Origin of the sequence: Peptococcus niger (genome assembly GCF_900101835.1) — a bacterium.
GTDB classification, from domain to species: Bacteria; Bacillota; Peptococcia; order Peptococcales; family Peptococcaceae; genus Peptococcus; species Peptococcus niger.
In genome coordinates, this window is record NZ_FNAF01000005.1 from 1 (window position 1) to 115343 (window position 115343).

Here is a 115343-nt window from a genome sequence, read left to right on the forward strand (position 1 = left end):
ATAAAATATCAAGGAGGTATCCATATGGATAAGAGAAGCTTAGCACATACAAGTTGGAATTGTAAGTATCATATCGTGTTTGCGCCAAAATATAAGCGACAGGTTATCTATGGGAGATTGAAAAAAGCATAGGAAAAGCGTTAAGAGACCTATGCAAGAGAAGCAGGTCAAATAAAGTATGAAAATAGGCGCTTTAGCGCCAACTGGGGGATTTGTTGCAAGAGAAAGAAATTCAGAGCACGTGAGTGCTGCCAGTAACAGCCCCTTATAGGGGCATAACAAACCACCGGCTAAGCCGGTGGTTCTGATTCAATTTAAGCAAGTGTTCCAATGAACACCCAGAGCCATTTTATTATTTTATACAATCTATTTTTCCCTGTCGTGAAACCATCTCATTTTTGTGGCCCTTGTGGCTGTTGACTATTATGTTTTTAGATAGTTCAGAATGAATATTTCTTAATAAAATCTTTGTATTTTTATTTGTCTGTGATATATATATATATATATATATATATATATATAGTTGGTTATTGCGGTGGAAAAAAGGAGAGAAATTATGAAAAGAAAGCGTTGGTTGCAAAAAATGTTGGGGGTTGGTTTGGCGATTGCCTTGGTAGCGGGTTCAACACCGGCTTTTGCTGATCCAACATATACAGAGTATGGCATTTACGTACAGAAGCCTGCGTCTGTAGCTGGGGATCGTTTTTATCATGGTGCCAAGTTTGAGCCCAAAACAGGCTCTTATTTGGGTATATTTGCACAAGGTGACAATACCTTAAATAATGATAACGCTTCAGCTGAATCCGGTGAATGGTTTTTGCATACGACAGAAAGGGTGCTTGGTAGAGATCACGCCACCTACCTCTTGTATATTAATTATGACCAAGGTGAGTCCTTGGACCATTATGCTTCCTATATGAAAGAAGCGAAACGTATTGGCGCTAAAGGCATTCAACTGGGCTTAGAAGTTGCCAATGCAAATGCTATCCAAAATGATGACAATTTACGTCGTCAAGCCAAAGCTTTACAGTCTTATGGCATTCCTATTTTCTTGCGTTTTAACAGTGAATTCAATTTGACGGATGGCTCCAATGGCTGGCAAAGCTGGGGACCGGAACTTTACAAAGAGAAATTCCGCATTATTGCTGATGTGATGCATCAAGAAGCGCCTAACGTGGTTATGTGCTGGTGTCCGAATGACTGGCCTATTGGAAGCGAAGTGGCTTGGTATCCGGGAGACCAGTATGTTGATTGGGTTGGTGTATCCAGCTATCCGGTATTCAATGCTAATGGCACACCGCAACAAGGCAATACTTGGATGGATCGTTTCCGCGAGATTTATGATCGTTATGGCGCAAAAAAACCCATTTTTATTACAGAGGGCGCAGCGATGCCGAATATTGAAGGAACAACGGATTTATCGCTTAAAAATGTTGCTGCTTATGAAATTCAACGTTTTTACGCAGGCGCTGCCCGTCGGTATCCGAATTTAAAAATGGTTGTTTACTGGAATCATAATGAACCTGGTGCACGTATGGTTCATGGTGTTGTCACTGATGTTCCGGAACTCTTACAGGCCTACAAGACCGCTGTCAGCGATCCGTATTACTTGAGCAATGTTGGTGCGGGAAGTAGCTACTATTATGAAAAGGTTGAGAAAACAACCCTATCCGGAAAAGAAAAAATTTCCAGCTACGTGAATGATGTCAATCATCGGATTGACCATGTGGATTATTATGTGAATGGACAGTATGCTGCACAAGCAAAATTCCCAAGTTATGAAGCAACCGTTGATTTTACGCCTTGGCAAGGGAAACCCATTCAACTGAAAGCAGATTATTGGTCTGAACAGGGAACGCTTGTTACATCAAAAACTGTCAATGTAGGTGGAGGCAATGCCGGCAGTTCGGCTTCAAGTCAGACGTCTTCTAAGCAAGAAATTCCCGTATATTACAATGGGAAACGCATACAATTAGCTTATCAGCCGATTATCTGGAACAATTACACATATCTTCCGGTGCGTTTTGTAGGAGAAGCGGTTCATGCAAATGTTGATTGGGATAACGCAACGAGAACAGTTATTGCAAAACGTGGTAACAATACCTTGAAATTTCATCCTGATGCGGTTGAATTTGAAAAGAATGGCATGAAACAGGTTGCCAATACGCCTGTAATCATTCGTGAAAATCGTGCTTTTGTTCCTTTGCGGTCTTTGGCAGAAGGGCTTGATCTTTCTATTCAGTGGAACAATGGTGAACGTGCGGTATATATTTCTGAAAAGTAAAGAATGTTATAATGAACATTTCTTGATTTTGCTTGAATGATAGAAATAGTCATTTGTAAAAGCGCCGTCTCCGGTTATTAAACGTTAACGTTTAGTGACTGGAGGACGGCGCTTTTATAATTTTTTACTTTGAAAAAACGGGTATTTGTGCAGATTCTGAGCTAAAAGACGTCATTTTATATACAAAATAAATATCAATAAGCTCTAAAGTCTTGCAAAGGAATTATTTGAATAGCCAAACGGGGCTTTAACTTTTGAATGACAGGGAGAGTAACCGTTTCACAAAAGAATGCGATAAGAAACTTCAAATTACTAAAAGATAGCTCTTTGATAAACTTGACAAGGACAGGTAAAGGTGTTAAATTTAATACATGGTTAGCACTCGAAAGGGTTGAGTGCTAACAAGGCTAATCGACAAGGAGGTGGGTCGTGGGCATTACGGAACGACAAGAACGCATACTGGAGCATTTGATCTGTGATTATGTGGACAGCGCGGAACCGGTTGGCTCACGAACCCTGTCCAAGAAAAAAGACCTGGGGGTCAGCGCGGCCACCGTCCGCAATGACTTATCCGACTTGGAAGAGGCGGGGCTGGTCATGGCACCGCATACCTCTGCAGGGCGGATCCCAACAGATGAAGGCTTGACCTATTACATAACGCACTTATTGCCGGTGCGGTTGGCTGAGCAACACGGGACAGACCCCTTCGGTATCGGTCAATGGCTGACCGCCGGGAAGCTCAATGATGACAACATGCGCCTGGCTTTGGTGGACTGGCTTGCAAAAACGGCCGGCCTTCCGGCCATGCTCTACTTGCCGGCCTTGGCGCCGGAAGAACAAGCGGTTCTGGCTCGGTTGAACCTGATCTTTCTGGCGCCGGGACGGGCGCTTTTGGTGATGGTCACCGATGATGAACAGGTGAACAGCGAACTGGTGGATATGCCGCTGAGCATTGGCGAAAAAGAGATGTTGATTATTGAGGGCTTGCTCAACCATTATTTGCGTGGCTTGCCACTGCACTATTGGCGGGCGCCGCTGGCGGAATTTTTACAGCAGCAGGAAGGCGATTTGGCCTGCTTTGCGCGCCATGTGATTGACCGCCTGGGCGAAGCCATCTCTCATGACGGTCGACGGGTGGTTTATGTAAGCGGTACGCTGAAACTTTTGGATCAGCCGGAGTTCCGCAATCCGGACAGTTTGCGCCGGGTGCTCAATGCCTTAGAACAGGAAGAAACAGTACCAAATCTCTTGGCCAGTATTTCCGGTAGCGCTCCGGTTATCCGCTTAGGCGTAGAATTGCCGGATGATGCCCTGGACGATTGTGCCATGGTTTGTACGGCTTATCATATCGGTCGCCAACGCGGCCACCTGGGCCTTTTGGGCCCAAAACGAATGAATTATCTCATAAGCGCTCGCCTTTTACAGACGACGGTTCAAGTCTTGGAAGAGGCATTCAGGGACAAAGCGATGCTGGTTCCGGAACATCAAAATGATCTGGCTCCCCTTTTGCATTCCTTTGCCTGGCAATTGCGCGATATTCGATCATAGAAAAGGAGTGAAGCGCATTGCGCGATGAAGCTGTTGACAAAGAAACACTGACCGCCGATGCCCAGGCTGCTGCGGATCCGGCGGACCATCAAGACCCTGAAGAAAGGGTTGATGCTCAAACCAACACGGAGGCAGAGGCTTCAGATCAGGCAGAAGCTTCAGATCAGGCTGAAACGCCTGAAGCCGAACCAGACAAGGCGTCCGATACCCGTTATTTGCGTCTGCTGGCAGATTTTGACAACTATAAAAGACGGACCCAGCGGGAAAAGGCCGAGATTTACCAATACGCCAACGAAAGTTTGATTAAAGACCTCTTGCCGGTTTTAGACGCCTTTGATATGGCCCTGCAAACCGCACCGGCGGAAGATGACGAGACCCATAAAAGCGTCATGACCGGCCTGGAGCAGATCCAGCGGCAGCTTTTATCGGTCCTGGAAGGCGCCGGCTTGTCTCGAATCGCCGGAGCAGGTGAACCCTATGACCCGGTTTATCACGAGGCCATTATGGTGGTTGACGATGCAGAAGCACCGGCAAATACCATTATTGATGAGTTGCGCGCCGGCTATCAATTTAAAGATAAGGTGCTGCGCCCCACCGTTTGTCGGGTAAGCGGGAACAGCTGATTTCTAATAAATCCAGTTACAGGAAAAACAGTTTTTTGGGAGGAATTAAATATGGGAAAAGTTATCGGTATTGACTTAGGAACAACCAACTCTTGCGTTGCCGTTATGGAAGGCGGGGAAGCCGTCGTCATTCCAAATACGGAGGGCAACCGGACAACGCCTTCAGTGGTCGGGTTAAACAACAGTGGTGAACGCTTGGTCGGTCAGGTGGCCAAACGCCAGGCCATCACCAACCCGCACAATACGGTCGCTTCTGTTAAGCGCCACATGGGGACGGATTATAAGGCCCATATGGGGGACAAGGAATACACACCCCAGGAAATTTCTGCGATGATTTTGCAAAAATTAAAAAGCGATGCAGAAGCCTATCTGGGCGAAACGGTGACCCAGGCGGTGATTACCGTCCCGGCTTATTTTTCCGACAGCCAACGTCAAGCCACCAAGGACGCCGGTAAAATTGCCGGTCTGGATGTCTTGCGCATTATCAACGAGCCGACAGCTGCCGCCTTGGCCTATGGCGTTGATAAAGAATCGGAAGATCAAAAAATCCTGGTCTTTGACTTGGGTGGCGGGACCTTTGACGTGTCCCTGATGGAAATTGGTGACGGGATTTTTGAAGTTTTGGCCACCAGCGGGAACAACCGTTTAGGCGGGGATGACTTTGACAAGAAGGTCATTGACTGGGCAGTTGATAACTTCAAAAAAGACACCGGCATTGACCTTTCTGCTGATAAAACAGCCATGCAGCGCTTAAAAGAAGCCGCTGAAAAAGCCAAGATGGAACTGTCCACGGTGACCACCTCCAACTTGAACTTGCCCTTTATTTCCATGGACGCCAACGGTCAACCGCAACACATGGACTTGACCCTGACGCGGGCCAAATTTGACGAACTGACCGCCGATTTGGTTGAAAAAACCATGAGCCCCTCTCGCCAAGCCATGAGCGATGCAGGCATTTCGGCCGGCGATATTGACAAGGTCATCCTGGTTGGTGGGTCCACCCGGATGCCCTCCATTCAGGAAGCCATCAAGAAACTGACCAATAAAGAACCCTACAAGGGCATCAACCCGGATGAAAGTGTGGCCATCGGTGCCGCCATCCAAGGCGGGGTCCTGGTCGGCGAAGTAAAAGATGTGGTGCTTTTGGACGTGACGCCCTTGTCCCTGGGGATTGAAACCTTGGGTGGCGTAATGACCAAGATTGTCGAACGCAACACCACCATCCCCGTATCCCGCAGCCAGGTCTTTACCACCGCTGCCGACAACCAAACCTCTACGGACATTCATGTCCTCCAGGGGGAACGGGAAATGGCTGCCAACAACAAGACCTTGGGCCGGTTCAGCTTAATGGATATTCCGCCGGCTCCGCGCGGCATTCCGCAAATTGAAGTGACCTTTGACATTGACGCCAACGGCATTGTGAACGTTTCCGCAAAAGACAAGGGGACCGGTAAGAGCCAGCGGATCACCATTCAATCCAATAGCGGCCTGTCCGATGAAGACATCGACCGGATGGTCAAGGATGCTGAAGAAAACGCTGAAGCGGATAAGAAGATGAAGGAAGCTGTTGATACCCGCAACAATGCGGACAGCCTGCTCTTCCAGACCGATAAGGCCTTGAAAGATGCCGGCGAAACGGTAGAGGCTGCGGATAAAGAAGCCATTGAAAATGCGCAAAAAGACTTGCGCACGGCCTTAGAAGGCGACGATACCGAGGACATTAAGGCAAAAACAGAAGCCTTGACCCAGGCCCTCTATAAAATGACCGAAAAAATGTACGCCGCTGCCCAGGCCCAGGCCAACGCTCAGGCCGAAGCACAAGGCGAAAACGGTGGCGCCACCGGTGAAGACGGCACCTTTGACGCCGACTACACCGAAGTGAATGAAGACGATAAATAATGGCCGATCAGCGCGATTACTATGAGGTGCTCGGGGTCGATAAAGACGCCAGCGAACAGGATATTAAAAAAGCCTTTCGCAAAAAAGCGCGTAAATATCACCCCGATGTCAACCCCGACGATAAAGAGGCGGAAAAGCGCTTTAAGGAAGTCAACGACGCCTATGAAACCCTCTCTGATCCCCAGAAGCGGCAACAGTACGACCAGTTTGGGCCGGACGGCCCGCAATTCGGCGGCTTCGGCGGACAGGGACCGGGCGGCGCCGGCTTTGGCGGCGACTTCGGGGATATCGGCGATATTTTCAACATGTTCTTCGGCGGCGGAGCCGGCGGCTATGGCCAACGGCAAAACGGTCCGCGACGGGGCAATGACTTGCGTGCAGACCTGCTGATTGATTTTGAAACGGCCGTTTTTGGTGGGAAAGAAACCATCACCGTGGCCCGGCATAAGGTCTGTGACACCTGTCACGGCAGTGGGGCCAAGCCCGGCACCAGCCCCCATACCTGTTCCCGCTGCGGTGGCACGGGCCGGGTGATCAGCGCGCAACAGACGCCCTTCGGGCGGATCCAGACCCAGAGCACCTGCCCGGAATGTGGTGGCAGCGGTGAAATCATTGATGAACCTTGCCCATCTTGTAGCGGCCAGGGCATGCGGCGGGAAACGGTTACCCTGGATGTTACCATTCCTGCCGGCGTGGACAACGGCAACCGCCTGCGGATGCAAGGCGAAGGTGAGGCCGGCGAGCACGGCGGCCCGGCCGGTGACCTCTTCATCTATATTCGGGTTAAACCGCACCCGGTTTTTGAACGTGTTGACAACGATATTCATATGGAGCAGCCTATCAATGTGGCCCAAGCTGCTTTAGGGGATGAGATTGAAGTGCCGACCCTGGAAGGACGGCTGAAATTTAAAATCCCCGCCGGCGTGCAGAGCGGCACCCGGTTCCGGCTCAAAGGGAAGGGCATTAAAGGCATGCGCAGCTTCGGCCGCGGTGACCAATACGTGACCGTTGTTGTTGAGACGCCGAAGGGCTTGACCGATGAGCAGAAAGAGCTCTTTACCAAGCTTTCTGAAAGTCTAGACCGCAAAGAACTCTACACAGACCAGAAAAATCGGTCGTCCGCTAAAACGACCGGCGATAAGGACGACGGCAAAAGCTGGTTTGGTAAATTTAAAGATACGGTCAACGATATTTTTCAAGACGATGAGGACGAAGCAGGTCCTCAGGACAAGCAATAATAAAAACCACATTGACGCCCGGCGTCAATGTGGTTTTTTCTTTGCCGTGATTTTTAGAGAAAGCAGCCGTAAGGGGCGCTAAAATGGTATAATAACCCTATGAATGCGCGGCTGTATAAAGGAGGGCCTATGTCATATATTATTGCTTTAGACCAGGGGACAACCAGTTCCCGTGCCATTATATTTGATCACCAGCAGACCATTGTGGATGTGCGCCAAAATGAAACGCGCCAATATTTTCCGCATCCGGGCTGGGTGGAACAGGACCCGCAGGATATCTGGGCAACGACCTTCGGCGTTTTACAAGAAACTCTGGCGGCGACAGGCATTGACCCAAAGGCCATTGATGCCCTGGCCATCACCAACCAGCGGGAAACCACCATCGTTTGGGATAAAAAAACAGGTAAGCCGGTTTACAACGCCATCGTCTGGCAGTGCCGGCGTACGGCCGACCGGTGTGCAGAATTGGTGCAAAAAGGCTATAAAGCTTTATTTGCCGAAAAAACCGGTCTGGTCATTGATGCGTATTTTTCCGCTACCAAATTGGCCTGGATTTTAGATGAAGTAGACCCGGATCGGAAGCGGGCAAAGGCCGGTGACCTCCTCTTCGGCACGGTAGACACCTGGCTTTTATGGAAGCTTACAGAAGGTCGCGTCCACGCCACAGACTACACCAACGCAAGCCGCACCATGCTCTTTAATATTCATGACTTGTGTTGGGATGAGGAAATTTTATCTATTTTAAACATTCCCAAGGCCATGCTGCCGGAGGTTCATCCGTCATCCTATGCCTTTGGGGAAGCCCATTTGGGGCGGAACGTCATGGTGCCGGTGGCCGGTATGGCCGGTGACCAACAGGCGGCGCTTTTCGGGCAAACCTGTTGGTCGCCCGGTGAGGCCAAGAATACCTATGGGACCGGTTGCTTTTTGTTAATGAACATCGGCCAGCAGCCAATTATTAGCCAAAAAGGCCTGGTCACCACCATTGCCGCCGGTGTAGATGAAAGGCCCACCTATGCCCTGGAAGGGTCCATCTTTGTTGGAGGAGCGGTCATTCAATGGCTGCGAGACACCCTGCACATTTTAGATGAGGCGGCAGACAGCGACTTTTTTGCCACCAAATTGGACAACAATGAAGGCGTCTATTTGGTGCCGGCCTTTGTCGGCTTGGGGGCTCCCTACTGGGATATGTATGCACGCGGTACCATGTTCGGCCTAACCCGGGGGACCGGCAGGGCCCATATGATTCGCGCCGCCTTGGAAGCCATTGCCTACCAGACCCATGATGTGCTGGAGGCCATGTCCGCTGAAAGCCCTGTTGATATTAAGACCTTACAAGTGGATGGCGGCGCTGCGGGCAATGACTTTCTCATGCAATTTCAGGCAGATGTTTTAAATGTACCGGTGATTCGACCGGATGTGCTGGAAACCACCGCCTTAGGCGCCGCTATGTTGGCCGGCTTGCAGGTGGGCCTTTGGAAAGACCTGGCAGATTTGGCCGGCCATCGGCGGATCAATCGCCGCTTTACACCGACCATGTCTTCGGAAGACCGCAATAAAAATATTACCGGTTGGAAAGAAGCCGTGCGGCGCACGCTCAGCGATATTGATTAAAGGATTAAAGCAAAGAAGAGGGTTGCGTTCAGATTGAACGCAACCCTCTTCTTTTAAAGCATTCCCCACTTGCGGGTGTACTCCGCCTGGAGGAGGTAGTCGTCTTCAGTGAAGCCCTTGGCGGCAAGGGCCGCAATGGCTTCTTTAAAATCCAAGGTGACCGTTTCCATTTTGACGTAATCAGCATGGGCGGTAATGGCCCAGTCATCGTGCAGGGCCAGGAGGACCTCCATCATCTGCGCCACCCGCTCCATGCGGTCGGCGGTGTAGGCCTTTAATGCACGCACATCTTCCGGGCTTGCCTTATCCAGCCGGGTAAAGGCCTTGGCCGGACTGATGGCCTTGCGGCGCCATTCGCCTGCCTCTTTAAAGGTCAAAAAGAACTGTGCATTTTGCACACAGGTTTCGTTTTGAGAACGATCCCGTTTAACCCGTCGTCCAAAAAACATGATTCCTCCAAAGTGATCTTACATTAACCGGCAAACACTTGAGTGATGTTTGTCCAATAGTGGCCTAAAATCAACACACTGAAGAGGAAGCCTAAAAGAACATTGACCAGCACCCCAATGGAGAAGGCGCCGACCGGTTTCATCCCGACGGAAGCCAGTTCCTTGAACCGTGTCGTCAACCCGATGCACAGGAAGCAGAAGACAAAGGACCAGGTCCGTAAGCTCTTGATTGGCCCAATGATGGCGGCATTGATGGCATCGTTCACTTCCGGCGTAATGCCGACCGTCACAGCGGTCATGATGAAGGAAGCAATGAAGAACCCTAAAACAAATTTTGGGAACCGTTCCCAAATGACACCGGCGCCAGGTTTAACGCCGCCCTCGTGGGCTTCCCACTTGGTAACGGAAACGATGGCCAAAATGAAGGCCCAGATTCCGACAAACATATCACGACCGACAACCTTCATTAAGGTGAAGGATGTAATCCCTGCATCGCCAAACTGTGCAGCGGCAGCGATACCGGCCGCATCGGCAAATTCAGACGTCCCAATCCAGGCACCGGCTTCACCGGGGGTTAAGCCCAAGAGGTGGGACATAATCGGCAGGAAGAAGACCATGATGGTCGCCCAGACCACAACCATGGAAATGGAGATGGAGACGTGGTTCTTCTCAGCGTTGACAGAGCTACCAATGGCGATGGAGGCAGATACCCCGCAGATGGAGCCGCCGGCGCCCAGGGTTGCAGCAAAGCGTTTGTCCAGGCCGAAAATACGCGTACCGACAAAGTAAATGGTGAGGAAGGTGGTCACAGCGATAAAGGTTGCCTGTAAGAAGGCCACCGGGCCGCTGGACAAAATAAGGGTAAAGGGTAAGGTTGCCCCCATTAACACAATCCCGATTTTAACGTAAAATTCCGTGCGCAAGGCAGCATCAAACCAGGCCGGAATTTTAACAAAGTTCCCGATGATCATCCCGATGATCAAGGCCAAAACCGGTGCTTCCAAGTTTAAAGCCTTGGCCGGATTCCAAGAACCGAGAATCTGCACGATAATCGCCATAACATACAAGAGCGTAAAGCCTTTTAAAAACTGAGGGATAGAATGCCCCATGATCTTAATGGCAACGGCAAAAATAATTGCCAAGACCACATATAATAGAATCAAATGCGGAATAAGACCTGCTAATTGACCAGGAACCACAGAAAAATTATCAAATGCTTCAAAACCAACGCCCAGTGGTCCAATACTCCCACCGAGTTTATAAATGAGTAATGCAATCAAAATGGTGCCTAAGCCGATCCAAACGGCCCAGTAGTCTTCTTTTAACCAGAGGTTGGAAAAACGACTGGTTTTACGTGTTTCTTGACTCATGTGTTTACCTCCTTTTTAATCTTAATGGCAATAGTGAACAAAAAAATATAAGGTGTTCTTCCTGAAAGGCATTCCCCCTTAATACAGTTTCAAAAAAAGCAGAGAATTCATAGGCTCTTTTGCACAAAAAATCAAAAGAACCATATGAATTGTTTATAGTATGCACCAAATCCTTTAAAATCGCAAGAAAAAATCTATCCTATCAAAGTTGACAATAGATCTTTTAAAGCTTCATTAGGTGGGTGCGACAGTGTCTTTTCTTAGGGGCCCTTTGATAAAAAAATACTTTTAAAAGCGGTTGTTGGATAAAATAGAAAGAAATAAAAAACGGTGATAAACTCTAAGATGAATTTTGGTAATCAGTGAAAATTTTAGCATAGTTTATATTTACAGGCTATTTGCCGGCTTACTTTTAGTCGTTGGGCTAATTTTAGGACAACATAATAAGATGCAGCAAAATGTAAATTACTCTCAGCCTTCTTGACAACCCCCTCTTTGATCTTGTATAATAAATCTGTTGCGAAAGCAGAAACTTTGTTTCTCACCTGCCGCCTAGGGGTGTCCGGTTGCATCATCTATCAGAGCGCCTGGGGTGCTGTGTATCAATGATGTAATATTGGCGGGTGAATCCCGTCTTTTTTTATAGGCAAAACTTTTCAATATTCGGAGGTGTAGATCATAAGTAAAGAACTTCGTGTAAATGAGGGTGTCCGCTGTCGCGAGGTCCGCCTGATCGGCGATCAGGGCGAACAGCTGGGGGTTATGCATCCCCGCGATGCCATGAAAGTCGCCGGGGAGCGCGGATTGGATTTGGTGGAAGTGGCACCGGGCGCGAAGCCGCCTGTTTGCCGCATTATGGATTACGGCAAGTACAAATACGAACAACGTAAAAAAGAACGCGAAGCTAAAAAAAATCAGAAAACCATTGACGTCAAGGAAGTTAAACTGCGTCCGGGGATTGAAGATCACGACTTCAATACCAAGGTGCGCAATGCCGCCCGTTTTCTCGGTGACGGCAATAAAGTTAAAATTACCATTATGTTCCGTGGCCGCGAAATTACGCATCCGGAGATTGGCCGTGAGCTTTGCGAGCGGGTCGCTCAAGATGTTAGTGAAATCGCTAAAGTGGAAAAGGCAGCTAAAGTTGAAGGCCGAAATATGACCATGATGCTGGTGCCTCAGGAACATAACACCGACAAAAAGAACAAGTAAGAGGGGGAATTTTCATGCCTAAGATGAAAACACACCGCGGTGCTGCCAAACGTTTTTCCCGCACCGGAACCGGTAAAATTAAAAGAAACCATGCTTACACCAGCCATATTCTGGAGAAAAAATCTCCGAAACGTAAGCGTAATTTGCGCAAAAGCGCCATCATGTTTAAGGGTGACGCCAAACGCATCGATCAACTGATCTAAGTTTAGGAGGTCCAAATGGCTAGAATTAAACGTGGCGTCAACGCCCGCAAAAAACATAGAAAAATTTTAAAACAGGCAAAAGGTTATTACGGCAGTCGGTCTCGGGTTTTCCGGGTAGCCAACCAGGCGGTTATGAAAAGCGGCCAATACGCTTACGAACACCGTCGTTTGCGCAAACGTGATTTCCGCAGACTGTGGATTTCCCGGATCAATGCGGCAGCTCGCTTGAACGATATGAGCTACAGCACCCTGATTCACGGCTTAAAAGAAGCCGGTATTGATATCAACCGTAAAATGCTTGCCGATTTGGCGGTAAATGATGAAAAAGCATTTGCCGATCTTTGCGGTATGGCAAAAGAAAGCTTATAAGAAACTGAGGCCTTCGTTAATGAAGGCCTTTTTTGCATGATGCCCGTTTTGGAACCGATGGGTCATCTACTGGTAAAGGGGGGTCAAGATGCAAAAAGAATTGCTCGGTGTCTTTATTGAACACCCGACCACGTGGCTTTCCGGCGCAGACCTGGCTGCGGCGCTCGGGGTTTCGCGGTCAGCTGTTTGGAAGCAGATTGAAGGCCTTCGGGCCCAGGGGGTTGCCATTGAAGCGGCGCCGCGTAAAGGCTATCGGCTCAGTGCCGAGGCCAACCTCCTGACGGCCGAAAGCCTGGCCCAGGCCCTACCGGCGGGAACCAAGATAGCCATAGAAGGCCATGGGCTCATTGATTCCACCAATAAGCGGGCGGTGGCCCTGGCCGGAGAAGGCGCGCCGGCCTGGCAAGTGGTGCTGGCAGATGCTCAATCCGCCGGCAGCGGCCGGCGGGGACGTGATTTTTATTCGCCGGCAGGGGTGGGCATTTATATGAGTGTTATCCTGCGACCAAAGCTTCCGGCGCAGGAGGCCACCCTCCTCACCATGGCCGCAGCAGTGGCTGTGGCGGAAGCCGCGGAAGCTTTTAGTGGTGAACCGCTAGGAATCAAATGGGTGAACGATGTTTACCGTGGCCAGCGTAAAATTGCCGGCATTCTAACGGAAGCGGCCCTTTCTTTAGAAGAAAAAAGCCTGCGCTGGGCGGTGGTCGGGATGGGGTTAAACGTATTTCCCCAGCCGACGGTTGGGGAATCGGTTTACGGCAGCCTCTTTGATGACCGCCCTGCGGACCCCTTGCTGCGGGCGCGGCTGGCAGCGGATATTTTAAACCGTTTGCAGAAATACCTTGCAGCCTTGGCCGACCGCCCCTATTTAGAGGGCTACCGGCGGCGGCTTTTCTTTTTAGGAAAACCGGCAGACCTGGTCGAACCGCAGGGCCGGCGAACGGTCCTGCCGGTGGACATTGATGACATGGGTCATTTGATTGTGGAAAATTCGGATGGACAGCATGAGGTGGTCGCGACCGGAGAAATCAGTTTGCGTCCACATGAATTGGGAGGTTGAGCATGATGACCGGATTTGAACGCGCAAAAAATTATTTGGACGAGCAAGGCTATGGTGACCGGGTAGCGGTGTTTACGGAAAGTACCGCCACCGTTGCCTTGGCAGCCGAGCAGGTGGGCTGCCAAGAGGCGCATATTGCCAAAAGCCTGAGCTTTTACGATGAGGGGGACCGGGCGGTCATCATTGTTACCGCCGGCGATGGCAAAATTGACAACCGTCGCTTTAAGGACCAATTCGGTTTTAAGGCCAAGATGCTCCGCGGGGAAGATGTTCAGCGCTTGACCGGATATGAACCGGGTGGTGTTTGCCCCTTTGACCTGCCGGACGGGGCCCGGGTATTTTTGGATGCATCCTTAGACCGGTTTGAGACGGTCTACCCGGCTTGTGGTGATGCGGCCAGTGCGGTGCGGTTGACCATCCCGGAACTGGCCGCTCTGAGCAAGGCCCAGGGGACCATAGATGTTTGTAAGGCATGGCGGGAAGAGGCTGACCAATGAGCGGCAAACGCATAAAAAAAACCAATGCCATGCGCCTCTTGACCCAGGCAAAAATTGATTACGAGGTCTTCACCTACCGCTGGAAAGAGGATGATTTGGATGCGCGCCACGTTGGCGCAGAAATCAACCGACCGGATGACGTGATCTACAAAACCCTGCTGGCCCAGGGCGACAAGACCGGCCCCCTGGTGGCAATCATCCCCTCTCACTTGAGCATTGACCTGAAAAAATTGGCCCATGCCAGCGGCAATAAAAAAGTAGACATGCTGCCCTTGAAAGATTTGGAAAAGACCACCGGCTATATTCGCGGCGGCTGTTCGCCCATCGGCATGAAGCACCAATTGCCCTCCTACATTGATCAGCGGGTCAATGAACTGGACCAAGTGATCGTTTCAGCAGGGCAACGGGGGTTGCAAGTGGGCCTAGTACCGCAAGACTTGATTGACTTTATCCATGCGGATGTGGCAGACATCACCATGGCCCACCTTTAAGGACGAGTTTACAATTATTTTACATTTTGGCTGTAAGTCGGACATATCTACCCTGTATGATGTACTTAACGCCAAAGGGCGTGATAATTCTTGTTAAATTTTAAGGAGGCCTTTTTAAACATGAAAAAATTAATGGCTGCTATGATGTGCATGGCTCTTGGTATGGCTGTTCTCGCAGGCTGCGGCGGTGGCGCTGACACCAGCTCCGCTACTTCCGAACCGGCTGCTACCAGCTCTGAAGCTGCTACCACTACCACCACGACCACCACTGAAAAAGATGGCAGCGAAGCTGCTACCACCACCACAACCACCACTGATGAAGACACCAGCGCTGCTGAATAATCTTTATATGCAAAGCACCACTGTGAGCATGACTCACGGTGGTGCTTTTTTGTTGTCCAATATTACCTTTGTCATATGGTATACTGAAGGCGAGGGGGGGTAAGATGTTTACAATAATTCTTCTTTTCGGCTTCCTGGGCCTTTTGTTGCAGCGGGTGTCCGGCACCGGCTTTGCCCTGGTCATGGTACCGGTCTATACCTTATTTCTCGGACCGGTCCAGGGGGTTATGGTTAGCAATATTCTGAACGGACTGGGCTGCCTGCTGTTAATGTTGGCCGTGTGGAAAGACCTCCAGTGGCGGCGAATTTTGCTGATTTCCGGCTTTGCGGTCATCGGGATGGCCCCGGGCATTTTTATCATCAAACTTTTGTCGCCCGGTTTTTTGCAGCTGTCTATAGGCCTCCTTATGCTTTTTGCTCTGGCGGTATCCTTGCGCTTTAATGTGGATCAACCGGGGAGAGAAGGACTTTTGCCAATCGCTCTATGCGGTTTGGGCGGCGGTTTCTTGGTGACCACCGCAGGGATTCCTGCACCGGCAATGGTGATTTATGCCCGCTATATCAACTGGCCCTTCCGTCAATTCAATGCAGCCATGCAAGGTGTATTTTTTATCATCTGCCTCCTAACCACTTTTTTAAAACTAAACAGTGGTGTACCGCTTCCAGGGGAAATTTTTACTCTGCCCCATAATGTTTGGCTCTTCCTGGCCGCCTTGGTCGGCATGGCCGTAGGTGGTTATTTGAGCAAAATTATTCCGGTCAAGTATGCCAGCGCCTCGGCCTTTATCGTCTCCGTCTTAGGCGCTGCCATTGCAACCGGACGAGGGGCCTGGATGCTTTTCGCCGGTTAAGGCCGTCGGTGCAGGTCGTATTGTTCAAAAATGAACTTAATAGACTTAGAAAATATAAATTTAGGGCAAAAAATACCACAAGTCTTAGAGTGAAAAGTTAAAATTCTGTTAAAAGAAAAAGAAAATTTCAACATGATATAAGATTTATCAATAAGTTCGAAAAATGAATTTGATTTTAATGTATTGTAAGTTATTTTATTCATTGACAACGTTTGTGAATAAGGGTATCATTAACATCAGAAAGAGGATTTTGTTTTTAGAGATTTCTCTGAAAATAAAAGGGGATAACCGATAATCATGGTCGTATGAATCGGCGTTTTGTGCGTTGAAAACTCAAAAAATAAAAATAATTACTTGCAATCGACACAAAAACGGTTCCCAAAGGGTATGGTTAATCGGCTATGTCGGATGAGGAGATGAAACCATGTCAAACTTCACTTACAACAAAGTAACGCCTGAATTGGTTGAACAATTCGAGGCCATCGCACCAGGTAAAGTAATTACGGGCGATTCCATCAATCCGGACTATGCAAAAGATGAAATGCCTATTTACGGCACCGGAGCACCTGAAGTACTGATTGAAGCAACATCTACAGAAGCAGTTTCATCCATTGTTAAGTTATGCTACGAACATAGCATTCCGGTTGTACCACGTGGTGCAGGAACCGGTTTGACGGGGGCCGGGGTGGCACACCAGGGCGGGGTCATGATTGACATGACCAAGATGAACCGTATCTTAGAATACGATATGGAAAATTTTGTCGTCCGTGTGCAGCCGGGTGTTCTTTTGAACGATCTTGCAGAAGATGCGCAAAAGCGCGGTTTGCTCTACGCACCGGACCCGGGCGAAAAATTTGCCACCTTGGGCGGCAATGTGGCCACCAATGCAGGTGGTATGCGGGCCGTTAAATATGGTGCAACGCGTGATTATGTACGCGCCATGACCGTGGTCTTGCCGACCGGTGAAGTGGTGAAGTTGGGGGCAACTGTTTCCAAGACCAGCACCGGTTACAGCCTGATCAATATGCTGATCGGTTCAGAAGGGACCCTGGGGATTATTACCGAATTAACCTTGAAACTCCTGGCCAAGCCTGCAGCAGACATCTCTCTCATTATTCCGTATGAAAATTTGGAAGAGTGCATTGCGACGGTTCCACTTTTCTTCCTGAACCATCTTCAACCGCAGGCTCTGGAATTCATGGAACGTGAGATTGTTTTATCATCCGAACGCTACCTCGGCCGTAGTATTTTCCCGCAGGAGCACGACGGCGTTGAAATAGGGGCCTACTTACTGGTGACCTTTGACGGCGACTCGGCTGAAGCGCTGGAAAGTGTTGTTGAAAAAGCGGCAGAAGTGGTTCTTGAAGCCGGCGCCATTGACGTATTAATCGCCGATACACCGGCCAAGAAAAAAGATGCTTGGGCAGCGCGCAGCTCCTTCCTGGAAGCCATTGAAGCGGAAACCAAGCTTTTGGATGAATGCGATGTTGTCGTTCCGGTCAACCAGATCGCCAAATACTTGACCTATGTCAATGGAGTTGGTGAAAAATACGACTTTGCCGTTAAATCATTTGGCCATGCCGGTGATGGGAACCTGCACATTTACACCTGCAGCAACGATATGGAAGAAGATGAATTCAAACGCCAAGTGGACGAATTCATGTGGGATATCTACCGCAAAGCACAAGAAGTGGGTGGCCTTTTGAGCGGTGAACACGGCATCGGTTACGGCAAAATGACCTACCTGTCAGAACTGTCCGGTCCGGTGAGCATGCGTTTGATGGAAGGCATCAAAGAAGTCTTTGACCCGAAGATGATCATGAATCCGGGGAAAGTATGCTATCCGCTTGAAGCAAAATAAAAAGGCAAGGCAAAATCCTTATCAGCTGGTATAGTCCGGCAGCATGTTTCCAGCCGAAAATTGTTATTCAAAATTAGGAGGAATACATTATGGCTTATTTAATTTCTGAAGAAGCACAAGACTTATTGAAAGACGTCAAACGGTTCTGCGAAAACGAAGTTGTTGAACAATGCAAGGAATACGACCGCAGCGGTGAATGGCCGAAAGAAATTTATGACAAAGCCATCGAACAAGGCTACCATGCCCTGGAAGTGCCTGAAGAATACGGTGGCCCGGGCTTATCCCGCGTTGATGTTGCTGCTTTAATTGAAGAAATGGCCATTGCTGATGCCGGTTTTGCTACCACCATTTCCGCCAGCGGTCTGGGGACCAAACCGGTCTTGATTGCCGGCTCTGAAGAACAGAAAAAACGCGTTTGCGATATTATTTTAGAAGGCGGCTTCGGCGCATTCTGCTTAACTGAACCGGGCGCAGGCTCTGATGCCAGCGCAGGGAAAACCACCGCTGTCTTAGATGGCGATGAATATGTCCTGAACGGCCGTAAATGCTTCATCACCAACGGCGGCGTTGCATCATTCTATTGTGTCACCGCCATGACCGACAAGAGCCAGGGTACCCGTGGGATTTCCATGTTCTTGGTAGAAAAAGGCACCCCGGGACTCAGCACCGGTCATGAAGAGGATAAGATGGGGATTCGTACCTCTAACACCTGCGACGTGGTCTTTGAAGACTGCCGCATCCCGAAAGAAAACCTCTTAGGTGAAGAAGGTAAGGGCTTTAAGATTGCCATGCAGACCCTTGACCAGGCACGTACCTGGATGGGTTGCGTCTCTGCCGGGATTGCTCAACGCGGCATCAACGAAGCCATTGCTTATGGTAAAGAACGCGTTCAGTTCGGTCGCCCGATCTTGAAATTCCAAGCCTTACAATTTAAGATTGCCGACATGGCTATGAAAGCTGAAGTGGCCCGTCAAATGGTTGCGCACTCCCTGACCTTGATGGACATGGGTCTGCCCCACTCCAAAGAAAGCGCCATTGCTAAATGCTACGCTTCCGATATCGCTATGGAAGTTGCTTCTGAAGCCATTCAAATGTTTGGCGGTTACGGCTACAGCCGCGAATATCCGGTTGAAAAATTACTGCGTGATGCGAAGATCTTCCAAATCTTTGAAGGATCCAACGAAATTCAACGCATCGTTATCGCCAACAATACAATCGGCAGAATCTAATTCTATTCCCAAACGACTAGCTAAGGAGTATCTAAACGATGGATATTTTAGTTTGTATCAAACAGGTGGCAGATGATTCCATTGATATCTCGTTTGACGCTTCCAAAGACGCCATTGATTTCAATGGAGCGGAACAAGTGGTCAACGCATTTGACACCTATGCCCTGGAAATGGCAGCCCGCTTAAAAGAAGCTGATGAAGGAGAAATCACCGTCCTCTCTGTCGGCCCGGACAGCGCCAAGAACTCTTTGAAAAACTGCCTGGCAGTTGGTGCTGAAAAAGCCGCTTTGATCACCTGTGATGATTACCAAGAAAAAGATCCCAAACAAATTGCCCAATTATTGGCCAAAGGGATTAAGGACCTGGAAGCAGAACGCGGCGGCGCATTTGATTTGATTTTCTGCGGTAAAGAAAGTACCGACCAAGCTTCCGGTCAAGTCGGTCTTATGCTGGCCAATGAGCTCGGCTACGGTGTCATGACCAACGTTATTGACATTGAAAAAGCCGGCGACGTCATGAAAGCAAAACATCAAACAGATGTCGGCTACGATTTAATTGAAGCCGGTATGCCGGTTGTGCTCACGGTGGAAAAACCGAAATATGAACCGAGATATCCGACCGTTAAGAGCAAAATGGCAGCTCGTAAAAAACCGATTGAAGAATTAAGCCCTGCTGATGCCTCCGCTCATGGCTATGAAGTCGTTAAAGTATACGGCCCGCCGAAACGTGAAGCCGGGGTCAAAATTGTGGCTGAGTCCGCTGAAGACGCCGTGGCACAAGCCATGGAACACGTTCTTGCGGCCAAAGTACTTTAGGAGAGGTGACTTATGAGCTTAGGAGATGGAAAAAACGTCTTAGTATTTGTTGAAGTGGTCGATGGGGCCCCGGTCAACAATGCTATGGAAGCCCTGGGTCTCGGTCGTGAACTGGCCCAGGCCAAAGGCGAAGAAGTTTGTGCTGTTGTCATTGGTTCGGATATTGATGCAGCTGCAGAAGCTTGCGCAAAAGGTGGCGCTGATAAGGTCTTCACCGTTGCTCAAGACGCATGGCAGCTTGAAGCCTATGCATCTATCCTAGGGCAGTTAATCGAAAAATATGCGCCGGCCTTGGTCTTAGCAGCCGCCAACCAAAACGGCAAAGACCTTGAAGCCCTCTTGGCTGATCGCTTCAATACCGTTGCTGTCAGTGATCTGGTTGGTGCCCGCATTGAAGATGGCGCCCTCATCATGACCACCCCCTTATACGGCGGCGGCGTTTGGAACGACGTTAAAGTTGAAGGCCACCCGAAATTTGCCACCGTTCGCTCCGGTACCGGTAAAAAAGTACCGGCAGAAGAAGCCACCAGTGGTGAAATCGTTAAGGAAGACGTCAGCCCTGAAGCAGACCTTCTGCGGACGAAAATTGCAGATACCGTTAAAGAAGTGGCTGAAACCGTTAACCTGGAAGAAGCTGAAATCGTCGTTGTCGGCGGTCGCGGTATGGGCAGCAAAGAAAACTTCAAACTGGTCCATGACCTTGCCGATGTACTCGGCGGTGTTGTCGGTGGGACCCGCCCCGTTGTTGAAGATGAATGGGTACCGCATCCGCAGCAAGTCGGTCAATCCGGTAAAATCGTTTCCCCGAAATTCTACGTCGGTTGTGGCGTTTCCGGTGCAACCCAGCATTTGACCGGTATTTTAGGCTCCGACTTTATTTTAGCAATCAATAAAGATGAAGAAGCCCCGATCTTTGACGTAGCAGACTGTGGGATTGTCGGTGACGTTAACGTCATCATCCCCCTGTTAATGGATGAATTTAAAAAAGCGAAACAAGCTTAGTAAGGTCTGATTTCCCTTACTGATGCATGCAAGATGAAACCCGGATTCGGAGGTGATGGGCCGAATCCGGGTTTTTTGTTGATTTTTAAAAAGCGAGGGCTTTAACAGAAAGCCTATCGTTTAAGAAGCTTAAGCAGGAGAGGAAGCGATATGGATGAGGCCGACAGAACTCAGCTTTGAAATTATGCTTCGACCGGAATGGTTGAACGGCAGCCAGACCTATCATGGCGGCGAAATGTTAAAACTCATGGATGAACTGTGCGGCAGCTTGGCGACAGTTTACGATCCGCGCACCTATGTGACGGGATTTATCCACGGGGTGAGCCTGTCCGGCTCGCCGACGGTGCGCAATATCATTCGTGGGCATGCGACCATTTGCTATACAACGGCGCGTACAGTGGCCATGGAGGTGACCCTCTACTACCGTAAACGGTCAGAGCTGCAAGCGGAAGAAAAAATCTGCGCTCACGGTTACTACGTTTTCGTCGCCACAGACGGCACAGGGCCGATACAGCCCTATACTCAGGCCGATGGAGACAAGGCCGACCGGCTGAAAAAAGACATCGCCGCTTATTTACAGGCCGCTCCGACCGATTAGTCGGCTAAAATGGAAGGGTCCCTCTGCACGTTCTCAGCGTTGATGGGAGCCGTCCTCGAGCAAGCGGGAAGAACCTTAGCACAAGATCTAGCATAAGAATAAATAATGTGATGGATAACATCGCCTATTCCGGCGTGGACATTTTAGGCTCAGGTTATTCTTGAAGTATCCGCCTAAAGTGTTATAATAAAAACCGTTGAACAATTGCATACAGGCCCTTGGGCCATTAGCGCATCAGATGAAAGCTGCAGGAAAAAGATAACTTGCCGAAGGATTTACGATCTCAGGCGTCCGCAAGGACAGGACTGCAGCCGGATGATGGTCTGGAGAACTCATTCATTTGGGTACCGAAGGTGAAAATGCTTCTAGATGTAGATGATAGAAGTGTGAATCTCTCAGGTAAAAGGACAGACAGGAGCAAGGTAGGGGTGATTTTCCCCCGGCCACTGCCGCATGCGGCTTGCTTCTGCTTATCCAAAAGTATCTAAAAGAGTGAAAGAGAACCCATCTTTCACTCTTTTTTTATGAATGAAGGAGCCGTATGTAGCCGGTAATATTGTCCATAGCGTTTGTAGAAAGAAGGAGAGATTTGTGGCGTTTTTGGATTCATGGGTGCAGAGCATCAGTGGTGTTTTATGGGATAGTTTATTAATTTATTTATTGGTTGGCACCGGCATTTACTTTACCATCCGGTTGAGATTTGTGCAGGTTCGTCATTTCCGTTTGGGGCTTAAGAAATTATTCAGTAATTTTTCATTACACGGCGGCAAGCAGGAAGGCGGCCTGACCTCCTTTCAGGCCTTGGCAACAGCCATTGCCGCCCAGGTCGGCACCGGTAACATCGCCGGGGCGGCGACAGCCATTGCATCCGGTGGCCCCGGGGCCATTTTTTGGATGTGGATTTCCGCATTTTTTGGGATGTCAACCATCTATGCAGAAGCCGTTATTGCCCAGAAAACCCGTACGGTTGTCAACGGAAAAGTAGTTGGCGGCCCGGCCTACTATATTCAAACAGCCTTTAAAGGGGCTTTTGGTAAGTTTTTAGCCGGATTTTTCTCGATTGCCATTATTTTGGCCCTTGGCTTTACAGGCAACATGGTTCAGGCCAACTCCATTGGCGATGCCTTTCATTCTGCTTTTGGCGTGAATCCTATTTTAGTCGGCCTGGCCTGCGCAATCATTGCCGGATTTATTTTTATCGGCGGCATCCACCGGATTGCCAGCGTAACAGAAAAGGTCGTTCCCCTGATGGCCCTGTTTTACGTCATTGGCTGCCTGGCCATCTTGGTCATGTGTGGCGGCGGCGCTGTTATTGAAGCCTTTCGCGAAATCTTTGTATCCGCCTTTGCGCCCCAGTCGGCTGCCGGCGGTGCCCTTGGCGTTACCGTCCAACAAGCCATCCACTACGGTGTGGCACGCGGACTCTTCTCCAACGAAGCCGGTATGGGGTCAACGCCTCATGCACATGCCACCGCTAAAGTCAAACATCCGGCAGATCAAGGCATCATTGCTATGATTGGCGTCTTTATCGACACCTTTATCATCTTGACCATGACCGCCCTGGTCATCGTCGCCACCGGAGCCTATAAGTCAGACCTGACCGGGTCCGCTCTCAGCCAAGCAGCCTTCAACTCCCAGTTTGGCGACCTGGGCATGATCTTTATCGCCATCTGCATGCTGTTTTTCGCCTTTACGACCATTATTGGCTGGTACTACTTCGGCGAAACCAATGTCCGCCGCCTGTTTGGTGAAAAAGCCATCAAATTTTACGCCGTCCTAGTCGTCGGCTTTGTCCTCCTCGGCTCTGGCTTAAAAGTCGACTTCGTGTGGCACCTGTCCGATATGCTCAATGGCTTAATGGTCCTGCCCAACTTAATTGGCCTCCTGGCCTCATCAGCCATCATCATTAAGCTTTCCCGCGAATTTGACCAAAACCGCAAATCATCTCGCGGTGAATAAAAATCGCTTGCACGACAAGTCTATACAGCAAAGGCCCCGTCTTGTTTTTTAAGACGGGGCCTTTGCTGTTTACTAGAGCTGCGGAGAGTAACTTTCTGTGGCCTAATAAATTATAGGATATTATTTGCAAATAACTGTTTAAATAGATGACCTATATTTATCGAAAGTGTTGACAAATATATATATATATATATAATTTAAATTATAAGAAAAGGAGGAGTATATATGGTCGATTTTATCGGACGGAACAGAATAATCAGATGTTTGATCGTAACCCTAGTTCTGCTCACTGCTTTCGCCCGGCCGGGGTTGGCTGCAGATTACAATGTGAGCGATGAAGCGGGGCTGCGACAGGCGGTGGCCAATGCCACTAGTGGCGATATTATTACCATTACTGGAGACTTGACCTTGACCAAGCCCTTGGTCATCGACAAGAAGACATTGACGTTAAAGGGAATGGGTATTCTGTCCGCGAACGTCGGACTCAAGGATTCCAATGAGAGCGTGAGCAATACCCTTTTAATTGTTAAAGGCGGAGAAGTGGTCGTTGACGGTTTGACCTTAGATGGTAAGGATGTCAACCGGGCCATTCATGCCACGGATGCCAAGTTGACCTTAAAGGGAGCGACCATTACGAAGGGCTGCCCGGGCGGGGATGCTTCCGAGAACCCCGGCGGCGGTGTGCTGCTTCGCGGCGGTTCGTTAACGGCAACCGATAGCCATTTTTCTAACAACAGACCAGGCACAAACGCAACGCTAAGTAAACCGGAAAATGCCGTTAGCGGTGCTGCTATTTACACCACCGATGCGGAAACAACCATTGCCATTCACGGAGGCTCCTTTACTGACAATACCGTGCCCGCCTACGGTCACGGCGCGGCCATCTACCAGGCCAAAGGCAGTCTGAATATTATGGGCACCGCATTTTCCGGAAACAGTGGATATTTGGCCAGTGACGATCAAGGCACCCAGGGTGCCTGTGTTCATATTCGCCAAGATGTCACCGCTACCATTAAAAATGTAGATGTGAAAGTGGCGAAAGGTTTTAATACCGGCGGCTTTTTGCGGTCTTACGCCGGAACGGTAGATATTTCGGGTTCAAAGTTCACCATTGACAGCTTGGGGGATTCCTACGCTATTAGCGGCGGCGCCCTCTGCTTTGAAGGAGGCACAAGCAAGGTAACGAATTGTGAATTTACAACAACAGGTTCTAAGTCAAAAGTTGCCTACGCCGGCGGCTTTATCGACATCGTCGGCACAGGAACACATACCATCGAAAGCAATAAAATGACTGGTTACGGCATAGGCAATGGCAAAGAGATTGCCTCTTTCGGCGGTGCCATTAGCCTTGAAGAAAAAAGTGGCACCGGCACCGACAAACCGAATCTGACTATCAAAAATAATAAAATTGACGGCATTTCCGTATCAGATAACGGCGGCGCCATTGCCATAGGTACCCATCGCGGAAAAATCATTCCCGCCGACGTTACCCTGTCTGGCAATAAAATTACAAACGTTGGCACTTTGTACTGGGGCAATCGGGCTGGCGGCGGAATCTTTGTCGGCCCTGAGGCAAAAGTCACCATGTCCGGTGATACATTGACCGCTAGCCGCTCCGTCCTCGGCGGCGGCATTTATAATGAAGGTGACTTAATCATCTCCGGCGGTGCTACCTTAACCGGCGGCATGGCTGCCGCACTGGGCGGCGAAATTTATAACGACGGCCTCCTTACTGTGGACGATGCTACGGTAACGGGAGACTTTGTCGGCGGCGCCTCTTGGAATATGAGTCCACATCCGAACAAACCTAACGAATACGGGGGTGTGAACATTTATGCGGCTAGGAATGTTACCATTACGCCGAAAGCGACTCTTACCGCGGGCAAAGACCTGCGGGTCTTGGACGGCCAATCGATGATTCTCTTGACCGGTCCGTTGACTAAGGAAATCGATGTGTCCATTAGCGAGGCATCCACGAAAGAAGGAGATAGTTATCCGGAAAACATCTCTCGAAAAGTGGGCTATGTCATCGCTGAAGGGAAAAATTATACACCTGCGAAAGGCGATGCCCATTTTCTGCATTACATCGGTAAGGCTAAGGCAGACGAGCCGTCCCATTACACCAATCAAGTACGGGCAGGCTTTAGCGATGACACGTCCATTGGTGAATGGGATTTTGTCCTGTCACCGCAAAATAAAGTGGTTCTCGGCCAACGGGCGGAACTGATTTTTGACGGCAACGGCGGCACCTTTGACGGGCAAGCAACCGATACAAAGGATTACACTTTCTATTCCTCCGAAGATCCTTTTGCGGACAAGACGAATATGAAGGCAGAAAAGACGCCGACGAAGGAAGGCTACCAATTCGTCGGTTGGGCGGCAGACCAGAAAGCTGCCTTTGAAAGCGCCGATGCCTATTTAGGCGCAAATGTTAATAAATTTGACGATAGCAAGTCCTACATGAGCCTGCAGGCAAAACAAACGGGACCTATAACTGACATTCTGAATCCCTATACGACAACCGTATACGCCCTATGGGTAAAACAAATCGACATTCCCGTAAACAAAGTGTGGGGCGAAGGAACGAAAGACGAACAAAAGCAGGAGGTTAAGCTGACGCTTACCGGCGGGAAGGCTCCGGTGTCGCTGACTTTAAATGAAGCGAACGGATGGAGCGGTAAATTTGAAAAGGTCGACACCATCGCCGTCAACGGCGGAACCGATGGTAAAGACGCGAAGATTACAAATTACAGCGTTTCAGAAGCATCTATTAACGGCTTTACCTCGAAAACCATGGGTAATGCGACGGAGGGCTTTACAGTAACTAACACGCAGATAAAAGAAACCGTGGATATATCCGTGACGAAGGTATGGAAAGATGAAAGCGGAAAAGACACGACGCCGACCGGCGTAACGGCCACGATTAAGCTCTTGGCCGACGGCGCGGATGCGAAGAAAACCCTAACCTTTACGGGAAACGAAACACAAAAGTTCGAAAAGCTTCCCAAGAAAAATGAACAAGGTGCGGTTATCACCTACACGATTTCGGAAGAGCCGGTATCAGGTTATGAAACTCCGGTAACTAGTGGCGATGCGACAAATGGCTTTACGGTAACCAATAAAAAAACACCGGAAACCGTGGATATTTCCGTTAATAAAAAATGGGTTGATGCGGAAGAGAGTGACAAAGTCGATGTGACTGTAAACTTACTGGCAAATGGACAAGCAACAGAAAAAGCTGTCACCTTAAATGCCAATAACCAATGGGCCGGGACCTTTGAAGACTTGGCCAAAAATGATGAAAATGGCGACGCCATCACCTATACCGTGACAGAAAATGCCGTGGAAGGATTTAGGTCAAAAGTCACCGGTGATGTGGCCAATGGCTTCACGGTGACCAATACAAAAATCAACCCGATACCGGAAGACAAAGTTAACGTTCAAGTGACAAAAGTTTGGTCCGGTGCGGAAGAGAGCGACAAAGTGCCTGTTACCATCACCTTAAAAACAAACGGTGAGGCAACAGATAAAACCGTCATCTTAAATGCCAACAACCAATGGACTGGTACCTTTGAAGGTTTGCCCAAAAATGATGAAAACGGTAACGCCATCACCTACACCGTGAGCGAAAATGCCGTGAAAGGCTTTACGTCAAAAGTCACCGGTAATGTGACTGATGGTTTCACCATCACCAACACAAAAAACAAGCCCAATCCGCCGACGGAAAAAGTCATTACAAAATACGTGGATGAACAGGGCAATGATTTAATTAAACCAAAGGATGGAGAGAATCCTAAGGAAAACATTTCCGGTTATAAATATGTTAAGACAGAAAAAACGACAGAAGGTAAAGAGACGACCATTCGTCACATTTACAAAAAAGTCGAGAGACGGTCTCATGGTGGTGGGGGTTCCGCTTTTTGGAATACCAAACCGGTGCCTGATGACGGTCTGCTAAATAAGGAAGACCACAAGGCCTATATGTTTGGCTATCCTGACAGCACTTTCCTTCCCAATCGCAACATGACCCGGGAAGAGGTTACGGCTATGTTTGCTCGGCTCTTGAAAGATTATCCGAAGGAACGCAGAAGCTACGTCATTCCGTATAATGACGTGACCGCAAGCGATTGGTCTTATGAGGCCATCGGCTTTATGACGGAAAAGGGCATCGTCAAGGGCTACGAAGATGGCAGCTTTAAGCCCACGGAGGCCATTAGCCGGGCGGAATTTGCCGCCATGGCCGCCCGCTTTGATAAGCTCGTTGACGGCAGGGGCAATCCCTTCTTTGACGTGCCCGACAGCCACTGGGCCCTATCTTCCATTAATTCGGCAGCGGCCAAGGGCTGGGTATCCGGTTACCCCGACGGCAGCTTTAAGCCGGAGCGCAAGATCACCCGTTCGGAAGTGGTGTCCATCAGCAACATTATGCTGGACCGGTTTGCCGACAAGGATTTCGTCCGCAACCACCTTGGTGAGATGATTGAATTTACCGACCTGACAGAAGTCAACTGGGCCTACTTCCCCATTATGGAAGCCACCAACGGCCACGACTACACGAGAAAGGCTGCAGAAAAAGAAGAAGACTGGAGCCGCCTCAACGGGGAAGAATTCCGCTTTCCCCTTTTGTACAGAAAATAAAAAAGAGGACCTAGGCCGGGGTTTCCCCGGCCCGGGACCCGATGAAGAAAGGAAGAGAACATGAAAAGATTACTAAGCATCTTTTTGGCCGCAGCATTGCTGCTAAGCGTGGTGCCCTCGCAGGCATTTGCAGAGGGTACAGAGGGTGAACAGAATGTCAGCTATCCTCTTACAATAAAGGTTTATAATCTCGCAGATAAAAAACTTGAAGATAAGACTTTTAATTCTCCAGATGATAAGTTAGGCCAATGGTATAAAAATGCTGGGAGGAGCGATTGGTCCTATAGGACTTTTAGAAAAATATTTTTAGGTTGGTCAACTGATAAAAAGTTTTTACAAGCTGACTCTACTCATAACATGGATCCAAATGAAGTAATTTATCGCGATATAGAATCAATCTCAGCAATTGAGGGACTAAACAAGGATACAGAGCTATATCCGGTTATTATGCCTGTTACGGATTTAATGGCTTTTGCTAAAATGCTTGAAACCGGCGGAGGAACTTTATACATCAACGGCGAAAAAACAGTGAAAGATGTCGAGGACGAAGCCACAGAAAAAGATAACTTTATAAAACGGACTGAGGGTTTTGAGGATATAGATGCAGAGAAAAGGTTGATTGAGTATTATTTTGATCCGGATAAAGAAGGATATGAAATTCAAGCTGTATCTGAATTTTACTTTAAAGATCCAAGAGTTCCATTTGTTATAGTTGAGAATCCTTTGGGCATTATAAAATCCGCCAAAGGAGTTACGGATTTTACTGGCGAAAATCCACAAAACTACTCTTATGAAGATTTAACAGTAGAGTTAGATAATAAATTTGAAGTAGCAAAGCAGCAAGAAGACTGGACTTTTGAAAGTTCAACATTCATCGTTTCTGATGTTTTAGATGAAAATTATAAATCTCTAAGCCCGACTATCGCATTGCCTAATCCGGATAGCTTAGTAACCAAGTTCTCTTTTAAAAACCCGAATGGACTCAAGAAGTTTATTATTAGAACCACGCCAAGAAGTGATAATTCGGATGCAAAGTATGGAAGCGATACAAGCTATCCAACTGACAATACAACTGTTGTAACTGGACAGCAAATATTACAACCGATGAAACTAAAGACCGGTAAAGGTTCAAACATTAAAATTTCCAAGGAGTATGCTAAGGAATTAGAAGCAGACAAAGAGTTAGAATCTGTAAGCAAGGGTAAAATAAAAGGTGCTGTAGGAATAGATAAAAGGAGAATGACAGGCGGAGCTGCTATTTTTGCTTTGATTCTTCCGGATTCTCAAGCAATTCCTGAGCTTAAAGCTAAGAACACAATGAATTTCGACTTTGCAATTCCGATTGTGCGCTTCGATAAAAATACGAAGTCTTTAGGTGATGCTGAAGAACAAAACCTCGGCTACTCGAAGTTTGTGGTGAACAAGGCTATGAACAGTGACGGATTTGATCAAGATACACAGCCGAATAAAGATATAACTCAAGCCGGCGAAGCTTTCATTAGCGACAAAGACTATAAAGTTGATGAAACGAAGTTAGCTTTCAATGGGAAAGAATACACTTTCAAGGGCTGGAACACCCAAGCTGACGGCAAGGGTGAATTTGTAAAAGCAGATACGGTAATTAAGCCCGATTTCTTGAATCAAAAAGATAACGACAGAGTGGATGAAGATATGGTTCTTTACGCCATTTGGGAAGCAAAAGAAGAACCGAAACCTGAACCGAAACCTGATACAGGTCACCAAGGCGGCAGCAAGGGTGGCGCAACAACGACCCCGTCCAAGCCGGAACCTAAACCGGAAGAACCGGATAACGGCGATTTGAACAAAGCCGACCACTACCAGTACCTCATTGGCTATCCGGACGGGACCTTTGCCCCCAACAAGGGCATGACCCGGGCAGAAGTGGCCACCATGTTCACCCGACTCTTAAAAGACCGCCCCGTTAAAGGCCAAAGCTATGCAGCCGGTCTGAGCGACATTTATGCCGGCGACTGGTACGCCGATACCGTCGGCTATGCCGTCCAAAAAGGCATCGTCTCCGGTTACCCGGACGGGACCTTCAAACCCAACCAGCCCATCACCCGGGCAGAATTTTCTTCCATTGCCTCCCGCTTTGCCGACCTCACTGAAGAAAAAGACCTTACTTTCAGTGATTTGGACGCAAGCCACTGGGGCTATAAGGCCATCCGCCTGGCAGCCTCCAACGGTTGGATTTCCGGTTATCCGGACAACACCTTCCGTCCGGAACAAGCCATTACCCGCGCAGAAGTGACCTCCATCACCAACCGGATGCTCAATCGCAGTGCAGACCTCGATTGGATCAATGCCCACAATGATGAAGTCATCCACTTCAGCGACGTAAGCGCCGGCGACTGGTTCTTTGAACCGGTTATGGAAGCCACCATGGGCCATGACTTTACCCGCGATAAAGACGGTAAAGCTGAACACTGGACCGATTTGAACGGTAAGACCTTTATTTAACCAATCAGCTGCAGCCGTTTGCGCTGATCTTATGTAGTGGTAGAACGGGAAAAAATGCAGTCCAACCGACAAGACCCCGCCTTAGAAATAAGGCGGGGTCTTGTCCTATTTGCAAAAAGGCCCGGCAGGAGCAGGCCTGTCCATCTTAAGACAGGCTTGCCGCTACCGGCCTTTCTTGTGTGATGGCCTAGTGCCCAGGGCGTCATCGGATGAAGCCACCAGGGCGGCAGGGGAGTCAAAATATTTTATGCAAAAAGATTAAAAGATAAGGGATAATTTGCTTTTTTGATGCAAATAGGAGATACTATAAATAAATTGAATTGCTTATATTTTGTCCTTTTCAATAATTAAAAGAGGTGAAGTGGTTGAAAAAAATTTATGCTTTGACCCTCGGGCTGGAGTATATGAAAGACCTTAAGCGAGAATTTAAGGGGTATGACGGGGCGGCTTTTTCTCAGGACTTGATGGCGGGTACGACGGTTGCGGCTGTGGCCCTCCCCCTGGCCCTGGCCTTTGGTGTTGGCTCCGGGGCTTCGGCAGCGGCCGGTCTGGTGACGGCGGTCCTTGGCGGGCTGGTGATCAGTAGCTTTTCCGGGGCCAGCTACCAAATATCCGGTCCTACCGGTGCCATGATGGCCATCCTCTTATCCATAGTCGCTAAAGAGGGGCTGACCGGAGTTTTGGTGGCCGGATTTTTAGCAGGGATTCTTCTGGTCTTAGCCGGACTTTTTCGCCTGGGGCGGATTATTTCCTTTGTGCCTTCGTCGGTCATTACCGGCTTTACGTCCGGCATAGCAGCGGTGATTGCCCTGGGCCAGCTGGATCATTTTTTTGGCATCAAATCAGAAGGGGACCTGGCCCTTTTAAAAGTGGCGTCTTATTTTCAAACCGGGGCCGTGCCGGATGTAAGGACCACCGCTATTGGCCTGGGCGTTATCCTGCTCATGATTGCCTGGCCGAAAAAATGGAATGCGGTTTTCCCCTCCAGCCTGATGGCCCTGGCTGTCGTTTTGGCCTTTCAGGCGATTTTTCATTGGGATGTGCCCGTGGTGGGGGAAATTCCCCGGACTTTATTTTTAGCTGACCGGTTGACCATCGGGGACTTAAACCCCACGACCTGGCCAAATTATATTATGCCGGCCATATCCATCGCCCTCCTCAGCATGGTGGAAAGCCTTCTTTGTGGGGCTTCAGCGGAAAAAATGACCGCTGAACGGCTTAGAAGCAACCGGGAGCTGGTTGCCCAAGGGCTTGGGAACCTGGTGATTCCTTTCTTTGGCGGAATCCCTGCTACAGCAGCCATCGCCCGGACGTCAGTGGCCATTAAATCCGGCTGCCGGACCAGGCTCACCGGTATTATCCATAGCATTATCCTACTCTTATCTATGTTTATCCTGACCCCGGTGATGTCTGCCATTCCCTTGAGTGCCTTGGCCGGTGTCCTTATGGTCACCGCTTGGCGGATGAACGACTGGGCCAATATCCGCTTTATTTTTTCCCACCGCTTTAAAAGCGGGATTGCTAAATTCAGTATTACCCTGGCAGCGACTGTGCTTTTAGACCTGACCCAGGCCATTATCATCGGGGTAATCTTCTCCCTGGTCCTCATTGTGGCCCGAATGAGCCAGCTGGAAATCAATATTGCCGATGTGGATAATGCCCGCCTGAAAGAAATCGGCATGGGCTTAGACCGGGTCCCTGATATTAATGAAGTCCGGGTCGTTTATATTACCGGGACCCTATTTTTTGGGGTGGTAGACCGGTTAAAAGATAAGCTGCTGACCATGCCCCACAGCGACGTCATCATCCTTTCTATGCGGGGGGTACCGGTTATTGACCTTTCAGGGGTCCAGGCCCTCATGGAACTGGCTGAAGAATTGGAAGGGGAAGGGACCCAGCTGTCGGTATCCAGTGTTCAGCCGGCCGTTAAGCGCTACCTGGAACGGAGTGGATTTTTAGATATCATCGGCAGAGACCATCTCTATCCCAGCGCCGAGCAAGCCATTTTACGGTCGGTTGATGACAAGGCCAGGGTGGTTGATTGACGGCCACGCCAGGACGTTACAGAAATCGCGGCCTCAGCCGGTAAAAGAACAAGCAAGCCCTGCCTCATAGGACATGAGGCAGGGCTTGCTTATAGGGAGCGATAGGTCCAATGACAGCTTTGCCGGCAGAAGAAAAACAAAAAGCCGCTATCACTAGCGGCTTCAATCTCGTGCGGTTTAATAGGATAAAGTTATTATGGAGGTGAGGGGAGTCGAACCCCTGTCCGGAAGATCAATCCCGAAACCCTCTACGTGCGTAGATGACATATTTAAGATTTAACCTCGCACACACCTGTCATCAGGTTTGTTTAGAGGCGAGACAGATTTGTTTCCCCGGCGGCTATCTGTCAATGACCGTCAGGTAGTCTGATATTTGGCTCTCCGGTCCCGCACCTCAGACACAGCAGGTGGAGAGTTCACAGGTGTTAAGCTGCGAAAGCTAAATTATTGTTTTTAGCAGTTATTGTTTTGACGTGTTTTGCGAGCCCACGTCAAACTCGGCACGCAAGTTGCGGTCTTGCCATCCCCCGTCGAAACCAGTACACCCCCGAGGGTAGATACCAATTATAGCATATTTACCGGGGCCCTTCAAATGCCCGGGCTGACGGTTTTGACGAAAAGCAGAAAGGGGCTTGCAATACTACCGCTGTCATGTTATCATGTTAACGAACTAAAGCGAATGTGTTTTATTGCAAAATGATTAAGGGGGATCTCGATGAAGAAAAAAAGTATTGTAGCAATGTTATTGATGGCGGCTTTTGCACTGACAGCATGTGGTGGTGGCGGTGGCGCTGCTACATCCGAGCAAGGATCGACGCCTGCCCAGACGAGCAATGATAAAACCTTAATTGTGGGCTTTGACCAAAGCTTCCCGCCGATGGGCTTTAAGGACAGCAAAGGGGAATTCACAGGCTTTGACCTTGAATTGGCCAAATTGACGGCTGAGAAAATGGGCTATGACATTTCTTTACAGCCGATTGACTGGGATTCTAAAGATGCTGAACTGGACACCGGGAATATCAACTGCATTTGGAACGGCTTTACCATGACCGGTCGTGAAGATAAGTATACCTTCAGTAAACCGTACATGCAAAATCGCCAGATTTTGGTCGTGAAGAAAGATTCGGATATTGCCTCCTTGGCAGACCTCAAGGGGAAAACCATTGAATTGCAGCAAGGGTCCACAGCGGAAAATGCGCTGAACGACAATAAAGACTTTAAAGATTCTCTGGGCACGGTGACGATGGTACCGGAAAATATGACGGCTTTGACGGACCTTGAGCAAGGATCTTGCGATGCGGTCTTGATGGATGAGGTCGTTGCGCGGTATAATATCGCTCAAGGGCGTGAATTCAAAGTGCTTGATGAAGCCATGAGCGAAGAAGAATACGCAGTCGGGTTCAAGCTTGGCAATGAAGAACTGGCTGAAAAAGTAAACGCTGCCCTTGATGAATTGGCCAAAGACGGCAAGCTGAAAGAGCTGTCTGAGAAATACTTCAAAGAGGATATTACCCTGATTGGTAAATAATCCGGATTAAATTTTAATGGGTGGTGGATACCTTTACGCATGGATATGCTAATTGAATTGTCTCAGGGGTTTCGCAATACGCTGGCGATCTTTTTTATCACGCTGGCGTTAGCGATGCCCCTGGGTTTTGTTGTCATGTTGCTGAAAAAATCCAGGTTTAAGCCGGTCAGTTTGCTGACGACCTTTTACATTTCTGTGATGCGCGGCACGCCGCTGATGTTGCAGTTGATGTTTGTTTATTTCGGGCCCTACTATCTGTTCGGCCTGTCGTCTCCGGACCGGTTTCGGGCGGCGATTGTGGCCTTTGTCTTTAACTATGCCGCCTATTTTGCAGAAATTTACCGGGGCGGTTTTGAGGCCATTCCGCGTGGTCAATTGGAAGCGGCTGAGGTCCTGGGCTTGAGCAAGGCGCAGACCTTTTTCAAAATTCAGCTGCCCCAGGTGATGAAGACGGTTATGCCGTCCATCACCAATGAGGTGATCACGCTGGTGAAGGATACGTCTTTGGCCATGGTGATTTCCGTCAGCGAGACCTTTATCATCGCCAAGGCAATGGCGGCGCGGGAAGCGTCGATGACGCCTTATTTGGCGGTAGCGGCTTTCTATTATGCCATGAATTACCTGGTGGCCTTTATTATGGATCGGATTGAAAAAGGACTGGATTATTATAGGTAATACAATGAAACTTTTATCAATGAAAAATATACAGAAAGCCTTCGGGGACCGACCGGTCCTGAAGGATATTTCCCTGGAAGTCGATGAAGGGGAAGTGGTGGCGATTATCGGGCCATCGGGCAGCGGGAAGTCCACCTTGATTCGTTTGGCAACTCACCTGGAAACCCTCCAAGGGGGGGAGGTCCATTACGGGGACTTGACGCTCTACACGGAAAAGGACGGCTATAGCGGTCATGATGAGCGGGAAAAGATCAACCGCCTGTACGGGATGGTTTTTCAGCATTTTAACCTTTTTCCCCACTTATCGGTCATGGCCAACCTGACCCTTGCCCCTCGGAATGTGCTCAAGCAGAGCAAGGAAGAGGCAGAGAAAACGGCGCAAGCCCTTTTGGAACGGATGGGGCTGGCGGATAAGGCCCACAACTATCCCTTTGAATTGTCCGGCGGGCAGCAGCAACGGGTGTCGATTGCCCGTGCCATGGCCATGAAGCCCAAGATCCTCTTCTTTGACGAGCCAACCTCGGCGCTGGACCCGGAATTGACCCAAGAGGTTCTGGCCGTTATTCAAGAATTGGCCGATGACAATATGGCCATGGTGATTGTAACCCATGAAATGGCCTTTGCCCGCCATGTGGCGGACCGGGTTATCTTTATGGCCGACGGCCTTATTGTGGAAGAAGGGTCCCCGGAAGCGGTTCTGGACCACCCGCAAAACCCCCGTACCCGGGCTTTTTTAAACAAAGATGTCAAATAAGTTGCCGGCGGCATTTGCGATTGGCGCAAATGCCGCCGGTTTTTTGTGTCGATTTCCAGGCGTCTGTGCTATGATAAAGAAAATGGCGATGGGGGCATGGATATGTGGACGATTCTAACAGAAACCATCTTGGGGGCCTTGACGGGCTACGTCACCAACGATGTGGCTGTGCGACAATTGTTTCGACCGGGCGGTATTATTGAAAAAGAACGCCGCGGTTTTATTGATATGATTACAGCGGTTTTAGAAGAAGATATTTTTGGTCCGGATGTGATGGCAAAATTGGCTGCTGAACCGGAAACACAGGCGGTTTTTGAAGCCTTGGCGGCCCATTTGGTACGGCGGGTTTTGCCGCAAACGGTACAGGGGGTGCGGGCCGATGACGGTGCTGAAGGCCAGGCCTTGCGCAGCTTGCTGACGGAACGGATTGGCCGGGCGGCCTGGCCGCCGCTGGAGCTGAGGCCGGATTTTGTAACAGACCGGCTGGCGGCCTTAGAGGTGAGCGGGGCTTTTCATGAGGCGCTAACGGCAGCCTTGACGGACTTGGCAAGTCACAGCCCGGATGATTTAGGGCTGGCGGAATTTTTGCCACCGGCGGTCATGGCTGAAAAATTGGATAAGCAGGCTGTGGTGACTTTTTTACGCGGGCATCGCGGGTTGATTGAAGAAGAATTGAGTGCGACCTTGACCGCCTTGGCGGACCACCCCCTGTGGCGGGACCAAGCACTTGCAGCATTTTTAAAGGAGGCGCCTGAGTCCTTGGCCGACCGGACTGTGAGCCATCTTTTTAAGGCTTTGGAGCAGGCCCAGCCTCGTATCCTGGAGGCGGTGAAGGCATGGGCGAAGACACCCGGTGCTACAGAGCACTTGGCGTCCTTTGTCCGGCGGCAGGTTGAAGCGGTGGTGGACGTAGTCTTGCCGGAGCTATGGCCAACCGGGACGGCATTTTTGCAGGCAGAACGGCCAGAGCTGGAAAAGATGGTTTTAGCGGCGGTTGATGAGGCCTTGGCGGATTCAAGTCTCAAAACGCCCATTCGCCGTGCGGTGGAAGGGTATTTTGCCGGGGCGGAGGGCAGCAACTGGTTGTCCCATCTCTTTATTGAATGGCAGACCCCTGACAAACAAGCGGCCTTACGGGAACAGCTGGTAGAGGGCCTGATGGCTCAGGTCAAGCAGGCGGCGGCCAAATGGTATGCCGGCGAAGGGGTCCTCCGGCAGGACAGGAGGATTGGCGAGGCCTGGGCCCGGCCTTTGCAGGAAAAATTGACCCAGCTTTTGCATCGCTCAGCGGCAGACCTGCTGGAGAATTTTATCGGCATTGATCGGGCGAGCAAGTGGCTCTACCGGCTGCTTTTAGCCGTTGCGGAAGGGACAGAGGCCTTGCCCGGTTTGCTGGAGCGGTCTGACGGTTGGCGGCGGAGGCCCTTGGCAGACAGGGTCTTGCCGCCGGACCGGTGTGCGCTGCTGGCCCAGGGGCTGACCGAGCGACTGTCATCTGTCGACTGGACCCAGGCAAGGGAAAATTTGGCCAGGCTGCCGGTCGCCCCTCAGATGGCGACCTTGACCGGCAGGTTCCTGCACCAGCCCCTGTCCCAGCAGCTGGAGGCCTTGCAGGAGCATACCTCTGTCAGGGCGCAGGTTGAGGCGCGCTTGGCCGCCCGGCTGGAGGACTATATATTTACCGACATGTCCGCCCATTTGGGCAATTTGGCCAGAAAACAATTGGAAGCCTTGTCCCACCAGGAAATGCGCCACTTGGCCCTGGACCTGTTGGGCCGTGAAATGCGGCCCTTGTCGGCCATTGGCGGGGTGGTCGGCGGGGCGGTCGGGTTTGCCAGCGGCACGGTGCTGACCCTGACCGGTTTTCAGTTGACGACGCCGGATGAAGACTGGCTGCTTTATTCGGCGGCTTTTGCAGGCCGGTGTGGCTTGTACGGGGCAGTCGGTTACGGAACGAATGTCCTGGCGGTGCAAGGCCTTTTTAAGCCCTATAAAAAAAGGGGTGGTTGGCAAGGCTTAGTGCCGAAAAACCAGCACCGTTTTGCCCGGAAGATGAAAAAGCTGACAGAAGGCTATGTGATCAATGAGGAAATTTGGAGCGGACTCCAGGACCGGTTAGCAGAAGAAGCAAGGGCTTCGACTTGGGCAGACCTGGTGCCGCAGATGGCAGCCTGGCGGTCTGGCAGCGGGGCCTATCTTAACGACCTGCTGGACCACTTGCTCGGCCAATATAGCCTGGCAACGGGATTAGGCCAGGTGACCAGCGAGGACTGGCTGAAAGCCTTGGCCCTCTTTTTCGATCATCGGCCGCAGGGATCCTTGGCAGCCCGGCTGCTGGCGGCCTTGATAGGGCGGCTGCCGCATCTCTTAAGCGATGAGCCCCAGGTTGAGACCCAAATGGCCCATATGATGGAACGATTGACCGATGCGGTCTTGAAGGCCTTGACGGAAAAGCTGTCCACGCTCTCAGGGGCGGCGCTTTGTGAAGGGTTAGACCGGGTTGCTGGTCGCCTGCGGCTGCCGGCGGCAGACCATGCCCTTTACGGAAGCCTGGCCGGGGGACTTATGCGGGCCTATGATCAGTTGCCGACGTGGGTGGCGCCGCAGATTCCGCGCCTGTCTAAGCGCTTGGCCGGGCGGATTCGCGGGCACTTACCGCTGTCGGTGGACTTTTTATTCGGCATCATGAATGGAACTCGGTTGATTGAAGGGGTACTGGACTGTTTGGTGACCCGCCACCTGCCGGCCTATTTGGCCGACCGGCGCGATGTTTACAGCCGGCAAGCGGAGGCGGTTTGCGCTGATGTTTTAGCTGGCCGGTCCTTACGGGACCTGGGGCTGGACTTTAAGGATGAGGATGTTGAAGCCCTTCTGACGACGGTTGTAAGGGCAGGTGGACAAGGGCTGGATAGCTTGGATGGCCGCAAGGGCGCCAGCTTTATCCATCGCTTGACCCCGGTGCTAGAAAAGCTTGCGCTGCACTCGGCCCAGGCCTTGGCGCCGCGGCAGGGTCAAGCGTCGCCGGCGCTTTTGTGGCTTTCGCGGCGGCTGGAAGAAGCTTATGCACTGGCCTCCCCGGCACAGAAGCGACTGCTTGTCGGGCATTGCCGGAGTTTGGTGCATGCAGCGCCGGTCCAGCTCTTCTTTGACCTATCTCCAAGAGACCTCTTGCCAGCGGCGGTTTGGGCGGCCTATCGCGATACGGCGGTCCGTTTGCTGACGGCGCCGGAGGACCATGAGCTGGAAGAGGCCCTGCTGGCTCGGGTGGAAGTTATTTTTGACAAGGGCTGGGATGAATTGTCGCCCCTCTTTGCCTCTTATGGACAGTTGCTTATTGCAGTCCTGCAATTGCCACAAGTGGCGCAAATGCAGATTAACCAATTGAGCCCGGCGCTCTTGGAAAGCATGGTGCGTAATATCGCCAATCCGTACTTTCGCCATGTTGAACGGATGGGGGCCCTGGGAGCGGTGGTGGCCGTTCCGGCGACGATCATCGCGCAAATGATAAACTAGCGCTGAAGGAGGATGGTATGAAGCTTTTTCATTTGGCGGACTTACACATCGGCAAAAAGGTCAATGGCTTTGACCTGCTTGAAGATCAAGCGCATGTCCTAGACCAGGTGATGGCCCATATTGAAGCGGAAAAACCGGATGGGCTGATTCTGGCCGGTGATTTATACGACCGCCGCAACCCCAATCCTGAAGCGGTTAACCTTTTTGATCAATTTTTAGCGGAAACGATTTTGGCGCACCAGGTGCCGGTACTGGCCATTGGCGGCAACCACGACAGCGGCGACCGGTTGAACTTTGCCAGCGGTATTCTGGCGCATGCCGGCCTGCACCTGGCCGGCCGGCTAAGCTTGCCGGTGCCGAGGGTGCGGTTGCAAGATGCCTATGGTCCGGTGGATGTTCACCTCCTGCCCTATGCGGATGGTGCCTTTCTGGCCCATTTGGACGAGGCTTATGCAGGGATGCCCTATCCGGAGGCGATGGCGCAATTGCTGGCAGACTTGACCTTGGACCCGGCGGCGCGTCAGGTGCTGGTGGCCCATGGCATGGTCACCTATGCCGGCGGTGCGCCGGAGGAAAGCGATTCAGAACGGGAATTGACCGTCGGCGGAACCGAATATTGGACGGCCGACGCCCTAGGCCGGTTCGATTATGTGGCGCTGGGACACTTGCACCGGCCGCAAACCGCGGGCCAGGCCCAGATCCGCTATGCCGGGTCGCTCCTGCCCTATTCCTTTTCAGAAGAAAAGCAGGCCAAGAGCTTGACCGTCGTTGAACTGGATGCTGACGGCTTTGCCGGCACCCGGACGCTGCCGCTGCGGCCCTTACACGCCATGCACACGGTACGGGGTGACCTGGCGGACTTGTTGACCGCCTTGCCTGAGGGCGTGGCGCCGACGGATTATTTGCGGGTGGTTTTAACGGATACCGGTGACGTCCTGGATGCCATGGCGCGGCTGCGCCGCTCTTATCCCAATGTGATGGCCCTGGAACGGGACCGGCGGATTCAAGCCCGGAGCCGGGAACAGGCGCTTGCCACCGGTGAGCGGCTGACCCCCTTGGCCTATGCGGAAGGCTTTTACGAAGCCATGACCGGCCAACCGGTTGATGATGGGGTCAGGGCTGTTTTGGCCGCTGCTTGGCAAAGGGCCCGGGAGGAAGAAGAATGAGACCTTTAATACTGGAAATGGTTGCTTTCGGACCCTACGCCGGCAAAACAGAGCTGGACTTTTCCGCCCTGGGTCAAGAGCGCCTTTTTCTCGTGACCGGGCCGACCGGGGCCGGCAAATCGACCATATTTGATGCCATTTCTTATGCCCTATACGGCGAGACCGGCGAAGGGGACAGCAAGGGCAACCGCCTTTGCAGCGATTTTAACAAGGACCCGGAAACCGTGACTTACGTTCGCTTTACCTTTCGCCTGAACGATCGCCGTTACCGGATCTACCGGCAGCCGGCCCAGCAAATTCGCAAGCGGCGTGGCGATGGTTACCGGGACCAGGGGCAGGTGGTCCTCTTTGAGGCCTTGGACGAGGCGCATTTTTCGCCACTGACCAAGGTGGACGAGGTCAACCGGGCGGTGATTGAGCGCATTGGCTTAGATGCAGCCCAATTCCGTAAAATTGTCATGCTGCCCCAGGGGGAGTTTCAACAGTTTTTACTGGCCGATACCCGTGAAAAAGCCCCGCTGCTACGACATTTATTCGGTACAGGCATTTATCTCCGGATGCGGGAGGCCTTGAGTGAACGGGCCCGCAGCTTGGGTCAAGAGGCGCGGAGCTTGGAGGCGCAGGCGCATGACAAATGGCAGCAGGTGCCACTGCCCTTCGGGACCCTTTTGCCGGAGCCCCCGTCACTTACAGACCTGGACAGGTTGGTGCTGGAAGATGACCGCCGTCTGGCCCTTGTGGATGAAGCCTTGGAGGCCTTAGAGCTGGAGGGCGATGCCTTGGCCGAGCGGCGGCGGCAGGTTGAGGCGGCCCAGGCCTTGGAAGAGGAGCTCAGGCGGACAGCGACGGCCCTCTTACCCCTGAAACGTGGGGCTGAAGAGCGACAGCGGTTGGCAGACCGGATCGCCGCCGCTGACCGGGCGCGCCCCCTGGTCGACCAGGAAAAGCGGGTGGCTGAGTTGAAGGCCGGTTGTGAAATGGCGCAAAAAGCCGCGGATGAGGCCAACAAGACGCTGCAGGCGGCAGAAGCGGCTTATCAGACGCTTGAGCAAAAAGCGGCCGCCTTGGCAGAACTAAAGGAGGCCATGGCAGAAAAACGGGCGGCCCTGCCGATCTTGCGCCAGGGTCTGGCCTTGTACAGCCGTTGGCAGAGCACCGCTGCTACCGTTAAAACCGCCCGCGCCAGCTTGGCCGAGGCGGCCAAGGAGCTGGCTGTTGCCCGGGAAAAACAGGAAAAATTATCGGCCCAGCTGGAGGCTTTGCAGGAAAAAATGGCCGCTTTAACCGAAGCCCCCACACGTCACCTGGCCTTGACTGCTGAGCAGGACCGGTTGCAGCGCCGCCGCAGTGAATTGGCGCAAACCTGGCAAGGGCTGACCGCTTACTTGACCGGGATGGAAGAGCTGGCAGCTGCCGACCAGGCCGCGGCCGCGGCTGGTCTAGCTGAACAAGAGGCCCTGCAGGCCTGGCAGGCGGCAGTGGCCAGCCGGCAAGCGGAAAGCGCCGCCCGTTTGGCGGCCCAGCTTCAGGACGGACAGCCCTGCCCGGTTTGCGGATCCTTGCACCATCCGGGCCCAACCGTCTTTCAAGCCCAGGCTGTCGATGACGGCCAGCTGGACCAGCTGGAAACGGCCTGGCGAGACGCCGCCGAAAGAGGGCGGACAACAGCGACCACAGCCGGTGGCAAACGGTCAGAGCAGGCGAGTTTGGCGCGACAGCTGCAGGCCGATGCGGCCGCCCCGCTTTTTGCCCAAAGCGCTGCACCGGCTAAGGCGGCGGTGCAGGCCCTTCGAGATGACGTCGCCGCCCAGGGGACAGCCATTCGGGCTGAGGCTGACCGGGTGGCGGCAGATTTGGCGACGGTCAAGGCCCAGGTAGAAGAATTGACCCTGGTGAAGGAGGCCTTGACCACCTGTGAAAAGCAGGTCACGGCGGCCCACCGCCTTCTCGATGAGGCCTCAGACAAGCATCATGCGGCAGAAGTGACCCTGGCGGAAAGGGAAGCGGCTCTGGAGCAATTGGCCGACCAATTGCCCTTTGCAGCAGCAGATGGCGCCGGGCAACAGGCCCGCCTGGAAGCAGATGAAGCCGCCCTGGCCCGCTATGATGACCAGCATGACCGGTTGGAAGCAGAACGGACAGACTTGAGAAACCAGTGCCTGACCGCAACCACCAGCGTCCAGGAACGGTTACAGACCCTCTCCGACCGGCAGCAGGCCTATTTCCAAGCCCATGAGGACTGGCAGCAGGCGCAAACAGCCCACTTTGCCGATGCCGCTGCTTATCGCAGGGCACAGGCAGACCTGCCGGCCCTGGACCAGCTGCGGGAGCGGTTAAACGATGAGCAGTCCCGCCTGTCTTACTTACAAGATGAGCTTGCCCGTAAAAGCGCCCAGTTAAAAGCCCATCCGGGCCTAGGGGCCGGTGCAGACTTGGCAGAGGCGGAGACGGCACAAAAAGCGGCCCTGGTGGCCTATGTGGACTTGCGGGCTACCTTACGGGCCCGTCGGCAAGGCACCCTGCAGCTGGCTTCAGACCTCCAGGCCCTTGACGAAGCCGGCGGCGCCCTCTTAGCCGAATATGGCGAGGTCAATCGCTTACAGCGGTTGGTGGCCGGGGATAATGACGCCCGGATGGATTTGGAGACTTTTGTTCTGGTACAATACTTTGAAAAGGTCCTGGCCCGTGCCAATGAGCGGTTCAGCGCCATGAGCGATGGACGCTATACCTTTGAACGGCATGGGCAGGTGGCAGACAAGCGGAAAAGTTCCGGCCTCGACCTGGACATTTCAGATACCTATACCGGTCGCGCTCGGGCGGTGGCCACCCTATCCGGCGGCGAACGGTTTAAGGCTTCCTTGGCCTTGGCCCTGGGCCTGGCAGACGTGGTCGGTGAAGAAAGCGGAGGGCATGCCATGGAAGCCATTTTCATTGATGAAGGGTTCGGGACCTTGGATGAAGACGCCTTGGACAAGACCATTGACGCCTTATTTGAACTGCAAAGCGGTGGCCGCTTGGTCGGGGTGATTTCCCATGTGGCGGAATTGCGGGATCGCATTGCCGCCAAGCTGGTCGTTAGCGGCGGTGAGGCCGGCAGCAGCGCCCATTTTGAGGTGCCCCGGTGAAGCGCCTGACCGTTTCCGTCGGCCAAGAGGATGCAGGACGCCGGCTGGGCGATTATCTGCGCAACCCGATGGGCTGTTCCAAACGCTTGGTTAGCCGCTTGAAAAACGAGCCGCAGGGGATTATGGTGAACGGCCTACAAGTGACAGTCCGCTATGTTTTAGCGGCCGGTGACCGGGTGTCCATCGCCCAAGGTCCGGTGCGGCCCTTGACCATGCCGGTTGAAAGGCGGCCCCTTGAAATTATTTATGAAGATGATTTCCTGCTGGTCATCAATAAGCCGCCGCAGACGGCCATGTACCCGCGTTATCGTGGCGAGGCGGGCGCGCTTTCCGGCGCGGTCTTGGGGCATTTGGCACGCCATGGAGAGCCGCTTGGCTATTTTCCCCACTACCGGTTGGACCGAGATACCACCGGGCTGGCGGTCTTTGCCAAGTCGGCCTGGGCAGCCGCGCGGTTGGCGGGGCAACCGGCCCGGAAGGTTTATGCCGCGGAAGTCTTTGGACAAGTGCCGGCAGCCGGTAGCCTGACCCTTCCCCTGGCCAAAGATGTCGGCGGATTGGGACGCATTTGGGCCCATCATGCCGGAAAACCCGCCCGAACCTGTTTTCAACGGGCCTTTTACACTGATGACCGGCTCTTTAGCGGTGCCTTGATTTATTTGCCTACCGGCCGACGGCACCAGATTCGGGCTCACTTTGCCCAGAGCGGGCACCCGCTTTTGGGCGATAGGGCCTACGGTGGTCCCCTTTTACACCACGCCCATCCGGCATTACACGTGCCCTATCTGCAAGTGGCCCACCCCTATGATGGCCGGACCCTGTCCCTCTTTCACCCCCTGCCTGCGTCCTGGTCATCTTCCTGGCCACCTGCCTACAGAAAGGAGGCGCCTTATGTCGATTACCTTACCGAAGCCCTGTGCCGATGCGCTTCACCGGCTCAATGACGCCGGCTATGAAGCCTACGTTGTGGGGGGCTGTGTTCGCGACGCCCTCCTGGGAAAACAGCCCCTGGACTGGGACATTTGCACCTCGGCCCGGCCGGATGAAATGCTCAGCGTTTTTAAAGGCGAAAAAATCATTCCTACCGGCATTCAGCATGGGACGCTGACGGTGCTTATGAAGGGGATGCCCCTGGAAATTACCACTTATCGGATTGACGGCGACTATGCCGACCACAGACGGCCGGAAAATGTGGCCTACACCCGCGACCTGGCGGAAGACCTGGCGCGCCGGGATTTTACCGTCAATGCCATGGCCTGGCACCCGGGTGAAGGGTTGATTGACCTGTACGACGGTCAGGCAGACCTGGAGCGGCGGATCATGCGCGCTGTCGGCGATCCCTTGCTGCGGTTTGAAGAAGACGGTTTGCGCTTGATGCGCCTGGTGCGCTTCGCCACAGTCCTGGTGTTTGACTATGACCCGGCTACGGCAGCTGCCGCCAAGGCCTCAGCCCACTTGCTCAAGCACATTTCAAAAGAGCGGATCCAGGTGGAATTGAATAAGATGCTCTTGGCGCCCTTTGTGGGAAAGGGGCTTTTTGACCTGCGGGAATTTGGCCTGCTCAGTGAAGTGGTGCCCCTGCTTTGTCCGTCAGTGGACTTTGACCAGCAAACCAACCGCCATTTTTTGGACGTTTACGAGCATACCGCCCTGGCCACCGGCTTGGTCGAGGCAGATTTGATTTTGCGGCTGACCATGTTCCTGCACGACATCGGCAAGCCCTTCACCTGGCAGGAAGGCGCCGATGGGGAAGATGCCTTTCCCGCCCATGAGACCATCGGCGCCCAGCTGGCCGACCGGATGCTGCGCCGCTTAAAATATGACAATGCCACCCGCCGGGAGGTGGTCCGGCTGGTCGCCCACCACAACGATTTTTTATTGCCTGACCGGAAGCTCTTACGCCGCCGGTTGAGCGAGCTGGGGGCTGACACCCTCAAGCGCCTGATTGCTGTAAAAGTTGCAGACATCAATGCCCACAACATTCACAATGAGCGGGCTGAGGTCAGCCTGCTTTTCGCTGAAATGGAGGCCATCGTTGACGATATTTTAGCCGCCGGCGAGCCTTACCGGATTTGTGACCTGGCCCTTGATGGACGGGACTTGCTGGCCTTGGGCTATCGTGGCAAGGCCATCGGTGATACCCTGGCGGCCTTGTTGGACCTGGTGGTGGCAGACCCGGCGGAAAATACCCGGGAAAATTTATTAACCGCCTTAAATTCCATCTAATAATTTTCCTTTTACGGTCTTTTACGGTACACAAAGCGGGCGACATCTGATAAAATAATGTTTATTGACAATCAGGAGGAAGAGCATGGGAAAAATACGGTTGCACAAGTGGATGGCCGACTGTGGCGTGGCCTCTCGTCGGCGGTCGGAAGCCATGATTGCTGAAGGCCGCGTCAGCGTAAACGGCCGACCGGTCAGCGAACAGGGTGTGCAAATCGATCCCGAAAAAGACCGGGTGACCGTAGACGGTAAAGCCCTGCAAGGGCCGCCGGCCTTTAAATATTATTTATACGATAAGCCGGTGGGCTTGCTGACCACCGTTCACGATCCGCAGGGACGCCCGACAATTTTTGATGCCTTGGCAGACCTGCGCCAGCAAGTGGTGCCTGTTGGCCGCTTGGACCGGGATACCTCCGGCCTTCTGATTCTCACCAATGATGGCGAGCTGACCTATCGCCTGACCCATCCGTCTCATTTGGTAGACAAACGGTATGAAGTAACGGTTCAAGGTGCCATCACTGATAAGGCCATGCGTGCCTTGGCCCAGGGTGTTTTGCTGGAGGACGGGAAAACCGCTCCGGCTCAGGTGACGCTTTTGCACCGCAGCAAAAATAAAAGCAAGTTGGCCTTGACCATTCACGAAGGCCGTAAACGTCAGGTGCGGCGGATGTGCAAGGCAGTCGGTTTTCCGGTTATAGCCCTGCGGCGGACCCACCTGGCAGGGCTTGGCTTAAATCATGTTTCCGAAGGGGAAGTACGGCCCTTAACCCGTCAGGAAGTGCGACAGCTCTACGAAGCTGTCGGTATGCAACCATCTCAACAGTCGAAAAGGAGAAGATAATGGCGCTTTTAACAGACGTAGCAACCCTATCCCTGTCTTGCTTCAACCAAGACGAAATTGAAGATATGCTTCAATGGCATGTCCTGCAAAACGGTAACTTTATTGATACAACCTACGGGACCTATACCCACCTGCATAACACGGCCCGTCATATGCACTTCTTCCATTACCTGGAAGATGACGGAAACGATGCAGGCAATGAAGAAAAAGATGTGCCCTGGCGTTTGGACCTGCACGTCGATACCGGCAAGAAGGGCAACATTCGTGCCACCCTGGATCCGCAGGTCGTCGAGGATATTTTCACCAGCGTGGACAACCGGTTTAATAACCTGGTCCCGATTTTGGCCAAGTTCGAGGAATCAGGAGCAAAAGAAGGCACAGCCCTTTTGGTCGATTTCGTCAATAAAAACATGCTCCCTGCCGATGCGAAAAGCTCTGAATTTGAAATGAACCTCAACGTCAGCGTTTTGGACATGGACTTTTTTGAGAGCCGTGCCGGTTGGATTGAAAAAGAGGGCTTGAGCCCGGACCAGGCCGATGAAACACCGGGTGTCTTTCCCCTGGGCATGGTGATCAATCAGATGATGCAGGATGACGAGGCTGAAGAAGTTGACGAACAGGCGATCGGCCTGATGCGGTATGCTGCTCAAGACCTGCGCATTAACCCCCTCGGCCTGATGAACATCAATGGGGTGGTGGAAAGCGTTGAGGACATCCACCTTGGGAACAATGTCTACAATTACATCCTTGGGATTAAGACAGATTTAGGCGTATTTTATGCAGTGGTGCCTGAACGGTTTGTGCAAGTAGAAGACGTCACTGCCGGCAATTATGTTGCCCTTATTGGTTTCTTCTCCGGCATCTACATCGGTGAACCGGAAAAACAGGGTAAAAAAGAAAATGTCGTCCCCTTTGCGCCGGTGCACTAAGCCCAGCGCGTCATAAGATGGACGACGCTTCAATAAAGAAACTCCCCGAAAGGCGGTCAGGACAACCGCCCTTCGGGGAGTTTTTAGCTTGTGGGTAAATAGTGGATCAGCCAGTCCAGGGCGTCGAGGTAGCCTTGGACGCCGCGTCCCTTGATGGTTTTGCAGCAGGCCTTGCGAATGTAGCTGGTATGCCGGAAGTCTTCCCGTTGGTCCGGATCGGTCAGGTGGACTTCCACCGTTGGAATGGCCACCGCCTTTAGGGCATCCAGCAAGGCGATGCTGGTATGGGTGTAGGCGGCCGGATTAAAAATAATGCCGTCAACCTGGCCGTAGGCGGCGCCGATGAGGTCCACCAGCTCGCCTTCGTGGTTGCTTTGGCGGATGGTCAGCGACACTCCGGCCTCTTCCGCCGCCGCTTGGAGTCGGGCGCAGAGGCTGGCGTAGTCGGTGTGGCCGTAGAGGGCCGGTTCGCGTAAGCCAAGCAGGTTGAGGTTAGGGCCGTTTAAGACGAGTATTTTCAAAATAATCCTCCTTGATGGCGGTCAGGGCGGCAGGCAGGTCAGTGCAGGAGAGGGTGCAGTCGGCAAATTGCCGGTAGAGGGGGGCGCGTTCAGCCCACAAGGCGGCCAGGGCGGCACCGCCCTTTGACAGGGGGCGGCCTGCCCAGGCCAGGTCCTCCAAGGGCCGGGTTAAGTGATAGATTCGGCCGTTCTGACGCAAGAGCCCTTCGTTTTCAGGGCGGGTAACAATGCCCCCACCACAGGCAATGATCAGGCCGCTTTCCTTGCCGTAGCGCTCGGCCAGGGCCGTTTCAAGGCGGCGAAAGGCCTCTTCGCCCTGGGTGGTGATAAAATCACCGGTGGGTCCGTATTCAGCGGCAAAGACATCGTCCAAGTCGACCCAGGGACGGTCTAAGCTGTCTGCCAGCTGCTGGGCCAGGGTGCTTTTGCCAACGCCGGGCATGCCGATTAAAACGATGTTTTCCCGGGCGCTGCGCAGGCGGTTGCAAATCTCCTCAATACGGGCCAGGGCCGGCGGCTGACCGGTAAAATAGCCGTGAGCGTAAACCGCTTGAGCCACCAGCATGGGCAGGCCGCCGGAGGCCGGAATGCCCGCGGCCTGGGCCTCCAAAACCAGTGCCGACCGGAGGGGGTTGTAAATAACATCCACAAGGCCTTCCAAGGCAGGAAAATCTGCCGGATGCAGGAGGGCAGCAGGGGTCTTAGGGTACATGCCCACCGGCGTGGTGTTGATGATCCATTCGGCGTCCTGATGCCGGGGCAGGTCATCGTATGAAATGCCATCGTGGCGGACAATATGTAAAATTTCTCCGGCCTGTCGGGCCGCCAAGACCGCATGAACGGTTTTTGAGGTAGCGCCACCGCCTAAAATCAGGCATTTCTTGCCGCGCACGTCGCCGGACAAAGTGTCCAACAAGTAGGCAAAACCGTCAAAGTCGGTGTTGTGGCCAATCCAACGGCCCAGCTTGTCGCGCACCAGGCTGTTGACACAGCCAATGGCCTTTGCGGCGTCGCTTTCTGCGTAAAGGTAAGGACGGACCGCTTCTTTATAGGGAATGGTGACGTTTAAGGCGTCAAGGTCCGGGCGGGCCAGAAAGGCGCCCAGATCGGCCGGCGGGACTTCAAACAGTTGGTAATGGCTATTGCCCAGCATGGCGTGAATGGCCGGCGAATAGCTGTGGCCGAGCCGTTCCCCCAATAACCCGCTCAGCATGGGTCCTCCTCTGCCATCAAGGCTTCCTGAAGGTCCCGGGAAACGGTGAAAATTGCCTCATATAAGGCACAAATGGCATCGGCATCGGCGCCAGACCGGGCCGCAAGGTCGGCCAGGATGGCCTCTTCACGGGCCCGGTTCAAAACCGGCAGGCCCTTTGCCTTTTTATAGCGGGCCACTTCCCGGGCGCAGGCCAGCCGCTTACGTAGGAGCGGCAATAGTGCCGCATCAATCTCATCAATTTCACGGCGAAGCGCATCAAGTTGCATAAGTGCCTCCTTTATCGAAGAGCAGGTCCAAGCAGACGATGGCGGTGACCGCTTCCACCACCGGTACGGCCCGGATGGCGATACAGGGGTCGTGGCGGCCGCTAATCGTCAAGCTTTCAGGGGATAAGCTGGACAGGCGGACGGATGCTTGGGGTCGGGCAATGGACGGGGTCGGCTTAAAGGCGGTGTGGCTTATGAGCGGCAGGCCGGTGGTGATGCCACCCAGGACACCGCCGGCATGGTTGCTTGCCGGTTGCACCCTGCCATCGACAAGGGTGTAGGGGTCGTTGTGGGCACTGCCGCGCATGGCACAGGCCGCGAAGCCGGCACCGAAGGCCAGCCCGCGCAGGCCGGGGATGGTGAACAAGGCGGCGCTCAAGCGATTTTCTACCCCGGCGGCCATGGGCTCTCCCAAGCCCTGGGGAAGGCCGATGGCGGCACATTCCACCAAACCGCCGACCGAATCGCCTTGACGCCGCAGGTCATCGAGCAAGTCCTCCACCCGCTGGCGTGCCGCCTCATCGGCCATGCCCAGGGGGGCCTGCCGCAGGCGGTCCAGGTCTTCTCTGGTCACGGCTACCGGATCAAGGGCCGGGGCCATGACCTCGCCAACCTGAATCAAATGGGCGCCGACGTCAATCCCCCGCTGCCGTAAGGCGCCGGCACAAATAGCCCCGGCCAAGACCAAGGGCGCCGTCAGCCGGCCGGAAAAATGCCCACCCCCGCGCATGTCCGCATAGCCACCGTATTTTACGGCGGCGTTGTAGTCGGCATGGGAAGGCCTGGGCAGGTCTGTCAAGGCGGCATAGTCCTTGGACCGGGTATCCGTATTGGCAATCACCGCACAGAGGGGACTGCCGGTGGTGTGGCCGCGATAAAGGCCGCTTAAAAATTGTGGACTATCCGCTTCGCGCCGCTGGGTGACCTGGGCTGATTGGCCGGGGGCCCGGCGGGCCATTTGGTCGGCAATCGCCTTGTCATCAATGGCCAGGCCGGCCGGCAGGCCGTCGATGACGACGCCGATAGAGGGCCCGTGGCTTTCGCCGAAAACCTGTACGCGGATATTACGTCCGATCTGAGACGACATGGCATTTTCCTCCTATATGGGCAAAGTCATCAAAAAAATGGGGAAAGGATTTGCGCACCGCTTCAGCACCATGAATGCACAGGGGGTCGTGCCCGGCAACAGCGGCTAAAATGGCGGCGCTCATGACCATGCGGTGGTCGCCATAACCGTCTACCGCACCGCCAGCCACCCGCCCGCCAAAGACGGTCAAGGTCTCCGGCCCTTCCTCAACTTCAAGGCCGACGGTCCGCAAGAGGTCAGCAGTGGCAGCCAAGCGGTCGCTTTCTTTTAAGCGCAAGCGGCCGGCGTTTTTAAAGGTGGTACTACCTGAGGCGCAGGCGCCGACCATGGCAAGAATGGGCAATAAGTCTGGAATTTGGCTGACGTCCAGGGAAATACCGGCCAGGCGTCCGGGGACAACGGTAACCGCATCGGCAGTGGAGCTGACGCGCGCGCCAAAGGCTGTTAAAATCGGAAGGATGGCAGCGTCGCCTTGACAGCTGTCCGGGTTAAGCCCGGTGACGGTGACCGCCTTGCCCACGGCGCCGGCGGCCAAGAAAAAGGCGGCATTGGACCAGTCCCCTTCGATAAGAACCGGCTCTTGCGGGGCCCGGTAGCGCGCGCCGGCCGCAACGGTATAGCTGTCACCGCTTTCTTGGACATGGACGCCGTATTCGGCCATGACCGCCATGGTCATGGCGACGTAAGCTTCCGATTCAAGCGGTCCGTCAACCTGGATGGAAAGCCCCGCCGGCAGTAGGGGGGCCGCCAGCAGAAAAGCGCTGATGTACTGAGAGCTGACATTGCCCGGCAGGGTTACCTGACTGCCCTGAAAGCGTCCCGACATGGACAGGGGCAGGGCATCGGCAGAAACAGCTACGCCACCGGCACGGAGGGCATCGGTAAGGGCCTTTAAGGGCCGGTCCGGCAACCGGCCCTCCCCGTCGATTTCTGCGGAAAGGCCCAAGGCGGCCACCAGCGGCAATAAAAAGCGCAAGGTCGTCCCGCTCTCGCCGGCGTTGAGACGCAGGGCCTTTGGCGGGTGGCTGATTGGAGCAAGGCTGAGGCCGGTATCCGTCCGCTTCCACTCGGCCCCCAAAGCGCTTAAAACAGAGAGGCTGGCGTGCATATCCTCAGATAAAATCGGGCAGATGAAGCGGGTCGGGCCGTCTGCCAAAGCGGCGCAAAAAAGCTGTCGGTGCAAGATGGACTTGCTGGGCATGGCCGCCACATGGCCGCCTAAGGCGCCCGGTTCTATGCATATGTCCATTATAAACCGCCTTTCGTTAAGAATTCGGACAGGTCGGCATAGGCCACCGAATGAATAAGGCAGTGACCGATGCCGACGGGAAGGATCCAACGGATGCCGTCGCCATCGGCTTTTTTATCGTTCAGGAGGGCCTTTGCCAGCTGGTTTCTGTCAAAGGGCACGGAAATTGGCAAGTGATGGGCTTGGAGCAGCCTTAGGATGCGCTGGCCGTCAGTCGGCGTCAACCGGCCCAGGGCCACCGCAGCTCGGCTGATAAAGGCCAGGCCCATGGCCACCGCGTGACCGTGAGGCACGGTGTGACCGCTGACCTGCTCAATGGCATGGCCCAGGGTGTGGCCCAAGTTCAGATGGGCGCGAATGCCTTTTTCGCTGGCATCCGCTTCCACGTAGGTAATCTTATGTCCAACGGCGGTGGCGATGACCCCGGTCAGGTCGTCGCTTTGGCTGGTAAAGGGCCTGTTTTCCAGGCGGGCAAATAAGTCCGAGTCTGTTAAAATTGCCATTTTTATCAATTCGGCAGTCCCGTTTTGCCAATCGACATCGGCCAGGCTTTGAAAGAGGTCCGTCGCACAAAAGACACCGCTCGGTTGCTTAAAGGCCCCAAGCAAGTTTTTACCCAAGGGCAGGTTCAGCGCCGTTTTACCGCCGACAGAGGCATCAACTGCCGCCAGGAGGGTGGTGGGCATTTGCACCAGCGGAATGCCGCGCATATAAGAGGCTGCGGCAAAGCCTGCCAAGTCACCGGTCACCCCGCCGCCTAAGGCAAGAACCCCGTCGGTGCGGTGGAGCCGGTCTGCCGCCCACCGGTTCATCAAGCTTTCCCAGGTTGCGATGGACTTGCTGCCTTCGCCGGGGGCGACCAGGTCAAGGGCCACCGTATGGCCAGAGGTTTCCAAGCAATTTTTCACCGGCTCTCCGTAGAGGGCATAGACTTGTTCATCACTGACCAGGCGCACCTGTCCGGCTGCCGTCAAGCAGGAAGCCGCTGCCATTGCCGCCTCCCTTAGCGAGAGGCCAATCTGGACATCATAAGCGGGCTCAGTCCCTACGTGCAGCCGGTATGGCGTTTTGTGGGCGCTCATTCGCTTAAATTCTCCCGGCAAAAGCGATGGAGGGCCTTTAATTCACCGGCCAGTTTTTCATAGTCTTCCGGGGGCAGGGACTGGGGACCGTCGCAGAGGGCCTTTTCCGGATTGTTGTGCACTTCAATCATAACCCCATCTGCACCGGCCGCTACAGCCGCATGGGATAAAGGCCGGACCAGTTCACGAATGCCGGCGGCGTGGCTCGGATCGATGATGATGGGCAGGTGGGTTTTCTGCCGTAAAATCGGGATGGCGGAAATATCCAGGGTGTTGCGGGTGCCGGTTTCAAAGGTTCGGATGCCCCGTTCGCAGAGGATGATTTTATCGTTGCCGTCGCTCATCAGGTATTCGGCGCTCATCAGCCACTCTTCATAGGTGGCGGACAAGCCACGCTTTAGGAGGATGGGTTTGTCCAACTTGCTGAGCTCCTTCAACAAGGCGAAATTTTGCATATTTCGGGCCCCTACCTGTAGGATGTCCACGTCTTTGAAGTAGGGTAAATCTGAGAGATCCATGATTTCAGAGATAATCGGTAAACCGCTGGCCGCCTTGGCTTCCAATAAAAGGTCAATGCCGTCGGCGCCAAGTCCCTGGAAGGAGTAGGGTGAGGTGCGCGGTTTGAAAGCGCCACCACGCAAAATTTGTGCGCCGGCTGCCTTCACCTCGCTGGCCAAGCTGCGCATCTGGTCCTCGCTTTCAACTGAGCAGGGACCGGCGATGAGGGTTAATTGACCGCCGCCAATGGTCACATCGCCAATTTTTATCACCGTATCTTGCGGGTGCATCCGCCGGTTGACCCGTTTGTAGGGTTCGGAAATGCGGGTGACCTTTTTGATCCATCGGTTGGCCCGTAAACGCTCAATGTCCACATTGGACGTATCGCCGACCAGGCCGATGAGGGTTTGTTCATTGCCTTGACTGATGTGGAGGGCGACGCCCATTTCCTTTAACTGGTCGCACAACTGATCTTGCTGTTCTTTGGTTACATGGTCTTTTAATTGGATAAGCATGGCGGTCTCCTTTACTGGTATGTGAGCAGATGCAATTTTTCCCGGGAATAAGTTAAATTTAACCATACAAAAATGCCCCACAGAGGGTACACCTCTGCGGGGCATGATTTATACAGAATGGTATCTGTTAGTCATCCATTAGCCCATCGCCGAAGGAACCCAAATAAGCCTTGCCGTAGAAGTAGGCAAAGCTGTAATAGAAGGTATAGGCTTGAGCTTGATGGCTTAACATATCAATCACCTGTTTAAAGGACATAATGCATAGGGTTAAATTTTCTATAGCTTACCATAGGGCTTGGCCTTTGTAAAGCCTTATTTTTCTTCCATTTTGTGGTCTTGGTTTAAATCGACTTCTTTAAGCGGGATCATCTTTGGATTGTACTTAATTTTATGGTAGAGGAAAACGGCGATAAAGACCGGAATGCCCAGGTAGGTGGTGGCCAACTGGCGTAAGTTGATCTCCCCTTCAAGGAGGGCCGTATCCTGACCGATGATGACGATGGTGCAGAGCACCAGGGCAAAGATGGGGCCAAAGGGGAAGAGCTTTGCGCGATAGACCAAGTCGTCCAAATTTTTGCCTTGGGCGATATAGGCCTTGCGGAAACGGTAGTGGCTTAAAGCGATGCCCAACCAAGCAATGAAACCGGTCAAGCCGCTGGCGGCAATAATGTATTCGTAAGCATGGGGGGAGCCGAGCTGCATCAAAAAGACCACCACCACCATGACCAGGGTTAAATACAAGGCATTGCGCGGGGTGCCCGCCTTATTCACTTTGGCAAAGGCCTTCGGGGCCATGCCGTCTATAGCCATGGCGTGCAGCATCCGCGTTGATGCGTAAAAGCCCGAGTTGCCGGCGGATAAAATAGAAGTGAGGATGACCGCGTTCATCACGCTGGCGGCCATGGCCAGGCCGACTTTTTCAAAGACAATGGTAAAGGGTGATTTGGCAATTTCAGCCACTTCCTGGGCACCAAGCAGGTCCGGGCTGGTGTAAGGAATAATCAAACCGATGATGGCGATTGAGAAAATGTAGAAAATTAAAATCCGCCAAAAGACCTGGTTGACTGCACGAGGAATGCTTTTTTCCGGATCTTCCGACTCACCGGCGGCAATCCCGATGAGCTCCGTCCCCTGGAAAGAATAACCGGCAATCAGGAAGACCCCTAAAGCCGCCAGGAATTTGCTGGACCAGTGGGTGGTGGAGCCGACAAAGGGGGCGTCACCGACGTGCCAATTTTGCAGGCCGATGTAGTCTCCGCCGAAGATCCCTAAAATGGTCAATAGGCCGACGATGATAAAGAGGACGACGGTGATGACCTTGATGAGAGAAAACCAGTACTCAGATTCACCGTAGGCACGGACGGATAGCATGTTCAGGCCAACGATCATCGCTAAGAAAATCGCGCTCCAGGCCATCGGCGGCAAGACCCGTAAGGGCTCCCAATAACTGAAAATCAAGGCCGATAAGCTCACGTCCGCCGCCACGGTAATGACCCAGTTCAGCCAGTAGTTCCAGCCCAGGGCAAAACCGATTGACGGGTGGACGAAGCGGCTGGCATAGGCGCTGAAAGAGCCGCTAATGGGTAAATAAGTGGCCATTTCCCCTAAAGAGGTCATCAAAAAATAAACCATGATGCCGATGCAGGCATAGGCCAAGAGGGCACCGCCCGGCCCGGCGGCATGGACAGCCTGACCGCTGGTCATAAAAAGCCCGCTGCCGATACAGCCGCCGATGGCGATCATGGATAAATGGCGCGTTTTCAGCCGGCGCTTGACTTGCGTATGAACGGAGCCCTTTTCGCCGGGATGTGGTTGTGACATTTCTTTACCTCCTGTAACGGTTAACCCGTGTATTATTTTCCTATTTATTATACAGAACCGTGGAGGTTTTGTCTTGTTAAAAACCGTGTAAAAATCGCTTTTGTCAAAAAACAGCTTGGGCCGGGCCTAATTTAAAGCGACAGCACTGTACACGGCGGCGCCGACGATAAGGGCCTCTTCGTTTAAGATCACCCTAGGGTTGTGCAGGATATTGCAGTCCTCCTCATTTTCCGAGCGGGAGCCGATCCTCAGGAAGGCAGAAGGGACCCGGTCGGCCACTAAGGCAAAGTCTTCAGAGGCGTTTAAGAGGCCACCCTCTTCAAGGGTTAATACAGCCTTTTCACCGGCCGCTTCTTCGGCTCGGTTAATGGCTGTTAAGGCCTCTTTGAGTTGACCAATGCGGGCGCTGTCGGTAACGTTGGCGGGGATGGCATAATCCCAGTGCACCTCTGCAGTCCCGCGGAAGCCTTCTGCAGTCGTCCGGCTGAGTGTCTCCAACCGTTCTTTTAAGAACCGGCGGACCGTCGAGTCCATGGCGCGGAGGGTGCCGCTCAGCAGGGCTTGGTCGGGAATGATGTTGCCGATGGTGCCGGCTTGGAAGCTGCCGATGGTCAAGAGGGCCGCAGCTTGGTAATCAATTTCGCGGGCAAGGAGGGCTTGTAAAGCCAGGTGTAAGTGGACGCCGATGTTAATCGGGTCAACGCCTTCCTGGGCAGAGGCGCCGTGACAGCCTTGACCGTGGATGGTAATGGTAAAGCCGTCAACAGAAGGCATAAAGGGGCCCTCTGTTAGGGCCACGGTGCCGACCGGCAAGGTGGGCATATTGTGGACGGCAAAGGCGTAATCGACCGGATACCTGTCCAGGAGCCCATCGTCAATCATAGATTGGGCGCCGGCAAAAATTTCCTCTGCAGGTTGAAACATGAGAAGGACGCGCTGGGTCAGGTCCTCTTCGTGATCTTTTAAAATTTTAGCGGCGCCTAAAAGCATGGCGCTGTGAAGGTCATGGCCGCAGCCGTGGCTTTTGCCCAGGTTTTGTGAGGCAAAGGGCAGGCCGCTTTCCTCCGTTTGCTCTAGGGCGTCCATATCGGCCCGCAGGAGGAGGGTCTTTGGTCCCTGGCCAAGGCTGGCGATGATGCCGTTGCAGCCGCAGGGTTCAGGCGAATAGCCCATTTTTTCCAGTTCACCCTTAATATAGCGGGCTGTTTCTTCAGTGGCCAGGCCGACTTCAGGATTTTTGTGAATGTGGCGGCGCCAGTGGATGAGATCTTCTTTTAGGGACAAGGCTTCTTGGTAATATCGCATGAAAATCCTCCTTTGAATAATAAATGGCCGGAGATCGGTAACCAATCTCCGGCCTGGTGTGCACTGCGCAAAAGGGAACTTGCAGTGCTTCAGTTTTTGCTCCTGCCCCTGGCAGCAGCCCGACGGGAAGCGCATTATGAAAGGTTGGTCGTCAATCGTCATCCGTCATCTGATCAACAATCGTCAGTCACCGGGGTCTTCGTTCGTATCAGCCTGTGGCTTTGCCGGTTTCGTTCTTTTTTTATCCTGGATCCCGTCTGCCAAAGTTTTAGGATAAGGGGGTGACGGTCTTTAAATCGACGGTCACTTCTGTCGTGGCATTGGACTTGTCAATGGCCAAGGACAGGCGGTTGACCTCTGCCCGCAAGGCGGTGACGGTTTTAAGCACATCATCATAGCCGGGCAGGCCATATTCGACCAGGCCGACGCCGCTTTCTGCCTGAAAATTGGCCTTTGGCGCATTAAAGACGGCGGCCAGGGGCTCCAGCAATTTCAAGCGACGGCGTTTGGCACTGACTTCATTGAGCAAGTGACCGGTGCCGGTCTCGCGATTTTTGGCGTCAATGGCGTTTTGCAGGGTTAGGTAATCGCTTTCAATGTCGGCCATCCGATCCAAGGCGGCATTGACGGCTTCAACCTGTTGGCGAATATCAGCCGGGGGGCCGTTGTTCACCGACAGGGGAAAGTTTGTGAATTGTTCAATGGTATTTTTGGCGCGTTCCAGTTCTGTCTTAAGCTGGCTTAAATGGAAGATGGCCGCCTGCATGGTCAGGCTAAGGGTTGCCATGGGGATCACCTCTTTAATTTAAGGTCGAATCGGTGCTGGGAAATAAGGCGGCTAAATCGCCGTAGCCTTCTTTTTCCAGGTCAGTGGCCGGAATAAAGCGGGTGGCGTAGCCGTTGATGCAGTAACGCAGGCCGCCGGCCTCACGTGGACCGTCAGGGAATACATGGCCCAAGTGGGCATCGCCGACGCGGCTGCGCACTTCAGTCCGGACCATGCCCAAGGAAACATCTTCATGGGTGGTCAGGACTTCCGGGTCAATCGGTTTGGTGAAGCTGGGCCAGCCACAGCCGGCATCGTACTGGTCCAGGCTGCTGAACAAGGGCTCGCCGGTGGTGACGTCTACGTAAATCCCCGGTTCTTCTGCCCCCTGGTAGAGCGGATGGCTGAAGGGGCCTTCAGTGGCATTATCCTGCGTGATGCGGTAGGCCAGCGGGGAAAGGTGGTTGCGCAAATAAGTGCCGCTCGGCTTGCGATAGCGGCGCGGGTCCAAGGCGCGGTCGATGACCTCCGGAGCGCCATTTTCCAACTCCCGGTAGCGTTCAAGCGGAATATGGCAATAGCCATGAGGATTTTTGGTCAAATAATCCTGGTGATAGGCTTCCGCCGGGTAAAAATTTTTCAAAGGATCAACTTCCACCACCAGTGGCCGCTCGTAGCGGATTTGCTGGGCCTTGACAAAGGCCTTGGCGCGGTCCAGCAGGCCTTGGTCCCTGCTGTAAATCCCGCTGCGGTACTGGCTGCCAATGTCGGCCCCCTGGCGATTTTCGGTGGTGGGGTCAATGATGCGGAAAAAACCAGTTAGAACTTGTTCCAGGGACAGGTCTGCCGGGTCATAACTGACCTTTACCGTTTCAACGGCGCCGGTTCGTCCACTGCAGACCGCTTCATAAGTCGGCTGGTCAACCTGACTTTGCGCATAGCCGACTTCCGTTGCGCTGACTCCGGGCATCAATTGAAAGTAATGCTCGGTGCCCCAGAAGCAACCGCCGGCCAGATAAATGGTTTCCTGTGGTTTGGGCATAAGGCACTCCTTTCCGGTTATTGGGCCAAAAAAGCGCGATAAGCTCGCATGGTCATGTAGCAGTCGGCTTTGGCGGCCAGTTCAATGGGGGCGTGCATGGAGAGCATGGGGACGCCGCAATCCACCACTTCAGCTCCCCGGTTGGCAAGAATGTAGGCGATGGTTCCGCCACCCCCCTGGTCCACCTTGCCCAGTTCGCCCATTTGCCAAAGCACATGGTTGTCATCAAAAATACGGCGAATTTCTTGTAGAAATTCAGCATTGGCATCGTTGGAGCCGCTTTTCCCGCGGGCGCCGGTGTATTTGTTGATGGAAACGCCCTTGCCGATGAAGGCCGTATTGCGCTTGTCCATGACGTCCGGGAAGCTCGGGTCCAAGGCGGCGGTCACATCACCGGAGAGCACCCGGCTGCCGCTTAAGGTGCGGCGCAGGGCCAGTTCGCCTTCGCCATTCAGGTGTAAGAGCTCTGCCAGGGCATTTTCAAAAAAGATGGCGCCCATGCTGGTATTGCCCACAGAACCGATTTCTTCCTTATCCACCAATAAGGCCGCTGCCCACCTGGTTGGCGGTTTTGGCAAGTTTAATAGACCGTCTACAGCTGCAAAGGCGCAAGACCGGTCATCGTGGCCGTGGGCCGCAATCAGTGCGCGATCCAAACCGACTTCCCGGGCCTGACCGGCCGGGACCAGTTCCAATTCGGCCAGTAAGAGGTCTTTTTCAACCAAGCCGTAGCGGTCGTGGAGGAGGGAGAGGAGCTTGGCTTTGACCGGCTCTTTCAGCTCGACGTCATCCGCCGTCAGCTGTGGTTCCAGGCCGCAGACGGCGTTCAATTGTTCGCCGTTGACGCCTTCGGCCAGGGTTTTGGCGTTTTGGTCCTTGCCCAAATGGGGCAGGAGGTCGGTGATGTAAAAGACCGGATCATCGGCGGCATCGCCGATGTTGATCTGTACTTCGCTACCGTCCTCCCGGTAGGCGATGCCGTGGAGGGCCAGTGGCAGGCAGGTCCACTGGTATTTTTTGATGCCGCCGTAATAATGGGTTTTCAGCAAGCCCAGGCCGCCGTCTTCATAGAGGGGGTGGCTTTTTAAGTCCAGGCGAGGGGCGTCAATGTGGCTGCCCACAATATCCAGCCCCTCTGTCAGTGGGGCGGTGCCTGGGAGAAAAAGAATTACCGCTTTATTTTTGTGGTTCAAGTAAAAGCCTTGTCCCGCTTGCGGGGTCTTGCCGTCGGCCAAAATATCCTCAAAAGACCGGTAACCGGCCTCTTTGGCCAAGTCGACGATGGTCTTTGCCGCTTCCCGCTCGGTTTTGGCCTGGTCTAAAAAGTGCATGTAACGCTTGGCGTAGGCCTCCATCTCCGATTTTTCATCGGCATCGATGTGGGCCCAGACCGAGCGAATTTCGTATTCGTGTTCCATACTATTGCCTCCAATCTCGTTATCGGTATCCTTATACCCGTTTGGCGTTAAAAATATTTGCCAAGGGTCGGCGTATTCAGTATGATTACAGTGAAAGGGCGTGATGCAATGCTGGTAGAAACCCACTGCCATTCGTCAAACTTTTCACCGGATGCGCGGCAATCCTTGGCAGACTTATTGGCAGCCACACGGGCACGCGGGTTCAACGCGGTGGTATTGACGGAACATTACGATAAAAATTATTTCTCAGACGGGTCTGCTGGTCAGTTGACCCCCTTGGGCAGTCCGCCGGAGCCGGGCGAATGGATTTTTGATTTGGCCCAGTACCGGGCAAGGGTGCAAGCGGCCCAGGCCTCTTTCCCGGAACTTTTACAGGGGATTGAAATCGGCTACCGGCCGGCCCTGGCTGCTGATTTGACAGACTTTCTCCAACCCTTTGCCTTTGACCAGATTATCGGGTCTGTTCACGCGATGATGGGCAAGGACTTGGGCATGGCCAAGGGGCACCCCTTGTATGATTTGCCCAAACAGGAGGCTTATGAAAAAGTCCTTGAAGCCCACCTGGAAATGGTCAGCTCGCCATTTCGCTTTCAAGTGATGGGCCACGTGGACTACCTGACCCGCTATGCCCCATACGAAGATACAGCCTTGACCTATGCCCCTTATGCAGATCATTTTGATGCCTTGTTTAAGGCCCTCATCGAGCGGGAAGTGGCGCTGGAGATTAATTTGCGTACCCGGTATAAGCAATTCGACCGGACAGGCCATGATCCGGGGCTGATGGATCCGACCATTTTGCGCCGCTATCGGGATTTGGGCGGTGAATTGATTACCCTGGCCGGGGATGCCCACAGCCCGGAGGACTTCGGTCGCTTTTTCCCGGAAGCGCGGGCGGAATTAAAAACCCTGGGCTTTCAATACGGTTATTATTTTCAGCAAGGCCGGCCAATGCGCTATGCCTTGTAGGGTTTCTTGTCGCTTTTTTTATGAGGAGGTATGGATATGAACTGGTTTATTACCGCAGAAGACTTGCGCAAGCTGGAGCCTGCACCACTCATCTTTGATTTGCGTTTCCGCCTGGCAGACCTGGCCTACCACGACCAAGTCTATGCCGAGGGACATATCCCCGGGGCCTTTCTGGTCGATTTTGAACGGGACCTGTCCGACCCGGAAGGGGATTTCGGCGGGGACCATCCCTTTTTACAGCCGGAAGCCTTTGCCAATCTTCTGGAAAAGTACGGCGCCCGGGATGACAGCTTGCTGGTGCTTTACGATGAACCTTCGCTGATGAGTGCTGCCCGGTTTATTTACCAGGCCAAATTCAGCGGCCTGGCTTGTCCCATCCGGATTTTGAAGGGCGGCTATGAGGCCTGGTTGCAAGCCGGTGGCGGGACTGAAAAGGACCTTCCGAAAGCGCCCGGCGGTGGGAATTTGACCATAGCCCCGGCGCCGGAACTCATCTGCCGCCAGGACACGGTGAAGGCACAACAGGCTGATCCGACCAGTCTTTTGATCGACAGCCGGTCACCGGGGCGCTACCGTGGCGAGACTGAGCCCCGCTATCCTGTAGCCGGACATATTCCCGGTGCGGTCAATTATTACTATGAAGATATTTTGACCGATGGGGCTTTAAAAGATACGGCCTTTTTAGAGGCCCATTTTGCGGATTTAAAAAACTACGACGATATCATTTTGTCCTGTGGTAGCGGCGGTACGGCCTGTGTTAACAGCCTGGGATTGGACATGGTCGGCATTCCGCACCGGATCTACAACGGCAGCTACAGCGATTGGATTAAAAATCCGGACAACAAGGTGAACACCGGCGATAAGCCCTGAGCTATTAGACAAAGACCTATTCTCCGTCATTTAATTGGGAGCGAGTGGCCCTAAAAAGTTGGATTTAGCTTGTTACAAAAGAGCTTCCAAGAAGAGCAAATCCCCAGCTCATTTTTTGAGCCGGGGATTTGCTGGTCTTAGTGAAGCGTTAAAAAGCAAGAAAGTGGTTAAGAAAAAGGGTGAGAGAACTTTTTAATTAAGGAGGAAACGGGATGGGCACGCTTTACATTCACATACCCTTCTGCCTCAGCAAGTGTCGCTACTGTGATTTTTTAAGTGCGCCGGCCCCGGAAAATTTGCAGCGGCGGTATGCCCAGGCCTTGCTCAAGGATATTCAGTGGCAATGGTCAGCTTTCCCGGAAAGGATTGAGGCCATTTTTATCGGTGGGGGGACGCCGAGCCTGCTTGCACGCGACATTTGGCAAGGTTTGTTGCAAGGGATCCTTGATTTGTCTGGCGGTTCCGTCAAGGAATGGACGGTGGAAGCCAATCCGGGGGACCTGTCTGAGGGACTCTTGCAGGATTGGCGAGCCGCCGGGGTTAACCGTCTTTCCCTGGGGGTACAAAGTTTTGACGATGAGACCCTGCGCCTTTTAGGGCGACGGCATACGGCGGGGCAGGCAGCAGCGGCCTATGCCATGGCGCGCAAGGCCGGTTTTGAGAACATTAACCTAGACCTTATGTATGGGCTTCCGGGTATGCAGCTGACCGACTGGCAAAAAACGGTGCAAGAGGCCCTGGCCTTGGCACCGGACCACCTTTCTTTATACGGCTTGATTGTTGAAGAAGGGACCCCCATGGCCTCCGACATAAGCTCGGGCATCCTGCCGGAACCTTCTGAAGAAACGGCCCGGCAGGCCTTTTTATGGCAACGGGAGGCCTTGGCCCGCGTCGGATATGCTGCCTATGAAATTTCAAACTTTGCCCAACCGGGCTATGCCTGCCGGCATAATCAAAATTACTGGGCACTGGGCAACTGGCTGGGCTGTGGCCTCGGCGCCTCAGGCCATTTGAAGGGCACCTTTACCCGGATGAGCGCGGATATGGACGCCTACCTGGCCCGGCTTGAAGCCGGCCAGCTACCGATTGATGACCGGGAAAGCTGGGACCGCCCAACCCTGATGAGCGAAACAGTTATTTTGGCTTTGCGTACGACAGAAGGTCTGTCGGCAAGAGCTTTTGCAGCGCGCTATGGCGAACGTTTTGAACATCGGTTTGCCGCTGCCATTGATACGGCCCTCCAGCAAAATCTGGCGGTATGGGACGGCGATTACTTCAAAGCGACGCCGGAAGGGCTCTTGCTCAACAATACTTTGGGTCTCTTGTTTTTGTAACTATTTTCTGTATTGACAAGGGCTGGCCGGCGTGGCATGATTTGATATATTTCTTAGTGCGACAGCACTGGAGGAGGCCTATTATGATGGGACAAATCAAATTTAAATTAAGTCACCTTGCTTTCCTCATTGGTATTTTGGCCCTGATTGCTGACTACTGCCTGGTGGAGCGCCATTTCGGCCTGGGCTTTGACCACGCTTTCTTTATTCGACAACGCGTTGTTTATGTACTGGCACTGGTTGCCTTGACCATCGGCTTTGCCGGCTTTTCGGTGCACTTTTCACGAAGTGGCTGGTGTATGGCGTCCGCTATAACTCTGGCTGTGGATGTTTTCATCTTACTCAGTGCTATTTTTGTGGAATTCGGCCTGCCGGCAACCGTTTTGCGCTACATGCTGCACGACGGCGGCTTGCTTCCCCTATGGGCCTTGAACACGGCGGTATTCCTGCATTGGGTCTTTCGTAAATCAAGTGAATAAGAGCAAAAGAGCTGTTTCCTGCAAAGGAAAACAGCTCTTTTTTGTGGTTAAAGATCTTTAGGGCAAAAGGATTTGTTGAGAACTATTTTTTTATAAAAGAAGACGGGCCAATCCCGGTAGAAAGCGGTTAAGGGTGGGTGTTTCAGCCGGGTAAAATTTTTTGGTAGGCTAAGCGGTCTATGCCGTCCAGTGCCACGATGATGCCACAATAGGTGTAGCCGCTTTTGGCAAGTAAATGCCGCATCCCGGTATTGGCGGCGTGGGTATCGATGCGGCAATTGTAAATGCCTTGGGCCAGGGCCCTTTGTTCAGCAGCTTGGAGTAAGGCTCTTGCGTAGCCCTGGCCTTGCTCCAGGGGGTCCACCACCAGCCGGTGGATGGCCCAATAGGGGGCCGGGTTGAGCCACTGCCCGTCACGGATGACCTGATAAGTTTCATCCGGGCCCGGAATCAGCGCACAGGCGCCGATGATCTTACCGGCAATTTTTAAAAGGTACAGGGTCTGTCGGGCAAGATCTGCCCTCAGCCGTTGGGCGCCGGGGTAATCATCCGCCCATTGAAAATTGCCCTGGGCATGCATCCGCTGGCGGGCCTTGTCATATATTGTCAACAAGGGGTCTAGGTCTTCAAGCTGAGCCGGAACCAACTCCATGGGTATCGCCACCTTTTCTTTTTGCTAAACTTATTCTAACATCTTTTGGATTAAAAATCGGCATGGCTTGAGTTGTCAGTATGGATAAAATCTAATATTTTTCAAAAGCCTCGTATGTGGGAATATGTCCAATTAGTATTCATCTTATAATTTATTATATCATTCTGGAGCAAAGAAAAAACAGCCCGTAAAAGAGCTGTTTAGATTACTATTTTCTTGTTCTAGTTACATTACTTATATTAGATGACCAGCAAACATTGCCATAGGAAGTAATAAGATTAAAAGTATATTCAATACTATAAACAACTTATCCTTTTCCTTTACCCCAAATATTAATCCTATCAGTCCAATAATTGGGCAGACAAACATTGATGTGAGTCCAGTTGGTCTTAACTTTGTATAACTATCAAAGATGTCTATTGGTAGTTGGTAGGAAATCACAAGTACCACAAGTCCAAGTAAAAATAATTTTTACTGATTTTTTTCTTCATATGCTTCTCTTTCTTTGAAATTATATTGTTCGAATTAAATCTATAGTCGGTCTGTCTAAAATTCTCTTTAATGAGAAGTGATAGATGATTAGGTTAATACCATAGACGACTAATGAAAATCCTAGGAAACTTTTGTAGTCATAATATTTTATTAAAGTACTCATTCTTAAATCAGGGACTACTAATGATATTACCAACATAACACCTAAGCTCACCATAATAGAAATTGTAAAGGACTTTACCTGCTCTCCAATAAACTCCTTTTGATAAATACTCTTTAACTCATCTACATCCATCCCACAAGAGTAGAGGCTTCCGATTTCTTTTTTTCTGTTTATGAGACTTAAATTAATGGATGAGTAACCATTGGTAATATTTAGTACAAAGATGATCGATGCTATTCCTATTACAAGTTTTATGAAACTTTTTACGTCCTTATATTGATTTTTTGCGATTTCCTCACCTGTTGTGATATTAAATCTATCTTCAGGTGAAATTTGTTCTCTGATCATGGCCTCTACATATTCTTTTACATCTTTAGTATCCGAATCTTTTACCTTCATGTTTAAAGTATAGGCATATTCTGTATATTTCTCATCACCTGCTTCTTCCATAAGTTTAAAATAAGTGTCAAAATCTGTATAAACTTTTACATCAAAAGGCATTGTTCTCGACTTATATTTTCCCAAATCTGTTATTGTCTTTGAAATTTTAATCATCTTCTTATAATCATTTTCAAAGACAATATCAAAACTCTGTGGATTTTCAAAATATGGAATTCTCTTTGCCTTAGCTATTGGAATAGAAGAATCTTCTTGAATTGTATTGTATAGGACAAATTCACCCTTCTTTCCTCCAAGTTCTTTTAAGTCTTTTTCTTCCAAGGCGATGATAAATCCATCCATACCCTCTGCCTTATATTTTTTATTCTTTCTAGCTTCCTCGTCTAATCCAGCCGCCTTTGCTTCCTTTGAGAATTCGTTAGTGTTTTCCACTTGAACATATTTATCTTTTGAAATATACGACTTCTCGTTAGGAATTTTATCTACAATTTCTTTTAATATTTTTGGGACTTGATTCTTTTCACTAAAATAATCCACGGAAAAATTATAGCCATCATCGTAATGAGAAAAATTTCTGTTGTATGTTGAGATACCAATAGTGATTATAAACACCGAAATGATGATTATTCCTATGGCGGAAATATATCTCTGTGATTTTATTGAAGCTAAGTTGTTGAGTTTTAATTCCTTCCAAAAATCTTTGGCTCTCTTCTTCTTTGATTTTGAAAAATCTATATTCCCTCTTATGCCGTCTATGATATTTATTTTAGAAATCTTTTTCGCAGGGGATTTAATAGCTAGTGCCACAATTGTAAAAGAAACGAAAAGTATCGCCAAACTTAATAAGGGATTAAATTTCATAACTTCAAAGGCACTTACTCCTTCACCTTTTGTTATGTTTTTATACAAACAATACATAAAGAAAAATCCTGCAATATGTCCTAAAATTATTGGAATTGCAGTTGTAATAAGTCCTTCCTTTAGAAGTAAGAGATAAATTTGTCCATTGGTAGATCCTATAGACTTGTAAATGGAAAGCTCTCTAATCTTCCTAAGGCCCCAAACCCAAAAGATGTTTTTTATAAAAAACACAAAGATTGCAATGCACCCAAGTACCGATAAAACATTAACGGCTTGGCTCATTATATTTTGTAACGGATTGTTTTCCACTCCATAATAGCGCATAAGGCTTTCAGAAAATTCTAGGTGAACGTCTTTTCCCAGTGCATTATTAATTTCACTTTTAATCTTATCTCTATGTTTGTAAGCTTCTTCAAAAGAATTAAACTTTACAAATGTTTTAAAAGAAGTCATTTTATCCTGCAGACCTAAGGCAAAGTTTAGTCTGCTATATTTGTTATAAACATCTCCATAAACTCCAACTAAAGTAAAATAGTTAGAACGTCCTTTTTCAAATTTTTCTCTGTCTGTATTTGGACTTGTTGGTTCGATCTCTTTTCCATCTAGTTTTCTTTTGCCTATATCAAGGGTTACTTTATCGCCTAATTTAAGTTTGTGTTTATTTACAAGGCTTTCCGATAAAACTATCTCATTTTCCTTTTCAGCAAATCGCCCTTCTTGAAGTCTTGAAAATTCTCGCATTTCATTGACATTTCTGTCTTGATAGTTAATGACTATTAAATCATCATTTAATTTTCCATTGTCAGGATTAAGAGACATTTTTCCGACCAAATCTATATCTTCAATGGACTTTAGTTTTTCAACATCTTCATTTGAGAGTTCTTCTTTAATCTCCCCATGATAAAAACTTGAAGCCATGTAATAACCATAGTCAGCCGTCATATTTGTGTATCCGTAGTAAAAAATTACGGTGAAAAACAGACTTACAATAAATAAGGAAATAAAAATAGGAAAATTCTTCTTATTCATTTCTTTTATCTCCCCCAATTTTTCCATCGACTATTGTAACAATGCGATTTGTTTGTAGGGCTATTTCTTCGTCATGGGTGATTAATATAATTGTTTGTTTTAAGGTTCTATTGAAGTATTTAAAAATTTCTATAATTTCCTTAGAATTTTTCCTGTCCAAATTACCTGTTGGTTCATCCGCTAATATTATAGATGGATTATAGATAAGACTTCTAGCTATGGCAACTCTTTGCTGCTGGCCTCCTGATAACTCACTTGGAAAAGAGTCAAGTTTACTTTCTATACCAAGTTTTTTTACTATATTTGAAAATTCATCTTGATTTATTTTTCTTTTATCAAGTTTTAATGGAAGTTCTATATTGTGACGAACTGTTAAATTTGGTATCAAATTATAAAATTGATAAATTAGTCCGACTTTCCTTCTCCTGAAGTAGGCTAATTCTTTTGAAGAATACTTTGAGATGTCGTTACCATCTATATAAACCTTACCATCATCCGGACTATCTACTCCTCCTATGATATGTAGAAGGGTTGATTTACCAGATCCACTTGGTCCGACAATGGCAACAAATTCTCCTCTTTCTATTGTAAGGTCAACTCCATCTAGGGCCACTACCTTGGAGTTTCCCTCTCCATATTCTTTTCTTAGGTTTTCTACTTTTAATATTTCCATAACTGCCTCCTTTTTCTTATGTCAAGGTAAGCATATAAAAGTAAAGTGATTTCTAGGTGACATTGTAAAATTTTATTTCAAATCTTGCTCCAGCATCAATATTTGAAACAGAAATTTCTCCGTTGTTTTTTTCCACAATTGTCTTCGCCATAGCAAGGCCAATTCCAAAACCATTTGAGTCGGGCGTTTTATAAAAGCGTTTAAAAATTTTTTTCATATTCTCTTTTTCTATTCCTCCGCCATTGTCTTCAATGGTTAAGTTTGTATATAGGGGATTTTTGTTTGATGAAACCACGATTTTATCACAAGTCGGTCTATTATCAGCATTTTTAAGAATATTAATTATAGCTTCTGCCAGCCAATAAAAATCTCCACAAATACAATTTTCCTTTAAACTTTCTGCTACTTCTACATTAGTGGATCTCTTAAAGTCTAAACTATCTAAAGCATAAGCCACTAATTCATCTAAACAAATTTCTTCTTCTTTCATTAAATCTTTGTTTGCATCCAGGCTTGATAGTTTGAGTAAAATATCTGATAAAGAGTTTAATCTTAAGAGTTGTCTTTTTAAAATCTCTATATCATCAATATCCGGAAAGTCCATCTCCAAACTCTCTATGGAAAAAAGCATAGATGTGATAGGAGTTTTGATTTGATGAGCGATGTCTTCTAGGTATTCTATTTGCTTTTCGCTATTTTTGCTGGTGGTTTCCTTGGCTTCTACTATTTCTAAAAAAAGCTTATAAATTTTATCCTCTAAAATTGAAAAATCATCTTGTTTCATTGGGATTTTGTAGTCCTGATTTTTCATATTTTCTATCAGATTTATAAGGTCATTTATCCTGTTTTTCTTTCTTGATTCTAAAAAATAATAAAGAAGTCCCAAACTTATTATCCAAAATACATATACCATCTCAATCCATCCTATAACCAATTCCTCTGACAGTAGTGATAACTTCCCTATCAAGCTTTTCTCTGATTCTCTTAATAGTTGATGTAAGAGTATTGTCATTTACAAACTTATCCCTGTCTTCCCAAAACATTTCTAACAGCTGACTTCTGGTATAAACTCGGTGGGGATTTTTAATAAATAAAACTAGGATTTCATATTCGAGTGGAGTTAGCTCTATTTGATTATTTTTAAAATAAACTTCTGAATCATTTAAATCTATTTTGATATCCTTGTAAGTAATTATTTTGTCTTGACTTAAAGGTATTGTCCTTAAAACTGCATCAATTCTTGCCCTTAATATTGCAAGAGAAAAAGGCTTTGTTAAGTAATCATCTGCTCCTTGATCTAGGGCAGCAATTATAAAATCTTCGTCATTTTTAACTGTTGTTACAATCACTCTTATGTCCTTATCTTTCAATCTTTCTATCAAATGTTGACCATCTTTATCTGGTAGATTTATGTCTAATAGTGCCACATCCATGTCTACATTCATCTTATAGCTTGCTTCGTAAAAAGATGATGCAAGCTCTACTTCATAACCATTATTAACCAAGTACTTTTCCATTTGCAAAGCAATTTCTTTGTTATCCTCTATAATCAAAACACTCTTCATTTTAACCCTCTCATGTATCAATTTTGAAATCTATTAAATTATTATGTTCTATAACTTGCATCTATAGGCAAATTAAGACTATAGAGCAGTAATCATATTTATAGTACACCATTATCACTTATATTAAAAACAGACCCTTAACAGATCTGCTTGCTTTTAAATATTTATTTTATTTTATTTTCTCAAGAAGAGAAACTGATTCCACATGATCTGCATGTGGATATCAGTTGACAATTGGGGTATAATACTAAAGGACGTGATGAATACCTAGAAAATATAAGGAGTGACCTACACATGGACATTATGCAGCAGCTAACGGATCGCATTCGGGGGAAGAACTTATCAATTGTTTACCCGGAAGGGACAGATATCCGCATTATTGAAGCAGCTGCGCGTCATGCGGCAGACGCTATTTTAAAACCGATTTTAATCGGTAATCCTGAAGAAATCAGCCGCGTTGCCGGGAGTAAGAACATCGGCTTGGCAGATTTGGAGATCATTGATCCTGCCACTTATCCTGAATTTGACGCCATGGTGGATGCCTTTGTTGAACGCCGCAAGGGCAAGGTGCCGCCGGAAAAAGCGCGCGACATGCTTAAGGATGAAACCTATTTCGCCACCATGCTTGTTTATCTTGGCAAGGCTGACGGGATGGTCAGCGGGGCTGCCCATTCAACGGCGGATACCATTCGCCCGGCCTTGCAGATTGTTAAAACAAAACCGGGTGTATCCCGTGTTGCCGGGGCCATGGTTTTCGTAAAAGGGGAAGAGCGGATGCTCTATTCCGATATTGCGGTCAACATCACCGTTGACGCTCAGGCCATGGGCGAAATTGCTGTGGAAAGTGCAAAATTTGCCCGGGTGTTTGACATTGACCCGAAGGTGGCCTTGTTGAGCTTTTCGTCAAAAGGGTCTGCCGTATCGCCGGAAAGCGAAAAGGTGGCGGAAGCTACGAAAATTGCCCAGCAGATTGCGCCGGACCTGCCCATTGACGGGGAATTGCAATTTGACGCCGCCTTGGTGGAATCGGTCGGACAAAGCAAGGCACCTGGCAGTAAAGTGGCAGGTCATGCCAATGTCTTTATTTTCCCGAGCTTAGATGCCGGCAACATCGGCTATAAAATTACCCAACGCTTGGGTGGCTATGAAGCCTATGGCCCCCTCCTGCAAGGCTTGGCTGCCCCGATCAATGATTTGTCCCGCGGTTGCTCTGCTGAAGATGCCTATCAAGTGGCGATTATTACTGCCGCTCAGGCATTGATGGACTAAATCTTAGCATTGTCGAGAAGGGGTTCCTTCTCGACATTTTTATGAGCGGATATCCCGGCTGAAGGTGTATCCGCTTATAAAAATGTCGTGGACAAGGGGGGCTTGGCGTGTCTTACATCAAAGTGCAGTACGTCCTTCCGACCGATGCCGAATGGGAGGCGGCCTTGTTGTTTTTTAGCGAGGCCTTCCCGGAAGGGTTTGAACAGTACGATCCCAGAGATATTTTAGACCGGGTTGGCGGTGATGAGTGGGATGCCCATGAATTTTCCGTGGCGGACTTGTGGGCAGAACGGCCGACTTTGACCGCTTATTGGCCGGCGGAAGACCGGGCTGGCTTGGCGGATATTTGCCGCCGCTGGCAAGCGGCGGGCTTTAGCGGAGACTTGACGACGGAAGGGTATGACTTGCCGCCGGCCGATGCCTGGCAAGCCCAATTTAGGCCGATAGTCGTGACAGACCGGCTTGAAATTTGTCCCCATTGGTGCCGGCCTTCAGGCGGGTGTGCGGTTGTGGTTCTGACCGATCCGGGCATCGGCTTCGGTACCGGGACGGATGAAACGACGCAGCTGGCCTTACGGTTGTTGGATGCGGCGGATCTTGCCGGCAAGCGGGTTTGCGATGTGGGCTGCGGCTCAGGTATTTTGGCGGTGACGGCCAAGAAATACGGTGCGGCAGAGGTTCTGGCCGTGGACAACGACGACCAGGCGGTTGCTGCAGCGGCGCATTTGGCAGCGCTCAATGCGGTGGAGCTTAAGAGCCAAGCCAGCGATTTGCTGGCCCAGGTGCCGGGTCGCTGGGATGTGCTCGTTGCGAACATCGTTACAGATGTGCTGTTGCGGTTGCTGCCGACGGCATCGGCCAAGCTGTCGCCGGGAGGACACTTGCTCTTGTCCGGGATTCATAAAGACCGCTTGTCTGATATTCGTCAAGCGGCAGAGGCTGCCGGATTTGTGGAAACAAGGGCCTTGACCGGGCAAGACTGGTGCGGCCTGGGACTCAAGAAAGGATGACGATGGGAAAAACACTGAAGAGCTTGGCAGAAGTGCTCCAGGCGGCGGGCCTTTTGCTGGCACAAACAGGTGATGGCGCCCGGCTGGAGCTGTCGGACATCCAGTATGACTCGCGCCGCGTAACCAAAGGGACCTTATTTTTATGCAAGGGCGCCCACTTCTCACCGGCCTATCTGACCGCTGCCGTTGACCGGGGGGCCTGCGCTTATTTGAGTGATCGGCCTTACCCTGAGGCCGGGGCGGACCTTCCCTTTTTGCAGGTTAAGGATATTCGGCAGGCGCTGGCGGTGACCGCCAATTGGTTTTTTGATGCGCCTTGGCGGGACTTGCACATGATGGGCGTTACGGGAACAAAGGGCAAGAGCACCACGGTAACCATGGTCAAGGCCATCTTCGATGCGGCTGCCGAGGAAAGCGGGGCCCCCCTTTGCGGGATTACGTCATCGGTCTGTAATTTTGACGGCGTCCGGGAAGAGGCATCAAAGCTCACCACCCCTGAAAATATTGACCTGTACCGGCACTTGGCCAGAGCACGGGAGGCCGGATTGCGGCACATGGTGGTTGAGGTGTCCAGTCAAGCCTTGAAATATCACCGGGTTGGGGGCATTCGGTTTGATGATGCGGTTTTTTTGAACATTGCACCGGACCACATTGGCCCTATTGAACACCCGTCATTTGAGGATTATTTTACCAGCAAGCTCTCTATTTTTGACCGGGCAGACCGCGCCTTTGTGAACCAGGAAAGCGATGAATTGCCGCGAATTATGGCGGCTGCCCGCCATTGCCGGCAAGTGGTTCGCTTTGGCCTGCATGAAGGCGACTACATCGCAGAAGACCTTAGGGCCGATGCAAAGGGTTTGACCTTCAACCTTGCCTTTGATGGCGGCATCCAGGCCTTTCACCTGCCCATGCATGGGCGGTTCAATGTTGAAAACGCCCTGGCGGCCATTGCCTTGGCCCACAAGGCCGGCATCCCCCTGACTACTTGCGCCAAGGCCCTGGCGGGCATCAAGATGACCGGGCACATGAGTTACCTGCAGGAGGCTGGCATTACCGTGGTGGTGGATTATGCCCACAATGAAATCAGTTTCCGCCGGGTGCTGGAAACGGTTCGGCAGGATTTCCCTGACGCGCCGATCTGGCTGCTTTTTGGGGCGCCGGGCGATAAAGCAGAAAGCCGACGGCCGGGCATGGGGCGGGTGGCCAGCCTGGGGGCTGATCATATTATTTTAACGGCAGATGATCCGGCAACGGAGGAGGTCGCGGCCATTAACGACAGCATTTGCCGGGCCTTTGAAAAGAAGGTGCCGGTGGAAAAGATTGAAGACCGGGCCACAGCTGTTCGCCATGCCGTTCAGACGGCCCCGGAAGGCGCCGTGGTGCTCCTACTCGGCAAGGGCTATGAAACCTGTCAAAAGATTAAGGGTGAACGGGTGCCCTATGCCGGAGATGAAGTAGTGGCCAAGGCGGCCTTGCTGGCGCGTAAAGTTTAGAATGCGGAGGAATATATGAATATTATTGCAGAAACCAGAGCCACAGTGATGGCGCGGATTCAAGAGGCCTTTCAAGCGGCGGTGGCAGACGGCGCCTTGCCGGCCACCGACTTGCCGGAATTTGTGGTGGAACAGCCAAACGATAAAAGCCACGGCGATTTTGCCAGTAACCTTGCCATGCAGCTGGCACGCCCGGCGCGGATGAACCCGCGGGCCATTGCCCAAGCCTTGGTGGACCGCCTGGACACATCGGCGCCGATCGACCATGTTGACCTGGCCGGGCCGGGCTTTATTAATTTTACCTTGACGGCCGATTATCTGACGCCGGTTTTAGCAGCGGTTCAGGCGGAAGACCGGGACTACGGTAAAAGTGATGTGGGCGGCGGGCGGCGCGTCCAAGTGGAATTCGTCAGCGCCAACCCGACCGGTCTCCTGCATATGGGCAACGCCAGAGGGGGCGCCTTGGGGGACGTTTTGGCAGGCGTTCTGAACCTGGCTGGCTACCAGGCGGATAAGGAATATTACATTAACGATACCGGTAACCAGGTGAACCTCTTGGGGCGCTCGGTGGAGGCGCGGTACTTTGAAGCCCTGGGCCAAGGCGATGCCTACCCCCTGCCGGAAGACGGCTACCAAGGGGCGGATATTGCTGAAACCGCCCGGCACTTGCTGGCCCAGGACGGTGAGGTCTATGTGAACATGGACCGGGATGAGCGCTTGGCTAAAATGACGGATTTTGCCTTAAAGGAAAAGGTCAAGGGCATTCGTCAGGGCCTGGAAGCCTTTGGCGTGTCCTATGACCACTGGTTCAGCGAAAAAAGCCTGCACGAATCCGGTGATGTGATGGCGGCAATCGATGCCTTGCGCGACCGGGGCTATGTTTACGAAAAAGACGGCGCCCAATGGCTGCGCTGCACCGATTATGGTGCGGAAAAGGATGAAGTGCTGGTGCGGGCCAACGGCATTCCGACTTATTTTGCGGCAGACATCGCCTACCATAAAAATAAATTCGACCGGGGCTATGACGATTTAATTAACATTTGGGGCGCCGACCACCACGGTCATGTGGCGCGCTTAAAGGGGGCCTTGACCGCTTTGGGCTATCCGGGGGACCGGTTGACCGTTATCCTCATGCAGCTGGTCCGCCTCTATCGGGATGGCGAATTGGTGCGGATGAGCAAGCGTGCCGGCGAATTTGTCACCTTGGAAGAGCTCATTGAAGAAGTCGGCCGTGAGGCGGCGCGCTTTTTCTTCAGTATGCGGTCGCCGGACAGTCCGCTGGATTTCGACTTGAGCCTGGCCAAGAAGCAATCATCGGATAACCCGGTCTATTATGTTCAATACGCACATGCGCGGATTTGTTCCCTGCTTTCGGCTGCCGGAGAGCCGGTGCGCCCGGCGGCAGAGGTGGATACCGCCTTGCTAAAAGAACCGGCAGAAGAAGCCTTGCTGGAAGCCATTGCTGCCTGGCCGGAAAAAGTGGCCTTGGCGGCACGTGAATTGGCACCCTATCATTTGGCATATTATGCAAAAGACCTTGCCAATGCTTTCCATACTTTTTACAATGGGTGTAAGGTACTGACAGACGATGCTGAACTCAAAGCGGCCCGCCTGCTTTTAGCAGACTGTGCCCGCATCACCTTACGCAATGTATTGCTGCTCTTGGGCGTTAGCGCCCCGGAACGAATGTAAAGGAGGACATTATGGCTTTAGTGAATGTGGATACCTTGTTACAGGCGGCTGAAGAAGGCGGTTACGCCGTCGGCGCCTTTAACTGCAACAACATGGAAATTGTACAGGCAATTATCGGTGCAGCGGAAGCGGAAAAATCTCCGGTCATCATTCAAGCCAGCCAAGGGGCCATCAAATATGCCGGTCTCAATTATATTGTGGCCCTGGTGCGCACTGCTGCCGAAGCTGCCAGCGTTCCGGTGGCCCTGCACCTGGACCATGGGACCAGCTTTGAACAAGTGATTCAGTGCATTGGCCGCGGCTTTACCTCGGTTATGATTGACTGGTCAAAGCATCCCCTGGAAGAAAACATCCGGGTGACCAACCAAATCTTGCAAGTGGCCCGGCCCTTGGACGTTTCTGTTGAAGCGGAATTGGGCAAAATCGGCGGCACCGAAGACAATGTTGTTGTCAGTGAGCGGGAAGCCAGTTTTACCGATCCGGACGAAGCGGCTTATTTTGTTAAAGAGACCGGGATTCGGTCCCTGGCAGTTGCCATCGGTACGGCACATGGCCAGTATAAAGGCGAACCGAAGCTGGACTTTGACCGGTTGACCACCATTAAAGAAAAAGTGGGCATTCCCATTGTGCTGCACGGTTCTTCCGGTGTGCCGGATGCGGCTCTTAAAGAAGCCATTGCCCGTGGTGTGCGTAAGATTAATATTGATACCAACCTCCGCGAAGCCTTTACAGACGGCGTTCGTGAAGTATTGGCTGAAAAGCCGAATGAAATCGATCCGCGTAAAATTTTAGGCCCGGCGCGTGAAAAAATGCAGGCGCGGGTGGTGGAAAAAATTCGCATTTTCGGTTCAAACGGCAAAGCGTAAGGAGTCTTTAAGATGGAAAGAGAACTGGTTATTGAATTTTCGCGTGTCACGGAAGCGGCTGCGATCAATTGTACCAACTGGGTCGGCAAATTGGACAAGATGGCCGCTGACGGTGCAGCGGTAGAAGCCATGCGCCATATGTTTGAAACGGTGGCCATTACCGGTACCGTCGTCATTGGTGAAGGTGAAATGGACGAAGCCCCCATGCTTTACATTGGTGAAAAAGTCGGCCTAGGCGGCGATGAAGTGGACATTGCCGTTGATCCCTTGGAAGGCACCAACCTGGCGGCTAAAAATCAACCGGGTGCTATCACTGTTATGGCGGTTTCCGATGCCGGCGGCCTCTTGCATGCACCGGATATGTACATGGATAAAATCATCGTCGGCCCCGGCGCAAAAGGGGCCATCGACATTGAAGCATCTGTGGAAGAAAACCTTAAAAATGTGGCCCAGGCCCTGGGTAAGCCCATGGACGAGCTGACCGTCTGCTTACTTGACCGGCCCCGCCATGAGCACATTAAACAGGCCGTAAAAGCCCTGGGCGCTCGCGTTCAGCTGATTACCGACGGCGATGTATCCCCGGCCCTGTCCTGCTGCTTCCCGGAAAGCGGCATTGATATGGTCCTTGGGATCGGTGGGGCTCCGGAAGGCGTCTTAGCTGCCGCTGCCGTAAAATGCATGGGTGGTGACATGCAGGGCAAATTAGCCCCTGAAAATGACGAGCAGGTGACCAGGGCAGAGGCCATGGGCACCAGTTGTGATGAGGTCTTAACCTTAAATGACCTGGTGCGCAGCGATGATGTCATGTTTGTGGCCAGTGGGGTCACCACCGGCAGCATCTTAAAAGGCGTCAAGCGCGACGGCGATTTTATCACCGTCAACACCGTCGTCCTACGCCATAAAACCGGTACGGTGCGCTTTTTGGACAGCCGCTACCGGTTGCCAGTCAGCTAAGGTCATCATTCTTCAGCTCCGTCTCTTGCAGACGGGGCTTTTCTTCTGGCCATATAATCGGTTGGTTGCTTGGCGGTGCCCTTGTTGGAGAAAGGCCTGCCCACAGATTAACTTGGCAAGGGACGGGGACTTATGTTTAGAAGATTCTCCTGCCAATAAGCTTGACAGGCAGATAGCAATCTGTTAGAGTCAATGTACAATCCCATATAAGATGTGCGAGAGGGCGCGAGTGCGATGAGTAGGGTTTACCTGAAAGGCGGGCTCGCCGAAGTGCTATGGTGCTGGGCTTATGTCGAATAGGCATGAGACTGTCGCAAAAAGGTTGCCCAATCTTTTTGCGAGGAGCTTTCACATCAAGGGCAAAAGGTAAATTTTCAGCACCCATGAGGCAAATCCTTTTGCTCATGGGTGCTTGTTTTTTTAGGAGTAGACTGGGAAAGGATGAGTGCATGGAAGGATTTTCAAATTTTAAAGATGAGGGCGGCCGTTTAAAAATAGGGGACTGCTATGCGGCGGACCTGGCTGAGGAATACGGCACCCCCTTGTACGTCTATGATGAGCAGGCACTGCGCAAGCAAGCCCGGACCTTTGTGGACTGCTTTAACAGCGATGCCTTTACTAGCCGAATCCTGTACGCGTCCAAAGCGGCGAGTTTTACGGCCTTGATTGCCTTGGCCAAGGAAGAAGGCCTTTGCCTGGACGTGGTCTCGGAAGGTGAATTGTACACGGCCTTGGCGGTAGACTTCCCGCCGGACCGGATTATTTTCCACGGGAACAATAAATTGGACCGGGAATTACGGATGGCCTTACAAGCACAGATTGGCTTTATCGTGCTGGATAATTTATCGGAAGCCCGGCGCTTGTCCGCCCTTGCAGCTGAAGAAGCTTGCCCTGTGGATGTCTTGCTCCGGGTGAACCCGGGGGTGGAAGCCCATACGCACGCTTACATTAAAACCGCCACCAGTGACAGCAAGTTCGGCATTGCTTTGGATGAAGCGCCGGCTGTCCTGGCCGAGATTGCTGCTTTAGACCGGCTGAACTTGCGCGGGGTCCACTGCCACATCGGGTCTCAAATTTTTGCAGCGGATGCCTTTTTAAAGGCGGCCCACCTGATGCTGGACCTGATGGCGGCTTTAAAGGCGGAAGGGCTGTCCCTGGATATCTTAGACTTGGGCGGCGGCTTTGGTGTCTTTTATGAAACCGGCGATGCGCCCTTTGCCCTGGCACCCTTTCTCCGGCAATTGGCCGCGGATATTGCAGATGAAGCCCAGCAGCGGGATCTCAGCTTAAGGGAAGTCTGGCTTGAACCGGGCCGGAGCATGGTGAACGAGGCCGGGCTGACCCTCTATAGGGTGGGCGATGTGAAGCGGCTGAAAGACGGCGTCAATTATGCCTTTATCGACGGTGGCATGGGGGACAACATGCGGGTTGCCCTTTACCAGGCCGGCTATACGGCCGTTCTCGCCGACCGGTTACGGGATGCGGCGGATGAAAATTGGCGGGTGGCCGGCAAATATTGTGAAAGCGGTGACGTTCTCATTAAGGATAAGCCCTTGCCGACGCCTCAACCAGGTGATATCCTCGCCATCTTGGGCACCGGCGCTTATACCTTCAGCATGTTTTCCGGCTACAACCGCCTCCCCCGCCCGGCGGTGGTCTTTGTTGACGGCAGCCGACACCAGGCCGTCGTCCGACGTGAATCCTTAGAGGATATTTTGCGAAACGACATGACTTTATTGGCAAATGATTAAAGCGACTATAGATGCAGTAGACTTACAGAAAGGAAGATAGATATGCACGTATTTACAGGTTCAGGTGTAGCCTTGGTGACCCCCTTTAAGGACAATGGTGATGTGGATTTTGACGCTCTCGCCCGGCTTTTGGATTTCCAGCTTGAAAATGGGACCGATGCGATTGTTATTTGCGGCACCACCGGTGAAGCTTCGACCTTGACCGATGAAGAGCAGATTGAAACGGTGGCCTTTACCGTCAAGCACATTAACGGGCGGATTCCCGTTGTGGCCGGTGCCGGTTCCAACAATACCGTCCACGGGGAAGCCTTGAGCCGGTCCCTGGAAGCGGTCGGCGCCGATGCCCTCTTGCATGTGACGCCTTATTACAATAAAACATCACAAAAAGGGCTGTATGAACACTTCTCTGCCATGGCGCACAGCGTGCACATCCCCATTATTCTCTATAATGTGCCGGGCCGCACCGGGATGGACCTGAAACCGGAAACGGTTGCTCGTTTGGCAGCCTTTGACAACATTGTGGGCATTAAAGATGCCACCGGCAACTTGGCCACCACCGTGGACCTGCGCAACCTCTGCCCGCCGGACTTTGATATTTACAGCGGCAATGACGATGTGACCGTTCCGGTCTTATCTTGTGGCGGCGCCGGCGTCATTTCCGTCCTGGCCAATATTTTCCCTAAAGAAGTCCACGATATTTGTGCCTTGTGGCAGGCCGGCAAGCTGGCCGACGCCTTAGCCCTGCAGTGCCGCTTCCAGAAATTGGTGCACATTTTATTCTCCGAGCCGAACCCGATCCCCGTCAAGGCAGCGGTCCATATGCGCGGCCTGCCGGGAGGCGGTTACCGGGCACCGATGACCACCCCTGCAGATGCAACCTTGCAGGCCTTGCGGGATGAATTGCAAAGCCTGAAAGCATTGGAGGCCTAAGGATGCGGATACTTTTAAGTGGGGCCACCGGTGCTATGGGGAAAATGGTGGCGGCCCAAGCCAAAGCCGCTGAAGATGCGGAAATTGTTTTCGGCTGGACGGAAGCGACGGGTGAGACCGCCGCATTTCCCCTTTCCGCGAATATTGAGGATGCTCCGGCGGCGGATGTCTTGATCGATTTTTCCCTCCACACCACCCTGCCCACCCTGGTTGCTTATGCGCGCGCCCATCACTTGCCCATGGTCATCGCCACTACCGGCCACACACCGGAAGAACTGGCCTTGATGGACCAGGCGGCAGAAGAAGTACCTGTTTTTCACAGCGGGAATTTCAGTTTGGGCGTTCATGTGCTAAAATTATTAGCGCGCTCAGCAGCGGCAGCCCTGCCGGATTTTGACATTGAAATTATTGAAGCTCACCACCACCGCAAAGTTGATGCCCCCAGCGGAACCGCTAAAATGCTGGTTTCCGCCATTCAGGACGTGCGTCCGGACACCACCGTTATCGGCGGTCGGGATGGGCATGTCGGGGCCAGGCCGGCCGATGAAATTGGCGTCCACGCCGTTCGCGGCGGCAGCATCGTCGGCGAGCACACCGTGCTCCTGGCCGGACTGGACGAAATGATTGAAATCAAGCACACCGCCTTGTCGCGGGCCATTTTTGCCAAAGGCGCCTTGGCAGCCGCCCGCTTTGTCACATCGGCGGCGCCCGGCTTGTACGACATGGATGATCTTTTTTTAAACGACAAGTAAAAACCAACTACAGAGAGAAGGACTTTTATGAAAATTGCTATCGTTGGCTATGGAAACCTGGGCCGTGGTGTTGAAACGGCTCTTTTACAACAAAGCGATATGGAAGCCGTCGGCGTGTTTACCCGCCGCGATCCGGCGACGCTAGACAGTCGGATTCCGGCCTATGCCCTGGCAGACCTGCCCCATCATGAGATTGATGTGGCAATTTTGTGCGGCGGTTCGGCGACAGACCTCATCGAGCAATCTCCGGACATCGTTCGGCATTGCAATATTGTCGATAGCTTTGATACCCATGCAAGGATTCCGGAGCATTTCGCCGCCGTTGATGCCGCCGCACGGGAAACAGACCACGCGGCGCTTATTTCCACCGGATGGGATCCGGGGCTCTTCTCTCTGATGCGGGTCCTGGGTGCCGCCGTATTGCCGGACGGCACCGTGGATACCTTCTGGGGCAAGGGGGTCAGTCAAGGCCATTCAGATGCTGTTCGGCGGATACCCGGTGTGGTTAAAGCGGTTCAATACACCATCCCGAAAGAAAGCGCTGTCGCTCAGGTGGAGCGCGGCGAAGGTGCCGGCCTGACGCCCCGCGACAAACACCTACGCGAGTGCTACGTGGTCGCCGCTGCCGATGCAGACCGAGAGGCCATCCGCCAAGCCATCGTCAGCATGCCCAATTATTTCGATGAGTACGATACTCAGGTGAATTTTATCGATGAAGCCGAATTCAAGGCCAAGCATACGGCCATGCCCCACGGGGGACAGGTGATCCGCCATGGCTATACCTCGCCGGACACCCCCCAGGTGATGAATTTTTCCTTGACCCTGGCCTCTAATCCTGAATTTACCGCCTCAGTTAATGTGGCTTGTGCCCGGGGTCTATACCGGGCTTACCAAGAAGGAAAACGAGGCTGCATGACCATTTTTGACCTGCCCATCAGTTATTTGACAGGGCTTAGCGCAGAAGAATTGCGAAAAAACTGGCTGTGATTATTTAAATGGATAAAAAGTGCATGGCGGACAGTTAAATATATAACTTTTAAAAATCCCCTTGACGAGTCCCCGTCAAGGGGATTTTTTTAAAAAAACTAATTTAGTAATCGCGCGGAGGACATATTTAACAAAATAGTCCTCTATATACGTACTATAAATGGCAAATTTGCAAGACCCGGGATGGTTGCAAAAAGAGAAAGCATAAAAAACAGGTGAACTTGTCAGCAAAAAGAAACAAAAAAGAGTCAAATTATAAATAAGTATGTATGCATTCAATAGATAAAATCCATTTTTTAGTAATATAAAGAGTTTATTAGGGATATTTCAGGCCCATCCCTTGCAAAAGAATCTCAAGCATGCTATGATTGTATTGAAGACAGGGGATACAGATAAGAATACTAACTCTGTCCTCGGAGGGAAAACTCTTGACTGCCAAGAGCATAACCGCATTTATTGTTTTTTATAAGATATAAAAAGGAGGCTATACTATGCAAAAAGCATCATCTATCCGTAAAAACACCTTGAAAGTATTACTTCCGGTGCTCGCAATTCTAGGTATTGTCTTCGCCGCTCCTCTGGTAGCTTCTGAAGGCCCTGCTGACACCAATGCACAACCGGTTCAAACGGACGCAGTTGCATTAGGTATGTTCCACTAATATTCATAACAAAAGGCTCGGCGCTATGCCGGGCCTTTTTGTTATACTCAAACATAAAAATATAAAAACAGCGTTCGGCCCTGTAAAAACGGGTCCGAACGCTGTTTTGCTAAGATCAGCCGGCCATTAAACCGGTTACCATCCAAAATGGAATTTGAATGAGCATTAAAAAGCCCAGGCTTACGGCGGCCTTGATGCTCATGATTTTGATAAAATCTTTTAAGGGAATCAGCGCAAAAGAGAAGAAAATCAGGTACAAGGCGTATTCATAGGGCAGGAAGACCACATCGTAGGCGTTGCAAATGAAGAAGTAAACGCACAGCGGGTTGATGCCCAAGGCCAGCGCCAGTTCGGCCAAGGGCACGCTTAAGACGCTGATGATGGCCAGGGGCGTTAACAAAAAGTTGGCCAATACAATGCAGACCCAAATGAGGGCGAAGGTAATAAAAATAGAATGGCCGGACAGGAGCGGTGTTACGTTTTGGGCAAACAGTTTCCCAATGCCCAACTCGCCGGCTGTGGCACCAATGCCAAGGCAGGCGGTGATGAAGAGGACAAAGGTAAAGTCCAACCGACTGATGTCCTCCTTCTTGCCGATGTTGATGCCCGGCAAAAAGAAAAGGCAGGGGAAGATGGCAAAGGCCCACATGATTGGCCAGCCCAAAAAGCTGCCGATGACCAAAACGGCAAACAAGCCCAGGCAAACGGCCAGCGCTTTTTTCTCAGGCAGGCGCCAAGGGCCCAGGGCCCGGTATTTTTCTTCAAACAGCTCCTTGCTGGCATTTAAGTCATCAGGCTTCGCATACCGGCCGACCAAGTAGACGGCCAGAAAAACATAGAGGACGGATGGCAAATTGTACCAAAGATAGTCAAACCAGGTGACGTTCAGCGGGCCGGTAACGCTTTCCCCCACGCCAACGGTTAAGGATAGGTTGACCGGGTTGTAGATAAATTGCTGTGGCAGCAAAGCTCCCATGGCCCCACCCAGCATAATACCGGCAGAAGCCCGGCTCTTGCCCAGGTCGAGCGCCTTGCAAATCCCAAAAGTCAGCGCCGCCATGGGGATGGCGATCTTCCCGGGGGCCAGAATGTTCCCGATGATCCCCGTGATCACCAAGCCCATCAAAAGGCCCGTGTAGCTTCCGCCGGTTAAGGTAATCGACCGGTAAGCCACCCGCTCCAAAAGCCCCGTGGACACAAGCACATTGGCCAGGATTAGGCCACCCAGCATCATCCAGGGAATGGGCTCTGACCAAACGCCAAAAATCACCGGCGCCGGCGCCAAGCCGAACAGCAGGTAGGCAATGGGCATTAGGATGGCAGGAACGCCTTGGGGAACCGTCCCCAGCGCCCAGCACAAGACCCCCATCACGGTAATGACGAGAAAGAGGCGGATAGACGGGGTGAAGGCCTCGCTCGTCGGTACCAGCAGTAGGCATAGCGGCAAGCCGAAACAGGTGATGGACCGCAGCAGGTACTGCCGGCGGTCTGTCGCTTCAATCGACATAAAAATCCCTCCTTAAAAATAAAAAAATTTATTATGGCAATCACACTCTATGGTAGGGGGCAAGCATTGATTTGTCAATTTGCCAGAGGGGCTATTTTCCGCTGTTGGTCAAGAAAATTGGTCTTTCTCAAACTGGGGAATAGCATTTGCCAGCCTGTCAAAAGTATTCTATAATAGAATCGCGATGCTTTTGTTTTAGGAAGGTGAATTAGATTGAAGATCGAGCAATTGGAGTTTTTAATTGAGGTCTGCCGGGCCGGCTCTATCAATGCGGCCAGCAAAAAAATATTTATTTCTCAGCAAAGCCTGAACCAGTCTTTGCGCAACTTAGAAGAAGAACTCGGCTTTACAGTTCTAAATCGGACCAAAAGAGGGGTCACCCTCACCAAACAAGGTTTAATGGTGTACAATGCCGCTCAAGCGATTGTCGCGCGTTATGACCAAATGCTGGATCAAATCAATGCCTCGGAATTAAACCATCTGGATACCTTATACGGTAAACTGAACATCCACCTGTCGCCCATGGTGTCGATTTCTTTAATGCCCTTGGTTTATGTGGACTACATGCACACCCACCCCAAGGTCCAAGTCTACTTGCAGGAGCGCTACCAGGATGACATTGTGGCTGAAGTGGCCCAAAATCCGGGCGATGTGGGCTTCGTCTTAATCGCCAATTCCCTGAAATACTTTGTAGATAATGTTCCACAAAATGTAGAATTGCAATTGTTAAAGTCCTACCCCATTTACATTGCCATGAGCCCGCGTCACCCCCTGGCCCACCAGCACAATCTCAGCTTGGCCTCCATTGCTGACTATCCCTTTATTATTTACGAAACCGGTGGCCCTGAGGGAGAGCACGCCTTGCAAAATGTCGTTGACTTGCACATCTTGCTGTCCACCAATAATTACAATATGTGCCGGGAACTATTAAATGAAGGGAATACGCTGATTTATTCATTCCCGCCCTACATTCGGCGCAGCGTCTTTGCCGACTGTGTCCACATTCCGCTTAATTTAAAAGACATTACCTTCCAATTGTACATGGTCTACAATAAGCGGGCCGGCGCAAATGAAAAACGGTTGATGGAAAGCTTCAGCGCAACCTTGCAAAATTATCTCTAGGAGGGTCTTATGCAGCTAGAAGAAGATGCCCTGAAAAACTTATGCACCCGTCTGGAAGGGTGGTGCGGTGACCGCATGGCCGCCATGGGCGCCAAGCGGGCCGTCATCGGCATATCCGGCGGTAAAGACTCGTCCGTTGTGGCGGCCTTGGCCGTCCGCGTTTGCGGCCGGGATAATGTTATCGGCGTCATGATGCCGCGCGGTGACCAGGCGGATATTGATGTGGCCCGGGCGCTCTGTAAGGACTTGGGGATTGTCAGCCATGAGGTCAACATCGGCCCGGCGGCAGATGCTTTGACCGCAGCCGTTACAACCGTTGTTGGCCCCTTAAGCCGGCAAAGCCAACTCAACCTCCCCCCCAGGGTCCGGATGACCGTCTTGTACGCCATCGCCCAAAGCCTGGATGGCGCCGTCTGGAACACCTCCAACTTATCCGAGGACTGGGTCGGCTACGCCACCATATACGGCGATACCACCGGCGCTTTTTCGCCTTTGGCAACCCTGACCACAGATGAAGTCATCCAGCTGGGACGCCACTTGGGCTTGAGCGATCGTTTTGTAGAGAAACCGCCGGCTGACGGCCTGACCGGCAAGACCGATGAAGACATTCTCGGCTTCAGCTACGCCGTGCTGAACCGCTACATCCGCACCGGCCGCTGCGATGACCCGGCCGTACAGGCGACAATAGACCGCTTGCACCGGACCAGCCGTTTTAAATTCAAACCGATTGATATGTTTGACAGCCGGCTGCCGATTGCAGCCGAAGATATGGCAGGCGTTTATCGCTTTGAAAAATAAGGCAAAAATGCTAGGAAGGCTGATATGTTCCCCTTAGAAAAGCTGACCAAGACTTTGTAGATAGGAACTTAGACAAGCTCCTATCCTTTATAGACCTAAATAAAGACCACTGGGCTTACTACCCCATCATGGAAGCCACCAATGGCCATGATTATATTCGGAGTAGCAACAAAGTAGACGGAAAATGGCAAGAGGTTACCAACAAATTCTTTGTCTATGACAAATAAAAAAGAAGCGATTCGCCTTGTGCGGATCGCTTCTTTTTTGCCGGAGTTCGTTCACTTACAATAATGAGATTTATTTCTCTAGTATTTTCCCATGCGTCGGACAAACATGGTAAACTATTTACTGTATACGCGCGCTCTGTAGAGAAAGGACGACCATGGTAGCTAGAATTAAATTATGGCTTATTAACGAAAAGAATTTATTAAAGATGTCGAAGTTCGTTCTTCTGACGATTTCCCTTCTTCTCTTGACGTGGATTTTCGACAACCAATTCCCCGAGCTGAAGGATCATGTGCCGAATCAATTGCTCTTGTCCGTGGACGTGTCCATGGATTTTCTGTCAAATATTTCCGGGGTCTTTTTGACCATCAGTATTTTTTCTTTTACGACCATCGTGACGGTGCTGAACAAATACAGCAGCAGCGTGTCGCCGCGCATGCTCCAAACTTTTATCGACCGTACGGATGTCTTGGGCCTCTTCGGCATTTTTATCAGCGGCTTTTTCTATTCGGTTATCAGCATTCTCTTGCTCCAAAATGTAAGGGCCGATGACCATGTGATGGCGGGGAGTTTTGCCATCGCCTATGCCATTGTGGCCATGATCGGCTTTGTCGTCTTCGCTAAACAAGTGCTTGAGAATATTAAAATATCAAATATTATCGAAGGGGTCTATACCGATTGCGAGGCCCTTATCGATGAGGAGGTGGCCCTTCGGGAAAAGGCGAAGCGTTACGAAGACGACAAGGACGCAAAGGAATTTCCCGTATTGGCTACGACGACGGGGTATCTTTTCAATATTCAGGCCGATGCAATTTTAAAGGCCCTGGACGGAATCAAGGCCGAGTTCACCATTAAAAAACGGATTGGGGAATACACCACAGAAGGGGAATCCTTGGGTGCATTGAAGCTTTTCGGGGGAAAAAATCTTAGCAAAGAAGAAATTGAAGAGCTGATTGATGCCCTCGGCGGGGCGATGGTGATTAATGTGTTTAAAAACATTCAGGATGACTACCATCACGGCCTGGTAAATCTCACGGAAATTGCCGCCATGGCTCTGAGCCCGGGAATCAACGATCCGAATACGGCGGTCATGTGTGTGAATAAAATTTCGTCTCTTTTGGGAAAACTTCTCTCTACGGCCAATCAATTTATCGTCTTGAAAGAGGACGGGGATACCAAGGTTCTTTACCAAAGCTACTCTGTGGAAGATGAACTGTACCTGGCCTTTAGCCAGATCATCACCTATTCCGGCGGCGATCCTTTGGTGACGCGTTCGATTTTGCAGGGCCTCTATTTGATTTACATGATGGCCGGGGCGAGTGCCAAGGCCGGCGTAAAGAATTACTTCGATTCTGCTTATGATTTGCTTATGGCCAATTTTAATCATGACGTGCATTTGGTGCGATTCGAAAAAATTCGAAAAAATATGGAAGAGCGGGTAAGTTTAAAAGAGGAACGCCACTTGGCTTAAGGCCGTGAGCTGACGAGTTCGGGTCCGACTGAAGCCGAATGAGCTGCGGCGATAAAGATTAGGGCGCGAAAGGATTTCGCTTTTTCGCCGATGATGGAAATCGGTTTTAAATAGGTAGACATCAAATGGAAGGAATTGCACAGCGAATTCGTCGAGAAGGCGAAGCAATGAAATTTACCAAAATGGTTAAGAACAAAGGGAAATACTTTTTAAATAAATTGGCCGGCGAAAATAAAAAAGCCTTTGGAGACGCACCTTTGGACTGCTGCTCCCTAAACAAAAAGGAAAATCACTGAAAAAATCTGAACTGCCTCCCCTTTCTTGGGCACTAAGAAAGGGGAGGCAGTTCACGTAAGGGCGCTCACAGGACTTGTCTTATAGGTTACATTCTTCGCTGACGGTGCCGAAGAAGGCGATGGCGCAACAGAGGACGGCTTCTTTTTTCTTACAATAGTAGCTGGACCGCTCCAGGTGGAGGTCGTCCATAATGGCCATATCGGTAGGGCGCGGGTAGGTACAGTAATAACGGTGCAAAATGGCGGCGTAGCATTGGCCTTCTCCGGGGTAACGGGCGGTGGCATCAATGGCCTGTTCGAGCATGGTTTTCAAAAAGGCGTTTTGACGGATTTGCCGGGCGGCGCGATCGGGGTTGCGATTGGCTTCGGTCCAATGGTCTAGGAGCAGGAGGGCATCGGCGGTTTGATCCGGGGAGAAAAGGCGGGCGCTGCGGGGCCGGGTTGGCGCATCGGTAAGCCAAGCCAGGCTGGCGTAGTCGTCTAAGAGGCGTTTCATTTGGGGGATGGCGGTAGAGAGGTTTAACCCAAGGCGCTGCGCTTGATGACGCAGCCGTTGGTAGTCGGCGCCGTTACGGGGCATGGCTTATCTTCCTTTCCGAGTGCGTTGGGAGTGGGGGATAGGTCCAGTATATCAGAACAAATGTTCCGGCACAAGTTGAGCCGGTTCTTTTTTGTAGCGGTTGTCCTTTGGCGGCTCGTGGGAGGAGGCAGGTTTGGCCTGGCGCTGGGGCCGGTGCAGGAATGGATAAATTTTCCTAAATTGACAGAAGATGGTGCATGAAGTATCATTTTAATATCAAAAAATTTCTGCCAATTTGAGAGGAGCGAGTGATTTTGCAAACGATGGAAAAACGGCAAACCGTGGCACAGCTGGCGGCTGCCATTCCTGATGGCGCCTGTATGACCTTTAGCGGCTTTACGATTTGGCGTCGTCCGATGGCGCTGGTCTATGAACTGGTGCGTCAGAAGAAACGGCACCTGCATTTAATTGAAGTGAACGGCGGCACCCATTCGGATATTTTAGCCGGTGCCGGCTGTGTGGATATTTGGGAATCTTGCTTCATTGGTCATGAATTATACGGCAAACTGGGCAATAACATGGCGCGCCGGATCCAGTCCGGGGAGACCATTTGTGAAGATTACAGCCATTACCAGATTCTTTTGCGTTTGGCTGCCGGAGCTGCGGGCATGCCCTTTATGGCAACGACGGCGGCAAAAGGAACGGATATTATGAACCCGGCCTATGATATGTTGGGCCGGGCCGGTCTGCGGGATGGGAAGAACCCTAAAATTCCCAAAAAGAAATTTGATTATGCGCAAGACCCCTTTTACGGCGATACAGAGTATATTTTGGTGCCGGCGGCGCAACCGGACATTTGCGTGGCGCATGTCCACCAGATCGGTGAGATGGGGACTGTTCGAGTGGAAGGGCAGCGCTACAGCGATGTAGAGGCCATGAAGGCGGCAGACCGGTTGTTTGTGATTGCAGAAGAAGTGGTGCCGGAGCGGTATTTGCGCGATGAGCCGGCAGCCAATATTATTCCCCATTATATGGTGGAACGGTATGCTGAAGTGCCCTATGGCGCCCATCCGACGGGCTGCTTCAACCGGTATGAAATCGATGGCGATTTTATCAGGGACTACTACACGCGCACCAAAACGCAGGAAGGCTTTGATGAATGGGCAGCGGAATGGATTTATGGGGTACCTGATTTTGAGGCTTACTTGGACAAAATCGGGTTCAGTCGCCTGCAAAATTTGACCGCCAACCGTGCGATTCATTATAGTACAACCATTAAGCGAGGTGCCAAGAAATGAGCAAGTGGGAGAGCTACAAAAATAATTTTGACCACGCCAAAGTGGGTGAATATGAAGTCATTGACCTCTTGGCCGTTGCCGGAGCCCGTGAGGTGCGCGATGGCGAAACGGTTTTTGCCGGTACCGGCTTACCGATGCTGTCTGTTACCCTGGCCCAGCGGACCAATGCGGCGCACGCTTCCATTATTTATGAAGCGGGCTCCATTGACGGCCGGCCGGAGAGTCTGCCGTCATCGGTTGGCGATGCGCGCTGCGAGCAGCAGGCCTCTGTGGTCAGCGGCCTGGCAGATGTTTTCGGTCAATTGGAACGCGGCCGCATTGATTTGGCCTTTTTAGGCGGGGCAGAGATTGACCGCTACGGCAATGTGAACACCACCGTGTCCGGTGATTACCTGAATCCGACCCGCCGCTTGGCCGGTAGCGGGGGAAACCCGGACATCAATGCCTTTGCCACGCGCACGATTTTCACTATGGTACAGGAAAAACGTCGGTTTAAGGAAAAGGTGGATTACATCACATCGCCGGGCTGGCGCCTGCCCGATTGGCGCAATGACGGCAAAATAACTCGCCGCCAGGACATCTTTGGTGACGCCTTCCGGGGCGGCCCCCAGGTGGTCATTACCAATATGGCTGTCTTCCGTTTTGATGATGAGAGCGGTGAAATGTATTTGGATACGGTTCATCCCGGCTATACAACAGAAGATATTCAACAATTGGTGGGGTGGGATTTGGATGTTTCCCGCGTCAGCGGCGAGACGGAACCGCCGACCTACCATGAACTATACTTGCTTTATCGTGAGATTGACCCGGAAGGCTTATTCCTCTAATTAGAAATCAATATCAGGAACAGGATAGGGGTATAAAATTAAAGGTTATATTAAGTCTGCGTAGAGTGGACAATCGCTGTCTTTCGATAAAACCTGCAATAGGATGGTTGATGCAAGAATTGATTGTAACAGATTTCACGTTAAAGTGAAAAGTTTATGGGTATATATTAGTGAGAAGTGGATTATTAAAGGGAGGCGAAATATTATGGAAGTGGATTTGAGAAATATCGGCAACCAGGAAGACTGCGAAAACATGAAGAAAGTCGCATCCAGAGCGGGTGTTCAGGTTGTTTGCAGTGATGAAGACGAGAAAGAATTGGCGCGTGAAGGCGCCCTGGATCTTTCCGGTGCCCAGGATTGTGAGAACATGAAAACCGTTGCATCCAAGGTTGGCATGCAAGTGGTTTGTGATGATGACAAGTAAATTAAAATCTTAAAGTTATAAAACGGGTCCTCTCAGAGGGGACTCGTTTTTTTATTCCTGCAATAAGTATTGCAAATGAAATGAAGACCGTATATGATTAATACAACGACAAACGGAAGACGCACCACGGAAACCACTCGCGTTTTCCTCATGCATCATTAAAGGATGTATGGCTGTCGATTGGCATTAGTGAACAATTGTGTTTCTTTATTCAAAAGGAGGATTTTTAATGGCAGAAAAACAAAAAATGACGCCGTCTGAAGCTATTGTAGAACAGCTTCGCGCAGAAGGCGTCGAGTATTGCGCCGGTATCGTAGGCTCCGCATTTATGGATATGTTGGACCTCTTCCCGGATGCAGGCATTCGCTTCATCGCTTGCCGTGATGAGCACACCGCAGGTCACATGATGGATGCTTACAACCGTATCAGTGGTAAAATCGGTGTTTGCACAGGTCAGAACGGCCCTGGGATTACCAACTTAATTACTTCTATTGCTACGGCTTATCAGGCACACAGCCCGGTATTGGTCATCGGTCCTTCCGCTGGTTCCGCTTCCGTTGGTTGGGACGGCTTCCAAGAAGTTGACCAAGTACCGATGTTCAAACCTATTACTAAAAAATCTTTTGCTATTCCTCATCCCAGCCGTGCAGCTGACTGCGTTCGTACCGCATTCCGCGTTATGTATGCTGATCGTGGCCCGGTTTACCTGGACGTTCCCCGTGACTATTTCTACGGCGAACTGGAAGACTTCATCCTTCCTCCTGAAGAATACCGCAGCACCTCCGGCCTGATTCCGGATGGCGAAACCATGAAACGTGCTGCTGAAGTCATTGCTAACGCTAAACGCCCTGTTATCATCAGCGGCCGTGGTGTTGTTGACTCTGACGCTTTAGACTATGTTGAAAAAATTGCTGAATACTTGAGCTGCCCGGTAGCAACCACCTACCTGCACAATGACGCTTATCGTTTCAGCGATCCTCACTGGGTTGGGCCGATCGGCTACATGGGCTCCAAAGCCGCTATGTACTCCGTTCGCGACGCTGACGTTATCCTGGCTATTGGTTGCCGCCTGTCCTATTTCGGTACACTTCCGCAATACGACATCAAATACTTCAAACAAGACGGTACCCAAGATATCGTCCAAATCGACGTTCAAGCTAAACAAATCGCTCGTACCCATCCGGTTAAAGTTGGTATCGTCGGCGACGCCCGCGTTACCGCTGAAGGCCTCTTGAAACTTCTCCAAGAAAAAGGCGACCGTAAACCTGACCAAGCTCGCTTAGACGAAATCAAAGCTCTGCGCGCTGATTGGGATAAAGAAATCAAAGACCTCGCTATGGAAGAACCTGCTGAAGGCACCATCCACCCGCGTCGTCTCCTCTATGAAATGATGTTGGCTAAACCGGAAGACTGCATTGTTACCACCGACATCGGTAACGTTTCTTCCACCGCTAACAGCTACCTGCGCTTCAACAACCCGCGTCTGCACGTGGCTTGCTTAACCAACGGTAACACCGGTTTTGCATTCCAGGCTGCTATGGGTGCTAAATTGGCTGCTCCGGATCAACCGGTTATGTCCTTGGCCGGTGACGGTGCATGGGGCATGAGCTTCTATGAAGTTATGACCGCTGTTCAAGAAAACCTGCCGGTTGTTGCTGTTGTCTTCCGTAACAACGCATGGTGCGCAGAAAAGAAAAACCAAGTGGACTTCTACAACGACCGTTATGTCGGTTGCGAAATTGAAGCTCCGAGCTGGGCTGAAGTGGCTAAAGTCATGGGCGCTGAAGGCATCTATGTTGATAAAGCCGATGAATTGGCTGGCGCATTCAAGAAAGCTTTCGACCTGACCATGAACGAAAAGAAAACCGTTGTGCTTGAAGTACGTGTCGACGGCACCAAATTGGCACCGCCGTTCCGTAAAGACGCACTGAAACTCCCGGTTCGTTTCTTGGATCGTTACAAACATCTCGACTACAGAGAATGGAAAAAAGACTGAGCCATCGCTCAATCTCATACGCAGATGTAGCATCATGATTGGCTGATGCCTTGCCGCCACATTCGCCATTGTGAGTGTGGCGGCTTTGCATTTGGGGGAGCCTGTTATGAAAAAAGAGGGAAAGAGGAGTCTCACTGAGGCTCGTATCAATTCTAAGCCGGCAACGATTGCACCATCTCCGCGGCTGTTTCGCTTATCGGACGGAACTCTCGTTTGGGATGTCTTTGGGACACCGCCCGGTGCTGAGGAGATTCCGGCGCGCAGCGCTGAAGACCAGGAGCGTTACCGCATTCATTACGCTTTTGTAGGCGGTAAACGCCACCATTGTGTGAAAATTGATGTTGAAGATACCACGCAAGGACCGCATGATATCCGTTGGATTTACGTGCGTTCTTATACAGGCGGTCAGATTCGCTTTATTAAAGAGGGTCAGGCGCCTGAAGTGCTGTTCGCCATGGCGGAAGATGACGCTTATATGTTCTGCCAAAACGATCCCTGTATCGAATGTGCATTTGCCTGTAAAGTAGGCTTTGAATTCTTTGCTTATTCAGCGTCGGAAGGACTCATTAAAGACGCTGCTAAGATTATTTACAGTCGTTGATTTTAGACGACCAGAGGTGTAAACACACGTATCATCTGGCGTGGCACCGACAGAGGGGGTAAGACCGTATTCCTGTCATAGTAAATGACGCGTCCAGAAAGAGTTGATTTATGAGTGAAAAGAAGACCATGCAACCGACAGAAGATGTAAAATTTGAAAAAGCACTATCGCCGCTTTCCATTTGGGGGTTAGCGCTCGGGGCGATGATTGGCTGGGGCTGTTTTGTTTTACCCGGTAATGAATTTTTACCGAAAGGCGGTCCGCTGGGGTCGACCATCGGTTTAATCATCGGTGCAATGATGATTATTATCATCAGTTTCAGTTACAGCTATCTGATTAGTAAGTTTCCGGTTGCCGGAGGCGAATTTGTGTATGCCTATGCCTCATTCGGGAAATTACCGGCCTTTATTTGCGGTTGGTTTATCGCCATTGCCTACTGGGCTTTGATTCCCATGAATGGTACGGCGGTCGGCTTAATCGGCAGGTATTTATTCCCGGGCATTTTGCAGCATAAAGTTCTTTATTCAGTTGCCGGTTGGGAAGTGTATGACGGTGAAATCATCGTCAGCATCTTGGCCATTCTGATTGTAGGCTTGATTAATATGCGCGGCGTTAAAGCTGCCGGATGGTTCCAAACGGCCGTAGCCTTGGGCCTGGTCGGGGCAATCTTATTGGTGACGGCAGGAGTTATGATCTCCCAGCCCTCCCTAGGTGACCTAAAACCCTATTATCCGACCGGTAGCAGCCCGATTAAAGGGATATTTGCCATTGCGGCCATGGCACCTTGGGCTTTTGTGGGCTTTGACTGCATTCCGCAAGCCTCGGAAGAATACGCTTTCTCCAATAAAAAGACGAAGAAACTACTGATTTCATCCATCGCCATTGCCTGCTTAATGTATGCCTTGATGAACCTTGTCACAGGTATCGTTTTACCCTGGGAAGAATTCCTGGCGGAAGGGCACTTCTGGCCCACGGGCTTTGCCGTTGAAATGGTAGTCGGTAAAGTTGGCCTGCTCTTTTTAGGTATCGCTATGTTCTGCGGTATTGTCAGCGGCCTGAATGCCTTTTACCTGGCCGGTAGCCGTCTGCTGTATTCCATGAGTTTGGCCGGTGCCTTACCGGATCCCTTTAAAAAGCTTGATTCGGTGTATAAAGTGCCCCGGATGGCCATTGTTTTCATGATGGTTTTAGCGATTATCGCACCCTTTTTTGGTCGGCAGGTGCTTTCCTGGCTGGTTGACATGACCTCGGTCGGGGCGGCCATGGGCTTTGCCTTTACCACCGCTTCTGCTGCTCGCTTTGCTTGGAGGCACGAAAACCGCTCGCAAATGGTCATTAGCTTGATTGGTTTGGCCTTTGCCGTATTTTTCCTGTCCTTGCTCTTGTTGCCCTTTACTCCGGGGACCCTTTCTCTGGAAGCTTGGATCTGCCTGATTATTTGGCTTGTCATTGGCGCCGTCTTCTATTTTATTAAAAGAGAAGATTATCGGCAGTCCAACCAATTGGAAGAATCCATAAGAGACCTAAGTGATGAATCGGAGCACGACCATTTGGTTTTCTAAAATACGTTCTGAAATAATTTGCCGGTTGTTAGGTTCCCTGGTGTTAGTGATACGGGTTAGATAAAGGGGGGTCAAGCCCCTATCCCCGTCATCCCGTAATGATACGTCTAGAAAGAGTTGATTTATGAACGATAAGAAGACCATTCAACCGACAGAAGAAGTAAAATTTGAAAAAGCGCTATCCCCCCTTTCCATTTGGGGGTTAGCGCTCGGGGCGATGATTGGCTGGGGCTGCTTTGTTTTACCCGGTAACGAATTTTTACCGAAAGGCGGTCCGTTGGGGTCGACCATCGGCTTAATCATCGGTGCAATGATGATTATTATCATCAGCTTCAGTTACAGTTACCTGATTAAAAAATTTCCGGTTGCCGGGGGCGAGTTTGTGTATGCCTATGCCGCATTCGGAAAATTACCGGCCTTTATCTGCGGTTGGTTTATCGCCATTGCCTACTGGGCTTTGATTCCCATGAATGGTACGGCGGTCGGTTTAATCGGCAGATACTTATTCCCGGGCATCTTGCAGCATAAAGTCCTTTATTCCGTTGCTGGCTGGGAAGTGTATGACGGTGAAATCATCGTCAGCATCTTGGCCATTGTCATCGTAGGCTTGATCAACATGCGTGGCGTTCAAGCTGCCGGCTGGATTCAAACGGCTGTGGTATTGGGCTTGATTGGTGCAATTTTCCTGGTAACTGCCGGCGTTATGATGTCACATCCGACGATTCAAGATTTGAAACCGTATTTTCCGACCGGTGAGAATCCGTTTAAAGGCATATTTGCCATTGCGGCCATGGCACCGTGGGCCTTTGTAGGGTTTGGGTGTATTCCACAGGCTTCTGAAGAGTATGCTTTTTCAAATGAGAAAACAAAAAAACTGCTGATTTCATCCATTGCCATTGCCTGTCTGATGTACGCTTTGATGAACCTCGTTACCGGCATTGTCCTGCCTTGGGAAGAGTTTTTGGCAGAAGGTCATTTTTGGCCGACAGGTTTTGTCGTTGAAATGGTAGTTGGTAAAATTGGTCTGTTCTTTTTGGGCATTGCCATGTTTTGTGGTATTGTCAGCGGCCTGAATGCTTTTTACTTGTCTGGCAGTCGCTTGCTGTACTCCATGAGTTTAGCCGGTGCTTTGCCGGCACCGTTTAAGAAGCTTGATTCCGTATACAAGGTTCCCCGTCTTACCGTTGCTTTCATGATGGTACTGGCGGTGATTGCTCCCTTTTTCGGACGTCAAGTGCTCTCTTGGCTGGTGGATATGACCTCTGTAGGGGCCTCTATGGGCTTTACTTTTGCCACGGCAGCTGCAGCAGTTTTTGCTTGGCGGCATAAGGATCGCTCACAATTTGTTGTCAGCGTGATAGGGTTGGTTTTTTCTGTACTTTTCGTATCACTCTTGCTATTGCCCTTTATGCCGGGAGCTCTTTCCATGGAAGCATGGGTTTGCCTCTTTATTTGGCTGGCCATGGGCGCCATCTTCTACTTCTCAAAGTATAAAGAGTATCATCAATCCACTCAGTTGGAAGAAGCCATTCAAAGTATCACTGAGGAAGATGATCAGTTTTAACATTTAAAAGATTCGGTTGAATTCAATTTTGTTGCTTGTTGCCTTACGACCTCATCGAAAGGATGGAAAAAATGACTTACAAATTACCTAAATTTACCCGCGAAGAAGTACTGGAAATGGACCACAAATACAATGTCCACTCCTGGTCTGCACAAAAAGCACTGAAAAACATTATCCCCGTTGAAAAATCTGAAGGCATCTACTTCTATGATTACAACGGCAAACGCTATGCTGACATGTGCTCCCAGCTCGTTAACATGAACTTGGGCCATGGCAACCAACAAATCATCGATGCCATTAAAGAACAAGCTGAACAGCTTTGCTTTATCGCACCGGGCCAATCAGTTGGCATTCGTGCCGCCTTGGCTAAAAAAATTGTGGAACATGCTCCGGAAGGCATGAGCCGCGTATTCTTCACCAACGGTGGTGCTGACTCCAACGAAAACGCCATTAAAATGGCTCGTCAGGCTTCCGGCAAACAAAAAGTCTTGTCCATGTACCGTTCCTATCACGGGGCTACCATCACCGCTGGTAACGTTTCCGGTGACAGCCGTCGCTTTGCCGCTGAAATCGGTGGTAGCGCTCCTGGGATTGTTCACTTCTTTGGGCCTTTCCCCTATCGTGAAGAAATTGAATTTGAAAGCGAAGAAGCATTAACCGAATACTACCTGAAAATGCTCCGCAAACAAATCATTGCTGAAGGTCACAACAACATTGCCGCCATCATCTTGGAAACCGTTATCGGCGCCAACGGCGTAATCCTGCCGCCGAAAGGCTACCTGGCCGGCATCCGTGCCCTCTGCGATGAATACGGCATCTTCATGATTTGCGACGAAGTTATGGCCGGCTTTGGTCGTACCGGCACCTGGTTCGCCGTTGACAACTGGAACGTTTCTCCGGACATGATCACCTTCGCTAAAGGCGTTAACTCCGGTTACGTTCAATTGGGCGGTATCATCATGAACGAAAAAGTGGCCAGCCACTTTGACGATGTTGCCCTGCAATGCGGCTTAACCTACCAAGGTCATCCGCTGGCTTGCGCTTCCGCTTACGCTTCCATCGAATACATCGAAGAACACAATATCCTGGACAACGTCCAAAAAGTGGGTAAAGTGCTCGGCGAATGCCTGGAAGAATTGGCAGCAAAACACGCTTGCGTCGGTGAAGTTCGTTACATCGGTCTCTTCAGCGCCATTGACCTGGTGAAAAACAAAGAAACCAAAGAACCTATTGCTGAATATGCTGTTGACACCACCGGCAACCAGAAAAAAGTCGTTGCCAAATGCAAAGAACTCGGCTTCTACACCTATGGCCGTGACAACTGCATCCAAATCTGCCCGCCGCTTATCATCACTGAAGAAGAACTTCGCGAACAAATGAAAGTTCTTGATGAAGTCCTGACCTGGGCTGACAACGAATTCTGCAAATAAGAATCGCTTTTAAGTACGGCAGCATTGAATAAACAGCGCCTCTCACCGGTTGGATATAACATTCCGACCAGTGAGGGGCGCTTTTTGTATTCAAATTAAAAGTTGAATCAGAAAATAACTGCATAATTTTTTCATTACGGGACTATTTCTCATACATATGGGTGATGTACCGGGCGTGAGTTATTGATATGATATGCGTAAGCAGTGGAAGAGAAAAATGGACGGCGTGATCTTTTATCTAGGGGGGATATGAAAAGGAAAACGATTTTAGCTATTATTGTGGGTTTGATTAAGAGGATTTTTATTGTGGATCAAAAGCTGGACAGGCAAGGTTTTAACGAGGAGGATTCATCATGAAAAAGAAAATTTTCAGCATCATTATTGCGCTATTGGTCATTATGTCTTTTGCGGCCTGTAACCAACAATCTGACACGGACAGTGCAAAAGAATCGATTCAAAACTGTATGGATGCTTTGAAAGCGGCAGATATGAATAAGGCCAGGCAATATGCTGCCAAAGACAGCAAGCCTTTCCTGACGGATGCTGCTTTAAAAGAAAATCCGGATGATCCGGAGGAAAAATGGATACTTGATCTCTTGGCATCTAGCCAGTATAAGTTTAAGTCGGGAAGCATTAAAGACGGTGAAGAAAAAGGGACGTTTATTTATGAGATAACCTCTAAAGACTTGATGTCCATCATTTCCCAATCCATGGACGAAATCATGGCTGGTAAATCTGAAGACGAAATTTTGTCAAATATGGACGTCTCCAAGCTTGACGATCAGACGCGGGATGTGGAAATTACCGTTCAAAAAGAAGGCGGAAAATGGAAAGTGGTCAAGGCTGAAGATCTCCTATTTGAATTGGCCGGTATGGAGGGCTTGGCCGGTTAGAAAAATTCTTTTTTATGATTTAGGGCACTTGATGCCATAGTGGACAGATAGCTAAGAGTCGATTGACGGATTATATAGCCTGGGACTGTCACCAGGTGAAAAGAGCACCTTTGGGAAATTTTTCCAGAGGTGCTCTTTTTTATTGACAGAATGTCCATAAGGGTTTAGATTAAGGCTACTTAATTGGGGTGTCGGTGGTTTCGTTGCCTATATCAGGAAAGTGCTTCGAAAATAGGAAGGGTAGCTATGGCTCTTAGCTTTAAGCGATTTAGTACGTCGCAAATCATTATTTTAGGGTATGCCGGTGTGATTTTCTTAGGGACGCTTCTTTTGATGTTGCCGATAGCCACAGCCACTGGCGAGAGTGCCCCTTTCTTAACGGCACTTTTTACCGCCACTTCTGCCCTTTCGGTGACGGGACTGGTGGTGGAAAATACGGCCACTTACTGGTCCCTATTTGGCCAAGGGGTGGTTATCGTCTTGATTCAAATGGGAGGCATGGGGGTGATTACCGTTGCGATTGGTTTATCCCTCCTGCGTGGTCAGCGGATTGGCCTGAAACAACGGCGAGTCATCCAGGATGCCTTAGCCGCGCCTCAGGTGGGCGGGATTATCCGCTTGACCCGGGTGATCATCTATCGGGTGGTCTTGGTAGAACTTGTTGGGGCCTTGATTCTTCTGCCTGGATTTGTTGAAAGGTTTGGCTTGGGCAGGGGGCTTTGGTACAGTTGTTTCCATGCAATCTCTGCCTTCTGTAACGCTGGCTTTGACCTCTTTGGTGTCCAAGAACCCTATGCCTCCTTAACCTCTTTTGCAGACAGCCCAGTGGTTAACCTGGTCATTATGGCCTTGATTATTATCGGCGGCTTGGGTTTTTTAACCTGGGAGGACATTCTTACCCACCGGTTTAAGGTTAAACGGTATAAGATGCAGACAAAGGTCATCTTATGTATGACTGGGGCCCTGGTTTTTTTACCAGCCCTCTACTTTTTCACTTATGAATTGGCCGACCTTCCCCTGCAAAAGCGCCTATGGGCCTCCTTATTCCAATCGGTTACCACAAGAACAGCCGGTTTTAACACGGTGGACTTGGGCCTTTTCAGTGGCGGTGGCTTAATGCTCATGACCCTGCTCATGCTGGTTGGTGGCGGGCCGGGATCTACGGCAGGGGGGATGAAGGTCACGACGCCGGCTGTTCTTTATGCCATGTCCTACGCTGTTTTTAAGCGTGAACGGGCAGCCCACCTTTTTCATAGGCGGATTCCCTCTACAGCCATTCACATGTCCGTCGCCATATTTTGCTTATATACAGGGGCCTGTTTGCTGGGTGGCTTTTTCATGTTTTATTTTGAGAACCTGCCCTTGCTTAAATGTCTATTTGAGTGTGCCTCAGCCATTGGGACCGTAGGGTTGACCCTGAGTATTACCCCGGGCTTAAGCGGGGTATCTCATGTCATCTTAATCTTACTCATGTTCATTGGCCGGGTTGGGGCTATGACTTTTATGTTTGCGACTTTTTCCCAGGTGAGGGACCGGAGTGCAGCCATGCCGGAAGAAAAAATCAGTATTGGTTAGGAGAAGCGGAATGAAAAATATCTTACTTATCGGTTTAGGCCGGTTCGGTCGCCATATGGCCCAGCAATTTTATGCCATGGGCCACGAAGTCATGGCTGTAGACCAGCGAGAGGAACGGGTCAACCAGGTGCTTGCTTTTGTAACGGATGCCCAAATAGGGGATAGCACAGATGGCGCTTTTCTGGCAAGCCTGGGCGTGGGCAACTATGACCTCTGTGTTGTGGCTATTGGTGACAGCTTTGAAAACTCTTTGGTCACCACCTCTTTGTTGAAGGAGTTAGGGGCTGGCCGGGTCATTGCTCGGGCCTCCCGGGGGATTCAGGAGCGCTTGCTCCTCCGGAATGGGGCTGATGAAGTCGTTTATCCAGAAAAACAGTTGGCGCGGTGGACAGCCATCCGCTATTCCTCCGACCATATCTTGGAATACTGGGCCTTAGACCATGACTATGCCGTTTATGAATTAGCGGTTCCGGAAGCCTGGTTGGGACAGACCGTAGACCAGTTGGACTTAAGGAAAAAATACGGCCTCAATATTTTGGGTATCCGCTATGACGGCCACTTGAATATGGATATTCGCCCTCAAACAATCCTGGATAAAGGGGCTTCTGTCCTGGTACTTGGTCCTGAAACCGTCATCAGGAAGCGTTTTGATATTTAATATCGTTGCTGCTGTCTCCCAAGCGGGTTTAGTGAACCTGCTTGCGGAGACTTTTTTATGCCAAGGGGCTGAAGCTGGTATGCTAAGAAAGGAGGGGACTACTGCCCACAAGACCGGCGCCGTTTATAGGGAAAGGAGGACGTGTATATGAATAACCAGTAGCAAGCAGCGGATATTTTTAGAAAAGGAAGATACAGGATGGCTGACACAAAAATTTCGATTCTTAATTTGGTCCCTAAATACCAGCATGAGACGATGAAAGCGGCCTTTGACCGGGCGGTGGCCCTGGCGCGCTTTGCAGAGAAAAATAATTTTACCCGCTATTGGGTTGCGGAACACCACAACACCCGGGCGGTACTTGGCTCAGCGACAGATTTGGTCCTGGCCTATATTCTCTCGCATACGGAAAGCTTGCGGGTCGGTGCCGGTGGGGTGATGCTTCCCAATCACACGCCTTTTCAAGTGGCAGAACGGTATGGAACCTTGCAGGCCCTTTATCCGGACCGGGTGGACTTAGGCGTTGGGCGAGCGCCGGGGACGGATCGGGCCACGGCAAAATTAATTTACCGCCGCCACTATAACCAGGAAGATTTTGTAGAAGCCTTGCGCACCTTGCAAGGCTACATGAGCGATGAGGCGGTGGATTTACCGGTTGCGCCGACGCCGGGCATAGGTGCTCATGTACCGATTTATGTCCTGGGCAGTTCTGACGCCTCTGCTTACGTGGCGGCGGAATTAGGCTTGACCTATTCCTTTGCCGGACATTTTTCGCCAAATTCCATTGGCCATGCCCTGGACATTTATCGCAAACAATTCAAGCCCTCGGAACACCTGGAAAAGCCCTATGTGATTTTAGGCCTTACGACCAATATTGCTGCGACAGAAGAAGAGGCCGAAGCCTTGGCCTTTCAAGCGGCGCAGGTCTTTCTCCATTTGATTCACCGGCAAAGCCGCGATGAATTTTTGAAGATGGACCCGGATCATGCGCCTGAGCTGACCTCCATTGAAAAATTTTATTTACGGGCCCACCGGGGCCTTTCCATTAGCGGGAGCCTTGATGAGGCGCGGGATCAATACCGGGAAATTATGCGCCGCTATGCACCGGATGAAATCATCGGCGCGACTTATATTCCTGACCAGGCACCTTTAGAAGAAAACTTCAGGCTTTTGGCGGATATTGTTCGAAATGACTGAGGACCGGCAATGCCCTGCGGTCAGTGCTTGCTTGCCGGGCATAGAGCCAGACTTGTGGAAAGCTCTGTGCAGGAACCGAGATAACAATTGAAAATGACTGGAGTGCGGATAAACCGCACTCTTTTTGTATAGACAATAGTCCTCAAACAGAGGACTAATCTGTTATAGGGATGGAGAAATGAGGATTATTACATAAGAATGAAAGAAAATAACCAACCGTTTTAAATACCTGTAAATAAGGGTTTATGAAAAATAAAGCAAAAAAATACAATAAAAAATATGATATATAACAGTTGACAAGAGTCCATCAAGTGTGTATCATGTGGCCTAATCACTATCGCTAAACGAATAAAATAATAAAAGAGGTGTTATTATGAGATGTTCCGGTTCTGACGTTTTATTCCATGTCCTCATAGAGCAAGGGGTCGATACCATTTTCGGCTATCCTGGAGGTGCGGTGCTGAATATTTACGATGCTCTTTACGATTACAGCGACCGAATTCGGCACATTCTCACCGTGGATGAACAGGGCGCTTGCTATGCGGCGGACGGCTACGCCCGTGCCACGGGAAAAACCGGGGTGGTTTTGGCCACCAGCGGCCCGGGTGCGACCAACCTGGTCACCGGGATTGCCAATGCCTATATGGACAGTATCCCTCTGGTGGCCATCACCGGTAATGTGGCCAGTGATATGATTGGGAAAGATTCCTTCCAGGAAATTTACATCACCGGTTGCACCATGCCCATCACCAAGCATAATTTTGTGGTGCGCAAGGTGGAAGAGCTGGCACCGATTTTACGCCGGGCCTTTGATATTGCGGAAAGCGGGCGTAAGGGGCCGGTGCTGGTGGACCTACCGAAAGATATTACAGCAGCCTTGACCGACTATGTACCGGTTGAGCCTTCGGATAAGCCCCAAGGGGGAGCGGTGGCAGAGCCATCATCGACCGATTTGGACCTGGTCCGCAAGTTAATTCAAACGGCGGAACGCCCTTTGATTTATGCAGGGGGCGGTATGATTTCCGGGCAGGCAGAAGAGGCGCTTTTGGCCCTAATGGAGAAGGCGCAAATACCGGCTTGCCATACGATTATGGGCATCGGCGCCCTACCGGATGATCACCCCCTTAATTTGGGCATGGTAGGGATGCATGGTAAAACCAGTGCCAACCGGGCTGTGGAAAATTGCGATTTGCTCTTGGCGCTTGGGGTACGGTTTTCTGACCGAGTGGCCCTTAATTTCAAGCATTTTGCCCCGCAGGCAACTCTGGTTCACGTGGACATTGATCCATCTGAGCACCATAAGAATGTAGCGGTGGATTTGGCTGTGGCGGCAGATGCCAAGCCTTTTCTGGAAGGACTGCTGGCGCTTGTCCAGCCCTGCCGGCATGACCTTTGGCAGGGGGAATTAAAGGCCTTTCAAACAGAAGACTGGCAAGCACCGCCAAAAGATGAACGCCTGGCGCCGACGGCTTTGGTGGAAACCATGGCGCATTTCATCGGCGAAAGGGGCATCATGGTGACCGATGTCGGCCAGCATCAAATGTGGGCTGCGCAGTCTGCCCATCGGTCGCAACCGCGGACCTTTATTACTTCCGGTGGTTTGGGCGCTATGGGATACGGCTACGGCGCAGCCATCGGGGCGGCCTTGGCAAAGCCGGATGAGCGGGTGCTTCACATTACCGGGGACGGGTCCTTCCATATGAATATGAATGAATTGGCGACAGCCGTCCATTACAAGCTGCCGATTGTAACGGTCATTTTTGACAATCAGGCGCTGGGCATGCCCCGGCAATGGCAGCACTACATCTACAAAGACCGCTATGCCATGAGTGATTTTTTCCGCGCAACGGACTATGTGGCCTTTGCTGAAGCACTGGGGGCCAGAGGAGACCATCCGCGCAATATGACGGAATTTGAAGGGGCCCTGGCAGACGCCTTTACCCGTTCCGGCCCAACGGTCATTTGGTGTGAGATTGACCGCCATGCCCAGGTCTTGCCCATGATTCCTGCCGGCGGTACGGTAGCGGACAGCATCACGACAGCCTAGGAGGTCCCATGAAAAAGCAAATGATGAAGCAAGAAGTAATCTGCTTATTGGTGGAGGACCATTACGGGGTTTTGGCCCGGATTGCCAGCCTGTTTGGCCGTAAGGGCTACAGCATTGATACGCTGACGGTCTCCACGACAACAGAAACAGACCTGTCACGGATCACCCTGACGGTTTCCGGAGAGCAGAGTGAAATTAAGCAAATCATGGCTCAGTGCGCTAAGATTGAAGAAGTGCGCTCTGTAGTCCTCCTGTCTGTGGATAATTCGGTCTTGCGTGAAATATTATTGCTGAAACTGGCTTTGGATGCGGATAAGGGCAGTCAGCTGTCGCAAATTATGGAAATCTGCAACATCTACAAGGCGACGGTGGTCAGTCTGACAGCCGATATTATAATCCTGGAATTGACCGGTAAGCCGGTGAAAATAGATGCTTTTGTTGACTTGATGCAGCAGTTTGACGTGATGGAGTTGTCGCGCTCCGGGGCTACGGCCATGGCGCGGCAAAAGGTTTTGGGAAAGGATGAATAAAAATGGAAAAATATTACGATAAAGATTGTAACTTGGCCGCTTTACAGGAAAAGACCGTTGCTGTGATCGGATACGGTAGCCAAGGGCATGCGCACGCCCTTAACTTACATGACAGCGGTGTGCCGGTTCTTGTTGGTCTGGCGCCGCAGAGCAAAAGCCGGGCGAAAGCGGAAGCCGCCGGCTTGACGGTAGCGGATGTGCCGGAAGCGGTTAAGCAGGCGGATGTGGTCATGGTCTTGGTGCCGGATGAAGTGATGGCGGACCTTTATGAAAAAGAAATTGCCCCTTATTTGCAGGACGGGATGCTCTTGATGTTTGCCCACGGCTTTAACATCCATTATGAATTCATCCAACCGGCAGCAGGGCTTGATGTGGCGATGGTGGCCCCGAAAGGACCGGGCCATAAGGTGCGGAGCCAATATCTGGAAGGCTGCGGGGTCCCTTCCTTGATTGCTGTTTACCAAAATGCCACCGGACAAGCTAAAAGCCTGGCCCTGGCTTATGCCTCGGCCATCGGTGCGGGCCGGGCAGGTATCCTGGAAACGTCTTTTAAAGAAGAAACGGAAACCGATTTGTTTGGCGAACAGGCCGTCTTGTGCGGGGGTGTGACCGAACTGATGAAGGTCGGCTTTGAAACCCTGGTGGAAGCCGGCTACGAACCGGAGATGGCCTATTTTGAATGCATCCATGAAATGAAGCTCATCGTCGACCTGATCATTGAAGGCGGCTTTGCCCGCATGCGCCATTCCATCTCTAATACAGCCGAATACGGGGACTACATCAGTGGCGAAAAGGTCATCACCGACAGTGCCCGCCAGGCCATGCAGGATATTTTAAAGGACATCCAAAATGGCCGGTTTGCGTCAGACTTTATGACCGAATTCTCTGCCGGCCGTAAGGCGCGTTTTCTGGCCAGTCGCCGGCAAGCAGCAGACCATCAGTTGGAAGCAGTCGGTCAAGACCTGCGCAGCATGATGAGCTGGTTGCAAGAGGAGGCCTAGGAGGGGCTATGGAGAAACAGCAACCGTCAAAAGTGGTATTGGAGGGGCCTGAACGGGCGCCGAATCGCAGCCTATTTTACGCTATGGGTTATACAGAAGAAGAGCTCCACCGGCCCCTGGTCGGGGTGGTCAGCGCTTACAGTGAAATTGTCCCCGGTCACCAGCATTTGGATAAATTGGCCCAGGCGGTCATGGATGGGGTGCGGTTGGCCGGCGGAACGCCGGTCTTGGTGCCGGCCATCGGCGTTTGTGATGGGATTACGATGGGGCATAACGGGATGCGGTATTCCTTGCCGAGCCGGGAATTGATTGCCGATTCGGTTGAAACCATGGCCCTGGCGCATGGGTTTGATGGTTTGGTCCTGGTGCCGAACTGTGACAAAATCGTGCCGGGCATGGTGATGGGGGCCGTGCGGATTAACCTGCCGACCCTTGTTCTTTCCGGTGGGCCCATGCTGGCCGGGCATATCGGTGAGCAGGCGGTGTCTCTTTCCGGCTTATTTGAAGCCGTCGGCGCCTATAAAAATGGGACCATCACCGGTGAGTTGCTGGAGCAGATGACCCAGGACACCTGCCCTGGTTGTGGATCTTGTGCCGGCATGTACACGGCCAATTCGATGAACTGCCTAATGGAGGCCCTGGGCCTGGGCCTGCCCGGGAATGGGACCATTCCGGCGGTATCTGCAGCCCGCCGCCGGCTGGCCAAGACCGCCGGCATGCGGATCATGGCCCTGATTGAGCAGGGCGTACAGGCGCGCGATATTGTCACGGCAGATGCCTTGCACGATGCCCTGGCCTGTGATATGGCGCTGGGTTGCTCGTCCAACTCGGTCTTGCACCTGCTTGCCATTGCCAACGAAGCCGGCGTCAGCCTGGACTTGCAGGATTTTAACGACCTCAGCGAACAGGTGCCTAACCTCTGCCACCTGGCACCGGCAGGGCCGCATCATATTGAAGAATTGGACGCAGCCGGCGGTATTCAAGCGGTGCTCAAAGAATTGATGCATACCGGTCTTCTGCACCTGCAGCGGCCGATGGTTTCCGGTAAAACGCTCCAGGTTCAAATTGCGGATGCTGACAATTTGAACACGACCATTATCCGGCCATATGCCGACCCCTATTCAAAAACCGGCGGCCTGGCCATTTTATTCGGTAATATCGCCCCCCGTGGCGCCGTGGTAAAGCGCAGCGCCGTTGCAGCGGAAATGCTTGTGCATGAAGGCCCGGCCCGGGTCTTCGATGGCGAAGAAGAGGCGATTGCCGCCATTTATGCCGGGAAAATCCGACCCGGTGATGTGGTGGTGATTCGCTATGAGGGGCCGACCGGCGGCCCGGGGATGCGGGAAATGCTCAACCCGACCAGTGCCCTGGCCGGCATGGGACTGGACAGTTCGGTCGCCTTATTGACAGACGGTCGTTTTTCCGGTGCCTCCCGCGGCGCTTCTATCGGTCACGTCAGCCCGGAAGCGGCCCAGGGCGGTCCGATTGCCTTGATTGAAGAAGGAGATACCATCGCCATTGATATTCCCGCCTACACCATTCAGTTAAAGGTTTCCGATGACGTATTGGCCGCGCGCCGCAGCAGATACCGGCAACCACCCATGCGGGTGACAAGCGGTTGGCTCAGCCGCTATGCGCGCCTGGTTTCCGGCGCCGATCAAGGGGCTGTGCTGAAGGGCTGACTCGGTCAGCGACCCCACCAAAATACCCCGCATAGGATGAAGGATATATGTACCGCCCCCAGTTGGACCTAAAAATCCAACTGGGGGCCTTTTGATGTCCCCATACAGCTAGGCCTAAAAAACGGGGACGGCGGGTGAAAATAAAAAAAGACCGCCGGCCCATCAAAATCATGGGATGAGCAAGACGATCTTATAAGCGGAAAGGTCGGAGATATGGTTGTATTGGCGGAAAAATTAAGGAGAAATCGGGCGGTTTTAGTCCCCAATAAGGTGCCAGTGAAGACAAGCGGCATAGCATAGAGGGCTGTAAAATAAAATCGAGCAAGCCTTTTGCCTGCTCGATTGGGTTCAGCTTAAGGCGGTACTGTAGTCCGCCTTGCCGGGGATAGATTTTTATTGTATTATTTGCGGGCCTGCTCGTCTTTGACCGTGGCCAAGAGGCCGCCGGCCAAGAGCAATTTTTCTTGACGGGCGCCCAGGTCAATGGCCAAGTGGATGGTTTTGTTTAAACGTTTCACAAAAACGTCGACCTGGCCGGCTTTGATTTGCGCGGGCAGGTTGGTAAAGGTCAACTCTTCTGTTTCGACCAATTGATCGTAATCGTCAGGATTGACGAAGGTCAAGGGGAGGATGCCGTTGTTGATGAGGTTGGCCTTGTGGATACGGGCAAAACTTTTGGCAATGACTGCCCGCACGCCGAGGTAGAGGGGGCAAAGGGCGGCGTGTTCGCGGCTGGACCCCTGGCCGTAATTTTCACCGGCGACAATAATGGGGGCCGCATTGGTCATGGCCTTGCAGACTTCCGGGAAATCCGGATCGGCAGGCGTCAGGCAGAAATTGGCCAAGTAGGGCACATTGGACCGGAAGGGGAGCAGCTTTGCGTTGGAGGGGGCGATGTGGTCGGTGGTGATGTTGTCCTCCAAGTGGGTGGCCACCCGTCCTTCCAGGGTTTCCGGTACGGCAGTGCCGACCGGGCAGTCTTTGATGTTCGGCCCTTTTACCAGGTCCGTTTGCCCAATAGCCGTTTCAGATGGCGGAATAAAGAGGTTGTGGTCAAGATGGAAAAGAGCCGGATGCTCAATGCCCTGGAAGCGTTTTTCACCATAGGGATCGGTCAGGACCCCATTGATGGCCGACATGGCGCAGGTTTCAGGACTGGCCAAATAAACGTCTGCGCTGGCGGTACCGCTGCGCGCGTAAAAGTTGCGGTTAAATGAGCGCAGGGAGACCCCGTTTGTATTCGGGGCCTGGCCCATGCCGATGCAGGGGCCGCAGCCACATTCTAAAATGCGGGCGCCTGCTTCGATAAAAATAGACAGCAAACCATCATCAGCCAGGCGTTTTAAAATTTGTCGAGACCCGGGTGAAATCACCAAGGAAACATTCGGATCAACCCGGTTGCCTTTTAAAACAGCCGCCACTTTCGCCAAGTCAACATAAGAAGAGTTGGTGCAGGAGCCGATGGCCACTTGGTTGACCTTTAAGCCGGCTTTCTCCGCAACGGATACCACGGCATCCGGACTGTGGGGGCAAGCCAGCAGGGGGTGTAAGGTCGTTAAATCGATTTCAATTGTTTTAGCGTAGACGGCATCGGCATCGGCGGTCAGCGGCTGCCAATCATTTTCCCGGTTAAAGGAAGCCAGGTAACTGCGGGTCAAATCATCTGACGGGAAAATGGACGTGGTGGCCCCCAGTTCAGCGCCCATATTGGTGATGGTGGCGCGTTCCGGAACGGTCAGTGTCGCCACGCCTTCGCCGGTGTATTCGTAGACCTTGTTGACCCCGCCTTTGACGGTTTCCCGGCGCAGGACTTCCAAGATAATGTCTTTGGCGGCAACGCCCGGGGACAGTTTGCCGGACAGACGCACTTCAATGACTTCCGGCATGGTGATGTAATAGGGGCGGCCGGCCATGGCAGCTGCTACGTCAACGCCGCCGGCACCGATGGCAATCATGCCGATGCCGCCGCCTGTAGGGGTGTGAGAATCTGAGCCGATTAAGGTTTTACCGGGAATACCGAAGTTTTCCAGGTGCACTTGGTGGCAGATGCCGTTGCCGGCCTTGGACAGCCAAATGCCGTAATTGGCCGCAGCACTTTGAATAAAGAGGTGGTCGTCAAAATTTTCCGGTCCGCTTTGCAGCATATTGTGGTCGATGTAGGCCACGGACCGCTCGGTGCGGACGCGGGGCGGATTCATTGCCTCCAATTCCAGATAGGCCATGGTCCCGGTAGAGTCTTGCGTCAGGGTTTGGTCTATTTTCAGACCAATTTCATTCCCCGGAATCATTTCTCCATCCACCAAATGTGCAGAGATGATTTTTTCGGTTAAAGTCGCCATAATGCCCTCCATTTCGTGTTAGCGTGACTATAATCACATTTTATACAATCTGCACCGACCTCGTCAAGGTGTGGGTCTGCGCCGACCAGCGGCATGGACTCTGGCCTTTGGATGAGGGGTAAAAAGTTAGCTGCATCTGACTTGATTGCAGGCTGAAAATTTGTTAAAATAAAGTCAGGATCAGCGGAGCGGTCTCCGACCGCTCTAGGGGTCGGCATCAGCACCCGACCCACACAGCCACTCTTCGGAGTGGCTTTTTTTCATGGCACACTTGTGGCGCATCAGGGAGGAAACGAGATGCCATCATCGCCGATTAATCTTTTCTTGGAAGCCCTTTTTCCAACACCGCGCAATTGCCTGCTTTGTCAGGCCCCCATTGCCGGCTTCGGCCTTTGCGAGGCCTGCCATAAGCTATATGAGGAAAAAAGACAAGGCAACGGTCAATGCCTGCGTTGCGGCAGTTTCGGTGTGCGCGGTCAGGCTTGCGATGTTTGCCGCCATTGGCCGCAATATATCCACCGGGTGTCCGCCCTTTGGCCCTATGAAAAAGAGGTTCGCGCTGCTATTTTGGCCTATAAATACCAGGGCAAGCCTTGGATGGCAACAGGTTTTGCACAAGCTTGCCTGCCTTTTATCCCGCCGGGAGTTGACCTGCTGGTTCCCGTGCCCTTGCACGCCTCACGGTTGCGAGAGCGGGGGTATAACCAGAGCCTGCTCTTAGCCAAGGCCCTTCACGCCGCCGGCGGTCCGCCGGTTTCAGATGCCTTGCGCCGGATTAAGGCCACCCCCCACCAGGTGGGCCTATCCAAAAGGGCCCGTTTGCACAATTTGGATGGTGCCATTAGGGTCCAGCGGCCGGAAGCGGTGGCCGGCCGCCATGTGTGCTTGATTGATGACGTCATCACCACCGGGTCGACCATTGAACATTGCGGCCGGGCCTTGCATCGGGCCGGCGCTTCTGCGGTGAGCGCCCTGGTCTTGGCCGCCGGCTACGGGTCTCTGGCCGGCCGTTGAGGAAAATAGAAAAAACGATAAATTTTTTTACATAATGCTTGCATTTTTATGCATGACCTTGTAGAATAGGGTACAGATTAAGTGACTGCTGTCATAATTAAAGGGGAGAGATATGAAAATGAAAAAAATTCTAGCATCTATTTTAGCGCTCGCCTTGAGCGTTTCCGTATTGACGGCCTGCGGTGGTGGCGGCGACACTTCCGCTACATCCGCTACATCTGAAGCCGGCTCAACAGCGGAAAGTTCGTCTAACGCCATTGTGGTTGGGACCAACCCGACTTTTGCGCCCTTTGAATTCCAAGATGAAGAAGGGAATATGAAAGGCTTTGACCTGGACTTGATGCGCGCCATCGCTGAAGAAGAAGGGCTTGAAGTTGAATTTAAGAGCCTGTCCTTTGATGCTTTGACCGCCGCCATCCAAAATGGCGAAATTGATGTCATCGCTGCCGGGATGAGCATTACCCCGGACCGCCAAGAGCAATTGCTCTTCAGCAAGCCTTATATGGACGCCTCTTTGGGCATCTATGTGGCCAAAGATACCGAGGGTGTTAGTGGTGTTGGTGACCTGAAAGGCAAAGTTGTTGCCGCTCAGCAAGGGACGACCGGTGCCGATGAAGTGCAAGATTTGGCTAAGAAACGCCAAATCGGTGAAGCAAAAATTCTCGAAGACTACAACATGTGCTTCTTAGAATTGTCCAACGGTGGCGCTGATGCCTTGATCATTGACCTGCCGGTGGCTGAAAACTACATGAAAAACAATCCGGACCAGGTTAAAATGGTTGGTGAACCCTATGTTGCCGATTACTATGGTTTAGCGCTGGCTAAGGACAACACCGACCTGCAACAAAAAATCAACGATGGCTTGGATAAGGTCATTAAGAGTGGGAAATTTGAAGCACTCTGCAAAAAATATGAACTGCCCGTACCGCAGTCCATTATTGACGGAACGGCTAAAGTTGCCTAACTGATATGATTTTAAATGAGATGCGAGGACACTCGCATCTCATTGGTCTTTATGGAGCAAAGGAGGACCTATGCAGCTCAATTTTTGGCACCATTTTACAGCGGTCTTGCCGATCGTTATTAAAGGGGCGGAATTTACGATTAAAGTAACCGCCGTCGCCGTACTCATCGGGATTATCATCGGTTTAACCATGTCCCTGATGAAGCTCAGTGGCAACCGGTTGTTAAAACTTATTGCAAATATCTATATTGAATTTTTCCGCGGAACGCCGCTTTTGGTGCAGATTTTCCTGTGGCATTACGGGGTCTCCTCGCTGATCACCGCCTTCAGTGGTGACAAATTTCACTTCCAAGTAATTACCACAGCCTTTGTTGTCCTGGGGATCAACTCAGGCGCCTATGTCGCGGAAATTTTCCGAGCCGGCATCCAAGGGGTTGACATCGGCCAGGTGGAAGCGGCCCGGTCTTTGGGCATGAGCAAGGCCCAGACCTTGCGGCATGTGGTCGTGCCGCAGGCTTGGAAACTGGTGATTCCGCCCTTGGGAAATGAATTTGTTATGCTGTTGAAAGACAGCTCCTTGCTGTCAACCATCGGGGCCATGGAAATCATGAAACGGGGGCAAATTTATATCGGAATGCATGCCACCCCCTTTCCGGCATATGTGGCCGTGGCCCTCTGCTATCTGGTCATTACCTTTACCCTAACCAGATTTATCAACGGATACGAGCGGAAACTTTCTTCCGGCGGCAAAAATGCCCGCAGCATGACGGACATCAGATAGGAGGACAGCCATGATTGAAATCAAAAATTTACACAAATCCTTTGGTAAATTGGAAGTCCTTAAAGGGATTAACGAAACCATTGCCGATGGTGAAGTTGTTTCCGTTATCGGCCCGTCCGGCAGCGGGAAAAGTACCTTCTTGCGTTGCATCAACCTTTTGGAAGAACCGACAGAGGGGCAAATCATCATCGACGGCGAGGATATCACAGATCCCTCCCATGATGTCAACCAAATGCGGGCCCAAGTCGGCATGGTGTTTCAACGCTTTAACCTCTTTCCCCATAAGAGTGTCTTAGACAACATCATGTTGGCACCGATCAATGTGTCCAAAGTATCCAAGGCAGAAGCAGAGGCAAGGGCGCGCGAACTCTTGAAGACCGTGGGCTTGTCGGATAAAGCCGATGCTTACCCTCACAGCCTATCCGGCGGGCAACAACAGCGTGTTGCCATTGCCCGTGCGCTGGCCATGCAGCCGCGCTACCTGCTCTTTGATGAGCCCACCTCCGCCCTGGACCCGGAAATGGTCGGCGAAGTCTTGTCCGTCATTAAGGGCTTGACCCAAACCGGCATGACCCTCGTCATCGTCACCCATGAAATGGGTTTTGCCCGTGAAGTCAGTGACCGTGTCTTCTTTATCGACCAAGGTGTCGTTATGGAAAAAGGCGACCCTGAAGCCATTTTCGGCAACCCGCAAATGGACCGGACCAAGGATTTCTTAGCCAAGGTGCTTTAAAAAATGAGCCGCTTGGGCGACTGGTCGGCAAAAACAAGATAAAAAAGCAGATTTTTTGCATTGCCCCCAAAACTAGGACCAAAATGAGGTCAAGTTTTGGGGGCCTTTATATGGGCAAAAACCGTCTGAGAGGCAAGAGTCATCTATTTGGAAAATTGCTGGTCGGTTCTTAAAGTTTATAAAAGGGATTTTGAAAATTTTTAAAAGAAGAACAAGAGGGTATAAGTCTTTTAGATGACATCGCTAGACTCAGAAAGGAGACACTATGAGTTATAAAGTTAGCCCTGAAAACGAAAAATTGCGTCAGGAAATTCGTGAATTTGCGGAAATGGAAATTGCACCGATTTCATTCCAGTTGGATGAACGGGCCATTTTTCCGGAAGATATTGTCAAACAAATGGGCGAAAAAGGCTGGATGGGCCTGCCTTTTGAGAAGAAATACGGCGGCCGGGAAATGGGCAATGAGGCTTATGCCATTGCTGTAGAAGAATTTTCCCGCGTTGATGCCAGCGTTGGGGTCATCCTGTCGGCCCATAATTCGCTTGGGACTTGGCCGATTGCTGCCTTTGGTACTGAGGCTCAGAAAGAAAAATACCTGGTGCCTTTGGCCAAAGGGGAAAAGCTGGCTGCTTTCGGTTTGACGGAAGAAAATGCCGGGTCTGATGCCGGCGGAACAGAGACGACGGCTGTTTTAGACGGTGACCATTACATTCTGAACGGGCATAAAATCTTCATCACCAATGCACCTGAGGCGGATATTTATGTGGTCTTTGCTGCCACCGATAAAGAAAAGGGAACCCACGGCGGGATTTCTGCTTTCATTGTGGAAAAAGGCATGGAAGGGTTTGACTTCGGTACCCGGTACAATAAAATGGGCATTCGTGCCTCGGCAACAGCAGAACTGGTCTTTAAAAATTGCAAGGTGCCGAAAGAAAACCTCTTGGGTGAAATTGGTCAAGGGTTTAAAATTGCCATGCAGACCTTGGACGGTGGCCGGATTGGAATTGCGGCACAAGCGCTGGGCATTGCACAAGGCGCTTATGAACAGGCCCTTGAACGGGCCCAAGACCGGGTTCAATTTGGTAAGCCGATTGCTGCCCAACAGGGCGTCAGCTTCAAGCTGGCCGATATGGCCACGAAAATTCGCGCAGCCCGCTTTTTGGTATACTCTGCAGCTGAAATGAAAGATGCCCATGAAAATTATGGGATGCAGAGTGCGATGGCAAAACTCTACGCTTCTGAAGTGGCGCTGGAAGTTGTCGATGAAGCGGTGCAAATCTTTGGCGGCTCAGGCTTCATTAAAGGCTTGCCGGTGGAACGCTTCTACCGCGATGCGAAAATTACGGCCATCTATGAAGGCACCAATGAAATCCAACGGGTGGTTATAGCCTCCCACTTGATGCCGCGCAAGAAGAAAGACAAGGCTGAGAAAAAAGCCAGCAAGGCAGCTGCACCGACAACTGAGCGGAAGATGGAAATTTTCGATGAAGGATCCGCTCAAGACCGGGTAGATGCCCTGGTGAAAGCGCTCAAGGCAGAAGGGTACGACCGGCAGTCCGTTGATGACATTTTCGGGCCCATCGGTAAAGCAGACCGCCTGGTGGCCTTCGGGATGGGCTTAAAACATGCTCAGGACCGGAAGATGATGGAAGACCTGGCTGAAGCCTTCGGCGCGGTCTTATCCTGCTCACGGCCGATTTCCGAACAGCGGGAATGGATGGATTTGACCCGGTATGTGGGCCTGTCCGGACAGAAATTCGGAGGCAAATTCTATATTGGCGCCGGCATCAGCGGTCAAAAACAGCACATGTACGGCATTAAAGATACGGACATCATCATCGCCATCAATGAAGACATCAACCAGCCGATTTTCGCTGAAAGCGATTACGGCATTGTCGGCGACATGTATGAGATTGTTCCGCTCTTAACAGAGGCATTGAAGAATCTGTAAGGGTATTGGAAGGGGCTGCCTGAGGGCAGCCTTTTTTGCTTACAGCTGACAAGGCCTGGGCATTTGGCGATGGCAGGGCGCTGTGCTACAATGTTTTTAGAAAGGGGGCGAAGGCTATGTTGGTGATCAGGTGTGCCAGATGTAAGGCGAAGATATGGAAGTATGATAAGATTGGTCCCGGTGCGGTTCTTCGCTGCCATAAAGCGCGCATTCAGCAAGTTTACAATGTGCCGGTGGTGCAGGCGCATAAAATTTGCTGCCCAAAATGTTCAG

96 protein-coding genes, 1 other RNA gene, 1 pseudogene and 2 riboswitches (1 of these 100 running past the window's edge) are annotated in these 115343 nt (G+C 51.3%); of the genes and pseudogenes, 75 read left to right on the top strand and 23 right to left on the bottom strand.

The genetic code is table 11. The features are described 5' to 3' along the window. Window positions 1–24: 24 nt before the first annotated feature. The 7 genes and pseudogenes from BLQ16_RS05150 to glpK all read left to right on the top strand — a co-directional run. Window positions 25–161: pseudogene (locus tag BLQ16_RS05150) on the top strand (transposase); the annotation flags it as partial. 395 nt (window positions 162–556) lie between these two features. Further along, window positions 557–2284 (top strand): stalk domain-containing protein, encoded by a 1728-nt coding sequence (locus BLQ16_RS05155; RefSeq protein ID WP_091791684.1) that lies wholly within the window; start codon window positions 557–559, stop codon window positions 2282–2284. Between the two features lie 429 nt (window positions 2285–2713). Beyond that, window positions 2714–3832, top strand: coding sequence for a heat-inducible transcriptional repressor HrcA (gene hrcA / locus BLQ16_RS05160; protein WP_091791685.1), 1119 nt, complete (start codon window positions 2714–2716; stop codon window positions 3830–3832). 17 nt (window positions 3833–3849) lie between these two features. After that, entirely contained in the window at window positions 3850–4455 is a 606-nt protein-coding gene (grpE, locus tag BLQ16_RS05165) for a nucleotide exchange factor GrpE (RefSeq protein WP_091791686.1), read from the top strand. Window positions 4456–4506: 51 nt separating this feature from the next. After that, a complete protein-coding gene (dnaK, locus tag BLQ16_RS05170) occupies window positions 4507–6354 on the top strand; it encodes a molecular chaperone DnaK (RefSeq protein WP_091791687.1) in 1848 nt (615 codons plus the stop codon). Then, window positions 6354–7592, top strand: a complete 1239-nt coding sequence (dnaJ, locus tag BLQ16_RS05175) for a molecular chaperone DnaJ (RefSeq protein ID WP_091791688.1) — start codon at window positions 6354–6356, stop codon at window positions 7590–7592. The genes dnaK and dnaJ overlap by 1 nt, the downstream gene beginning before the upstream one ends. A 129-nt stretch (window positions 7593–7721) precedes the next feature. Continuing rightward, the gene (gene glpK, locus BLQ16_RS05180) at window positions 7722–9206 is read left to right on the top strand and encodes a glycerol kinase GlpK (protein WP_091791689.1); all 1485 of its coding nucleotides are present in this window, start codon (window positions 7722–7724) and stop codon (window positions 9204–9206) included. 53 nt (window positions 9207–9259) lie between these two features. Here glpK and BLQ16_RS05185 read toward each other — a convergent pair whose 3' ends face one another. Then, window positions 9260–9655: a hypothetical protein gene (locus BLQ16_RS05185; RefSeq protein WP_091791690.1), complete on the bottom strand. Its 396-nt coding sequence runs from the start codon at window positions 9653–9655 to the stop codon at window positions 9260–9262. A 23-nt stretch (window positions 9656–9678) separates the two neighbouring features. After that, window positions 9679–11025 carry a YeiH family protein gene (locus tag BLQ16_RS05190; RefSeq protein WP_091791691.1) on the bottom strand — a complete coding sequence of 449 codons (1347 nt, stop codon included), beginning with the start codon at window positions 11023–11025 and terminating at the stop codon, window positions 9679–9681. A 678-nt stretch (window positions 11026–11703) separates the two neighbouring features. On the opposite strand from BLQ16_RS05190, the gene infC reads away from it, so the two are divergent. The 17 genes from infC to BLQ16_RS05275 all read left to right on the top strand — a co-directional run bounded on the left by infC (window position 11704) and on the right by BLQ16_RS05275 (window position 32678). Then, window positions 11704–12237, top strand: coding sequence for a translation initiation factor IF-3 (infC, locus tag BLQ16_RS05195; protein WP_091791692.1), 534 nt, complete (start codon window positions 11704–11706; stop codon window positions 12235–12237). 14 nt (window positions 12238–12251) lie between these two features. Further along, on the top strand, window positions 12252–12440 hold the full coding sequence (gene rpmI / locus BLQ16_RS05200; protein WP_091791693.1) for a 50S ribosomal protein L35: 189 nt from the start codon (window positions 12252–12254) through the stop codon (window positions 12438–12440). A gap of 15 nt (window positions 12441–12455) precedes the next feature. Further along, a complete protein-coding gene (gene rplT / locus BLQ16_RS05205; RefSeq protein ID WP_091791694.1) occupies window positions 12456–12809 on the top strand; it encodes a 50S ribosomal protein L20 in 354 nt (117 codons plus the stop codon). 88 nt (window positions 12810–12897) lie between these two features. Beyond that, window positions 12898–13869 (top strand): biotin--[acetyl-CoA-carboxylase] ligase, encoded by a 972-nt coding sequence (locus BLQ16_RS05210; RefSeq protein ID WP_091791695.1) that lies wholly within the window; start codon window positions 12898–12900, stop codon window positions 13867–13869. Window positions 13870–13871: 2 nt separating this feature from the next. Beyond that, on the top strand, window positions 13872–14366 hold the full coding sequence (locus BLQ16_RS05215; protein WP_242868957.1) for a YbaK/EbsC family protein: 495 nt from the start codon (window positions 13872–13874) through the stop codon (window positions 14364–14366). Next, window positions 14363–14857, top strand: coding sequence for a Cys-tRNA(Pro) deacylase (gene ybaK, locus BLQ16_RS05220; protein WP_091791696.1), 495 nt, complete (start codon window positions 14363–14365; stop codon window positions 14855–14857). The genes BLQ16_RS05215 and ybaK overlap by 4 nt, the downstream gene beginning before the upstream one ends. A 120-nt stretch (window positions 14858–14977) precedes the next feature. Beyond that, window positions 14978–15199, top strand: coding sequence for a hypothetical protein (locus BLQ16_RS05225; RefSeq protein WP_091791697.1), 222 nt, complete (start codon window positions 14978–14980; stop codon window positions 15197–15199). Window positions 15200–15303: 104 nt separating this feature from the next. Next, window positions 15304–16050: a sulfite exporter TauE/SafE family protein gene (locus BLQ16_RS05230; RefSeq protein WP_091791698.1), complete on the top strand. Its 747-nt coding sequence runs from the start codon at window positions 15304–15306 to the stop codon at window positions 16048–16050. A gap of 424 nt (window positions 16051–16474) precedes the next feature. Then, window positions 16475–17911, top strand: coding sequence for an FAD-binding oxidoreductase (locus BLQ16_RS05235; RefSeq protein ID WP_091791699.1), 1437 nt, complete (start codon window positions 16475–16477; stop codon window positions 17909–17911). A gap of 89 nt (window positions 17912–18000) precedes the next feature. Further along, window positions 18001–19140, top strand: a complete 1140-nt coding sequence (locus BLQ16_RS05240; protein ID WP_091791700.1) for an acyl-CoA dehydrogenase family protein — start codon at window positions 18001–18003, stop codon at window positions 19138–19140. Window positions 19141–19178: 38 nt separating this feature from the next. Then, window positions 19179–19955, top strand: a complete 777-nt coding sequence (locus tag BLQ16_RS05245) for an electron transfer flavoprotein subunit beta/FixA family protein (RefSeq protein WP_091791701.1) — start codon at window positions 19179–19181, stop codon at window positions 19953–19955. A 12-nt stretch (window positions 19956–19967) separates the two neighbouring features. After that, on the top strand, window positions 19968–20957 hold the full coding sequence (locus BLQ16_RS05250; protein WP_091791702.1) for an electron transfer flavoprotein subunit alpha/FixB family protein: 990 nt from the start codon (window positions 19968–19970) through the stop codon (window positions 20955–20957). Between the two features lie 154 nt (window positions 20958–21111). Continuing rightward, window positions 21112–21555 (top strand): hotdog family protein, encoded by a 444-nt coding sequence (locus BLQ16_RS05255; protein WP_091791703.1) that lies wholly within the window; start codon window positions 21112–21114, stop codon window positions 21553–21555. A gap of 313 nt (window positions 21556–21868) precedes the next feature. Beyond that, window positions 21869–21976: riboswitch (glycine riboswitch) on the top strand. Window positions 21977–22146: 170 nt separating this feature from the next. Further along, the gene (locus BLQ16_RS05260; protein WP_242868958.1) at window positions 22147–23514 is read left to right on the top strand and encodes an alanine/glycine:cation symporter family protein; all 1368 of its coding nucleotides are present in this window, start codon (window positions 22147–22149) and stop codon (window positions 23512–23514) included. A 225-nt stretch (window positions 23515–23739) separates the two neighbouring features. Continuing rightward, window positions 23740–28152, top strand: a complete 4413-nt coding sequence (locus BLQ16_RS05265) for a Cna B-type domain-containing protein (protein ID WP_091791705.1) — start codon at window positions 23740–23742, stop codon at window positions 28150–28152. 60 nt (window positions 28153–28212) lie between these two features. Beyond that, window positions 28213–30633: an S-layer homology domain-containing protein gene (locus tag BLQ16_RS05270; protein WP_091791706.1), complete on the top strand. Its 2421-nt coding sequence runs from the start codon at window positions 28213–28215 to the stop codon at window positions 30631–30633. A 365-nt stretch (window positions 30634–30998) separates the two neighbouring features. Beyond that, window positions 30999–32678, top strand: coding sequence for a SulP family inorganic anion transporter (locus BLQ16_RS05275; RefSeq protein ID WP_341443779.1), 1680 nt, complete (start codon window positions 30999–31001; stop codon window positions 32676–32678). 194 nt (window positions 32679–32872) lie between these two features. On the opposite strand, the gene ssrA is transcribed toward BLQ16_RS05275, so the two are convergent. Then, window positions 32873–33227, bottom strand: a transfer-messenger RNA (tmRNA) gene (ssrA, locus tag BLQ16_RS05280). A 166-nt stretch (window positions 33228–33393) separates the two neighbouring features. Here ssrA and BLQ16_RS05285 point away from each other — a divergent pair. The 10 genes from BLQ16_RS05285 to BLQ16_RS05330 all read left to right on the top strand — a co-directional run bounded on the left by BLQ16_RS05285 (window position 33394) and on the right by BLQ16_RS05330 (window position 47435). Beyond that, complete coding sequence (locus BLQ16_RS05285) at window positions 33394–34206, top strand: amino acid ABC transporter substrate-binding protein (RefSeq protein ID WP_091791707.1); 813 nt, start codon at window positions 33394–33396, stop codon at window positions 34204–34206. Window positions 34207–34245: 39 nt separating this feature from the next. Then, window positions 34246–34881 carry an amino acid ABC transporter permease gene (locus tag BLQ16_RS05290; RefSeq protein ID WP_200781886.1) on the top strand — a complete coding sequence of 212 codons (636 nt, stop codon included), beginning with the start codon at window positions 34246–34248 and terminating at the stop codon, window positions 34879–34881. Between the two features lie 4 nt (window positions 34882–34885). After that, window positions 34886–35635 carry an amino acid ABC transporter ATP-binding protein gene (locus BLQ16_RS05295; protein WP_091791708.1) on the top strand — a complete coding sequence of 250 codons (750 nt, stop codon included), beginning with the start codon at window positions 34886–34888 and terminating at the stop codon, window positions 35633–35635. Between the two features lie 102 nt (window positions 35636–35737). Next, window positions 35738–39148 carry a DUF445 family protein gene (locus tag BLQ16_RS05300; RefSeq protein ID WP_159427992.1) on the top strand — a complete coding sequence of 1137 codons (3411 nt, stop codon included), beginning with the start codon at window positions 35738–35740 and terminating at the stop codon, window positions 39146–39148. Window positions 39149–39165: 17 nt separating this feature from the next. After that, window positions 39166–40314 (top strand): exonuclease SbcCD subunit D, encoded by a 1149-nt coding sequence (locus BLQ16_RS05305; protein WP_091791710.1) that lies wholly within the window; start codon window positions 39166–39168, stop codon window positions 40312–40314. Beyond that, window positions 40311–43439: an AAA family ATPase gene (locus BLQ16_RS05310; RefSeq protein ID WP_091791711.1), complete on the top strand. Its 3129-nt coding sequence runs from the start codon at window positions 40311–40313 to the stop codon at window positions 43437–43439. The genes BLQ16_RS05305 and BLQ16_RS05310 overlap by 4 nt, the downstream gene beginning before the upstream one ends. Beyond that, window positions 43436–44383, top strand: coding sequence for a pseudouridine synthase (locus BLQ16_RS05315; protein ID WP_091791712.1), 948 nt, complete (start codon window positions 43436–43438; stop codon window positions 44381–44383). The genes BLQ16_RS05310 and BLQ16_RS05315 overlap by 4 nt, the downstream gene beginning before the upstream one ends. After that, window positions 44331–45665 carry a CCA tRNA nucleotidyltransferase gene (locus tag BLQ16_RS05320; RefSeq protein WP_159427993.1) on the top strand — a complete coding sequence of 445 codons (1335 nt, stop codon included), beginning with the start codon at window positions 44331–44333 and terminating at the stop codon, window positions 45663–45665. The genes BLQ16_RS05315 and BLQ16_RS05320 overlap by 53 nt, the downstream gene beginning before the upstream one ends. An 85-nt stretch (window positions 45666–45750) precedes the next feature. Continuing rightward, on the top strand, window positions 45751–46506 hold the full coding sequence (locus BLQ16_RS05325) for a pseudouridine synthase (protein ID WP_091791714.1): 756 nt from the start codon (window positions 45751–45753) through the stop codon (window positions 46504–46506). Continuing rightward, complete coding sequence (locus BLQ16_RS05330) at window positions 46506–47435, top strand: hypothetical protein (protein ID WP_091791715.1); 930 nt, start codon at window positions 46506–46508, stop codon at window positions 47433–47435. Before BLQ16_RS05325 ends, BLQ16_RS05330 begins: the two co-directional genes overlap by 1 nt. 83 nt (window positions 47436–47518) lie before the next feature. Here the strand turns inward: BLQ16_RS05330 and BLQ16_RS05335 are convergent, their stop codons facing one another. The 12 genes from BLQ16_RS05335 to BLQ16_RS05390 all read right to left on the bottom strand — a co-directional run bounded on the left by BLQ16_RS05335 (window position 47519) and on the right by BLQ16_RS05390 (window position 60221). Further along, window positions 47519–47956, bottom strand: a complete 438-nt coding sequence (locus BLQ16_RS05335; RefSeq protein ID WP_091791716.1) for a type II 3-dehydroquinate dehydratase — start codon at window positions 47954–47956, stop codon at window positions 47519–47521. Further along, complete coding sequence (locus BLQ16_RS05340) at window positions 47928–49169, bottom strand: shikimate kinase (RefSeq protein WP_091791717.1); 1242 nt, start codon at window positions 49167–49169, stop codon at window positions 47928–47930. The genes BLQ16_RS05335 and BLQ16_RS05340 overlap by 29 nt, the downstream gene beginning before the upstream one ends. Continuing rightward, window positions 49163–49438 carry a chorismate mutase gene (locus tag BLQ16_RS05345; RefSeq protein WP_091791718.1) on the bottom strand — a complete coding sequence of 92 codons (276 nt, stop codon included), beginning with the start codon at window positions 49436–49438 and terminating at the stop codon, window positions 49163–49165. The genes BLQ16_RS05340 and BLQ16_RS05345 overlap by 7 nt, the downstream gene beginning before the upstream one ends. After that, window positions 49428–50525, bottom strand: coding sequence for a chorismate synthase (gene aroC / locus BLQ16_RS05350; protein ID WP_091791719.1), 1098 nt, complete (start codon window positions 50523–50525; stop codon window positions 49428–49430). The genes BLQ16_RS05345 and aroC overlap by 11 nt, the downstream gene beginning before the upstream one ends. Beyond that, complete coding sequence (aroA, locus tag BLQ16_RS05355; protein WP_091791720.1) at window positions 50503–51774, bottom strand: 3-phosphoshikimate 1-carboxyvinyltransferase; 1272 nt, start codon at window positions 51772–51774, stop codon at window positions 50503–50505. The genes aroC and aroA overlap by 23 nt, the downstream gene beginning before the upstream one ends. After that, complete coding sequence (aroB, locus tag BLQ16_RS05360; protein WP_091791721.1) at window positions 51774–52856, bottom strand: 3-dehydroquinate synthase; 1083 nt, start codon at window positions 52854–52856, stop codon at window positions 51774–51776. Before aroB ends, aroA begins: the two co-directional genes overlap by 1 nt. Then, a complete protein-coding gene (aroF, locus tag BLQ16_RS05365; RefSeq protein WP_091791722.1) occupies window positions 52853–53869 on the bottom strand; it encodes a 3-deoxy-7-phosphoheptulonate synthase in 1017 nt (338 codons plus the stop codon). The genes aroB and aroF overlap by 4 nt, the downstream gene beginning before the upstream one ends. Before the next feature lie 312 nt (window positions 53870–54181). Further along, entirely contained in the window at window positions 54182–55690 is a 1509-nt protein-coding gene (locus BLQ16_RS05370) for an amino acid permease (protein WP_091791723.1), read from the bottom strand. Window positions 55691–55816: 126 nt separating this feature from the next. Continuing rightward, the gene (locus tag BLQ16_RS05375; RefSeq protein ID WP_159427994.1) at window positions 55817–56995 is read right to left on the bottom strand and encodes a M20 metallopeptidase family protein; all 1179 of its coding nucleotides are present in this window, start codon (window positions 56993–56995) and stop codon (window positions 55817–55819) included. A 268-nt stretch (window positions 56996–57263) separates the two neighbouring features. Then, a complete protein-coding gene (locus BLQ16_RS05380) occupies window positions 57264–57782 on the bottom strand; it encodes a hypothetical protein (RefSeq protein WP_091791725.1) in 519 nt (172 codons plus the stop codon). Window positions 57783–57795: 13 nt separating this feature from the next. Beyond that, the gene (gene msrA, locus BLQ16_RS05385; RefSeq protein WP_091791726.1) at window positions 57796–58803 is read right to left on the bottom strand and encodes a peptide-methionine (S)-S-oxide reductase MsrA; all 1008 of its coding nucleotides are present in this window, start codon (window positions 58801–58803) and stop codon (window positions 57796–57798) included. A gap of 17 nt (window positions 58804–58820) precedes the next feature. Beyond that, entirely contained in the window at window positions 58821–60221 is a 1401-nt protein-coding gene (locus BLQ16_RS05390) for an aminopeptidase (protein ID WP_091791727.1), read from the bottom strand. 81 nt (window positions 60222–60302) lie between these two features. Here BLQ16_RS05390 and BLQ16_RS05395 point away from each other — a divergent pair, with 81 nt between their 5' ends. From BLQ16_RS05395 to BLQ16_RS05410, 4 genes are all read left to right on the top strand, one after another. Continuing rightward, window positions 60303–61187, top strand: a complete 885-nt coding sequence (locus BLQ16_RS05395; RefSeq protein ID WP_091791728.1) for a histidinol-phosphatase HisJ family protein — start codon at window positions 60303–60305, stop codon at window positions 61185–61187. Between the two features lie 36 nt (window positions 61188–61223). Then, window positions 61224–62057: a sulfurtransferase gene (locus BLQ16_RS05400; protein WP_159427995.1), complete on the top strand. Its 834-nt coding sequence runs from the start codon at window positions 61224–61226 to the stop codon at window positions 62055–62057. Between the two features lie 212 nt (window positions 62058–62269). Beyond that, the gene (gene hemW, locus BLQ16_RS05405; RefSeq protein WP_091791730.1) at window positions 62270–63391 is read left to right on the top strand and encodes a radical SAM family heme chaperone HemW; all 1122 of its coding nucleotides are present in this window, start codon (window positions 62270–62272) and stop codon (window positions 63389–63391) included. Between the two features lie 83 nt (window positions 63392–63474). Then, entirely contained in the window at window positions 63475–63870 is a 396-nt protein-coding gene (locus tag BLQ16_RS05410) for a hypothetical protein (protein WP_091791731.1), read from the top strand. Window positions 63871–64012: 142 nt separating this feature from the next. Here BLQ16_RS05410 and BLQ16_RS05415 read toward each other — a convergent pair whose 3' ends face one another. The 5 genes from BLQ16_RS05415 to BLQ16_RS05440 form a co-directional block, all read right to left on the bottom strand. Further along, on the bottom strand, window positions 64013–64522 hold the full coding sequence (locus tag BLQ16_RS05415; protein WP_091791732.1) for a GNAT family N-acetyltransferase: 510 nt from the start codon (window positions 64520–64522) through the stop codon (window positions 64013–64015). 511 nt (window positions 64523–65033) lie between these two features. Then, entirely contained in the window at window positions 65034–67379 is a 2346-nt protein-coding gene (locus BLQ16_RS05425) for an ABC transporter permease (RefSeq protein ID WP_200781887.1), read from the bottom strand. 79 nt (window positions 67380–67458) lie between these two features. Beyond that, on the bottom strand, window positions 67459–68139 hold the full coding sequence (locus BLQ16_RS05430; protein WP_091791735.1) for an ABC transporter ATP-binding protein: 681 nt from the start codon (window positions 68137–68139) through the stop codon (window positions 67459–67461). A 52-nt stretch (window positions 68140–68191) separates the two neighbouring features. Beyond that, complete coding sequence (locus BLQ16_RS05435; protein WP_091791736.1) at window positions 68192–69052, bottom strand: sensor histidine kinase; 861 nt, start codon at window positions 69050–69052, stop codon at window positions 68192–68194. A 1-nt stretch (window position 69053) separates the two neighbouring features. Further along, window positions 69054–69704 carry a response regulator transcription factor gene (locus BLQ16_RS05440; protein WP_091791737.1) on the bottom strand — a complete coding sequence of 217 codons (651 nt, stop codon included), beginning with the start codon at window positions 69702–69704 and terminating at the stop codon, window positions 69054–69056. Window positions 69705–69998: 294 nt separating this feature from the next. Here BLQ16_RS05440 and pta point away from each other — a divergent pair, with 294 nt between their 5' ends. The 11 genes from pta to BLQ16_RS09640 all read left to right on the top strand — a co-directional run bounded on the left by pta (window position 69999) and on the right by BLQ16_RS09640 (window position 82067). Further along, window positions 69999–70973, top strand: a complete 975-nt coding sequence (gene pta / locus BLQ16_RS05445) for a phosphate acetyltransferase (RefSeq protein WP_091791738.1) — start codon at window positions 69999–70001, stop codon at window positions 70971–70973. Between the two features lie 107 nt (window positions 70974–71080). Then, window positions 71081–71983 carry a 50S ribosomal protein L11 methyltransferase gene (locus BLQ16_RS05450; protein WP_091791739.1) on the top strand — a complete coding sequence of 301 codons (903 nt, stop codon included), beginning with the start codon at window positions 71081–71083 and terminating at the stop codon, window positions 71981–71983. A 2-nt stretch (window positions 71984–71985) separates the two neighbouring features. Beyond that, complete coding sequence (locus BLQ16_RS05455; RefSeq protein ID WP_159427996.1) at window positions 71986–73476, top strand: Mur ligase family protein; 1491 nt, start codon at window positions 71986–71988, stop codon at window positions 73474–73476. Between the two features lie 15 nt (window positions 73477–73491). After that, entirely contained in the window at window positions 73492–75168 is a 1677-nt protein-coding gene (argS, locus tag BLQ16_RS05460) for an arginine--tRNA ligase (RefSeq protein ID WP_091791741.1), read from the top strand. 11 nt (window positions 75169–75179) lie between these two features. Continuing rightward, on the top strand, window positions 75180–76034 hold the full coding sequence (locus BLQ16_RS05465) for a class II fructose-1,6-bisphosphate aldolase (RefSeq protein WP_091791742.1): 855 nt from the start codon (window positions 75180–75182) through the stop codon (window positions 76032–76034). Window positions 76035–76046: 12 nt separating this feature from the next. Continuing rightward, the gene (gene glpX, locus BLQ16_RS05470) at window positions 76047–76988 is read left to right on the top strand and encodes a class II fructose-bisphosphatase (RefSeq protein WP_091791743.1); all 942 of its coding nucleotides are present in this window, start codon (window positions 76047–76049) and stop codon (window positions 76986–76988) included. A 209-nt stretch (window positions 76989–77197) separates the two neighbouring features. After that, window positions 77198–77344: riboswitch (Lysine riboswitch) on the top strand. 93 nt (window positions 77345–77437) lie between these two features. Beyond that, window positions 77438–78739 carry a diaminopimelate decarboxylase gene (lysA, locus tag BLQ16_RS05475; RefSeq protein ID WP_159427997.1) on the top strand — a complete coding sequence of 434 codons (1302 nt, stop codon included), beginning with the start codon at window positions 77438–77440 and terminating at the stop codon, window positions 78737–78739. Between the two features lie 42 nt (window positions 78740–78781). Further along, window positions 78782–79669, top strand: coding sequence for a 4-hydroxy-tetrahydrodipicolinate synthase (dapA, locus tag BLQ16_RS05480; RefSeq protein WP_091791745.1), 888 nt, complete (start codon window positions 78782–78784; stop codon window positions 79667–79669). A gap of 2 nt (window positions 79670–79671) precedes the next feature. Continuing rightward, complete coding sequence (gene dapB / locus BLQ16_RS05485; RefSeq protein ID WP_091791746.1) at window positions 79672–80421, top strand: 4-hydroxy-tetrahydrodipicolinate reductase; 750 nt, start codon at window positions 79672–79674, stop codon at window positions 80419–80421. Window positions 80422–80448: 27 nt separating this feature from the next. Next, window positions 80449–81408 (top strand): diaminopimelate dehydrogenase, encoded by a 960-nt coding sequence (locus BLQ16_RS05490; RefSeq protein ID WP_091791747.1) that lies wholly within the window; start codon window positions 80449–80451, stop codon window positions 81406–81408. 491 nt (window positions 81409–81899) lie between these two features. Next, window positions 81900–82067, top strand: a complete 168-nt coding sequence (locus BLQ16_RS09640) for a hypothetical protein (RefSeq protein ID WP_159427998.1) — start codon at window positions 81900–81902, stop codon at window positions 82065–82067. A gap of 115 nt (window positions 82068–82182) precedes the next feature. Here the strand turns inward: BLQ16_RS09640 and BLQ16_RS05495 are convergent, their stop codons facing one another. Continuing rightward, window positions 82183–83574 carry an SLC13 family permease gene (locus BLQ16_RS05495; protein WP_091791748.1) on the bottom strand — a complete coding sequence of 464 codons (1392 nt, stop codon included), beginning with the start codon at window positions 83572–83574 and terminating at the stop codon, window positions 82183–82185. Between the two features lie 213 nt (window positions 83575–83787). Between BLQ16_RS05495 and BLQ16_RS05500 the strand changes: the two genes are divergently transcribed. The 4 genes from BLQ16_RS05500 (at window position 83788) to BLQ16_RS09645 (ending at window position 87486) form a co-directional block, all read left to right on the top strand. Next, window positions 83788–84696: a LysR family transcriptional regulator gene (locus BLQ16_RS05500; RefSeq protein WP_091791749.1), complete on the top strand. Its 909-nt coding sequence runs from the start codon at window positions 83788–83790 to the stop codon at window positions 84694–84696. 9 nt (window positions 84697–84705) lie between these two features. Further along, window positions 84706–85494 (top strand): NAD(+) synthase, encoded by a 789-nt coding sequence (nadE, locus tag BLQ16_RS05505; protein ID WP_091791750.1) that lies wholly within the window; start codon window positions 84706–84708, stop codon window positions 85492–85494. Between the two features lie 382 nt (window positions 85495–85876). Further along, entirely contained in the window at window positions 85877–87190 is a 1314-nt protein-coding gene (locus BLQ16_RS05510; protein ID WP_091791751.1) for a DUF2254 family protein, read from the top strand. A gap of 125 nt (window positions 87191–87315) precedes the next feature. Then, window positions 87316–87486 carry an LDCC motif putative metal-binding protein gene (locus BLQ16_RS09645; protein ID WP_159427999.1) on the top strand — a complete coding sequence of 57 codons (171 nt, stop codon included), beginning with the start codon at window positions 87316–87318 and terminating at the stop codon, window positions 87484–87486. Between the two features lie 79 nt (window positions 87487–87565). On the opposite strand, the gene BLQ16_RS05515 is transcribed toward BLQ16_RS09645, so the two are convergent. Continuing rightward, entirely contained in the window at window positions 87566–88066 is a 501-nt protein-coding gene (locus BLQ16_RS05515) for an ArpU family phage packaging/lysis transcriptional regulator (RefSeq protein WP_091791752.1), read from the bottom strand. Between the two features lie 263 nt (window positions 88067–88329). Between BLQ16_RS05515 and BLQ16_RS05520 the strand changes: the two genes are divergently transcribed. From BLQ16_RS05520 to ilvD, 16 genes are all read left to right on the top strand, one after another. Next, window positions 88330–89304 (top strand): CoA transferase subunit A, encoded by a 975-nt coding sequence (locus tag BLQ16_RS05520; protein ID WP_091791789.1) that lies wholly within the window; start codon window positions 88330–88332, stop codon window positions 89302–89304. After that, window positions 89301–90131 (top strand): CoA-transferase subunit beta, encoded by an 831-nt coding sequence (locus BLQ16_RS05525; protein ID WP_091791753.1) that lies wholly within the window; start codon window positions 89301–89303, stop codon window positions 90129–90131. Before BLQ16_RS05520 ends, BLQ16_RS05525 begins: the two co-directional genes overlap by 4 nt. 205 nt (window positions 90132–90336) lie before the next feature. Further along, entirely contained in the window at window positions 90337–90555 is a 219-nt protein-coding gene (locus tag BLQ16_RS05530; RefSeq protein ID WP_091791754.1) for a hypothetical protein, read from the top strand. A gap of 229 nt (window positions 90556–90784) precedes the next feature. After that, window positions 90785–92551 carry a sulfoacetaldehyde acetyltransferase gene (gene xsc / locus BLQ16_RS05535; protein WP_091791755.1) on the top strand — a complete coding sequence of 589 codons (1767 nt, stop codon included), beginning with the start codon at window positions 90785–90787 and terminating at the stop codon, window positions 92549–92551. A 106-nt stretch (window positions 92552–92657) separates the two neighbouring features. Beyond that, complete coding sequence (locus BLQ16_RS05540; protein ID WP_091791756.1) at window positions 92658–93152, top strand: hypothetical protein; 495 nt, start codon at window positions 92658–92660, stop codon at window positions 93150–93152. Between the two features lie 110 nt (window positions 93153–93262). After that, complete coding sequence (locus tag BLQ16_RS05545) at window positions 93263–94714, top strand: APC family permease (RefSeq protein WP_091791757.1); 1452 nt, start codon at window positions 93263–93265, stop codon at window positions 94712–94714. A gap of 124 nt (window positions 94715–94838) precedes the next feature. After that, window positions 94839–96278 carry an APC family permease gene (locus BLQ16_RS05550; RefSeq protein WP_091791758.1) on the top strand — a complete coding sequence of 480 codons (1440 nt, stop codon included), beginning with the start codon at window positions 94839–94841 and terminating at the stop codon, window positions 96276–96278. A 71-nt stretch (window positions 96279–96349) separates the two neighbouring features. Then, complete coding sequence (locus tag BLQ16_RS05555; protein WP_242868959.1) at window positions 96350–97708, top strand: aminotransferase class III-fold pyridoxal phosphate-dependent enzyme; 1359 nt, start codon at window positions 96350–96352, stop codon at window positions 97706–97708. A 353-nt stretch (window positions 97709–98061) separates the two neighbouring features. Beyond that, a complete protein-coding gene (locus BLQ16_RS05560; RefSeq protein ID WP_091791760.1) occupies window positions 98062–98601 on the top strand; it encodes a hypothetical protein in 540 nt (179 codons plus the stop codon). 246 nt (window positions 98602–98847) lie between these two features. Next, window positions 98848–100176 (top strand): TrkH family potassium uptake protein, encoded by a 1329-nt coding sequence (locus tag BLQ16_RS05565; protein WP_242868960.1) that lies wholly within the window; start codon window positions 98848–98850, stop codon window positions 100174–100176. 10 nt (window positions 100177–100186) lie between these two features. Beyond that, complete coding sequence (locus BLQ16_RS05570; protein ID WP_091791761.1) at window positions 100187–100834, top strand: potassium channel family protein; 648 nt, start codon at window positions 100187–100189, stop codon at window positions 100832–100834. 198 nt (window positions 100835–101032) lie between these two features. Then, window positions 101033–102028 (top strand): MsnO8 family LLM class oxidoreductase, encoded by a 996-nt coding sequence (locus BLQ16_RS05575; protein WP_091791762.1) that lies wholly within the window; start codon window positions 101033–101035, stop codon window positions 102026–102028. Window positions 102029–102401: 373 nt separating this feature from the next. Continuing rightward, window positions 102402–104075 (top strand): biosynthetic-type acetolactate synthase large subunit, encoded by a 1674-nt coding sequence (gene ilvB, locus BLQ16_RS05580; protein ID WP_091791763.1) that lies wholly within the window; start codon window positions 102402–102404, stop codon window positions 104073–104075. Window positions 104076–104083: 8 nt separating this feature from the next. After that, window positions 104084–104605: an acetolactate synthase small subunit gene (gene ilvN, locus BLQ16_RS05585; RefSeq protein WP_242868961.1), complete on the top strand. Its 522-nt coding sequence runs from the start codon at window positions 104084–104086 to the stop codon at window positions 104603–104605. A 2-nt stretch (window positions 104606–104607) separates the two neighbouring features. After that, entirely contained in the window at window positions 104608–105606 is a 999-nt protein-coding gene (ilvC, locus tag BLQ16_RS05590) for a ketol-acid reductoisomerase (protein WP_091791764.1), read from the top strand. Between the two features lie 8 nt (window positions 105607–105614). Continuing rightward, entirely contained in the window at window positions 105615–107288 is a 1674-nt protein-coding gene (gene ilvD, locus BLQ16_RS05595; protein ID WP_091791765.1) for a dihydroxy-acid dehydratase, read from the top strand. 401 nt (window positions 107289–107689) lie between these two features. Here the strand turns inward: ilvD and BLQ16_RS05600 are convergent, their stop codons facing one another. Further along, entirely contained in the window at window positions 107690–109627 is a 1938-nt protein-coding gene (locus BLQ16_RS05600; protein WP_423230819.1) for an aconitate hydratase, read from the bottom strand. A gap of 297 nt (window positions 109628–109924) precedes the next feature. Here BLQ16_RS05600 and BLQ16_RS05605 point away from each other — a divergent pair, with 297 nt between their 5' ends. From BLQ16_RS05605 to BLQ16_RS05630, 6 genes are all read left to right on the top strand, one after another. Then, on the top strand, window positions 109925–110641 hold the full coding sequence (locus BLQ16_RS05605; RefSeq protein WP_091791766.1) for a ComF family protein: 717 nt from the start codon (window positions 109925–109927) through the stop codon (window positions 110639–110641). A 112-nt stretch (window positions 110642–110753) separates the two neighbouring features. Next, entirely contained in the window at window positions 110754–111605 is an 852-nt protein-coding gene (locus BLQ16_RS05610) for a basic amino acid ABC transporter substrate-binding protein (protein ID WP_091791767.1), read from the top strand. A 70-nt stretch (window positions 111606–111675) separates the two neighbouring features. Continuing rightward, window positions 111676–112386, top strand: coding sequence for an amino acid ABC transporter permease (locus BLQ16_RS05615; RefSeq protein ID WP_091791768.1), 711 nt, complete (start codon window positions 111676–111678; stop codon window positions 112384–112386). Window positions 112387–112396: 10 nt separating this feature from the next. Further along, the gene (locus BLQ16_RS05620) at window positions 112397–113119 is read left to right on the top strand and encodes an amino acid ABC transporter ATP-binding protein (protein ID WP_091791769.1); all 723 of its coding nucleotides are present in this window, start codon (window positions 112397–112399) and stop codon (window positions 113117–113119) included. 265 nt (window positions 113120–113384) lie between these two features. Then, the gene (locus BLQ16_RS05625) at window positions 113385–115070 is read left to right on the top strand and encodes an acyl-CoA dehydrogenase family protein (RefSeq protein WP_091791770.1); all 1686 of its coding nucleotides are present in this window, start codon (window positions 113385–113387) and stop codon (window positions 115068–115070) included. Between the two features lie 116 nt (window positions 115071–115186). Further along, a protein-coding gene (locus tag BLQ16_RS05630) for a hypothetical protein (RefSeq protein WP_091791771.1) crosses the window boundary here: on the top strand, window positions 115187–115343 show its 5' portion. Its footprint extends 83 nt past the window's final position; only the first 157 of its 240 coding nucleotides appear in the window; it begins with the start codon at window positions 115187–115189; its stop codon lies off the right edge, out of view.

Coding starts and splice junctions, on each gene's coding strand:
- BLQ16_RS05530 (WP_091791754.1), top strand. CDS start 90,337: ATGGAAGTGGATTTGAGAAATATCGGCAACCAGGAAGACTGCGAAAAC.
- BLQ16_RS05345 (WP_091791718.1), bottom strand. CDS start 49,438: ATGCAACTTGATGCGCTTCGCCGTGAAATTGATGAGATTGATGCGGCA.
- BLQ16_RS05320 (WP_159427993.1), top strand. CDS start 44,331: ATGTCGATTACCTTACCGAAGCCCTGTGCCGATGCGCTTCACCGGCTC.
- BLQ16_RS05210 (WP_091791695.1), top strand. CDS start 12,898: ATGCAAAAAGAATTGCTCGGTGTCTTTATTGAACACCCGACCACGTGG.
- BLQ16_RS05250 (WP_091791702.1), top strand. CDS start 19,968: ATGAGCTTAGGAGATGGAAAAAACGTCTTAGTATTTGTTGAAGTGGTC.
- BLQ16_RS05615 (WP_091791768.1), top strand. CDS start 111,676: ATGCAGCTCAATTTTTGGCACCATTTTACAGCGGTCTTGCCGATCGTT.
- BLQ16_RS05510 (WP_091791751.1), top strand. CDS start 85,877: ATGGTAGCTAGAATTAAATTATGGCTTATTAACGAAAAGAATTTATTA.
- BLQ16_RS05515 (WP_091791752.1), bottom strand. CDS start 88,066: ATGCCCCGTAACGGCGCCGACTACCAACGGCTGCGTCATCAAGCGCAG.
- dnaJ (WP_091791688.1), top strand. CDS start 6,354: ATGGCCGATCAGCGCGATTACTATGAGGTGCTCGGGGTCGATAAAGAC.
- pta (WP_091791738.1), top strand. CDS start 69,999: ATGGACATTATGCAGCAGCTAACGGATCGCATTCGGGGGAAGAACTTA.
- ilvC (WP_091791764.1), top strand. CDS start 104,608: ATGGAAAAATATTACGATAAAGATTGTAACTTGGCCGCTTTACAGGAA.
- BLQ16_RS05390 (WP_091791727.1), bottom strand. CDS start 60,221: ATGGAACACGAATACGAAATTCGCTCGGTCTGGGCCCACATCGATGCC.
- BLQ16_RS09640 (WP_159427998.1), top strand. CDS start 81,900: ATGCAAAAAGCATCATCTATCCGTAAAAACACCTTGAAAGTATTACTT.
- BLQ16_RS05430 (WP_091791735.1), bottom strand. CDS start 68,139: ATGGAAATATTAAAAGTAGAAAACCTAAGAAAAGAATATGGAGAGGGA.
- BLQ16_RS05230 (WP_091791698.1), top strand. CDS start 15,304: ATGTTTACAATAATTCTTCTTTTCGGCTTCCTGGGCCTTTTGTTGCAG.
- BLQ16_RS05245 (WP_091791701.1), top strand. CDS start 19,179: ATGGATATTTTAGTTTGTATCAAACAGGTGGCAGATGATTCCATTGAT.
- msrA (WP_091791726.1), bottom strand. CDS start 58,803: ATGCCCAAACCACAGGAAACCATTTATCTGGCCGGCGGTTGCTTCTGG.
- nadE (WP_091791750.1), top strand. CDS start 84,706: ATGCAGCTAGAAGAAGATGCCCTGAAAAACTTATGCACCCGTCTGGAA.
- BLQ16_RS05290 (WP_200781886.1), top strand. CDS start 34,246: ATGGATATGCTAATTGAATTGTCTCAGGGGTTTCGCAATACGCTGGCG.
- BLQ16_RS05605 (WP_091791766.1), top strand. CDS start 109,925: ATGCCATCATCGCCGATTAATCTTTTCTTGGAAGCCCTTTTTCCAACA.
- BLQ16_RS05415 (WP_091791732.1), bottom strand. CDS start 64,522: ATGGAGTTGGTTCCGGCTCAGCTTGAAGACCTAGACCCCTTGTTGACA.
- BLQ16_RS05375 (WP_159427994.1), bottom strand. CDS start 56,995: ATGCGATATTACCAAGAAGCCTTGTCCCTAAAAGAAGATCTCATCCAC.
- BLQ16_RS05370 (WP_091791723.1), bottom strand. CDS start 55,690: ATGTCACAACCACATCCCGGCGAAAAGGGCTCCGTTCATACGCAAGTC.
- BLQ16_RS05425 (WP_200781887.1), bottom strand. CDS start 67,379: ATGACGGCTGACTATGGTTATTACATGGCTTCAAGTTTTTATCATGGG.
- glpX (WP_091791743.1), top strand. CDS start 76,047: ATGGAAAGAGAACTGGTTATTGAATTTTCGCGTGTCACGGAAGCGGCT.
- ilvN (WP_242868961.1), top strand. CDS start 104,084: ATGAAAAAGCAAATGATGAAGCAAGAAGTAATCTGCTTATTGGTGGAG.
- BLQ16_RS05270 (WP_091791706.1), top strand. CDS start 28,213: ATGAAAAGATTACTAAGCATCTTTTTGGCCGCAGCATTGCTGCTAAGC.
- BLQ16_RS05310 (WP_091791711.1), top strand. CDS start 40,311: ATGAGACCTTTAATACTGGAAATGGTTGCTTTCGGACCCTACGCCGGC.
- BLQ16_RS05465 (WP_091791742.1), top strand. CDS start 75,180: ATGGCTTTAGTGAATGTGGATACCTTGTTACAGGCGGCTGAAGAAGGC.
- BLQ16_RS05625 (WP_091791770.1), top strand. CDS start 113,385: ATGAGTTATAAAGTTAGCCCTGAAAACGAAAAATTGCGTCAGGAAATT.
- BLQ16_RS05570 (WP_091791761.1), top strand. CDS start 100,187: ATGAAAAATATCTTACTTATCGGTTTAGGCCGGTTCGGTCGCCATATG.
- BLQ16_RS05550 (WP_091791758.1), top strand. CDS start 94,839: ATGAACGATAAGAAGACCATTCAACCGACAGAAGAAGTAAAATTTGAA.
- BLQ16_RS05440 (WP_091791737.1), bottom strand. CDS start 69,704: ATGAAGAGTGTTTTGATTATAGAGGATAACAAAGAAATTGCTTTGCAA.
- BLQ16_RS05190 (WP_091791691.1), bottom strand. CDS start 11,025: ATGAGTCAAGAAACACGTAAAACCAGTCGTTTTTCCAACCTCTGGTTA.
- BLQ16_RS05285 (WP_091791707.1), top strand. CDS start 33,394: ATGAAGAAAAAAAGTATTGTAGCAATGTTATTGATGGCGGCTTTTGCA.
- ybaK (WP_091791696.1), top strand. CDS start 14,363: ATGAGCGGCAAACGCATAAAAAAAACCAATGCCATGCGCCTCTTGACC.
- ilvD (WP_091791765.1), top strand. CDS start 105,615: ATGGAGAAACAGCAACCGTCAAAAGTGGTATTGGAGGGGCCTGAACGG.
- hemW (WP_091791730.1), top strand. CDS start 62,270: ATGGGCACGCTTTACATTCACATACCCTTCTGCCTCAGCAAGTGTCGC.
- BLQ16_RS05380 (WP_091791725.1), bottom strand. CDS start 57,782: ATGGCAACCCTTAGCCTGACCATGCAGGCGGCCATCTTCCATTTAAGC.
- BLQ16_RS05575 (WP_091791762.1), top strand. CDS start 101,033: ATGGCTGACACAAAAATTTCGATTCTTAATTTGGTCCCTAAATACCAG.
- BLQ16_RS05295 (WP_091791708.1), top strand. CDS start 34,886: ATGAAACTTTTATCAATGAAAAATATACAGAAAGCCTTCGGGGACCGA.
- BLQ16_RS05435 (WP_091791736.1), bottom strand. CDS start 69,052: ATGGTATATGTATTTTGGATAATAAGTTTGGGACTTCTTTATTATTTT.
- BLQ16_RS05620 (WP_091791769.1), top strand. CDS start 112,397: ATGATTGAAATCAAAAATTTACACAAATCCTTTGGTAAATTGGAAGTC.
- BLQ16_RS05525 (WP_091791753.1), top strand. CDS start 89,301: ATGAGCAAGTGGGAGAGCTACAAAAATAATTTTGACCACGCCAAAGTG.
- BLQ16_RS05400 (WP_159427995.1), top strand. CDS start 61,224: ATGAACTGGTTTATTACCGCAGAAGACTTGCGCAAGCTGGAGCCTGCA.
- BLQ16_RS05215 (WP_242868957.1), top strand. CDS start 13,872: ATGATGACCGGATTTGAACGCGCAAAAAATTATTTGGACGAGCAAGGC.
- BLQ16_RS05455 (WP_159427996.1), top strand. CDS start 71,986: ATGGGAAAAACACTGAAGAGCTTGGCAGAAGTGCTCCAGGCGGCGGGC.
- dapB (WP_091791746.1), top strand. CDS start 79,672: ATGCGGATACTTTTAAGTGGGGCCACCGGTGCTATGGGGAAAATGGTG.
- BLQ16_RS05495 (WP_091791748.1), bottom strand. CDS start 83,574: ATGTCGATTGAAGCGACAGACCGCCGGCAGTACCTGCTGCGGTCCATC.
- ilvB (WP_091791763.1), top strand. CDS start 102,402: ATGAGATGTTCCGGTTCTGACGTTTTATTCCATGTCCTCATAGAGCAA.
- BLQ16_RS05410 (WP_091791731.1), top strand. CDS start 63,475: ATGATGGGACAAATCAAATTTAAATTAAGTCACCTTGCTTTCCTCATT.
- BLQ16_RS05555 (WP_242868959.1), top strand. CDS start 96,350: ATGACTTACAAATTACCTAAATTTACCCGCGAAGAAGTACTGGAAATG.
- BLQ16_RS05340 (WP_091791717.1), bottom strand. CDS start 49,169: ATGCTGAGCGGGTTATTGGGGGAACGGCTCGGCCACAGCTATTCGCCG.
- BLQ16_RS05395 (WP_091791728.1), top strand. CDS start 60,303: ATGATTACAGTGAAAGGGCGTGATGCAATGCTGGTAGAAACCCACTGC.
- BLQ16_RS05185 (WP_091791690.1), bottom strand. CDS start 9,655: ATGTTTTTTGGACGACGGGTTAAACGGGATCGTTCTCAAAACGAAACC.
- BLQ16_RS05240 (WP_091791700.1), top strand. CDS start 18,001: ATGGCTTATTTAATTTCTGAAGAAGCACAAGACTTATTGAAAGACGTC.
- BLQ16_RS05565 (WP_242868960.1), top strand. CDS start 98,848: ATGGCTCTTAGCTTTAAGCGATTTAGTACGTCGCAAATCATTATTTTA.
- lysA (WP_159427997.1), top strand. CDS start 77,438: ATGGAAGGATTTTCAAATTTTAAAGATGAGGGCGGCCGTTTAAAAATA.
- BLQ16_RS05255 (WP_091791703.1), top strand. CDS start 21,112: ATGAGGCCGACAGAACTCAGCTTTGAAATTATGCTTCGACCGGAATGG.
- BLQ16_RS05600 (WP_423230819.1), bottom strand. CDS start 109,627: ATGGCGACTTTAACCGAAAAAATCATCTCTGCACATTTGGTGGATGGA.
- rpmI (WP_091791693.1), top strand. CDS start 12,252: ATGCCTAAGATGAAAACACACCGCGGTGCTGCCAAACGTTTTTCCCGC.
- BLQ16_RS05610 (WP_091791767.1), top strand. CDS start 110,754: ATGAAAATGAAAAAAATTCTAGCATCTATTTTAGCGCTCGCCTTGAGC.
- glpK (WP_091791689.1), top strand. CDS start 7,722: ATGTCATATATTATTGCTTTAGACCAGGGGACAACCAGTTCCCGTGCC.
- dapA (WP_091791745.1), top strand. CDS start 78,782: ATGCACGTATTTACAGGTTCAGGTGTAGCCTTGGTGACCCCCTTTAAG.
- BLQ16_RS05545 (WP_091791757.1), top strand. CDS start 93,263: ATGAGTGAAAAGAAGACCATGCAACCGACAGAAGATGTAAAATTTGAA.
- BLQ16_RS05325 (WP_091791714.1), top strand. CDS start 45,751: ATGGGAAAAATACGGTTGCACAAGTGGATGGCCGACTGTGGCGTGGCC.
- BLQ16_RS09645 (WP_159427999.1), top strand. CDS start 87,316: ATGGAAGGAATTGCACAGCGAATTCGTCGAGAAGGCGAAGCAATGAAA.
- aroB (WP_091791721.1), bottom strand. CDS start 52,856: ATGAGCGCCCACAAAACGCCATACCGGCTGCACGTAGGGACTGAGCCC.
- BLQ16_RS05300 (WP_159427992.1), top strand. CDS start 35,738: ATGTGGACGATTCTAACAGAAACCATCTTGGGGGCCTTGACGGGCTAC.
- aroA (WP_091791720.1), bottom strand. CDS start 51,774: ATGGACATATGCATAGAACCGGGCGCCTTAGGCGGCCATGTGGCGGCC.
- BLQ16_RS05155 (WP_091791684.1), top strand. CDS start 557: ATGAAAAGAAAGCGTTGGTTGCAAAAAATGTTGGGGGTTGGTTTGGCG.
- aroF (WP_091791722.1), bottom strand. CDS start 53,869: ATGCTTATCCAATTAAAAGACCATGTAACCAAAGAACAGCAAGATCAG.
- BLQ16_RS05305 (WP_091791710.1), top strand. CDS start 39,166: ATGAAGCTTTTTCATTTGGCGGACTTACACATCGGCAAAAAGGTCAAT.
- BLQ16_RS05490 (WP_091791747.1), top strand. CDS start 80,449: ATGAAAATTGCTATCGTTGGCTATGGAAACCTGGGCCGTGGTGTTGAA.
- BLQ16_RS05540 (WP_091791756.1), top strand. CDS start 92,658: ATGAAAAAAGAGGGAAAGAGGAGTCTCACTGAGGCTCGTATCAATTCT.
- rplT (WP_091791694.1), top strand. CDS start 12,456: ATGGCTAGAATTAAACGTGGCGTCAACGCCCGCAAAAAACATAGAAAA.
- aroC (WP_091791719.1), bottom strand. CDS start 50,525: ATGTCGTCTCAGATCGGACGTAATATCCGCGTACAGGTTTTCGGCGAA.
- dnaK (WP_091791687.1), top strand. CDS start 4,507: ATGGGAAAAGTTATCGGTATTGACTTAGGAACAACCAACTCTTGCGTT.
- BLQ16_RS05330 (WP_091791715.1), top strand. CDS start 46,506: ATGGCGCTTTTAACAGACGTAGCAACCCTATCCCTGTCTTGCTTCAAC.
- argS (WP_091791741.1), top strand. CDS start 73,492: ATGAATATTATTGCAGAAACCAGAGCCACAGTGATGGCGCGGATTCAA.
- BLQ16_RS05225 (WP_091791697.1), top strand. CDS start 14,978: ATGAAAAAATTAATGGCTGCTATGATGTGCATGGCTCTTGGTATGGCT.
- xsc (WP_091791755.1), top strand. CDS start 90,785: ATGGCAGAAAAACAAAAAATGACGCCGTCTGAAGCTATTGTAGAACAG.
- BLQ16_RS05235 (WP_091791699.1), top strand. CDS start 16,475: ATGTCAAACTTCACTTACAACAAAGTAACGCCTGAATTGGTTGAACAA.
- BLQ16_RS05265 (WP_091791705.1), top strand. CDS start 23,740: ATGGTCGATTTTATCGGACGGAACAGAATAATCAGATGTTTGATCGTA.
- BLQ16_RS05560 (WP_091791760.1), top strand. CDS start 98,062: ATGAAAAAGAAAATTTTCAGCATCATTATTGCGCTATTGGTCATTATG.
- BLQ16_RS05520 (WP_091791789.1), top strand. CDS start 88,330: ATGGAAAAACGGCAAACCGTGGCACAGCTGGCGGCTGCCATTCCTGAT.